The organism is Zavarzinella formosa DSM 19928, from assembly GCF_000255705.1.
Taxonomy (GTDB): Bacteria; Planctomycetota; Planctomycetia; order Gemmatales; family Gemmataceae; genus Zavarzinella; species Zavarzinella formosa.
Genome location: NZ_JH636444.1, coordinates 26,980 through 108,979, shown reverse-complemented (window position 1 = coordinate 108,979; position 82,000 = coordinate 26,980). Strand labels below are relative to the sequence as shown.

General features: G+C 57.4%; 68 protein-coding genes and 1 pseudogene. 43 read left to right on the top strand and 26 right to left on the bottom strand.

The window, feature by feature from the left end; all coding sequences use genetic code 11:
- From BGIM_RS65025 to BGIM_RS0129280, 11 genes and pseudogenes are all read left to right on the top strand, one after another.
- Window positions 1-215 (top strand): annotated as a pseudogene (locus BGIM_RS65025) (ISAs1 family transposase); the annotation flags it as partial.
- Between the two features lie 60 nt (window positions 216-275).
- Window positions 276-1,283, top strand: a complete 1,008-nt coding sequence (locus BGIM_RS0129325) for a hypothetical protein (protein ID WP_020473255.1) — start codon at window positions 276-278, stop codon at window positions 1,281-1,283.
- A 111-nt stretch (window positions 1,284-1,394) separates the two neighbouring features.
- Complete coding sequence (locus BGIM_RS0129320; protein ID WP_029630798.1) at window positions 1,395-3,176, top strand: zinc ribbon domain-containing protein; 1,782 nt, start codon at window positions 1,395-1,397, stop codon at window positions 3,174-3,176.
- A 230-nt stretch (window positions 3,177-3,406) separates the two neighbouring features.
- Window positions 3,407-5,086: a chaperonin GroEL gene (gene groL / locus BGIM_RS0129315; protein WP_020473254.1), complete on the top strand. Its 1,680-nt coding sequence runs from the start codon at window positions 3,407-3,409 to the stop codon at window positions 5,084-5,086.
- A gap of 81 nt (window positions 5,087-5,167) precedes the next feature.
- Window positions 5,168-5,458: a co-chaperone GroES gene (locus BGIM_RS0129310; RefSeq protein WP_020473253.1), complete on the top strand. Its 291-nt coding sequence runs from the start codon at window positions 5,168-5,170 to the stop codon at window positions 5,456-5,458.
- Window positions 5,459-5,506: 48 nt separating this feature from the next.
- Window positions 5,507-7,135 (top strand): chaperonin GroEL, encoded by a 1,629-nt coding sequence (gene groL, locus BGIM_RS0129305; protein WP_020473252.1) that lies wholly within the window; start codon window positions 5,507-5,509, stop codon window positions 7,133-7,135.
- Window positions 7,136-7,375: 240 nt separating this feature from the next.
- Window positions 7,376-8,551 carry a molecular chaperone DnaJ gene (dnaJ, locus tag BGIM_RS0129300; protein ID WP_029630795.1) on the top strand — a complete coding sequence of 392 codons (1,176 nt, stop codon included), beginning with the start codon at window positions 7,376-7,378 and terminating at the stop codon, window positions 8,549-8,551.
- A 20-nt stretch (window positions 8,552-8,571) separates the two neighbouring features.
- Complete coding sequence (locus BGIM_RS53020) at window positions 8,572-9,126, top strand: nucleotide exchange factor GrpE (RefSeq protein ID WP_020473250.1); 555 nt, start codon at window positions 8,572-8,574, stop codon at window positions 9,124-9,126.
- Between the two features lie 22 nt (window positions 9,127-9,148).
- A complete protein-coding gene (locus BGIM_RS0129290) occupies window positions 9,149-9,472 on the top strand; it encodes an FmdB family zinc ribbon protein (protein ID WP_020473249.1) in 324 nt (107 codons plus the stop codon).
- A gap of 33 nt (window positions 9,473-9,505) precedes the next feature.
- Entirely contained in the window at window positions 9,506-9,685 is a 180-nt protein-coding gene (locus BGIM_RS0129285) for a DNA gyrase inhibitor YacG (RefSeq protein WP_020473248.1), read from the top strand.
- Between the two features lie 167 nt (window positions 9,686-9,852).
- Window positions 9,853-11,220, top strand: a complete 1,368-nt coding sequence (locus tag BGIM_RS0129280; RefSeq protein WP_020473247.1) for a DUF1501 domain-containing protein — start codon at window positions 9,853-9,855, stop codon at window positions 11,218-11,220.
- Between the two features lie 6 nt (window positions 11,221-11,226).
- Here BGIM_RS0129280 and BGIM_RS0129275 read toward each other — a convergent pair whose 3' ends face one another.
- Window positions 11,227-12,201 carry a TIGR03067 domain-containing protein gene (locus BGIM_RS0129275; protein WP_020473246.1) on the bottom strand — a complete coding sequence of 325 codons (975 nt, stop codon included), beginning with the start codon at window positions 12,199-12,201 and terminating at the stop codon, window positions 11,227-11,229.
- A gap of 197 nt (window positions 12,202-12,398) precedes the next feature.
- On the opposite strand from BGIM_RS0129275, the gene BGIM_RS0129270 reads away from it, so the two are divergent.
- On the top strand, window positions 12,399-13,775 hold the full coding sequence (locus BGIM_RS0129270) for a HEAT repeat domain-containing protein (RefSeq protein ID WP_020473245.1): 1,377 nt from the start codon (window positions 12,399-12,401) through the stop codon (window positions 13,773-13,775).
- A gap of 55 nt (window positions 13,776-13,830) precedes the next feature.
- Here the strand turns inward: BGIM_RS0129270 and BGIM_RS0129265 are convergent, their stop codons facing one another.
- Window positions 13,831-14,487 (bottom strand): MBL fold metallo-hydrolase, encoded by a 657-nt coding sequence (locus tag BGIM_RS0129265; protein WP_020473244.1) that lies wholly within the window; start codon window positions 14,485-14,487, stop codon window positions 13,831-13,833.
- A gap of 109 nt (window positions 14,488-14,596) precedes the next feature.
- Here BGIM_RS0129265 and BGIM_RS0129260 point away from each other — a divergent pair, with 109 nt between their 5' ends.
- The gene (locus BGIM_RS0129260; protein WP_020473243.1) at window positions 14,597-15,328 is read left to right on the top strand and encodes a Bax inhibitor-1/YccA family protein; all 732 of its coding nucleotides are present in this window, start codon (window positions 14,597-14,599) and stop codon (window positions 15,326-15,328) included.
- Between the two features lie 84 nt (window positions 15,329-15,412).
- Here the strand turns inward: BGIM_RS0129260 and BGIM_RS0129255 are convergent, their stop codons facing one another.
- From BGIM_RS0129255 to BGIM_RS0129235, 4 genes are all read right to left on the bottom strand, one after another.
- Entirely contained in the window at window positions 15,413-17,056 is a 1,644-nt protein-coding gene (locus BGIM_RS0129255; protein ID WP_020473242.1) for a hypothetical protein, read from the bottom strand.
- Window positions 17,057-17,173: 117 nt separating this feature from the next.
- Window positions 17,174-18,328 carry an SH3 domain-containing protein gene (locus BGIM_RS0129245; protein ID WP_020473240.1) on the bottom strand — a complete coding sequence of 385 codons (1,155 nt, stop codon included), beginning with the start codon at window positions 18,326-18,328 and terminating at the stop codon, window positions 17,174-17,176.
- Between the two features lie 91 nt (window positions 18,329-18,419).
- Window positions 18,420-19,208, bottom strand: coding sequence for a 5'/3'-nucleotidase SurE (surE, locus tag BGIM_RS0129240; protein WP_020473239.1), 789 nt, complete (start codon window positions 19,206-19,208; stop codon window positions 18,420-18,422).
- 6 nt (window positions 19,209-19,214) lie between these two features.
- Window positions 19,215-20,567 carry an excinuclease ABC subunit UvrC gene (locus BGIM_RS0129235; RefSeq protein ID WP_072022287.1) on the bottom strand — a complete coding sequence of 451 codons (1,353 nt, stop codon included), beginning with the start codon at window positions 20,565-20,567 and terminating at the stop codon, window positions 19,215-19,217.
- A gap of 510 nt (window positions 20,568-21,077) precedes the next feature.
- On the opposite strand from BGIM_RS0129235, the gene BGIM_RS0129230 reads away from it, so the two are divergent.
- On the top strand, window positions 21,078-21,629 hold the full coding sequence (locus BGIM_RS0129230) for a hypothetical protein (protein ID WP_020473237.1): 552 nt from the start codon (window positions 21,078-21,080) through the stop codon (window positions 21,627-21,629).
- 208 nt (window positions 21,630-21,837) lie between these two features.
- Entirely contained in the window at window positions 21,838-22,893 is a 1,056-nt protein-coding gene (locus BGIM_RS0129225; protein WP_020473236.1) for a 3-keto-disaccharide hydrolase, read from the top strand.
- Between the two features lie 3 nt (window positions 22,894-22,896).
- On the opposite strand, the gene BGIM_RS0129220 is transcribed toward BGIM_RS0129225, so the two are convergent.
- Window positions 22,897-24,363, bottom strand: a complete 1,467-nt coding sequence (locus tag BGIM_RS0129220; RefSeq protein ID WP_020473235.1) for a protein adenylyltransferase SelO — start codon at window positions 24,361-24,363, stop codon at window positions 22,897-22,899.
- 126 nt (window positions 24,364-24,489) lie between these two features.
- On the opposite strand from BGIM_RS0129220, the gene htpG reads away from it, so the two are divergent.
- The 3 genes from htpG (at window position 24,490) to BGIM_RS0129205 (ending at window position 28,300) form a co-directional block, all read left to right on the top strand.
- Window positions 24,490-26,364 (top strand): molecular chaperone HtpG, encoded by a 1,875-nt coding sequence (gene htpG, locus BGIM_RS0129215; protein WP_020473234.1) that lies wholly within the window; start codon window positions 24,490-24,492, stop codon window positions 26,362-26,364.
- A gap of 145 nt (window positions 26,365-26,509) precedes the next feature.
- Window positions 26,510-27,289 carry a carboxylesterase family protein gene (locus tag BGIM_RS0129210; protein WP_020473233.1) on the top strand — a complete coding sequence of 260 codons (780 nt, stop codon included), beginning with the start codon at window positions 26,510-26,512 and terminating at the stop codon, window positions 27,287-27,289.
- Window positions 27,290-27,328: 39 nt separating this feature from the next.
- On the top strand, window positions 27,329-28,300 hold the full coding sequence (locus BGIM_RS0129205; RefSeq protein WP_020473232.1) for an aldo/keto reductase: 972 nt from the start codon (window positions 27,329-27,331) through the stop codon (window positions 28,298-28,300).
- Window positions 28,301-28,304: 4 nt separating this feature from the next.
- On the opposite strand, the gene BGIM_RS0129200 is transcribed toward BGIM_RS0129205, so the two are convergent.
- Window positions 28,305-30,419 (bottom strand): amino acid transporter, encoded by a 2,115-nt coding sequence (locus BGIM_RS0129200; protein WP_238537741.1) that lies wholly within the window; start codon window positions 30,417-30,419, stop codon window positions 28,305-28,307.
- Between the two features lie 171 nt (window positions 30,420-30,590).
- Window positions 30,591-31,889, bottom strand: a complete 1,299-nt coding sequence (locus BGIM_RS0129195) for a BBP7 family outer membrane beta-barrel protein (protein WP_202947327.1) — start codon at window positions 31,887-31,889, stop codon at window positions 30,591-30,593.
- A 475-nt stretch (window positions 31,890-32,364) separates the two neighbouring features.
- Between BGIM_RS0129195 and BGIM_RS0129190 the strand changes: the two genes are divergently transcribed.
- From BGIM_RS0129190 to BGIM_RS0129160, 6 genes are all read left to right on the top strand, one after another.
- Window positions 32,365-33,924 (top strand): DUF1549 domain-containing protein, encoded by a 1,560-nt coding sequence (locus BGIM_RS0129190; protein WP_020473229.1) that lies wholly within the window; start codon window positions 32,365-32,367, stop codon window positions 33,922-33,924.
- Between the two features lie 14 nt (window positions 33,925-33,938).
- Window positions 33,939-35,219, top strand: a complete 1,281-nt coding sequence (locus BGIM_RS0129185; RefSeq protein ID WP_020473228.1) for a DUF1501 domain-containing protein — start codon at window positions 33,939-33,941, stop codon at window positions 35,217-35,219.
- Window positions 35,220-35,234: 15 nt separating this feature from the next.
- A complete protein-coding gene (locus BGIM_RS0129180; RefSeq protein WP_020473227.1) occupies window positions 35,235-36,296 on the top strand; it encodes a WD40 repeat domain-containing protein in 1,062 nt (353 codons plus the stop codon).
- Window positions 36,297-36,494: 198 nt separating this feature from the next.
- Window positions 36,495-38,108 (top strand): DUF1549 domain-containing protein, encoded by a 1,614-nt coding sequence (locus BGIM_RS0129170; RefSeq protein ID WP_020473225.1) that lies wholly within the window; start codon window positions 36,495-36,497, stop codon window positions 38,106-38,108.
- A gap of 34 nt (window positions 38,109-38,142) precedes the next feature.
- Window positions 38,143-39,444 (top strand): DUF1501 domain-containing protein, encoded by a 1,302-nt coding sequence (locus tag BGIM_RS0129165; protein WP_020473224.1) that lies wholly within the window; start codon window positions 38,143-38,145, stop codon window positions 39,442-39,444.
- A gap of 141 nt (window positions 39,445-39,585) precedes the next feature.
- Complete coding sequence (locus BGIM_RS0129160; protein ID WP_020473223.1) at window positions 39,586-40,587, top strand: WD40 repeat domain-containing protein; 1,002 nt, start codon at window positions 39,586-39,588, stop codon at window positions 40,585-40,587.
- A gap of 7 nt (window positions 40,588-40,594) precedes the next feature.
- On the opposite strand, the gene BGIM_RS53015 is transcribed toward BGIM_RS0129160, so the two are convergent.
- On the bottom strand, window positions 40,595-41,167 hold the full coding sequence (locus BGIM_RS53015) for a choice-of-anchor C family protein (protein ID WP_020473222.1): 573 nt from the start codon (window positions 41,165-41,167) through the stop codon (window positions 40,595-40,597).
- Window positions 41,168-41,416: 249 nt separating this feature from the next.
- Between BGIM_RS53015 and BGIM_RS0129150 the strand changes: the two genes are divergently transcribed.
- A complete protein-coding gene (locus tag BGIM_RS0129150) occupies window positions 41,417-43,264 on the top strand; it encodes a TIGR03960 family B12-binding radical SAM protein (RefSeq protein ID WP_020473221.1) in 1,848 nt (615 codons plus the stop codon).
- On the opposite strand, the gene BGIM_RS58495 is transcribed toward BGIM_RS0129150, so the two are convergent.
- From BGIM_RS58495 to ffh, 9 genes are all read right to left on the bottom strand, one after another.
- Window positions 43,244-44,257: a GTPase gene (locus BGIM_RS58495; protein WP_020473220.1), complete on the bottom strand. Its 1,014-nt coding sequence runs from the start codon at window positions 44,255-44,257 to the stop codon at window positions 43,244-43,246. The two genes, BGIM_RS0129150 and BGIM_RS58495, sit on opposite strands and share 21 nt — an antisense overlap.
- Entirely contained in the window at window positions 44,254-45,018 is a 765-nt protein-coding gene (locus tag BGIM_RS58490; RefSeq protein WP_052640045.1) for a type III pantothenate kinase, read from the bottom strand. The genes BGIM_RS58495 and BGIM_RS58490 overlap by 4 nt, the downstream gene beginning before the upstream one ends.
- Before the next feature lie 7 nt (window positions 45,019-45,025).
- Window positions 45,026-46,084, bottom strand: a complete 1,059-nt coding sequence (gene obgE / locus BGIM_RS0129135; RefSeq protein WP_020473218.1) for a GTPase ObgE — start codon at window positions 46,082-46,084, stop codon at window positions 45,026-45,028.
- Window positions 46,085-46,093: 9 nt separating this feature from the next.
- Window positions 46,094-47,320, bottom strand: a complete 1,227-nt coding sequence (gene tyrS / locus BGIM_RS0129130; RefSeq protein ID WP_020473217.1) for a tyrosine--tRNA ligase — start codon at window positions 47,318-47,320, stop codon at window positions 46,094-46,096.
- A gap of 18 nt (window positions 47,321-47,338) precedes the next feature.
- Complete coding sequence (locus BGIM_RS0129125) at window positions 47,339-47,755, bottom strand: YraN family protein (protein ID WP_020473216.1); 417 nt, start codon at window positions 47,753-47,755, stop codon at window positions 47,339-47,341.
- 85 nt (window positions 47,756-47,840) lie between these two features.
- The gene (rplS, locus tag BGIM_RS0129120) at window positions 47,841-48,278 is read right to left on the bottom strand and encodes a 50S ribosomal protein L19 (protein ID WP_020473215.1); all 438 of its coding nucleotides are present in this window, start codon (window positions 48,276-48,278) and stop codon (window positions 47,841-47,843) included.
- The gene (gene trmD, locus BGIM_RS0129115; RefSeq protein ID WP_193789020.1) at window positions 48,275-48,973 is read right to left on the bottom strand and encodes a tRNA (guanosine(37)-N1)-methyltransferase TrmD; all 699 of its coding nucleotides are present in this window, start codon (window positions 48,971-48,973) and stop codon (window positions 48,275-48,277) included. The genes rplS and trmD overlap by 4 nt, the downstream gene beginning before the upstream one ends.
- Before the next feature lie 21 nt (window positions 48,974-48,994).
- Window positions 48,995-49,300 carry a 30S ribosomal protein S16 gene (gene rpsP, locus BGIM_RS53000; RefSeq protein ID WP_020473213.1) on the bottom strand — a complete coding sequence of 102 codons (306 nt, stop codon included), beginning with the start codon at window positions 49,298-49,300 and terminating at the stop codon, window positions 48,995-48,997.
- An 84-nt stretch (window positions 49,301-49,384) separates the two neighbouring features.
- Window positions 49,385-50,830: a signal recognition particle protein gene (gene ffh / locus BGIM_RS0129105; RefSeq protein WP_020473212.1), complete on the bottom strand. Its 1,446-nt coding sequence runs from the start codon at window positions 50,828-50,830 to the stop codon at window positions 49,385-49,387.
- Between the two features lie 169 nt (window positions 50,831-50,999).
- On the opposite strand from ffh, the gene BGIM_RS0129100 reads away from it, so the two are divergent.
- Entirely contained in the window at window positions 51,000-52,340 is a 1,341-nt protein-coding gene (locus BGIM_RS0129100) for a PQQ-binding-like beta-propeller repeat protein (RefSeq protein ID WP_020473211.1), read from the top strand.
- Between the two features lie 17 nt (window positions 52,341-52,357).
- On the opposite strand, the gene BGIM_RS0129095 is transcribed toward BGIM_RS0129100, so the two are convergent.
- The 4 genes from BGIM_RS0129095 to hisF all read right to left on the bottom strand — a co-directional run bounded on the left by BGIM_RS0129095 (window position 52,358) and on the right by hisF (window position 56,949).
- The gene (locus BGIM_RS0129095) at window positions 52,358-53,149 is read right to left on the bottom strand and encodes a CvpA family protein (protein ID WP_020473210.1); all 792 of its coding nucleotides are present in this window, start codon (window positions 53,147-53,149) and stop codon (window positions 52,358-52,360) included.
- A 16-nt stretch (window positions 53,150-53,165) separates the two neighbouring features.
- On the bottom strand, window positions 53,166-54,869 hold the full coding sequence (locus BGIM_RS52995) for a GspE/PulE family protein (RefSeq protein WP_020473209.1): 1,704 nt from the start codon (window positions 54,867-54,869) through the stop codon (window positions 53,166-53,168).
- A 90-nt stretch (window positions 54,870-54,959) separates the two neighbouring features.
- Window positions 54,960-56,126: a type IV pilus twitching motility protein PilT gene (locus BGIM_RS0129085; RefSeq protein ID WP_020473208.1), complete on the bottom strand. Its 1,167-nt coding sequence runs from the start codon at window positions 56,124-56,126 to the stop codon at window positions 54,960-54,962.
- A 55-nt stretch (window positions 56,127-56,181) separates the two neighbouring features.
- Window positions 56,182-56,949, bottom strand: a complete 768-nt coding sequence (gene hisF, locus BGIM_RS0129080; protein ID WP_020473207.1) for an imidazole glycerol phosphate synthase subunit HisF — start codon at window positions 56,947-56,949, stop codon at window positions 56,182-56,184.
- Between the two features lie 146 nt (window positions 56,950-57,095).
- Between hisF and BGIM_RS0129075 the strand changes: the two genes are divergently transcribed.
- The 12 genes from BGIM_RS0129075 to BGIM_RS0129020 all read left to right on the top strand — a co-directional run bounded on the left by BGIM_RS0129075 (window position 57,096) and on the right by BGIM_RS0129020 (window position 69,136).
- Window positions 57,096-58,283, top strand: coding sequence for a hypothetical protein (locus BGIM_RS0129075; protein WP_020473206.1), 1,188 nt, complete (start codon window positions 57,096-57,098; stop codon window positions 58,281-58,283).
- Between the two features lie 123 nt (window positions 58,284-58,406).
- The gene (locus BGIM_RS0129070; RefSeq protein WP_084760206.1) at window positions 58,407-59,396 is read left to right on the top strand and encodes an AAA family ATPase; all 990 of its coding nucleotides are present in this window, start codon (window positions 58,407-58,409) and stop codon (window positions 59,394-59,396) included.
- Window positions 59,397-59,429: 33 nt separating this feature from the next.
- A complete protein-coding gene (locus BGIM_RS58485; RefSeq protein ID WP_020473204.1) occupies window positions 59,430-60,716 on the top strand; it encodes a prolipoprotein diacylglyceryl transferase family protein in 1,287 nt (428 codons plus the stop codon).
- Window positions 60,717-60,907: 191 nt separating this feature from the next.
- Window positions 60,908-61,624, top strand: coding sequence for a flagellar basal-body rod protein FlgF (flgF, locus tag BGIM_RS0129060; RefSeq protein ID WP_020473203.1), 717 nt, complete (start codon window positions 60,908-60,910; stop codon window positions 61,622-61,624).
- Window positions 61,625-61,635: 11 nt separating this feature from the next.
- Window positions 61,636-62,427, top strand: coding sequence for a flagellar basal-body rod protein FlgG (gene flgG, locus BGIM_RS0129055; protein ID WP_020473202.1), 792 nt, complete (start codon window positions 61,636-61,638; stop codon window positions 62,425-62,427).
- 4 nt (window positions 62,428-62,431) lie between these two features.
- Window positions 62,432-63,448: a flagellar basal body P-ring formation chaperone FlgA gene (gene flgA, locus BGIM_RS0129050; RefSeq protein ID WP_020473201.1), complete on the top strand. Its 1,017-nt coding sequence runs from the start codon at window positions 62,432-62,434 to the stop codon at window positions 63,446-63,448.
- A gap of 8 nt (window positions 63,449-63,456) precedes the next feature.
- Window positions 63,457-64,077 carry a flagellar basal body L-ring protein FlgH gene (locus BGIM_RS0129045; protein ID WP_084760153.1) on the top strand — a complete coding sequence of 207 codons (621 nt, stop codon included), beginning with the start codon at window positions 63,457-63,459 and terminating at the stop codon, window positions 64,075-64,077.
- Window positions 64,078-64,085: 8 nt separating this feature from the next.
- The gene (locus BGIM_RS0129040; RefSeq protein WP_020473199.1) at window positions 64,086-65,192 is read left to right on the top strand and encodes a flagellar basal body P-ring protein FlgI; all 1,107 of its coding nucleotides are present in this window, start codon (window positions 64,086-64,088) and stop codon (window positions 65,190-65,192) included.
- Between the two features lie 52 nt (window positions 65,193-65,244).
- Window positions 65,245-65,751, top strand: a complete 507-nt coding sequence (locus BGIM_RS68385; protein WP_084760151.1) for a rod-binding protein — start codon at window positions 65,245-65,247, stop codon at window positions 65,749-65,751.
- A complete protein-coding gene (locus tag BGIM_RS0129030) occupies window positions 65,696-66,205 on the top strand; it encodes a hypothetical protein (protein ID WP_020473197.1) in 510 nt (169 codons plus the stop codon). Before BGIM_RS68385 ends, BGIM_RS0129030 begins: the two co-directional genes overlap by 56 nt.
- Window positions 66,206-66,208: 3 nt before the next feature.
- Window positions 66,209-68,176, top strand: a complete 1,968-nt coding sequence (flgK, locus tag BGIM_RS0129025; protein WP_020473196.1) for a flagellar hook-associated protein FlgK — start codon at window positions 66,209-66,211, stop codon at window positions 68,174-68,176.
- Between the two features lie 27 nt (window positions 68,177-68,203).
- Window positions 68,204-69,136 carry a hypothetical protein gene (locus BGIM_RS0129020; protein WP_020473195.1) on the top strand — a complete coding sequence of 311 codons (933 nt, stop codon included), beginning with the start codon at window positions 68,204-68,206 and terminating at the stop codon, window positions 69,134-69,136.
- A 371-nt stretch (window positions 69,137-69,507) separates the two neighbouring features.
- Here BGIM_RS0129020 and BGIM_RS0129015 read toward each other — a convergent pair whose 3' ends face one another.
- Together BGIM_RS0129015 and BGIM_RS0129010 are read right to left on the bottom strand one after the other, a co-directional pair.
- On the bottom strand, window positions 69,508-70,524 hold the full coding sequence (locus BGIM_RS0129015) for an NAD-dependent epimerase/dehydratase family protein (protein WP_020473194.1): 1,017 nt from the start codon (window positions 70,522-70,524) through the stop codon (window positions 69,508-69,510).
- A 90-nt stretch (window positions 70,525-70,614) separates the two neighbouring features.
- Window positions 70,615-71,613, bottom strand: a complete 999-nt coding sequence (locus tag BGIM_RS0129010; RefSeq protein ID WP_020473193.1) for an NADPH:quinone reductase — start codon at window positions 71,611-71,613, stop codon at window positions 70,615-70,617.
- 172 nt (window positions 71,614-71,785) lie between these two features.
- Here BGIM_RS0129010 and BGIM_RS0129005 point away from each other — a divergent pair, with 172 nt between their 5' ends.
- Both BGIM_RS0129005 and BGIM_RS0129000 read left to right on the top strand, forming a co-directional pair.
- Window positions 71,786-73,099 carry a hypothetical protein gene (locus tag BGIM_RS0129005; protein WP_020473192.1) on the top strand — a complete coding sequence of 438 codons (1,314 nt, stop codon included), beginning with the start codon at window positions 71,786-71,788 and terminating at the stop codon, window positions 73,097-73,099.
- On the top strand, window positions 73,096-74,463 hold the full coding sequence (locus BGIM_RS0129000) for a neutral/alkaline non-lysosomal ceramidase N-terminal domain-containing protein (protein ID WP_020473191.1): 1,368 nt from the start codon (window positions 73,096-73,098) through the stop codon (window positions 74,461-74,463). Before BGIM_RS0129005 ends, BGIM_RS0129000 begins: the two co-directional genes overlap by 4 nt.
- A gap of 112 nt (window positions 74,464-74,575) precedes the next feature.
- Here BGIM_RS0129000 and BGIM_RS0128995 read toward each other — a convergent pair whose 3' ends face one another.
- Window positions 74,576-76,066, bottom strand: coding sequence for a hypothetical protein (locus BGIM_RS0128995; RefSeq protein WP_020473190.1), 1,491 nt, complete (start codon window positions 76,064-76,066; stop codon window positions 74,576-74,578).
- A gap of 157 nt (window positions 76,067-76,223) precedes the next feature.
- Here BGIM_RS0128995 and BGIM_RS58480 point away from each other — a divergent pair, with 157 nt between their 5' ends.
- From BGIM_RS58480 to BGIM_RS0128970, 3 genes are all read left to right on the top strand, one after another.
- The gene (locus BGIM_RS58480) at window positions 76,224-76,676 is read left to right on the top strand and encodes a MarR family winged helix-turn-helix transcriptional regulator (protein ID WP_157369515.1); all 453 of its coding nucleotides are present in this window, start codon (window positions 76,224-76,226) and stop codon (window positions 76,674-76,676) included.
- Between the two features lie 112 nt (window positions 76,677-76,788).
- The gene (locus BGIM_RS0128975) at window positions 76,789-78,138 is read left to right on the top strand and encodes an efflux RND transporter periplasmic adaptor subunit (RefSeq protein ID WP_020473187.1); all 1,350 of its coding nucleotides are present in this window, start codon (window positions 76,789-76,791) and stop codon (window positions 78,136-78,138) included.
- On the top strand, window positions 78,138-81,281 hold the full coding sequence (locus BGIM_RS0128970; RefSeq protein WP_020473186.1) for an efflux RND transporter permease subunit: 3,144 nt from the start codon (window positions 78,138-78,140) through the stop codon (window positions 81,279-81,281). The genes BGIM_RS0128975 and BGIM_RS0128970 overlap by 1 nt, the downstream gene beginning before the upstream one ends.
- Window positions 81,282-82,000 lie beyond the last annotated feature (719 nt).

Genomic DNA, 82,000 nt, shown 5'->3' with positions numbered 1-82,000 from the left:
GTTTGCACTATACGCGGGACGAAACCTTGGGGGAGGACCGGTGTCGCGTGCGGCGCGGAGCTGCCCCGCGGGTGCTGGCCTCGCTGCGAAACGTGGCCGTTCATGTGCTGCGCGGGATGGACACGCCGAGCATGGCCGCCGCCACCCGCGAGTTCGCCGCCGACCCGAGACGTGCACTGGACTTCCTCACTGACCCAAGATCAACCTCTGAGTAGCCCTGCCGCTGACACGGGTTCGCCTTGACGGGATTTTCCACCGTGTTATGCGACAACGTCATGAAAGCCATCTTCCACACATGGGTGTTGTTGTCCCTCGTCGCCCCGCTGGCCGCGCGGGAAGAACCGCCGATGAAGATTGTCGTGCTGGACAACGAAAACCTGCTGACCGGCGAGGTGTCGCGGGTAGAGGAAGGCTGGCAAATCCGGCAACCCGTCGGCGGGGAAGTGGTCCTGCCGCCGAAAAGAATATTGGCGATTGTCGCCGACCGCCCGGCGGCCTTTCAGGTGATCGCCAAACGGGCCAACCTGCGGGATGCGGATGAACGCCTTCGGCTCGCCAAATGGTGTTTCCTCCAAGGACTGCCCGAGGAAGCATTGCACCAAGCCAAAACGGCCGTGACGATGCGTCCCGGTTTTACGGCCGCCGAGCAGTTTTTGGCAACGCTTCAAGTGGCGAAACCGCCCGTCCCCTCGCCCATCGTCCCGGCGAAAGCGGAATCATCTGCTCCCGTGGCAGTCGCGAAGGAAATTCCCGATGTGGATTACAACAGCGCCTCGTTTCCCTTCTTTTCCACTCAAGTACATGCCATTTTGCTGAACACTTGTGCGAACTGTCATTCGCGGGACGACTCGAAAACGTTTCATCTGGTGCGGCAAACAGGCCGGACAGCCATTAGCCGAAATCTGATGAGCACACTGGCTCAAATCAATCCCAACGACCCGGCCAAAAGTGCGCTGCTCATCAAGGCCGTCACGCCGCACGGAACGGCCACCGTGGCCCCGTTGCGGACTCGAAACCACCCCGCCTACTTGGCTCTGGAGGCATGGGTGATGATCGCCCGCGCTCCCGAGGGAACGCTCGAACCAGGACCTCGTGTTGAAACGCCGGAACCCAAACGGTTGCCCGAATTGGTGGAAAAAAGCCCGCCACCCGTGACCATTTCAACCAAACCGGACTCGTTTGGCTCGGTGAGGACCGATCGCACCAGCGAGAACAAACCCGCCGCGCCGACCGACCCGTTTGACCCGGCTGTGTTCAACAAATCGTTGCCCGCCAAGGATTAAGATCCTGCGGATTTTTTGCGACAACCGTGCTGACAAAAGAATGCCTCTTCGAGTAGGATGGGGAAATTCCGTTTCTCATAATTTTCCTTGTTTCCTGACTCGGGTCTCTCCATGTCCATCAACATGAAATGTCCGGGGTGCGCGACCTCATTTGATTTTGCGGACAACCTCCGCGGAAAACGAATCAAATGCAAGAGTTGCGGCGAGATCTTCAAGATTGAACCGCCGCCCGCCACCCCTAAACCGGCGGCCGTCAAGCCATCATCGCCACCCAAACCAGCTCCAGTTCCCAAACCGACTCCGGCGAAGACGACGACATCCGCAAAGTCGAAACCGGTGATCGATGACGACGAGGAAGATGACCGTCCGTCACGATCCCGGCGGCGGGACGAAGACGAGGAAGATGATCGCCCTGCCCGATCTCGTCGACGGGACGACGATGACGAAGAAGATGAGCGTCCGAAGCGTTCACGACGGAATGAGGAAGATGACGACGATCCGAAGAATCGCCGCAAAAAATGGGACGAGGAAGACGATGATCTTTCCTCAACCAAAAAAAAACGTGGCATTCATCCGCTGCTAATCGTCGCCCCGATTCTGGGTTTTGTGTTGATCGGGGCGGTAGTCGCCGTCTTGGTTTTGCGTGGGGGAAAAGCAAAAGACAAGGACATCGCCGACAGCGGCGGTGTCAAAACCCCGCAAGCCACTTGTTCTGTCGAATGGCCGGAAAAGGACATCAACCAATTGATCGTTACCGATGCTGGCAATCAGTTCGCGGTCTTCCGCAAACCAGAACAATCCGGCAACACATGGGAGATTGAACCGGTGGACATTGCCACGGGCAAATCGGCCGGAAAATTTCGCATCCCGGAACTTGAAACACCGCAATATGTCGCCATTTCCGGGGATGGCAAATACGTCATGGTTGAACAGGATAACCGCTTCGGCAACAGCGACCGGGCGTTGACCATTTATTCCACCACGGACAAGGTTGAAGTCACCAAAAAGTGGGTACCGTATCCCAGGAAAGACATTTTCAAAAGCCCGACGTTGTACAAGGCCGAGTTCATCGGCAACAACAAATTAGTGACGATCAACACCATGCGCGGGATGGATGTCTGGTCGCTTCCCAGTTTTGAGTCCGTCGTCTCCGGGGCGAAGTATCGATCCGTCGGAGAGCCCTTGCTTAGCTGGAATGACTTCAATGTTTCGAGCCTGAAATACGAACGCTTTGTGGCTTTCTCCGTTGATCGCAAACAGGTGGCGATCTGGGCTGGCGATGGCTACGTTGTGGCCAACACCGAGGACGGCCTTGAGGCCGCAAGACTTTCCACCACCGCTTTGAATCTTCAGAACATCAAAGCCGGTCCCGTGGCCTGGCGACCGGACGGCAAGGTGTTGGCGGCAATTTTTGAACACGGAAACTTCGGCAACCCGTCGGTGATTCTCGTGTTGTGGGACATAAGCAATCCTGCCGTTCCGACGGTTCACAACATGTACGCCAATCAATTCGATCAATCCAAGGGCCTAAACTGGTGGGGCAACCGATACGTCATCACCACCGGCGGGCGGGTGGATGGTGTCATCATTGATACACAAAACGGCAAAGTGTTGCGGCAGTTGATGTCCCCTGCCAAGAAAGTGTTTGGCTTTAGCCGAAACGGCCGACTATGGTATGCCGTCAGCCCGGAACTCCGCGACCCAGCCAAGATTCTGATGGTCGATTCCCCGGAAGATTTATTGGAAAAAGACGGCAACCAAGATCCCTACGAAGACATTATCAACAACAAGGGCCGGTTCTTGCGTCGATTGTGGATGGAACCCGAAGGAGTCTCGCGGATGCCAACCCGGTTCGACCCGCCGCTTCGACAGAACTTAATCAGCCAGCCGTGACACGTGGTCAAGGGAAGACTGCCAAAACGCGGGCGGGAGACACGAATCCCTCCTGCCAGACTGGCAGTTCTTCCCAACTCCACTGCAAATCAATTACTTCAACTCCTTAAATGAAAGATGTTTGCGCATTTCCAAATAGTCGGCATGACGATTGCATACCGGGTGGTGAATCGATGTGAACACCGCCCGGATCGCCGGGTTGCTCGTTATTGCCAACTGGAGAATGCTAAGTGGGTGCCAAACAGCTTTCTTACGCCGATGAAGCCCGTCAAAAGTTGCTGGCGGGCGTGTCCAAACTCGCCCGGGCCGTGCGAAGCACGCTTGGGCCGCGCGGACGCAACGCCATCCTCGACAAAGGATGGGGTTCCCCGACCGTGACCAAAGACGGTGTGAGTGTCGCCGAAGACATCGACCTGAAGTGTCCCTACGAAAACATGGGGGCTCAGCTCGTCAAGGAAGCCGCGAGCAAGACCTCGGATGTCGCCGGGGACGGAACGACGACCGCGACCGTGCTGGCCGAGTTCATCTATCGTGAAGGTCTCAAGGCCGTTGCCGCCGGCAGCGATCCGATGGCCATCACCCGCGGGATTCAAAAGGGCGTTGACGCCATCGTCGAAAATCTGAAGGCCGCCGCCAAGAAGATTGATCCGAACGACGAGAAGGCCATCACGGAAGTGGCGACCATCGCCGCCAACAACGATAAGGAAATCGGGTCCAAGCTCGCCGAAGCCATGAAGAAGGTCGGCGCCACCAACGGCGTCATCACCATCGAAGAAGGCAAGACGGCCGACACCGAAGTTCACGTTGTTCAAGGGATGCAGTTCGATCGCGGCTACCTCTCGCCGCACTTCGTCACCAATCAAGAAGACGTGACCTGCGAGTTCGAGAACCCTTACATCCTGATCTTGGAAGACAAAATTTCCAACGTGAAGGACTTGGTTCCGTTGCTGGAGACGTTCTTCAAGAAGAACGAACCGCTGCTCATCATCGCCGAAGACATTGAAGGCGAAGCTCTGGCCACGCTGGTGCTGAACAAGCTCAAGGGCATCCTCAAAGTCGCGGCCGTGAAGGCTCCGGGCTATGGCGACCGCCGCAAGGCCATGCTCGAAGACCTCGCCGTCCTCACCGGCGGCAAGGCGATCTTCAAAGACCTCGGCTTCCAACTCGACAAGATCCAACTTGAAGACTTGGGCCGCTGCAAGAAGGTCCGGCTGGACTCGGAAAACACGACGATCACCGAAGGGGCCGGGGACAAGAAAGCCATCGAAGGCCGGGCCGAATCGATCCGCAAGGAAATCAGCAAAACCGACAGCGAATACGACCGCGAAAAGCTGCAAGAACGTCTGGCCAAACTGGCCGGCGGCGTCGCCCAACTCAAGGTTGGCGGGGCGACCGAAACGGCCATGAAGGAACGCAAGGCTCTCTACGAAGACTCCCTCCACGCGACCCGGGCCGCCTTGGCCGAAGGGACTGTGGTCGGTGGCGGCGTGGCCCTGCTGAACTCTCGCAAGGCCATTGAAAGCCTCAAGCTCACCGGCGACGAAGAAGCCGGCGCCCGCGTGCTTTACCGGGCCTTGGAAATGCCGTGCCGCATGATCGCCGAAAACGCCGGCAAAGACGGCACGGTGGTCGTGGCCCACATTCGCCGGAAGAACGACGAAAACTGGGGTTACAACGCCGACGCCGACCGTTACGAAGACATGCGGGCCGCCGGGATCATTGATCCTGTGAAAGTGACTCGCAGTGCCCTGCAAAACGGGGCCAGCGTTGCCATGCTGTTGCTCACGACGGAAACTATCGTGGCCGACATCCCCGAACCGAAGAAAGATCACGACCACGACCATCACCACGATCACGGCGGCGGTGGCATGGGTGGCATGGGCGGGATGCCCGGCATGGACATGATGTAAATAACCTCCCCGCCCGGATGAATGCCGGGCGGGTCTTCTTCCCACAATCAAACACCACTGAAGATTTTTCGGAGATATCCCATGTCGATTCGTCCCCTAGATGACCGTGTTGTGGTCGAGCCCCTCGAAGCCGAAGAAAAGACGGCCGGTGGCATCCTTCTGCCGGACAGCGCCAAGGAAAAGCCCCAGCGTGGCAAGATTCTCGCCGCCGGTCCCGGCAAGCTCCGCGACAACGGCGAACGGACCGCGCTAAGCGTGAAGGTGGGCGATGAGGTCCTCTACGGCCGCTATGCCGGGAGCGACATCAAAGAAGGCGGCAAGGAACTGAAAGTGATGCGCGAAGGCGATATTCTGGCAAAGATCGTCAAGTAACGACCGCTAGCCCCACCACACGAACATCCAACACCGAGCATCAAGCAAATGGCAAAACAACTTCTGTATACCGACGACGCCCGCAAGAAACTGCTGACGGGCGCCGAAAAGCTGTCCAAGGCGGTGGGCGTCACCCTCGGGCCGACCGGCCGGAACGTCATCATCGACAAGTCCTTCGGCGGCCCGACCGTCACGAAGGACGGCGTGACCGTCTCCAAGGAAATCGACCTCAGCGATCCCTTTGAAAACATGGGGGCCAAGCTCGTCAACGCCGTGGCCCAAAAGACCTCCGACTCGGCCGGCGACGGCACGACGACGGCCACCATCCTGGCCCTTGCGATCTATCAGGAAGGTCTGCGGATCATCACCGCCGGGGCCAACCCGATGGCCGTGAAGCGCGGGATCGACAAGGCCGTTGAAGCCGCCGGGAATTTCCTCGTCAGCGGCCTGACGAAGCGTCTTTCCAGCAAGCAGGAAATGGAACACGTCGCGTCCATCTCCGGCAACAACGACCCGGCCATCGGCAAGCTAATGGCTGATGCGTTCGAGAAGGTCGGCAAGGACGGCGTGATCACCGTCGAAGAAGGCAAGACCTCCGCGACCACGCTGGAATTCGTCGAAGGGATGCAATTCGACAAGGGTTACATCTCCCCGTACTTCGCGATCAACAATCCTGATCTGAAGTGCGAGTTCGACGATGCTTACATCCTGATCTACGAAAAGAAGATTTCGAGCGTCCGCGACCTCCTGCCGATCCTTCAGAAGGTCGCCGAAACCCGCAAGCCGCTACTCATCATCGCCGAAGACGTCGAGAGCGAAGCCCTCGCCGTGTTGGTGGTGAATCGCATTCAAGCCGGTCTGCCGGTGTGTGCGGTGAAGGCCCCCGGATTCGGTGATCGTCGCAAGGCCATGCTGGCCGACATCGCCACCCTGACCGGCGGCCAGTTCGTCAGCGAAGACCTCGGGGTCAAGCTGGAAAACGTCGGCCTTCAGCACCTCGGCTCGGCCAAGCGGATTAGCGTGGAAAAGGAAAGCACCACGATCATCGACGGTAACGGCAAGACCAAGGACATCACGGACCGGATCAACCAGATCCGCACCCAGATGGCCCAGACGACCTCGGAATACGACAAGGAAAAGTTTTCCGAACGGCTGGCCAAACTGACCGGCGGCGTCGCCATCGTCCGCGTGGGCGCGGCGACCGAAGCCGAAATGAAGCAGACCAAAGCCCGCATCGAAGATGCCCTGCACGCGACCCGCGCGGCCGTCGCCGAGGGGATCGTCCCCGGCGGAGGAACCGCCCTGCTCCGCTGCGTCAAGGTTGTCCAAGAAAAGGCCAAGGGCCTCGAAGGTGACGAACAACTGGGTGCCCAGATCGTCGCCCGCGCCCTCACGAAGCCGGTCCGCACCATCGCCGAAAACGGTGGCCAAGACGGAGCCGTGGTGGCCGACGAAGTTGATCTTCGTGGCGAACAGAACAAGAATATTGGCTACAACGCCAACAGTGGCGATTATGTCGATATGTTCGAGGCGGGCATCGTTGACCCCACAAAGGTCACGCGGTCAGCTCTCCAGAACGCCGCCAGCATCGCCGGTTTGATGCTCACCACGGAAGTGATGATCACCAAGATCGACGACGACGATGAGAAGTCCAAAGTCTCCGGGGCCATTGCCTAATTATTGTTGAAGTGACCTTACGATACCCCGGCCCGGCTCACCGTTCCGGGGTATCGTTGCGAATATTGAGAATGCCGGGACAAATTGAATGGTCGATCTGACCAGTTTCGCCTGTACAATGTCCTATTGGAAACGGCGACAAGCGTGGCCCGACATTGCGGCGCAATGACTCCCAATCGAATGACCTTCTCTCCGTGGCTTTAGATTTCCGTTGGCCCTGTTGATTGGTGATGCAAAACCATGGCGATGAAGCGTGATTATTACGAAGTCCTCACGGTCTCCAAGGAAGTCGAGATCGAGGTCATCGAAAAGACCTACAGGAAACTTGCTCGGCAATATCACCCGGATCGCAATGTCGGTGATCCCGAGGCTGAGGTGAAATTCAAGGAAATCAACGAGGCTTTTGAAGTCCTCGGCGACCCCGAAAAACGCGCGCGTTATGATCGTTACGGACACGCGGGTCTTGAGGGGGGCGAAGGTTTCGGCCCCGCCAGTGGTTCCTTCTCTGATATTGTCAACGACCTTTTCGGCGCGTTCATGGGCGGTGGTGGCCAAGGGGGCAATCGCCGAGGGGGCCAACGCGGACCGCAACGCGGTTCCGACCTGCGGATGCCCCTCGACATCGATCTCCTTGAAGCGGCTCGGGGTGTCAAAAAGCCGTTCAAAGTGCGTCGTCAAGAAATCTGCCTCGAATGCACCGGTACGGGAAGCAAATCCAACAAAAAGACAACATGCCCCCGTTGCAAGGGAAAAGGGGAATTTGTCCAGCGACAGGGCTTCTTTGAACTCCGGCAGGCCTGTCCGCAATGCAACGGGTCCGGTTCGGTGATCGCCGATCCTTGCGTGAAGTGTTCCGGAGCGGGCAAAATCCAAGTCGAAAAAGAAATCAGTGTCAGCGTTCCGCCAGGTTCCGACACTGGATTGCGGTTGTTCGTTGGCGGCGAGGGAAACGCTGGTGATCCGGGTGCTCCGCGAGGGGATTTAGAACTCGTGGTCCGCGTAGCCGAGCATTCGATGTTCAAGCGAGAAGGTGTCGATCTCTTTGTGGATGATTTGCCAATCACCTTCAGCCAGGCGGCCCTCGGGGCAACGGTTGACATCCCCACACTCAATGGCAAATCCACCCTCAATGTCCCGGCGGGAACACAGACCGGGACCGAATTCCGCATTCGCGGAGAGGGAATGCCCGAACTGCGGGTAAGCCGACAGGGCACGCCGATCGAAAACTCCCGCAAAGGAGATTTGCGGGTGACTGTGAACGTTGAAACACCCACGCACCTGACAAAACGTCAGGAAGAATTGCTCCGCGAACTGGCGGAGATTGAACATCGGCAAGTGTCGCCGGCCCGAAGGGGGTTCTTCGACAAAATCAAGAACCTGTTCACGGCTCCGGCCGACACAGAACCAACCCATTAACCCTCTCATAACATTTAATCATGATGACGCCGAACGAACCAACCACCGAAGACCTCCCGCCCGTCAACGCCGGGGAACCGACCGAAACCGAAGAGACGAAAACGATGCGGGAGAAAATCGCCCACTTGGAAAAGCAGAATGACGAACTTCTGCGTCACCTCGCCGACTACCAAAACCGGCACAAGGAGATGCAGGCGGTCGTAAAGCGGAACTCCCAAGAAGTGGAAGCCCGCCAAAAATTCGCCCATGAAAAATTCGCGATGGACATGCTGTCCGTCCTCGACAATTTGCAACGCGCCTTGGATGCCGCCGAGAAAGCCGGGGACAAAAGCCCGCTCACAGTCGGGGTGATGGCCACGCAAGCACAAATCGGCGAAGTGCTGAAACGCCACGGAATCACGCCGATCAACGCCCTGAATCAGCCATTCGATCCAAACTTGCATCAAGCGATCCAAAGCCAGCCCGCCGGCCCCGGTGTCGAGCCAAACACGGTGACCAACGTGGTCCAGCAAGGCTACATGATTCATGACCGGGTGATGCGGCCCGCAGCGGTCGTGGTTGCCCAATCCGGTTGAAATTACTTTCCCCAGAAAAATCATGCCAACATACGACTATGTCTGCGACGCTTGCGGCCATGCCTTCGAGGAAATGCAATCCTTCTCGGCGGCCATCCTGACCAAATGCCCAAAATGCGGCGAGGAAAAACTTCGCCGCCTCTTCGGCACGGGGGCCGCGATCTTGTTCAAAGGTTCGGGATTCTACGAGACGGACTACCGGAGCGACTCCTACAAACAGTCGGCAAAGACGGAATCCGATTCAAGCAAACCCGCCGCCACCCCGACAGCCACTCCTACTCCGGCGCCCGCATCAAGTCCCCCTCCTTCCTCTGGCGGTGGCAAGTCCGACTCGGGTGGCAAGTAGTCTGATCTTCAACGGATTTGGACAACAGGAACGATGAAAAAAACGATCTGCCCGATCTGCGAGAAGGCGATGCCCGGCCAGTGGAACGAATGGCCGGAGTATCCCTTCTGCTCCAAGAAATGCCGAACAATTGATCTTGGCCGTTGGCTTGGGGAGAACTACCGGGTTCCATCCCAAGAAACACCCTCTACTTTCCCGGACGAAGAAGAGTGAGCGTCTTTTAAGTTGTGGTACTGACGATTTTTCACCTGCTTTTTCAAATCATACCCTTTCAGATTTCTCAGGAAGAATCCTGCTGGATTCTGATGACAGATCATGTTACATTCAAATTACCTACCGACCTTGGCCTCCCGGCCTCCCTCCTAATTTGGGGACTCCACATGCCCCGTCTGCGGACTTGTAACGACTTCGTGAACCAATTGCGGCAGCCAGACCGGCGCAGTTTTGTGCGCGCCGGTCTTCTTGGCACGATGGGCTTGAGCCTTGCAGACTTGTGCCGTGCGGAGTCGATTTTTCCAAGCCAAAAACGACCCACCTCGGTCATCATTTTGTGGATGCGAGGCGGACCGTCCCACATTGACATGTGGGACCCGAAGCCGGATGCCCCGGTCGATTATCGCGGCGAATTCGGCACAATGAACACCAACGTCAGCGGGGTGCGCCTGACTGATCTGCTGCCGATGTCCGCACGAACGATGGACAAATGGGCCATCATTCGCAGTCTGTTTCATCATGAAGCTGGTCACTCGGCCGGGGATCAGATTTGCTTCACCGGCTATGATTCCGGCCCCCGACCGGATGAGAACATCCACCCGAGTTGCGGGTCGATTGTGTCCAAGCAACTTGGCCACACCGTTCCGGACATGCCTGCCTATGTGATGATTCCCCGAAATGTCCCCGGAACCGGCCCGGCCTATCTCGGTGTCGCCCACAAGGCTTTTGAGACTCAAGCCGACCCGGCAAATCCGGGTCCGTTCAAGGTTCCCAATTTTGAACTGCCGGAGGGCATCACGCTCAACCAAGTCGGCGACCGCAAAGGGTTGCTAAGAAGCTTTGACGGCCTCCGGCGGGATGTGGATGCCTCCGGCCAGTTCGATGCGATGGACGGTCATCAGCGCAAAGCGTGGGATATTCTGACCTCGGCCAAGGCCCGCGAAGCATTCGACATGGACCGGGAACCGATGTCCGTCCGGGAACGCTACGGATTCATGCCCGCCTTCGATCCAAAAGCGGCCAACCGATGCGGATGTCCGGCTTGGAGCCAGCGGATTTTGCTGGCCCGGCGATTGGTGGAGGCGGGCGTCCGGTTGGTCACCGTCGATCTGCGCTGGTGGGACACCCATGTGAAGGGCTTTGAATCCTTGAAAGACGGCTTCCTCGCCCGTTGGGATCGGGCTTACACCGCTTTGATCGAAGACTTGGAAGTTCGCGGTTTGGCCGATAGCACGATGGTGCTGGCATGGGGCGAGTTTGGCCGAACGCCGAAGGTGAACACCGATGCCGGGCGGGACCATTACCCTGGCGTGTTCAGCGCGGCCATCTCTGGCGGCGGCATTCGCGGTGGAACGGTGGTCGGGGCTTCCGACGAGAAGGGGGCCTTCCCCAAGACAAACCCGAAGACGCCGCAAGACGTGCTGGCGACCGTCTATCGGCATCTCGGCGTCGATGTGAACGCGGATTACATGAGCAACGGCCGACCGATCCGGGTGTTGCCAAGCGGCAAGCCGATTGATGAATTGTTTGCCTGATCCACTTTAAGGTTTCGCCCGCTTCAACGTCAGCAACCAGTTCCGGTTGTCCTCAGTTGTCTTGAAAGCCGTCGGCCGGGGATCGCCGGGGGTGGCAAAACACACCGTGAGCGTGTCCCCTTCAATGAGATAAATGCCTTTTTCGATTCGATCAAGTTCATCCATGAAATCAATGTGGTGATGTCCGGGCGTTAGTGAATTCACTTTCACCATCACGGTGCGATCCGAAACGAGGCCGGCTTTCAATTTCGCCTGAAGACCATTCTTTAAGGCTTGGATTTCCAATGTCGGCTTGCGTTCGGAAATGATCTTTTCAGGGGTCTTGCGTCCCTTCACCTCAATACCGGTGATTTGCCATTCGCCGATGAGTTTGGTCCCCTCATCTGGAGCGGCTGGCTTGGCTTCCGGCCGGACCTGCGGTGGCACGGTCATGATCGGAACGTCTTGCTGGAGTTTCACCAGCCGACCGGTTGGCCGGAAGTTTTCACCCTTCCAATGTTCCTGAGTCTTGCGGACGGTGCGGTCAAATTGCTCGACTTCTTTGCCTAGCTTTTCGATGGTGACCGCCCGATTCTCGAAGGATTTATACAGGTGAATCCGTCGGTCGGTAGCATCAAACGCAAAGTGGGCGGGGCCGATTTTATCGTTCGCCTGAAGAAGATTTCTCCAGGCATTGGCGGCGACTTGGTCCGGATCTTCGATGGGGGCGAACTTGCTTTCCATCCAAATCCGCTGGCCGTCCGTGCTCAGGGAGAGCATTACATGCACCGGCCAATGATCGCGTTCGATGGTGATTTGAAACACATCCGGCGAAAGAGCCTTGGGGATATGATCCAATTCCCGAAGGTATCGGCCCAATGTTTCGGTCCCGATTCCCGTGGCGGGAACGGGCCGAATGATCGGATCGCTTTGGGCCATGCATGCGGTCGGCAGCCCGAACAGCAGGAACACCCAGCCGAAGAAAACGGATTGCCCGCGCATGGCCACCAACTCCGCGTGAGGAATTTTTTTCTCGAAGTTCCGACCATAACAGGACGTTTTTTTTTCGCAAGTCGGACTATTCGGCGCGTTTAGTCCCTATCTCATCAGTCCCGTTCAGGTTATCCACCTTGTCAACCCAACCCCTCTTGCGTTAATCTCACAGTTGGGGGAAGGCATCCCTTCGGGAGCGAATTGTTATGAAGCACGCGTGTCTGTTCAGCCTCTCCACGGGGCTTCTCATTCTTGGGATAACCGGCATTTCTGCCCAAGTCCCCAAGGCCGGACAACCAGCCCAGATCAAACCCGGCGACCCCGGTAAACTGCCGCAAGTCAAAGCGGCCGACCCGGCCAAGAATCCGAATCCCAATGCCAACCCACCGGCAAAGGGTGCCGATCCGGCGGCCGTGCCCCCAGGAAACCCCGCCGCCGTGCCCCCCGGAAATCCCCCGGCGATCCCGATCGTCGCACCAGCGCCGGCCGCAAAAGAAACCAATGATTTTCCCAGGGAATTCGAAGGAAAATCATTGGTTATGTGGATCAACGAACTGAAAACCAGCCGGGATGCGGCCGTTCGTGAACACGCCATCCGTGTTTTCCCGGCGTTCGGGCCAAAGGCCATGATCGCCATCAGCGAGCAAATGCTGACCACTCTCAAGACCGATCCGGATCTTAACGTCAAACTAACGGCGCTCAGCATTGCCCCTTTCATGAATTACAACCAACTGGAAGATCGATTTTGCAATGACCGGCTTGAAACGATTATTCGCATGTTGGATGCCGAGTCGGTGACGGTTCGTTACGACGCGACGGTGGCGCTCTCGAACATCGGACCAGTCCCGGCGGCTGTCAAAGGAATACCCCGGTTGGTTGCCCGCACGAATGAAATCAGTTCCTGGCTGACTCGAAAAACGGCCGCCACGGCGCTCGGCAGCGTTGGCCGAGGTTGGTCGAATCCGGACAATCCCGCCGAAAAAATCGACCCTTCCGAAAGTGCCGTCCTTGGGTTGCTCAATGTGCTCAAGACTGATCCTTCAGTTGCCGTGCGAAGGGAAGCCGCCAATGCCCTCATCGTGATCGGGCCGGTTTCCAACAACCAACACAAGGTCTGGAAAGCCGGTTTGGAAAACGTCCTGAAATTCGAGAAGGATCGTGGCATTCAAGGGCTGGTCCGCGTGGTTCTCCTCAAACACGATCCGGCAGGGGTGAAGGGGAACGAATCACTTCTGACCGCCATCACCACCCAACTCTTGGCACCGGAAGCGGCCGCGCGTTCCGAAGCCTGTCAGGCCCTTGGATTGCTCGGTGATGCGGCCGGCAAAAAGGCCCAGGACCTGTTGGATGTGATTACCAACCCGAAGGAAGAAAACAGTGTGGTGGCGTCGGCCATTATCGCCGTCGCGAGCATGAAGTCCCAAGCCGCTGTGACGGCCCCGGTTCTCCGCAAGGTGGCCACCAGCCACCGGACTGAAGAAGTGAGGGCCTATGCGACTGAAGCTGTCAAGGTTCTTCAAGGCGAGGAAAAGAAGATGGCTCCACCCGTGGTGGTCCCTCCAGTTGCGCCCGAGAAGAAGTGATCGGCGAATCTTTTGTCCCGCTCGGATCATCTCACTTTCAGGCGGCGGGTGTTTGTCATTCCGTCGCCATATTCAAATCAGTCACAAAGCGATTGGTCCGGCGTTCGTGTCCAATCTTGGTGGTCGGACCGTGACCGGGATACACAACGGTTTCTGCCGGTAGCGTGTATAACTTGTTCCGAATGCTCACGGCCAGTTGCTCAAAGGAACCGCCGGGGAAATCGGTGCGCCCAATGCTGCCGCGAAACAACACGTCTCCGCCGATGAGGACGCCGAATTCCTTCAGGTAAAACACAACATGGCCGGGGGAATGGCCGGGGCAGTCAAAAATATCGAGGGTCAGCCCGGCGAATAACAATTGTTCCCCCTCGCGGACGATTTGATCGGCGGGGGGGCTGATGATGTCGAATCCATACTGTCGGCTGAGGTTCAAATCCGGGTCGAGGAGCATCGGAGCATCATTCACTCCGATAATCAACGGGGCTTCCGGATAGACGGTTTTGACATCCCCGTTCCCGGCAATGTGATCCGAATGGCCGTGCGTGTTGAGAATGGCAACCGGTTTCAGCATTTGATCGGCGAGAAATTCGTGGATGAGGTCCGGTTCAAGACCGGGATCAATCACGAGGCAATCAGTGTGGCCATCCAGCCAGATGACGTATGTATTTTCGGCGAACGGCATCGAAACGATTGTTTTGATTTGAAAACTCATGGACCTTCCAATGATTTCACTTGCGGCGTAAAATGGCACAATCTACCATTTAGCTTAACCGCTGGCGGCATTCCCGCCCATCTTGGAACCCTTACCACGGAGCTCGCGAATGTCGAACTACCTTGAAGACGGATATCACCGCGAAACAGCCGCGGCCTATGCACCGGTGGACGAACGCATCTCGTTCATCCGAAAAACCTACCTGCACCTGGCGGTGTCGGTCGCCGGATTGGTCGGGATTCTCGCCCTGTTGAAGTTGGCGCATGTGGATCGTGAAATCATCGGGGTAATTTACGGCTCCCCGATCTCGTTGCTGTTTTTGATGGTCTTCTTTATCGGCGGCGGCTGGCTGGCCCGATACATGGCCCGCGCTGAGGCCCCGCCCGCCGTGAAATACGCCGGGTTGGCCATTTACACTGCCATTGAAGCCGTGTTCCTTCTCCCGATCATCACATTCGCGGAGATGAAGTATGGCATGGAGATCATCAATCAGGCCAGCATGCTGACGATGCTCGTCTTTGGCGGGCTGACAGTCACCGTGTTTGTGACCAAGAAGGATTTTTCGTTCCTTCGGTATGGGCTTGTCATGCTGAGCCTGTTGATGCTCGGGTTGATCCTCCTGTCCATCGTCGGACCTTACTTCGGCTTGTCTGTTGGTCTCGGAATGTGGTTCAGTGGCTTGGGGATTGCGTTGGCGGCCGGGTACATCCTGTACGACACATCAAACATCCTGCACCACTACAACACGGACGAGCATGTCGGCGCTGCCTTGGAATTGCTGGCTGATGTCGTGTTGCTCTTCTACTACATCCTGCGATTGCTCATGCAGAACCGTGACTAAACGGCTTTGTGACGGATGAAACAGAAAAGGGCGGACGTCGTGCGACGTCCGCCCTTTTCTGTTTCATCCGTCACAAAGCCGTTTCTATTCCAACCTGACCTTGGCGCCGAAGTCCTTCTTCTCCTTCGAGATGAAATACGTGATGCAGGCCGCGTCGATGAGGTCGGGACTAAAATTCACCCGCTCCATGTTGTACTTGGCGATTGAGATCATCTGGTCCATAATGTCGCGGGGCTGGCACATCCGGTATGGCCGATTGGTCGGACGATACCATTTGTCGATGAGATAATCCAAACCGCCCGCGTCAAATTCTACCCGGCGGCCTTTGCACACCAGTTCCCAAATTCGACGGTATTGCCCCTCGTCCGGGTCGGTGACTTCAATTTTGAACTTGATCCGGCGAAGGAATGCCTCGTCCGCGAGTTGTGTGGGGTCGAGGTTCGTGGAGAAGATCAACAGTTCGTCGAAAGGCACTTCGATTTTTGTTCCGTTCACCGTGGTGAGGTAATCGTACCTCTTTTCCAAGGGAACGATCCAGCGGTTGAGAAGATCCATCGGCCGAAGTTGCTGGCGGCCAAAGTCGTCGATCATGAAGATCCCGCCGTTGGACTTCATCTGCAACGGGGCCTCGTAGAACTTGCCGTTGGCGTTGTATTTCAAGTCAAGCATCGGCATCACCAGTTCGCCCCCGACAACAATAGTCGGACGCTTGATCTTCACATACCGGGTGTCGTGGGCGTTGCCCTTCATCATCACGCCTTCATTGCCCGAGAGATCGATATCCTCTTGGACGACGTGATGGAGGATCGGATCAAATACTTTGATAATCTGGCCGTTCGCCTCGACCGCGTGGGGGATGAACATGGTGTCCCCCATCAACCGGGTGATGCGTTCGGCGATGCTGGTTTTGCCGTTGCCGGGGAACCCGAAGAAGAAGATCGACGCCCCGGAGTTGACGGCCGGGCCGACTTGGTTGAACATGGACTCTGAAATGACGAGATCTTCAAAAGCTTTTTGAATGCTCATCCGGGTGACGATCAGTTTCCGGATGCTTTGGGCCATCACCGATTCGCAATAATCTGCGAACGGCACCGGGGTTGGCCCGACATAGGCCGTCTTGCCGATGGCATCTTGGACGGCGGCTGTCCCCTTGGGGGGCTTGATCTCGTAGATGAAGGACGAATCCCCGCTGGCGCCGCGCTGGCCGATGATGTCGATCAGCGTTTGCTTTCGCATCGCCTGAAGGACCGCCGAGATGGCCACGAACGGAACGCCCATTTCCTGGGCGATTTCCCCGCCAGTCAACTGCCCACGGTTGTAAATGGTTCGCAATACCAAATCAAACAGGAAGGGAAGCGGCAGGCCGAGATCTTCCCAACGGGCCGGCGGACGGGGAATGAATGGATTGGTGATCTTCGGGACACTTTCCTCAATGTCCGGCGGCGGGTCGCCCAATAGCGTCACCCCTTCCAAGCCGCCATTCGCCATCGCCTCCCGGTGGAGCTTTTGATAATGCGTTTCATGCAGCCGAAGATGCTGGAGGGCCTCGGCGTCGTCCTTGTCTTCCGCGAGTTTCAAACATTCCAACAGGGCGGGCACGACCACGTACTTGATGCCATCAATGTACATGTGGTGCAGATATTCCCCCGGCCGGACGTAGCAGTCCGGAAGGTGGTCGTCCTGCTGGAGCAATTGCTCGTGAAATTCGGGGGCGATGATGAATCGCATGAACGGAATTCTCGGCAAGAAACTAAATGAATTGCGTCATTTTAGGACGCAATTCCCCGTTGAGTGTCGGGATTCGGATTCGGCCGGAAATTGTGCAAGAATTGGACAATCTGATCGTTATTTGACGACTTCCACACGATCAACCGCGATATGCGGGCGGTACAGTTCCGGCCGGGAAACCACTTCACCAAAGACCATGACCCGTTTGCCGACATAACCCCGCAGGTTCATTCCCTCGACGCCGGTGGCATAGTGGGTAACATTTCCCTTGTCATCCTGAAAGGAATACACCTGCTGACCATCAACAAAGACTTTTTGAAGTTCTTGGAGGTATCCGGTTCCCTTCCCTTGCTGAGGTTGGGGGGCCGCCGCAGGACGGGGCCGGTCTTCTGGCACCGGGTTCGACACGGGGATTCCCATGCGGCTTTCGCTGCGACGCGGGGCAGCCGGATCGCCCTTTTTCAGAATCTCATCGCAGCGGGTGAAGCGGTTGTAGACGATAACGATGGCGTCCCGCTCGGCCTTTTGATCCCAAAGGTCCTGATAGATGCGGGCATACAAACTCTTCGCGGTGGCGTGGTCGCCGCTACGTTCGGCCTGGCTTGCCTGACTCCAAAGTTTGTGATCGGTGAGGGCCTTCGGTAACGTGCCAACAGCGGGCTTGGTCACGCCGCCTTCTGTGGTGGCCTTGGAACCCTCTGAACCGGAGACCGTGAAAGCTGGTGGATCAGGTTGGTAATACGGGGCGGGCGAAGCCAGCGGGCTCATTTCCTGACTGCGCACGGCCGACTTGGGAACCCACCGCAAATCCCCCTCGGGCGGGGTCACGGGATACCATGACGCCCCCTCCACACGAACAGGCTTGCCGGTCACTTCCACGAGCGTTCCCTTGGGAAGCCGTGTGGTCACGCGAGTCAGCGGAGCATCGCCCTTGTCATTCCCGGCCATCACTTCCGCCCCTTCAACGAGGACGGTGACATTCGATTTGCCGGTTTCGTTGGGTTCGACTTTGCCGAGATGGATTTGCCGAATCCAACTGATGGTTCCCGGCGGCGGTTGGATGGCTAGAAAGCCGGTCTCCTCCTCGCGGAAGACAATCACCTTGTCCCCCTTGCGAAGCTGGCCGACGGAGGCAAAACTCATGGCGTGACCGGAGCGAAGTTCAACGCCGTCCGTCTCGACGACAGCCACCCGGCGACTATCCGGCGCGGCCATGACAACGCCCGCGGTTGCGACGAACCACAGAACCAACAGGCTGGCACGACCGGACATGAGAACCCCTCCGCAAACTCCCGTCACCGATCATCCGGCATTCGGGGAATTTGGGAGGGAATAACATCCCCGGTGATTATTGCAAGAGAAGTTAATCGGGTTTGCGAGGGGAACCGAGGTTCCATTCTCGGGTCTTCATTTCATCCATCAGACGATGGTTGGTGAGATCAAAGTATAATGGAGTGAGTGTCACGTAACCTTGCTGGAGCGCGCTTTCATCCGTGTCCGGGTGAGGTTCGGCACATCCGTAATCAGCGCCCAACCAATAATATGTCCGGCCGCGGGGATCGACATTGCGGACAAAACTCTCCTGATAAGGGGCGACATTCTGGGCAAGAACCTTCAACCCCTTCGGCGGTCCCAAGTCAGCGCTCGGCAGATTCACATTGAACAAGGAACCCGGTTGCGGCTTGTAAGCCAAAATCTCTTCCACCACCTGCCGGGCGATGGCGGCTCCGGCGGCGAAGTCAATCTGGGCGGGTTTGCGGTAAGACTGGGAAAGGGCGATGGCCGTGCATCGGAAGAACGCCCCTTCGACGGCGGCGGCAACCGTGCCGGAATACACAACATTGATCCCGGCGTTTGACCCGGCGTTAAGCCCGCTGACAATCAGATCGGGGGGTTCGGGCAGCAATTCCACCAACGCGAGCTTCACGCAATCAGCCGGACGCCCCTCGATGGCCCATCCGAAGAATGCTTTGTTCTCGTCGAAGATTTCTTGCACAATCAGCGGCGAAAGCAATGTCACCGAATGCCCGGCGGCGCTTTGCTCGGTGGCCGGGGCGCAGACGACGACATCCCCGAGCTTCTTGAGTTCTTTGTGCAAGGCCCTCAAGCCGGGGGCGTAGATCCCGTCGTCGTTCGTCAGCAAAATTCGCATGGTGTCCTACTCGGATGAAGAATCGTCAAACTGATTCTTGAGGCGGCGATGCCGGAGTTGGTGATGATAGTGCTGGGCGAAGCGGTGCGCCTCGTCCCGGACGAATTGCAACAGCCGAAGGGCGGCCGAGTGTTTGCTGAGTTTGATCGACTCGCTTTCCCCCGGCCGGAAGATCTCTTCCTCTTGCTTGGCCAGCGAAATCAATGTCGGCGGCTCAATCCCCAACATTCTAAAAGCATCGAGAGCCGCGTTTAACTGCCCTTTGCCACCGTCGATCAACACAATGTCTGGCATGCCCCATTCTTCATGGGCACGGCCGTATCGTCGGCTGATGACCTCTCTCATAGAGGAGAAGTCGTCGATTCCCTCCACCGATTTGATTTTGAACTTCCGGTAACCGTTCTTGAAGGGAAGCCCATCAAGGAAACTCACCAGGGATGCGACCGTGTCTTGGCCGCTCAAATGGGCGATGTCGAAGCCCTCGATGGAACGGGGTGTGCCCGACATTCCGAGCGCCTTTTTAAGACCTGCCAAACCTTTGCGGGGATCGGTGTGAAAAGCCTCCGGCTGGATGTCTTTGTCAGCTTCCCCGCGAAGTTCCAGTTTTCCGAGGGCGGCGATGTCGTCCCGAATTTTGGCGGCTTTCTCAAAGTCGAGGGCCACGCTGGCGGCCTGCATGTCCTTGTTCATCTCGCGGATCAATCGGGCTTTCTTCCCCTCCAGCACCAACCGCAGGGAACGGATTTGCTTCCGATACTCTTCCTTCGTCACCCGCAGATTGCACGGGGCGGTGCATTGCCGAATGCTGGCCAACAGACAGGGGCGGAACCATCGCCACTTCGGATCGGCAGATTTGATGTCCAGCGAACACGTCCGAAACTTGAACACTCGTTGGAGAACTTGAACCGCCGCCCGCAGGCTCTTGGCGCTGGTGAAGGGGCCGTACAACTTCACCCCCCTCCGACGCGGTTTGCGGGTGATCTCCACTCGGGGGAATTCTTCGCGGGTGCGAATTTGGAGATACGGGAAGGTTTTGTCATCTTTCAGATCGGTGTTGAATCGAGGATGGATGTCCTTGACGAGACGTGCCTCTTTAAGGAGGGCATCCACCTCCGTGTCGGTGGTAATATAGTCAATATCGGCAATATGTTTAACCAGTTCGGCCGTCCGCCGTTCAGTGGCGGCAATGGCGGTGAAGTAGCTGGAGGCCCGGTTTCGCAGGTTTTTGGCCTTCCCCACATAAATGACCTTACCGTCGGCATCCTTCATCAGGTAAACGCCTGGTGAGGTGGGAAACGTCCGCACTTTTTGAGCGGGGGTCGTCAAAGAGACTTCAGGATTTGGTTCTGGTTCAGTCATGGACAAACGGTCCTTGTCCGCAGAAGACGGGCGTCAGTAGTGAACATCATTCTAGGTATGGAGACTTCAAAAGACCCAATCTTGGACATTACAACCAGTTTTTTTAGATTTTTTTGCCAACATGATGAACCAAATCTATCATCAGCAAGTTACGTTTCGCCTTGCCTAAACATGACTTGGCAACAAACAATTAAAAATCCTCTCCAGTCTCAATTATTCAGTTTTCGTCTCAATTCTAAGTCTCTTCGCACTTCCAATTCCCAATATTGATACTTTTTATATATAATTAACAAATAATAATCAGTGTATTATTTTGTCTATTTTACTCATTAACTCAACATTCATTTGAAGGAGATTTTGTTAGTTTCCATGCGTTTGTGTCCATCATTTGGGTTGAACACTCCCCGGAGATCGTTAGAAAAGGGCGAAGCTCGCCATCACCAACCTCGCAGGTGGTGACGAGGCAGGCGACACGATGCGCGACTTTTAGACACTAGAGGACCTGATTAGATGAACACCATGATTGGACTCGTTGCCCTCCTGACGTCCGTTGCCTCGGCGAACATTCAACAAACCCCGAACTGGACCGACGGTTATTCGTCGGCCAAGGTCGCGGTGGCCTCGGCTCACAAACCGATGGCCGTGTTCTTCGGGAAGGGATCTGCTGGCTGGGAAAAAGTGTTGAAGGAAGGCTCATTTGATCCTGCGATCAATCAACTGCTCGCTTCGAAGTACGTTTGCTTGTACGTCGATGTGACGACGGTCGAAGGGTACAACCTCGCGAAGACGTTTGAAGTCGCCGGGAAGGGTCTGGTCATCAGCGACGCCACCGGGAAAAACCAAGCGTTCAGCCTGTCGGGCGAGTTGACCAAGGCCGAACTCAAGGACAAGTTGGAAGTTTACGCCAAGGCGGACACCAAGGTCACGACCACGGAAACGGTCGTCCGCTCCACTGAAGTGATGCCGGTTCCCGCGGCCCCGGTGACCTACACGGTCATCCCGGCTGCCTACTACTCGACCGGAAGCAGTTGCCCGAACGGGAATTGTCCGAACCGTCGATAATCGACGATTCCATTTGCTCCGTCCGCTTGGCCCACCCAAACCGTGACGTAAAAACCACCCCATCGGCCGGTTCTCCTGTTGTCGCCGGGAACCGGCCGATTTTTTTATCCCTTCGTTCTTCCCTCCCGGATAAGATCACCTCCACGCCGCAGAGCCGATCTCGGCCAACCCACCCCGATTCTCTCCCACCATAATGTGAGGTGACCTCATGACGAAGATTCGTTTTGCCGCCAGTCTGTTGGTTCTCGCCATCGCGGGACTTTCATTCGCCGAAGATCCCAAGCCGAAAGAAGTGACCACCGACCCGGCCGATCCGTCGCTTCCCGTCGATTTCAAAATCCAAGGGGAATATGTCAGCGACAAAGCCGGCGCTCAAATCATCGCCTTGGGCAAGGGGGCGTTTCAGGCGGTGGTGTACGCCGGCGGGTTGCCCGGCGCTGGATGGGACGGCAAGAATAAGAGCCTCGTCGCCGGAATGATCGATGGCAAGACCGCCAAGTTTGAACCGGCCAAGGGCAAGCGGAAATACATCGCCGGTTCGGCCGCCGAATTCTCGGCCACCTCCAAGTTCCCCCCCGAAGGGCAAATCGATTATTCGGGAACTTGTGACGGCAGCGAACTGAAGCTCGCTTCCGATGACGGCAAATCCTTGGTGTTCAAAAAGACGGACCGCCAAAGCCCCACGCTCGGAGCCAAGCCCCCCGAAGGAGCCATCGTGTTGTTCGACGGCACCAGCAACAGCGCCTGGACCGGCGGCCGGGTGGACGAAAAGACGAAGTTCCTGAACACGGACGGCAAGGACATCAACACCAAGCAAAAGTTCAACAACTACTCGATGCACTTGGAATTCATGCTGCCGTACCGCCCGGATGCCCGCGGCCAGGGTCGCGGCAACAGCGGTTTCTACCAAGTGTTGATGTACGAAGTGCAGGTTCTTGACTCGTTCGGCCTCGACGGCAAGGATAACGAGTGCGGCGGCGTCTACACCAAGGCCGCCCCGAAAGTGAACATGTGCCTCCCGCCGTTGACGTGGCAGACCTACGATGCCGAGTTCACCAACGCGGTTTCCGAAGACGGCAAGGTCGTCAAGAAGTCCCGGTTGACGTTGAAGCACAATGGCGTGGTTGTGCAAGACAACATCGAGATCAACGGCAAGACCGGCGGCGCCCGCAATGACCCGGAAGGAACCCCCGGCCCGATTCAACTCCAAGGTCACGGCAACCCGCTGCAATACCGCAACATCTGGATCATTGAGAAGAAGTAACCTTCACGACGAACAACTCACATGCAAGCCCCGCGCCCACGCCGGGGCGGGGTTTGCATAGTGGGCCATTTCCGGTTGATCGTCGAACGGATGTTTCAACACACTCATCAGCCGTTCGATCTCGCCAAAGTCCTTCCGCTCGGCTTTCTCAATAGCCACTTGGGCGAGATAATTTCGCAACACATACCTCGGGTTCACCTGATTCATCGCCTCCCGGCGATCAGCATCGGTTCGTGATTCCTCTCTCAGTCGGGCCGAGTAACGGTTAAACCATTCATCGGCCATCGGGGCCAGTTTCAACCGCTGCCTGATCCCGTCGTTGCGAGCATCCGGCGATGAATCAAAGTTGCCAAGAATACGAAAGTAATTGGTGTAATCGGTCTTGGCGACAGCCAGCAGATCGATCAAATCTTGCCAAAGTTTCAGATCGCCATCGCAGGAAGTTTGCAGGCCGATTTTGGCCATCATGAGCGAGTTCATCTTGGCATTAAACGCGGGGGCATAAGTCTCAATGGCGGCCCGTGCGTCGTCCGCGTCGATCAGGCTCATGAGGGCATATCCCAGACAAGCCAGGTTCCAGTAACCGATGCGGGGCTGCTGGTCGAACGCATACCGCCCGGTGTCATCCGAGTGATTGCAGATGAAACCGGGGTCGAAATCCTCCATGAATCCGAACGGCCCATAATCGAGGGTCAGCCCGAGGATGGACATGTTGTCTGTGTTCATGACGCCGTGGGCGAATCCGATGGCCTGCCAATGGGCCATCAACTCGGCCGTGCGGGAGATCACCTCCCGGTAAAACGCCAAGTATGGTTTCTCAGCGGCAACCAAATGCGGAAAATAAAGGCCGATCACGTAATCCGCGAGGGTCTTCACTTCGTCGGTCTGCCCCCGGTGGGCGAAGACCTCAAAAGAGCCAAACCGCACATGGCTGGGGGCCATCCGGGTCACCAAGGCCCCGGTTTCCTGATGCTCGCGGTACACTTCCATGTCCGTGCCGACGAGGCACAAGGCCCGCGTGGTCGGGACGTTCAAAGCGTGCATGGCTTCGCCGCACAGATACTCCCGAATGCTGGAGCGTAACACCGCCCGGCCGTCCCCCATGCGGGAGAAAGCGGTTTGCCCGCCTCCTTTTAGGTGCAAATCCCATTTGCCGCCGATTGAGTTCCGAACCTCCCCCAGCAGAATCGCCCGGCCGTCCCCCAATTGCGGCACATAATGGCCGAACTGATGCCCGGCATACTTCATGGCCACGGGGTCCGATCCCGGCAAAAGCTTGTTCCCCGCGAAATATTCGGCGAACTCGGGGCGTTTCGCCTCTTCCGGGTCCAAATCAATCAGTTTGGCGGCATCCGCATTGAAAGCGATCAAATACGGGGACGGCACAACCGTGGGACTCACCCGTTGCCGGAACGTCTCCGGCAAGGCAGCGTAGGTGTTATCAAATGAAAGGGTTTCGAGGGTTTTCATGCCTCAATCATATGCAGCCGACAACGCGGTCGGATCGAGTGCGTGAAACCGGATCGCCCCTTGCCGGGCGAACGGTCTGACTAACAATAACTGATTGACAAGATTCATGTCTTTGGAGAAATCGCCGTGGCGACCGAAACGATGGAGTTTAAGACCGAACTGAAGCAACTGCTTCACCTCATCACCCACTCGCTGTATTCCAACCGCGAGATTTTCCTCCGGGAACTGGTCAGCAACGCATCGGACGCGATTAACAAGGTGAAATTCGACTCCCTCGCCAACGAGGACAAACTTGAGGACAACAAGGACTGGAAAATCCGTCTGATCCCGGACGCAAAAGCCGGCACGCTGACGATTTCGGACAACGGCATCGGCATGTCCCGCGAATCGGTCATCGAGCATTTGGGCACCATCGCCAAGTCCGGCACCAAGGCGTTTCTCGAAAACCTGAAACAGCAAGATGTGAAAACCCGCCCCGACCTGATCGGCCAGTTCGGCGTCGGGTTTTACTCTGCGTTCATGGTGGCCGACAAAGTCACCGTCATTACCCGCCCGGCCGGTTCGCCGACCGATGGTGTCACTTGGGTGTCCGATGGTCAGGGGGAATTCTCCCTTGAATCCTCCGTGAAGCCCGACCGCGGCACGGATGTGATCCTGCACTTGAAGGAAGACGCCAAAGAATACGCCCAATCATGGACGCTACAGAACCTCGTCAAGAAATATTCGGACTTCATCGAACATCCCATCGTGATGGAAGTGGAGACCGAAGGCGAGAATGAAGGGGAAAAGAAGGTCGTCGAAGAGGTGCTGAATTCCCAGACCGCCCTTTGGCTGCGAAACAAGAGCGAAGTGAAGCCCGAGGAATACGAGGCGTTTTACCAGCAAATCACCAACGACTCGGACAAACCGGCCCGTGTGATCCATTACACAGCCGAGGGGAACAACGAGTTCCGCGTATTGGCGTTCATCCCGAGCAAGAAGCCATTTAGCTACACATGGGAAGAACCGCAGGGGATGAAACTCTACATCCAGCGCGTTCTCATCATGGATTCCTGTGACGGACTGCTGCCGCCGTATCTGCGGTTCATTCGCGGCATCGTCGATTCAGCCGACTTGCCGCTGAATATCTCCCGTGAATTGCTGCAAAACAACCCTCTGTTGGAGAAGATTCAGAAGAACCTCGTGCGGAACATTCTGGAGGGCCTCGAAGCCCTCAAGAACACGGACGAGGAAAAGTACCTCGCGTTCTTCGATGACTTCGGCGTGATGCTCAAAGAAGGGGCGTCCCGCGACTGGTCGAACAAGGAAAAGATCGTCGATCTGCTCCTGTTCCAATCCACGAAGACCGAACCCGGCAAGTTCACCACGCTGGCCGAATACCTCACGCGGATGCCGGAAGGCCAGAAGGACATCTTCTATCTGATCGGTGAAAGCCGGGAATTGATCGAGAACTCCCCCCTGCTGGAAGCCTACAAGGCCAAGGGTTGGGAAGTGCTGCTCTGCACCGAACCGATCGACGAAATGGTGCTGCCAAGCCTGCGAGAATACAAGACGAAGGGCTTGAAGGCCATCGACCGTTCCGAGACGGAAACCCCGGAAACGGAAGCCCCGGAGAATGCCGAGGAGTTTAAGCCGTTCTTGGATTACCTGAAGACGAAGTTGCCCGATGTCACCGATGTCCGGCTTTCCAAGCGTCTCACGGAAAGCGCCTCTTGCTTGGTCGCCGACAAAGATGCGATGACCGCCCACTACGAGCGGTTGATGAAGAAAATGGGCCGGTTGGAAGAATCCTCCAAGCGGGTGCTGGAAGTGAATCCGACCCATCCGGCGGTGACGTTGCTCAACAAACTCTACGCCAAGTCGCCGGAATCAGATCAGGTGACCAACCTCGGGAAGCTGCTCTACGAACAAGCGGTGATCGCCGAAGGTTCCAAACTGCACGATCCGGCCGGGTTCAGCAAGCGGGTCAATGATTTGATGGTGCTGGCCTTGGAAAAATAATGTTTTTGGCCCGGTCACAAGAGTCCCGTCACATAAACGGGGCTCTTGTTTGTTCATCAGATTCGCCCGCGATCTTTCTTCACTCTTGGACATCAACCTCCAAGGGAATACACCACTTCAAACCTTTCCAACCCTGATGAGATCAATGCTAAAACTGCTCCTGATCGCCGGATCGTCCGCGATAATGTTCCTCTGGCTGACCCGGTCGGCCTCCGCGAAAGATCCGCTTCCGTTGACGAAAGCAACAATCAAGGACGAATCGGGGGCCACCCTCCCCTACCAGATCATGACTCCCGCCAAGGCGGAAGTCGGCAAGAAATATCCGCTGGTGATCTTTCTGCATGGCGCCGGAGAACGGGGAACGGACAACGAAAAACAACTCGTTCACGGCGTCCCGCAATTCGCCTCCGAAGAAAACCGGAAGAAGTACCCGTGTTTTCTGATTGCCCCGCAGTGCCCGGACGGCAAGAAATGGGTGGAAGTCGATTGGAGCGCGGACAGCCACACGATGCCGAAGGAAGTTTCCATCTCAGAAAAGCTGACCCTCGAACTCATCGACCAATTGCTCAAAGATCATCCGATTGACCCGAAGCGAATCTATCTCACCGGCCTTTCGATGGGGGGCTACGGCACATGGGACTTGCTCGCCCGCAAACCGGAACTCTTCGCCGCCGGGGTGCCGGTGTGCGGCGGTGCTGACGAGAAGACCGCTCAAACTCTCAAGAAGATGCCGATATGGGCCTTCCACGGCACCAAGGACACGGCCGTGAAACCCGCCCGGTCCCGCAACATGGTGAAGGCGCTTTTGGAGGCCGGAGGCCATCCCAAATATACCGAATACCCGGAAGTGGGGCACAACAGTTGGGACAAAGCCTACAGTGATCCCGAGATGTTCACGTGGTTGTTCACCCAAAAGAAAAACTGACAATCATTCACGCGATCATTCTTCGAGAGAAACACGACAATGAAGCTACGAACATTCGGTCGCTTGGGCTGGCAAGTCAGCGATGTCGGTTACGGCATGTGGGGTCTGGCCGGGTGGACCGGCCGGGATGAGGAAGAAACCCGCGAAGCCCTTCAATTGGCCGTCGATCTCGGCTGTAATTTCTTCGACACCGCGCTCGCCTATGGAGACGGTGTCAGCGAGCAGATTCTTGGCCGGCTTGTGCGGGACAACCCGGCCAAGAAACTTTACGTCGCCTCGAAAATTCCCCCCAAGAACCGCCAATGGCCATCGCGTCGCGGCTCGGCCCTCTCGGATGTGTTCCCGGCCGATTACATTCGCTCTTCCACCGAGGAAAGCCTGCGGCATTTGGGCATGTCGTCCCTTGATCTGATGCAGTTTCACGTTTGGGAAGATGATTGGGCGACGGATGAGCGATGGCAAAAAGCCGTCAGCGATTTGAAGGCCGATGGATTGGTGAAGGCGATTGGCATCAGCGTGAACCGCTGGGAGCCGACCAATTGCGTTCGGACGCTCCGCACGGGATTGATCGACGCTGTGCAGGTCATTTACAACATCTTCGACCAAAACCCTGAGGACGAGCTTTTCCCCGTCTGCCGGGAACTCGGAGTGGCAGTGATTGCCCGCGTGCCGTTCGATGAGGGAACACTCACCGGGACATTGACAAAGGATTCGACGTGGCCGCAAGGGGATTGGCGCAACACTTACTTTGTAAAGGAAAACCTTCATGCCAGCGTGGATCGGGCCGAGGAACTTCGGCCGTTGATTCCTGTCGGAATGAGCATGGCCGACATGGCGATGCGGTTCATCCTGGCCAACCCGGATGTGGCGACCATCATCCCCGGCATGCGAAAGGTGCGAAATGTGCGGGCCAACATCGCTTCCAGCGACGCGACCCCGCTTTCCCCGAAATTGCTGGCTGAGTTGAAAAAACATCGGTGGGACCGAACTCCCACCGAATGGTCTCAGTGATTCATCACTGTCCGGCGATGATGATCAGCGGGCGGCGATCCTGGTTCGGCTCGGCCCGGCGAATCAGTTCCCGCACCATCCACGGCACATTTCCTTCGCCGAAGAGCAGGAACCCGAGGGTTCCGCTCATTGGCGATTCATCCGTCCAGCCAAAGTGAATCTCCGGCGGCCGGCCGACTTTGGCCATTTCAAGGGCCAAAGCCGCCAGGGTGTGCGAGATGGATGCCGCCTTGGAGATGTGCAGGATGTATTTCCCCTCGACGGCCCGGATTTTCAATGTCGGCAGGTTGTTGAACTCGCTGGCGTCATAGAGTTCCACCTCCACAAACACGACCATCATTTCCGGCGGGATGCGGTGTTCCCGCCGGATGATCTGTTCCTTCTCCTCCAAGGTCCGGCGCCCCGGCCGGTGCGGAACCAGCACCGAAAGCTCCAAATGCCGAAGCGTGTCCCACAGAAGCCGGGATTGCACATCCGGCAAATGGAAGCCGCTGAACCGCAATTCCCGGCTCCGGGAGACGCGGGAGAAGATCGAAGTGAACAGAATCGTCACGATGAAGAAACTGGCGATCTTGATCCCCGCCGATTTCTCGTAAATATTGTCGGCCGTTGTGAACACGAATACCGCCGTGATGAGGGCGAAATAAATCGTCAACAATCGCCACTTCAATCCCTTGTGGCGGGCGAGATCGATCACGCTGGCGATACAGGCGCTGGTCATCAGCACCAGCACCCCGGTGGCATAGGCATCTCCCTGGGCCTCGACGCTAGCCTTGAAGATCCAAGTCACCAGCAAGTTAATGCCCGTGAACATCAGCACCAGCGGCCGGATGGCTTGCGCCCACTCCGGGGCCATGCCGTACTTTGGCAAATATTGCGGGACGAGATTCAAAAGCCCCGCCATCGCACTGGCCCCGGCGAACCAAAGAATGATGATGGTGCTGATGTCGTAAATCGTGCCGAAGGCATTCCCGAAGATCGGCGATATTTTTTCGGGGCCTTCGCCGTGCGCCAGATAAGCGAGGGCGCGGGCGTTCGCCGGCGGCTTCTCCCGATCCTTCTTCTCGATCGGCTTCCCGTTCGCATCCAATGGCGGTTCGCCCTTGGCATTCACCGTCGTGATGGCTTCCGGCGGCACCAGCGTGCTTACAATGAGGGACGATCCCAGCAAGGCAACGGACATGATGACGGCCGCGCACAGCAGCAACTTCCGGGTGTTCGTGATTCGCCCCCGCGGCTTTTTGGGTTCGTCATCCTCCCGGCCCTTGATATGGGCCATCACGGCCACGCCAGTCTCGAAACCGCTCAATCCAAGGGCCAGTTTCGGGAACAGCAGCACGCTGACGGCGATGGTGGCCCAAAACCCCGTCGATGTGCTTGGTGATTCCTCCAAATACCAATCTCCCGCTCGAACACGTTCCAACCAATGGGTGAACCGTTCGGGGTGATCATTCAGATAAGAAAGACCGGCGGCGATCACAATCACATTGAGGAGCAGATATACCGTGACGATCACGGCCGCGATCCCGATCACCTCTTTGAACCCGCGCATGAAGGTCGCCCCGAGCAAAACAAGGAGCAACATGGTAACGGTGACGATCTGACCGTGTTCGGACTGGCTTTTCGGTTTGTCGAGCGGCCAGTAGGGGTTGTTGATGAGATGCTCGGCCGCGTCGGCGGCCGAGAGTGTCTTGGTGATGACGAAGTCGGTGGCCGCGAACCCGAGCAGGGTCAGCACGAGGATCTTCCCCGGCCAGCCGCTGAGGAGTTTCGCCAGCATCCCAATGGAACCCTGGCCTTCAAAAGACTTGCCGGCCACATAGCAGTAAACCGGCAGCGCCCCGAAGAGGGTGACCAACACAAGGACAATCGTGGCCAGCGGCGCCAGCAGGCCGGCGCTTTCCACGGCGATGGATGGTTGGTAACCGAGCGTGCTGAAGTAATCCACGCCGGTGAGACACATCACGCCGAGCCAAAAACTCTGGTGATGACCGCCGCTTGAAGTCGGCGTCGGAGACGATGGGTTGGACATTTTCCGGGAGGGAACCAGCGGAGGCACGAACCGATCCCAAGATAATTGGGAACCGGGTATCGCAAGCCCGGCGACAAGGCCGGGCATGTGTTTGTTGTCCGGTGAGTGGACAATTGAACACACAACGCGCTTCCGCAACGCTCGGGATATCTTACGGGATTGTCTCGCCTCTGTTGGAATTGCGGCAAACACGCCCGGTCAACGCACGACGCCCGGCCAATTGGCCGGGCGTCGCAGAGAAACAATCCGGATGGATGATTAGAAACCGAACTGCAATCCGAAATTGATCCCCTGAAGGAAATAATCCGTGTTCTTCGTCAGATCGCGGTTGTAAGCCGCCGACGGAGCGAGGCCATAGTTCGGGTCAGTCGGCAACGCTCGATTATTGATACTCTGGTCAAAAGACGATCCTGGCCGAATCACCCGGCTGACATACATGAAGGTGTAGCCCATTTGCAGACGCACCTTCGGCGTGAGCTGATAACCGAGATTCAGGCCGCCTTCCGGGATAAAGGCAAAGTCGCCGTCCTTGTGCCGACCGATATCTGCGGCGTCAAAGAACCGTCCCCCGGCGGCCGTGGAGGCGACGCCAAGATTGTTCAAGGTCGATGATCCCATCACATCCGTGTAGGAGTTCATGTAACCGGCGGCGAACTTGGCTGTCCAACCCCAATAGATACGGCCATAATTGTGATCCCCGCGGAGACCCAAGTTCAAGCCATAGAACTCGTTGAACGACCGGACGCGGTCAGAGGTCGTAATCCCAACCGGATTGGCCGCCCCCACCGTCAACCCCGAGAACGGCAGGGTCACGCCGGGGTAATTCGTGGTCCGTGTGTCCAAACTCATGCTTTCTTGAAGGTCGAAAAACCGCATCCCGACCAGAAAGTCAATTCCGTTGCCAGAACCCTCGTCACCCCGATACAGGTTGAGAATGCAATTGCCTTCGATGTTGTACGCCTGGCTTTGGGTGGCGAATTGTATCCCCCCAACCTGGCTCAACGGCGAACTAATCACATAGGACCCGGCATTGCCGGTCGTTGCATCCCGGAAAGGGATTGCATAAAGCGGCAATCCCGCGGTGGAGGATTGAAAGTTTTGGCCGAAGGAGCGGTTTTCCATCAAAAACCAAGTAAACTCCATCCCGTTGCGTCGTTCTTCGTCCGTGTAAAACCCGAACCATTGCCGCAAGCCATTGATCCGGCCCACGCTCAACGAACCACTCCCGAGCACGCTTGTGGTTGATGGGCTGCCCACCACGCCCGCGCTGCCCGCGCTGCTCGTGGTCACCAAGGCTGATTCCAGTGGTTGGGACTTCTGCCACCACATCAGATAATCGAAACCAACCCAGAAAGTAGGCGGGCCGGGCTGTTCCCAAGCCCCCAGGCCGCTGCCGCGACCGCCAAATCCACCTTCTCCGGGTCCTCGCATGTCGGGGCTAAGGCCAGGAGGGCCGAATTCGGCCGGACTCAATGAACTCCCGACCATCGGCGGCGGGATGATTTGCTGGCCGTTGCGAAGCATCAGGCCACTGTCGGGGCCGCCCGGTCCCGGCATGGGATAACCGCCAGGTCCGCCCGGACCCGGTCCGGGATAGCCGCCGGGTCCGCCGGGGCTCATCATGGCGCCCGGTCCAGGCCCTTGTCCGGGCATCATCATCGGGCCTTGTCCCGGTCCGGGCATAGCGCCCGGTGGCGGACCTTGGCCGAACGACAACCCGGCGCCGGCCGCGACCACGGCGAGTGAACCGAGAATCCGTTTTCGCATGTTCCAACTCCGTTGGCCGTCGCGGATGACGGCTTCGTCCCAGCTTTGTGTGCGGGCATCGTATGCTTCTCTCTTACCAAATCGGCAGGTTTAACCCGCATCATGAGGAAACCCGGCGCTTCCGGTCTCTTTTTCAAATCGAGAAGAACCGGCACAGCACGAATCTTTGGGAACCGGCCGTTTCTCGCTTCCCCCGTCAGCCAAAATGGGTTAATCTTTCCTCACCTGCCTGACACCCGCCGATACCCCGGTCGGAACGCCTTCCATGCCTCGCCACTTGGTTCTCACCCTCCTGCTTGCCTTTCCCGCCGCGCCGTTTGCGGCCGAACCGCTGTCCGCACGGATTGACCAGCTCATCTCCGCAAAGGCATCCAACGCCAAGTTCTCAAACCTTTCGGACAATGCGGAATTCTTGCGACGCATCTATCTCGATCTCGCCGGACGCATTCCCGCGAGGGATGAGACCGCCCGGTTTCTGGCGGATGCCTCACCGACGAAACGCTCGAAATTGATCGATGATTTGCTCAACGGCCCGGACTTCCCGACTCGCATGAGCGAGCAATTTCATGTGATGTTCATGGAACGCCTTGGCGACCACGCGGACTGGTCGGCCTACCTGCTGGAGTCGTTCAAAAAGAACAAGCCTTGGAACCAGATTGCGAAGGAAATCCTCCGGGCAGACGGAAGCAACCCGGAGACGAAAGGTTCCAGTTTCTTCATGTCCAAGCGGTTGGAACATTACGGCCAGCAGACGGTCGATTATTCGGCCCTCACCCGCGATATTGGCCGGTTGTTCCTTGGCAAAGATTTGCGGTGCGCCGAGTGTCACGATCACCTGTTCATTGAGGAATACAAGCAGAAGGATTTCAAGGGGCTGTTCGCCTTCGTGCAGAATGCGTTCCTGAACGACGAGAAGACCGCTGTTGTGGGTGAGAAACCCATGCCCGGCAAAGTTCCGTTCATGTCCGTTTTCAAGAAGATCCCCAAGGAAACCGGCCCCGGTTTGCCGGGTGGCAAGGAACTGGAAGTAGTCGTGTTCAAGAAGGGGGAGGAATACGCCAAAGCCCCGGACCCCAAAGCCAAAAGCCCCGGACAACTGAAATTCAGCCCGCTGACGTTGCTGTCGGAGCAAGTGCCGTCAAAAGAATCGCCGGACTTCGCCCGCAACATCACCAACCGGATTTGGTTCTTGCTGCTCGGCCGGGGCATCGTTCACCCGCTGGATTTGCACCATGCGGGCAATCCCCCGTCGCACCCGGAATTGCTGGCGTTGCTTGCCGATGAATTCGTCGCCCACGGTTACGACATCAAATGGTTGATCACCGAAATCACTCGTTCGCAAACCTACCAACGCTCCGGCAAACTCCCGGAGGGTGTCGCCAAGGCTGAGCCACAACTCTTTGTGACCTCGCTTGAAAAGCGTCTCTCGGCCGAGCAGTTGATCGCCTCGTTTCAAACGGCCCTGAACGTGAAAGCCGACCCGGCTGCCAAGACCAAGATCATGAAGGCTTACGCCAACGCCCCCCGTGAACCGGAGGATGAAATCTCGCCGATGCTCAAGGGGGCGTTGTTCCTGCTGAACGATCCGCTCGTTCTCGGTTGGCTGGCCCCGCAACCCGGCAATGTCGTGGATCAACTCTCGAAGAAGCCCGAAGGCGAATTAGCCGATGAGGTTTATCTCACCGTGCTTTCACGCAAACCGACCGATGCGGAGCGTCAGACGGTCAACGCCTATGTGAAGAAGCATGAAGCCAAGAAAGCGGAAGCTGTGAGCCGACTGGTCTGGGCATTGCTGGCTTCCACCGAATTCGGCATCAATCACTGATCCGGGAGTAATCCGTGGCCCGCTCACCGTTATGCACGCCCCGCGATCATTTGCTTTCCCGCCGTCAATGGCTTGGGGCCACCGCTCTCGCCGGGGCTTCCGCACTGGCGGTCAATCCGTTGACCATTGCGGCCGAAGCGAAGAAGAAAGGCAAACAGGTTTTGTTCGTCTGGCTGGATGGCGGCCTCAGCCAGCTAGAAAGTTGGGACCCAAAACCAAACACCCCGTTTGGCGGTCCCTTCCGGGCGATTCCCACCAGCGTGCCCGGCATCCACATCTCGGAATTGCTGCCGAATTCCGCGAAACAGATGCATCATTTGGCCTTGGTGCGCAGCCTTTGCACCCAGGACAACTCTCACTCGGCCGGGGTGGAGCGCATCCAACGCGGCGACCCCAAAAATCGCGGCGTGACTTATCCTTACTTCGGCTCGGCTGTCGCCAAACTCCTTGGTTCGGGCGATAGCGGACTTCCCCCTTACATCCATGTGAAACCGCTGAGCGGCGGTTTCATGCCCAAAGACGCCGGGTTTCTTGGCCCAAAATTCGGCGCCTTGGCCCTCGGCGACGGCAAGGCCCCGGACAACCTGTTGCGACCGGAGACGATGACCGCCGAAGAGGACAACGAACGGAACGAGTTGCGAAATCTGGTCGATCAACGCTACGCCGAGAACCGTCGAACGAACACGATGGAGGCGACCCGATACGTCTTCAACATGGCCGCCCAGCTTCAAAAGCGGCGTGATTTGTTCGACATCTCCACTTATTCCCCCAAGGATGTGGAACGCTACGGCAAGCATGAGATCGGCCGCCACATGCTGATCGCCCGGCGAATGCTGGAGGCCGGGGTCACGTTCGTGAAAGTCTCTTCCTTTGGATGGGACACCCACGGGGACAACTTCAACGGGCAAGGCAGCTTGGTTCCGCAATTTGACCAAGCCTTTGCCGCGATGATTTCCGATCTCCACGAACGGGGCATGTTAGAGCATACACTGGTGATCGCCATGTCCGAATTTGGCCGGACGCCCCGCATCAACGGGCACTTGGGCCGGGACCATTGGCCCGAGGCATGGTCCCTCGCGATGGGGGGGACGGGCATCAAAAAGGGGGCCGTGGTCGGCAAGACGAACGACAAAGGAACCTTTGTGGCCACCGACGAACACGACATCGGCCACCTCTTCCACACGTGGTTCCGGGCCTTGGGCATCGACCCGAAAAAGACGGAATACGACAACGAAGGACAACCGCTCCCCATCGCCCACGAAGGTTGCAAACCTCTCACCGAAGCACTGGCCTGACCCGAGAAACCCCACATGCCGCCAACCACTCCCGCCCCGGCCAAGGGAACGCTCAAGGCCGCCAAACCAATCCCGGTCAGCCAGCAATTGTGCGGCATCGAGTATTCCCCGAAGGGGGACATGCTGGTCGCCGGCACGTTCGAGGGGGGCATTCGTCGCTGGAAAGTGACCCCCGCCGAACTGACCGACTTGCCACCGCTGGCGGGTCATAATGCTTGGGTTCAATGTGTTGCCTTCGATTCAAAGGGGGAGCGTTTTTTCAGTGCCGACTCATGGGGTCGCGTCAACGCTTGGTCAGCCGATCCCGTTCAAACGAAACCCCTCTGGTCTGTGGCCGACGCTCATTCCACATGGATTCATGCGATGGCTATTCACCCCAAAGCGGAGTTTCTGGCGACAGCTGGGCGGGACAACATCATCCGTCTGACTGATCCTGCCACCGGCAAGGAAATCCGGCGATGGGAAGCCGGTGACGACGTTCTGGCGATGACGTTCCACCCTTCGGGCCTCAGCCTCATCACCGGCGACTTGCATGGCCTCATCAAAGAATGGGATCATTCAACCGGAAAGTTAAAACGGGAACTCAACGCCAAACAGATGTTCCTGCATGATCGCCTTCAGGATGTCGGCGGAGTGCGTTGCTTCGCATGGAATGCCGATGCGTCCATGCTCTTCGCGGGCGGCTGTCAGCCCAAGAGCGGCGGCTTCGTGCAAGGTTTCAACTTGGTGATCGGTTTCGACTGGGTCAGCGGTCAGGCCAAAATGAATCACAAGACGACCAACGAAGCGGATGGCTACGTCCTCGACATGCACTGGAACCCCGATGGTTTCCTCATGGCCGTGACCAGCGGCCAACCCGGCCAGGGTAAATTGATCTTCTTGAAACCCGGCGAAGCGCAACCGTTCCAGTCATACCCGGTCCCGAATGCCCATTCGCTGGCGATTCACCCGGACGGCAAACGCTTGTTTGTGTCGGCGACCAACGCCAACAGTTCCGGCAACGGCCGACAGCTTGGCAAGGACAAGGAATACCCGGCGAACACTTCCCCGCTGCATGGATTTGAGTTTGTGGGATGACAGGCTTGATGCGCGGGGTGAAAAGCAACCCGCAAGGCATTGCCAACCGATTTCGTCGAAACACTTGTCGGAAAATGCTTGCTTTCGTTTGTCACTTGACCGATAATCTCAACACCTACCTGACGGACCGCCTGCCTGAACATCCGTCTTCCGATTCCGCGCCACGGAATTGTCTCCGAACGTGTCATGAGGTTCTCCATGCGGCCTAACCGCTTGGTTCTGTTGCTGGCAACCATTCTGCCCTCCTTCACGGTTGCCGCCGATCTGTTGCCGCCGGATCGTCCGATTGAATCGGTGATCGATCATTACATTGATGCCCGGCTGGCCACCTCGAAATCCAAAGCCGTTGACCAAGCCGACGATTACACACTCATTCGCCGTCTGACGCTCGATCTGGTCGGCCGGATTCCCACCCCGGCCGAAAGCAAGGCGTTCGTCGAATCCAAAGACGCCAAGAAACGCGAACAACTGGTGGACCGCTTGATGGCCTCCGGGGCGTTCGTGCGTCATCAGGCGAATCAGTTCGACGCCATGATCTCCGGCCCGTCATCCAGAACATCCGGAATCAGGGACTATCTCGTCAAAGCCCTCGGGTCCAACAAGTCTTGGGATGTGATCTTCCGCGAACTGCTCGTCCCGAACGATGACGACGCGGCCACCAAAGGCTCCGGGGAATACCTCAAAACCCGGATCACCGATCTCGACCGCGTGACCAATGATGTCAGCGTCACCTTTTTCGGCGTCAACGTGTCATGCGCCCAATGTCATGACCACCCGTTGGTGCAGGATTGGAAACAAGATCACTTCTTCGGCATGAAATCGTTTTTCGCCCGCAGTTTCGACAACGGCGGCTTCTTGGCCGAGCGCGATGACGCCACCGTGAAATTCAAACCGACCAAAGGGCCGGAAAAAACAGCCAAGATGATGTTCCTCACCGGCAAAACCTTCAACCCGCCGGCCCGGAAAGAGCAGACCAAAGAAGAGGAAATCAAAGAACGCCAGAAGTTCGAGCAAGCAAAGAAAGACAAGAAATCGCCTCCGCCTCCAAGCTTCAGCGCGAGAGCCAAGCTGGTCGAAATCGCCCTGCAAACCGAAGAAGCGGTCTTCTTCTCCAAGGCGATCAGCAACCGCCTCTGGCATCGTTTCCTTGGCTACGGTTTGGTGATGCCGCTCGACCAAATGCACAGCGAAAACCCGGCGAGCCACCCCGAATTGCTGCAATGGCTCGGCCGCGACATGGCCAACCATCAGTACGATCTTCGCCGGATGATCCGGGGCATCGTCCTGAGCAAGACCTATAGCCGGTCGAGCAAGTGGACCGGGGACATCCCCCCCGCCCCCGGCGTCTTTGCCGTGGCCCAGTTGAAACCGCTGACGCCGATGCAACTGGCCGCGTCGATGCGAGTGGCCGTCGCCGATCCGGCGACCTTCGAGGGCAAGCCGGAGGATGTTGAAAAGCGGCTCGAATCAATTGAAAACTCGGCTCGCGGATTCGCCGGGAACATCGCCGCCCCGACGGATGATTTCCAAATCGGCGTCTCCGAGGCCCTGCTGTTCAGCAACAGCGATCGCGTGGAAAAAGAATTCCTCAACGATGGCGGCGACCGCTTGATCGGCAAACTGAAGACCATCAAAGACCCAACCCAGGCTGTCGAACTGATGATTTCCTCGACGCTTTGCCGCCCGGCCACGCCGGATGAAAAGAAACTGCTGACCGAATATCTGCAACGCCGCACCGACCGCTCGGCTGATGCCCAGCGCCAGATTCTTTGGAGTCTGCTCAGTGGCGCCGAGTTCCGATTCAATTATTGATCCCACCCCGGGCCTTCCGAGACGAGATTTTCCGATGAACACGAAATCCACCTTCTGCGGATCGAACGATCACCGCCTGAATCGCCGGGGCTTCTTGGGACTCTCGGCCGCCGCCGGGGTCTCGGCCTTTGCCGACATGACCGGATTGGACGCTCTCTCCAATTCAGCCTTGGCCGGGGAACTGAAGAAAGACCAGAAGCGGGTGATCATGCTCTGGCTCGCCGGCGGTTCCAGCCAGTTGGAAACCTTCGACCCGAAACCGGGCGCGCCAACGGGCGGACCGTTCCGGTCCATCCAAACGGCCGTGCCAGGTGTTCACATCTCGGAACTGATGCCGAAACTCGCCGCCCGGATGCAGCACACCTGCATCATCCGCTCGCTGAACACCAAGAACGGCGACCACGGCGGCGCGGCCAAACTGATGATGCGGGGCCGTCGTGACGAGGCCGTCGTGAAATACCCGGATCTCGGGGCCGTGATGGCCAAGGAAATGGGCCGGGCCGACAGCAAGGTTCCCGACTACGTGACCTTCTACACGCAGACCGAAGGCCGCATGGCCGGCGATTCGGGCTTCCTCGGCAGTCGTTACGCCCCGATGGAACTCACCACGAACAACCAACCGCCGGACATCCGCAAGTTGGACGGTATCTCGGAACTGGACCACGTTCAGCGGGCCGACCTCCGCGAGTTGATGAGCAAGCAATTTTCGCAAGGCCGACCAAACAAGGTGTTGGGAAGCCATAACGAAGCTTATCAACGGGTTCGCGGTCTGATGGCCAGCGAAAAGCTGTTCGACGTGTCACAAGAGTCGGCCAAAACCCGAGATCTGTACGGCCGTTCGCAATTCGGCGAACAAGCCCTGATCGCCCGGCGATTGGCCGAGGCTGGCGTGCCGTTCATCCGAGTGGCCCGCGCGTGGTGGGACAGCCACGGCCAAAACTTTGAAACGCACCAAGAAATGGTTCCCGAACTGGACCATGTGATGGCGGCCCTGATCGACGATCTCAAGGACCGGGGATTGCTTGAAAACACGATGATCGTCACCCTCGCCGAATTCGGCCGGACACCGGGCATCAACTCCAGCCTTGGCCGCGATCACTTCGCCTCGGCCTGGTCCTGCTCGATCACCGGCGGCGGCATCAAAGGCGGTGTGGCTTACGGCAAGACGGACGCGAACGGGAACAAAGTCGTCGAAGGCGAAGCAGACGCGGCCAAGTTGTATGCCACCATCTACTCGGCCCTCGGCATCAACCCGCACAAAAACTATTATCTCGGCTCCCGACCCGTGCCGCTGGTCGAGCCGGGAACCGAAGCGATCAAGGAATTGGTTGCGTAACATTCATGTAGGTCAGGCTTTCTAGCCTGACGAACAAGTCAGGCTAGAAAGCCTGACCTACATGGCTGACATCCGATCTTCGTGAAGTGTGGTTGGTCATCAAACCGGGTTCCATCGAAACATTCCCAGCGAGTCCTTCCCATGCCGGCCAAACCCGAACAATTCAAGACGGTCAAGGAACACGGTTTCAAGGCCATCTGTTTCAGTCTGACGCTTCGGCCGAACACTGCCAAAGTGGTGTTCGGGGCATCGGATTTTAAGGTCTATGAAGCGGACTTCGCGGCGACGAAATTTGAGCCGAAGGAACTCTACGGCCACGAAAGCTATGTGACCGGCGTGGCTCTCGCGGGAACGAAAATCGTCTCCGGCGGGTACGATTGCAAGTTGTCATGGTTTGATTCGGCCGCGAACAAGATGATCAAAAGCGAGACGGCCCACGGCAAATGGATTCGCGGCGTTCATGCCTCCAAGGATGGCAAAACAATCGTCTCCGTGGGCGACGACATGGTCGCCAAATTGTGGGATGCCGAATCCGGCAAACTGCTGCATGAACTCAAGGGACATGCCGAAAAGACCCCGACGAATTTCAATTCGATGCTCTACGCCGCCGCCTTCACGGACGACGGCAAGACGGTGGCGACCGGGGACAAGGTCGGCAAGATCATCCTCTGGGACGTGGCCACCGGCAAGAAGACCGGCGAACTCGAAGCCCCGGTCTTCTACACTTGGGACCCGACCGCCCGGTTGCACTCCATCGGCGGGATTCGCTCGCTCGCCTTCTCACCAGATGGCAAAACGCTGGCCGTTGGCGGCAGCGGCAAAATTGGCAACATTGACCACTTGGAAGGCAAGGCTCGGGTCGAATTGTTCGACGTGGCCACTTCCAAGCGGACTTGGGAACACCAAAGCGACAAATTCGCCGGGTTGGTGAACCACCTGCAATTCTCCCCCGATGGTTCATGGCTGCTCGGGGCGGGCGGCGCTGCAGAAGGTTTTTACCTGATGCTTGATCCCGTCGGCAAGAAGTCCATCCGACAGGAAAAAGCGGGGATGCACATTCACGATGTGACGACAACGCCCGACATGAGCACGCTGTACGTTGCCGGGCATAACAAGCTGGCCATTTGCGAATGCAAGGGCTGACCGGCTGTCACTTGACTTCGACTACTTTGACATCATCGATGGCCGGACCGCTGTTTTCCGTGTCGGCGGTCGTCGAATAAAGTTCGATGTCCGTCTTGTCGCCCGTGGCGGTGAATTCCAATTCCTTCAGTTCCCAGCCCATTTCTTCCTGCGTTTTGCCGGTCGCATCAAAGGCGAACGCTTTCTTGCTTTCACCGGCTTCAACGGTCACTTCCTTCTTGGCCGGGGCACCGGGATTGCCCGCCAGTTTGAACGTGAGCTTGTACTTCTTTCCCTTCTCGGTGGTGATCGTTTGCTTGACGCCGCCGGTGCCCGGCGAGCCGTTGAGGTCGAGACTGCGTTTTCCCTCGGCCCCCTTCCAATACCCCTCAATCAAGTCAATCTGCCCGCGGGTGACCTTCCAGCCCTTGATGGCATCCGAATCCTTGTCGAGTGAGGCAAATCCGGGAACAGCCGGAACTTCCGGACCATCCTCGAAGCTGCCGTTGACGACAAGGTTCTTGGGTGATTTCTCATCATCGGCGTAGGAAAATACTCCGACCGCCAACAGACAGGCCATTGCCAATCGCATGTGACGCATGTGCGTTCTCCTTGGGAAGAGTCAACTCGAACGATGTGAGATCATCAAGTGTTGATGAGAGCGTCCCGATGGGACACATGAGGAGGATTTTCCGCAAGCAACCGGAGAAGTCAACAGGACGCCGGAACGATCAATCATCTCTTCACGGGAAAAATCAACTCATTGGACGAGTTTTCACGACGGCTCCCGTGAAGAATCCCGGCATTCGGACTAAATTATCCTCGTGCCCTCGGATGGAGATAGCCGAACATGCTGAACGTCGATTTGAAGGAAGCCGTTTTTCGCCTGCTGCCCCAAGTGGGAACGCCCGCCCAATACATCGGTGGGGAACTCAACAGCATCGTCAAGGATCATCGGCAAGTTCGCGGCAAGCTCTGTCTGGCCTTCCCGGACACCTATCAGCTCGGCATGAGCCATCACGGCATGCAGGTGCTTTACAGCATCATGAACTCGGACCCGCAATGGGCCTGTGAACGGGCGTTCACGCCTTGGGTCGATTGGGAACCCCGCCTGCGCTCCCACAAGTTGCCGCTTTATTCGCTGGAAACTTTTACGCCTCTCAGCGCGTTTGACCTTGTCGGCTTCAGTCTTCAGTACGAGGTGAGTTACACCAACGTGCTGACGATGCTCGACCTCGGCGGCATCCCGGTCTGGAATCGCGACCGGAGCGTTCTCGATCCCTTGGTGATCGCCGGCGGGCCGGGGGCGCAAAACCCGGAGTTGTTGGCTCCTTTTGTGGATGTCTTCATCATCGGAGACGGCGAAGAATCGTTGCCGTGGGTGATGAATCTGTGGGTGACGCTCAAGGAAAAAGCAATCCGCGACGGCGACCTTTCCCCCTCCCGCCGGTTGGAGATGCTGGCCGAAGTAGCCGGTTCCACAACTTGGGCTTACGCCCCGACTTTCTACGAGCCCGAATATCACCGGGACGGCACGCTGGCCGCCATGCACCGCACACGCAGCGATGTGCCGAAGGAAATCACATCCTGCACGATCACACAAGACTTGGACGCGATCCCGTTACCCGTTCGGCCGGTTGTCCCGTTCGTGCAAACGCCGCATGACCGCATCGCCATCGAGATTATGCGGGGATGCCCGCACCAATGCCGTTTTTGCCAATCGACGGTCATCAAACGCCCGTTGCGGTTGCGGAGTGTCGAGACCATCGTGCAGTCGGCCCTCGAAAGTTACCGCAACACCGGCACGAATGAAATCAGTTTGTTGAGTCTGTCCAGCAGCGATTACCCGCACTTCGAGCAACTCGTCAAACGGATGCACGAAGTGTTTCATCCGCTCGGCGTGAACGTCTCGCTCCCGAGCCTGCGGATCAACCATCAATTGCGTTCGCTGCCGGGACTCATCAAAGGCATCCGCAAAGCGGGCCTGACCCTCGCCCCGGAAGTCGCCCGCGACGACATGAGAGAGCAGATTCGCAAGAAGATCAAGAACGACGACCTGTTTGAAGGTTGCCGGGAGGCGTTTAAGAACGGCTGGCAAAAGGTGAAGCTCTATTACCTCTGCGGTCTGCCGGGCGAACGCACGGTGGACCTTGATGGCATCGTCGAAGTCAGCGAAACCATCGCCCGAATCGGCCGGGAAGTTCGCGGCAAGTCGGCCGATGTGACGGCCTCTGTCTCCAACTTCATCCCGAAACCGCACACGCCGTATCAATGGAACGGGATGCAAACCCGCGAGTACTTCGAGTACGCCGGGCAATATCTGCGAAACAAGGTGAAGACCCGTTCGGTGACGATCAAGCAACACGACGTGGACACGAGCATGCTGGAAGGGTTGCTCACGCGGGGCGACCGCCGAATTGCGATGGTGCTGCACGAAGCCTGGCGACGCGGGGCCAGACTGGACGCCTGGCGGGAATGCTTCCAGCCGAAACTCTGGTGGCAGACCGTGAAGGATTTGGGTATCGATTACAGTTTCTATGTGAACCGTCAGCGGCCGATCACGGAAGTGCTGCCGTGGGACCATGTGAACGTGAAGAAGGGCCGGGCGTATCTGGAGAAGGAACAGGAACGCAGTGTGGTCCAACTCACGGTCATGGCCGAGGCGGTCGGCCCGGAATCAAAGGGTTGCGGCGGCTGACCATTTGGCGGCCAGTTCCGGTGTATAGGGAACTGGCTCGCCGGGCTGCGGGGGATTCGGGACCAACCGCCGGACAATTTCGGCGATCAACTCTGGCAAGCCTTCTCCGGTGGTTGCCGACACGCCCATCGCCCTAGGCGGCCGACCGGGAAAGGCATCAATTTTGTTGAAGACAACCAGCGTCCGGTTGTTCAACTCATGGGGAATCGCGGCTATCTGCCAAGCCGGGTCGGGGGAATCGAGATCGACCACCCAGACAACGAGATCAGCCTTGCGAAGATATGTGCCCGCCCGGCGAATTCCTTCGTTTTCCAACTCGTCATTCGATTCACGAAGTCCGGCGGTGTCTGTCAAACTCACCGGCCAGCCATCAAAGGCGACTTCCGTGGTCACCGTATCGCGGGTGGTGCCGGGGATGGCCGATACCACACTCCGGGCATAACCGGCTAACGCATTCAGCAGACTGCTCTTGCCCGCATTGGGCCGACCGGCGATCACGACTTTCCACGGGTCGATCAGATGCTTCCCGACGATAGCATTTCGTCGAAGAATGGCCTCGGTTTCGGGCGACGGTTTCTTGGCCGCTTCCAGATAGGCCCCATGTGCTTGATCCAACAAAATGGACGCGCATCGCACGGTCTTGGCAAATGGCAACAAGCGCCAAGCGGCCGGGTCGCCGGAATCAAACTTGGCCTCGGACTCGATGGTAACCCCGTGCGATTCCAGCTTATCCAATATCCACTTCACCACCAGTGGCCCGCCGTGGGAGTGGATCTCGACTGATTCCGCATGGTGAACGACCAAGATCACTTCATCGCCGGATTCCTCAGCGAAGTTACCGAACCGGAATCCGCGAGAAGGTGTTTCCGACAATGGTCGGCGATTGGCGGGAATGAACAACTGGCGAAGAAGCGGCCAACTCCCTGCCCCCCGGATGGTAATCACCGCGATGGCCCCCGATCCGGCGGGCGTTAGCACCGTCGCGGTAATCACGAATGATACTCCGCGACGAGCCTGATCCCCTCAAGTGTCAAGGCGGGACGGACTTCACTCAAGAATTGATGGCGGCTTTGGAGTAGCCCGGAAAGGGCGGGAGTCATGTCGCCGCCGGTCAGGAAGACTCGCGGCGTTTGCAGGCATTGCGTCGCCAGTTCGCGCACGATGGCGTCAATCCCGCCGGCCACGGCGTTCATGATGCCAAGCCGCATGGCCGATTCCGTGTTCTTGCCCGGCAGGATTCCTGTCCCCTCGCGCGGATCGACCAGCGGAAGTTTGGCCGTGTACGCATGCAGCGACTTCGCCATCAAGTTGAGGCCGGGGAATATGCTTCCGCCTTGGAAAAACCCGGCCTCGTCCAGCAGATCCACGGTGACCGCCGAGCCGGAATCAACAATGATGGCCGGTTCGCCGAGTTTGATCAGTTTTTTGGCCGCGTAGGCGTTCAAGAGACGGTCGATGCCAACTTTCTCCGGGAAATCAACTTGCACACCCATCGGGATTTGCCAGGGAGATTCCACCGCAAAGGTTTGATCTCCGCGATCTTTGGCCCATTGAAGAAACTCCGCCAGCCGGGCCGGATCGGTCGAGGCGACGGCCCAATGAGTTCCGGCTGTAAGATCCCAATCGCGGGCGACATCATCAAACGTGATCGCGGAATCGCGGCCGATGCCGCGAACCGGAAGCAACAGGTCGTCGAAAACGGTCTGGCAAAATTTGACGCGGGAATTCCCGATGTCCACGACGACATTCGTCATGAGGGCCTCAGATGAGCGGAGCGGTTTCAACGGGAGCCAGGAACTCATCGGCCGCAGAGACCGGAGCCGGTTTCGGGAGTTCATCCAGTTTGCGAAGCACGGCCGTCATCAACGCGGCCAAGCCCTGTCCGGTGACTGCTGAAATGCGATGGACTTCTTGTTGAAGTTCGTCAGCCATGCGCTGCCGGACTTCTTCCGTGTCGGTCAACTCCCCCTTGCTGAGGGCGATGAACTCCGGCTTGCGGGCGAGTTCCGGGCTGTATAGTTCCAGCTCTTTGCGGATCGTCCGGTAATTCTCCAGCGGATCGTTGTCATCCGTCGGATACGGTTCGATCAGGTGAATCAAAATGCGGGTGCGTTCGACGTGCCGCAAGAACTCATGCCCGAGACCCACCCCGCTGTGGGCGCCTTCAATGAGTCCCGGCAAATCGGCGATCACGAATGAGCGGTCGTCACCCACATTGGCGATGCCCAAGTTGGGGTACTTCGTGGTGAACGGATAGTCGGCGATTTCCGGCCGAGCCCGTGAAAGCCGCGAGAGCAACGTGGACTTGCCGGCGTTCGGCAGTCCCACCAAACCCACGTCGGCGATGACCTTCAATTCGAGGGTGATCCAGCGTTCCTCGCCTTCGCCCCCTTCTTCAAACTCACGCGGCGCCCGATTGGTTGACGTGGCGAAATGCTTGTTGCCGCGGCCGCCTTTGCCGCCGCGAGCCACCGTCACCTTCTCACCGACTTCTGTCAGATCCTTGAGCACGTGTCCCCGGTCCCGGTCACGGACAACCGTTCCCGGCGGGACGAACAGAATCATGTCTTTGGCCGTGCGGCCATGACATTGCGACGAACCGCCCCGTTCTCCGGATTGGGCGCGATGGTGTTTGGCATGGGCGAGGGCCGTCAGGCTGTCCGCGTTCGGATCGGCTTGCAGGATGATGGAGCCGCCATCGCCGCCGTCGCCACCGTCGGGGCCGCCTTTGGGGACGTACTTTTCCCGACGGAAGCAACACATGCCCCGGCCGCCGTCCCCGGCCTTTACGAAAATCTCGACGCGGTCAACGAATGCCATGACGGTCTCTCACTGAATGCGGATCTTGGCGATGTTCCTGCTGCCCAACCGGATCACCAAGCCATCTTCGAGCGGCACGGTCGTTTTCCAGTCAGTCAGTTTGATGCGTTCCGGGCCAATGTTCACGGCCCCTTCAGTCACTTTTTGTCGGGCTTCGTTGTTGCTCTTGCAAAAACCCACCAGCACCAACAATTTCAAAATCCCCATCGGATCTTTGGCATCGGCAGAGGGGATATTCACTTCCGGAATGATGTCTGGGTCTTTCTTTTCAGAGACCCGCTTCACCCAGTTGGTCTGCGCGACAGGTTCAGCGTCCGGCCCATGATAAAAACCAACAATATCTCGGGATAATTGCTTCTTGGCATCAAACGGAGCTGTCTTGACTGAATCGCACAATTCTTCGATCTCGGTCAAGGGTCGATCTGTCAGAAGGGTATACCACTCTTTTAACAGATCATCCGGGATGCTCATCGTCTTGCTGAATTGATCGTCAGCCGACTCGCCCACGCCGACATAATTGCCAAGGCTCTTGCCCATGCGGCGGACACCATCAAGGCCCCGCAAGATGGGAAGCGTGACGCACACCTGCGGCACCTGTCCGTCCGCTTCTTGCAGGCGACGACCCATCATCAGGTTGAAGAGTTGTTCGCTTCCCCCAAGCTCAATGTCGGCTTTGATCTCCACACTGTCGTGCCCCTGCATCAACGGATAGAGGCACTCATGCAAATAAATAGGCACCGACTCGGGGCGGGCGTGGAACCGCTTCGAGAAATCATCCCGCTCCAACATCCGCTGAACGGTGATTTTGCCAGTCAGCGATAACACATCCAGAAACGTAAACTTGCCAAACCATTCGCCGTTGAAGCGAACTTCGGATTTGGAGAGATCGATGATGCGGCCGATCTGCTTCAAGTAATCCTTGGCATTGAGTTCCACTTGCTCGGGAGTCAACCGGGTGCGCATCTCGGACCGTCCGGTCGGGTCGCCCACCAACGCGGTGTAATTGCCAATAATCAGAACAGCTTGATGGCCGAGCTCCTGGAACAACTTCAGTTTGCGAAGCGGCACTGTGTGGCCGAGGTGGACATCAATGCCCGTGGGGTCGATGCCGTATTTTACCCGCAACGGTTTGCCGGTTTTGGCACTGTGTTCCAGTTTTTTGCGAAGACCATCGACCGGTTCGATCTGGTCCACGCCCCGCCGGATCAACTCAAGTTGTTCGTCAACGCTCTTCATGGGGGTTTGGAACCAAGTTCAGGAATGGAGTTGAAAGCGGCCCACCGCTTGAAACGCATGACGCAAATGCAGGACTTCGGGTTCACGGCTCTCCGGCGGCCAACGCACGGCCAGCACATCGAACCGGACGGGGACATTCCAGAGTTTTCGACGTTTGACGAACCGCACGGTGGCATCCGTCAATCGCCGTTGTTTTTCCAAGTTGACCGTGCGGGCCAAATCATCCAGCGACCGGCTCTCGCTCGAACGCACTTCGACAATCACCACACAACCGCCATCAATGGCCAGCAGATCGATTTCGCCGAGCGTGTCTTGAATATTTTGGCCGATGATCCAAAAACCGGATCGCCGCAAAAACTTCGCCGCCCATCGTTCGGAACGTCGGCCAAACCAACGGCGATACCACGGGAATCTCGTGAAACCATCGGGGAGCATGATGTTCCTCCCGGACAGAGAAAGGCCGTGAGGCGTCTCATGGACGGCTCACGGCCCCGTGGCTCATCGGTGATTGCCGGTGAGGTTACTTCTTGACCGGAGCCTTGGTCTGGGCCGGCCCCTTCTTGCGTTCCTTGAGACGGGTCGCCTTGCCGACGCGGTCACGCAAGTAGTACAGTTTGGCCCGGCGGACGGCCCCGGTCTTCTTGACTTCGATCTTGGCAATCCGGGGGGAGAGCAGCGGGAAGATCCGCTCCACGCCCTCGCCCTGCACGATTTTGCGGACGTTGATCATCTCGTCCGGCTTTTCGTGCTTGATGGCGATGACGGTGCCACTGAACACTTGGATACGGCCCTTTTCGCCGAGTTCCAGCCAGAAGTGAACGTCCACGGTGTCGCCCACGCGAATCTGCGGAATCGTCCGTTCGGTGGACGTCTTGGAAATCTCACCCTGCTTTTTGTTCAGATCGGCCTTTTGGGCCGACTGCTTCGCTTCCACGATGGTGAGGAGTTTGTTCTTCATGGCAATTCATCCTTCGTCGGTTGATCGGTTTGGCCGGTCCGGGCCGCGCTCCGAAGGTCGGATTGCTCTTCCCGCCAGCGGGCAATCGCCTGATGATTGCCATTTAACAAAACTTCCGGCACGGTCATCCCACGGAAATCCCTCGGCCTTGTGTATTGGGGATATTCCAAGCGACCGTCCACGCTGTGCGATTCGTCGCGGGCCGATTGCTCGTCGCCCAAGACGCCGGGGATTAGACGAATCACCGTGTCGATGACCGTCATGGCGGGCACTTCGCCGCCGTTGCACACAAAATCCCCGAGCGAAATTTCGCGGGGTTTCAGCCCCAGCCGAATCCGCTCGTCAAACCCTTCGTATCGACCGCAAAGAAGGAGGATTCTGGGGAGTAACGCCAGTTCCTCAACCACCCGCTGCGTCAATCGTTCACCGGCCGGGGTGAGCATCACCAACTGGCCGGGTTCATCCTGACTTTGCACGGCTTCGACACAATCAGTCACGGGACCGGGCATCAACACCATTCCCGGACCGCCGCCGAAAGGACGATCATCGACCGTCTTGTGTTTTCCCGTCGCCCAATCACGGATGTTCCAGAGGTGAATCCGAACCAGTCCGTTGTCGATGGCCTGTTTGAGCAGGCTTTGGGAGACATACCCGGAAAACAAATCGGGAAAGAGGGTCAGAACGTCGAAACGCACAGCCATCTTTCCCCGCCAAACTTACGCCGACTTCGGCTCATTGGCCGCTTGCAGCGATTCAAATTTGGCAATGTACTTGTTGATCAAAATCTCGACCTTGTCCGAGACCTTGGCTCCCACGCTCTTCCAATACTTGATCCGGTCCGGGATCAGGGTCACGCCCTTTTCGCCGTCACTCACGTGCGGATCATACGTGCCAAGATCCTCGATCACCCGGCCGTCGTTCGGCTGGCGGGAGTCGATCACCACAATGCGATAGAAGGCCCGGTGAGTCCGGCCCATCGGCTTCATCCGAATGCGAACAGCCACTTGATTACCCTGTTCCATCGACCAAATTTTTAACGAACTTCTAGTGTACAAGCGTGCGGACGAACGACAAGCAACCCGCGTGTTGGATTCCTCCAAAATTGCTCAACGCTTTTTCTTTTTCTTCTTTTTCCGTTCTTCGGCCCGCTCCTTGGCGCTCTTGCGGTGGCCGGTGTCCCCCTTGGTTTTCAACATGCTTTCGCCGCCGGGGGCAAACGCCCCCGCCTTGCCAAGCCCGCTCATCATTTTGATGCGCTGCCAGATGTTCATGGACATCATTTGCTTCATGATCTGGCGAACCGAATCAAACTGCTTGAGAAACTGGCTGACTTCCTGCGGTTGCACGCCACTGCCGGCCGCGATCCGTTTGCGGCGGGACATGTCGATGATGTCCGGGTCGTTCCGTTCCTTCTTGGTCATCGAGTCGATCATCCCCTGAACCCGTTTCAGGGCCACTTCGGGGTCTTCCCCCTCGGGGATCATCTCGGACATTCCGGGCATCCGGCCGATGAGGTCTTTCATCCCCATCTTCTGGATGTTGGCAAAATGCACCCGGAAATCGTCCAGCGTGAATTTCCCCTTGGCCAATGCCTCCTGCTGCTTGAGCATCTGCTCTTCGGAGACGTCCGCCTGGATCTGCTGGACCTTTTCGACAAGGCCCATGAGGTCGCCCTGCCCCATGATCCGCGAGGCCATGCTCTCCGGCCGAAAATCTTCCAACGCCTGCAATTTCTCGCCGACGCCGATGAACTTGATCTGAACCCCGGTAATGGCCTTGATCGAGAGGGCCGCCCCGCCGCGTGCGTCCCCGTCCAACTTCGTCAGAATGACACCGTTGACCGTCAGGGCGTCATTGAACGTCTTCGAGACGTTCACGGCCTCCTGCCCGATCATCGCATCGACGACGAGATAAACATGATCCGGCTGAACCTGCCGATCAATCTGATTCAATTCATTCATTAATTCCTGATCAATCTGGAGCCGACCGGCGGTGTCCAGAATGATGAGGTCGAGCGAATTCTGCTTGGCATAAGCCACGGCATTTTTACAGACTTGAACCGGGCTGGTGGCCTCCGAATAGACCGGAATTTGGAGTTGTTCCCCGAGAACCTTCAACTGGTCGACGGCGGCCGGGCGTTGCAAGTCCGCGGCGACCAACAACGGACGGCGGCCCGCATCGCGCAGTTTCAGGGCAAGCTTGCCGCAAGTGGTCGTCTTACCGGCCCCTTGCAATCCGCACATCATCAGGATGGTCGGCCGATCCTTGAACACCGGGATCTTGTGATCCACCGGCCCCATGAGCTTGACCAGCTCATCAAAGACAATTTTGACGATCTGATCGGCGGGGTTGACCCGCTCCAGCACATCGGCGCCGACGGACTGCGCCTCGACGCGGGCGATGAAATCGTTCGTGACATTGAAGTTCACGTCCGCTTCAAGAAAGGCCCGGCGAACTTCCCGCATTCCCTCGCGGATATTGTCGGCCGTGAGCCGACGGCCCCGGAACTTGCCCAGTGCTTCTTTGATGCCGCGCTGAATGCCATCAAACATGGAGTGCCCGCCGACCCGGTGTGAGGATGCCGCAAGCGTTACTTTAGGATGCCTGTCGCCATGTTGCAACGGGACACCAAGCCCCCTGTCGCTCGTGTAAGATTTACGGAACATTTCCGTATCCTCACCACTGACGACAATTCTTGTTTGCCGGACGGAGCATCCATCCATGAAGCGACTACTGATTCTCTCCCTGTGGTTCGGCCTGGCCGCCCAAGGCATGGCCGATGACTGGCCTCAATGGCTCGGACCCAAACGGGACGGTTATTGGCGGGAAAAAGGCATCGTCGACGAACTGCCGAAAGACGGCCCGAAGATCCTCTGGAGGCAGCCCGTGGGCATGGGCTATGCGGGTCCGGCCGTCGCTGGGGGCAAAGTCTACGTGCCGGATCGCTATCTGGCCGAGGGTTCGGAAAATCCAAACAATCCCTTCGCCAAAACAGCCGTAAAAGGGAAGGAACGGGTGCTTTGCCTCGACGAAAAGACGGGCAAGCAACTTTGGAAATTCGAGTACGACAGCGAATATCGGATCAGCTACGCCGCCGGCCCCCGCTGCACGCCGAGTGTGGATGGCGATCTTGTCTATCACCTTGGGGCGATGGGAGACTTGTATTGCCTCAAAGTGGCCGACGGGTCCGTGGCCTGGAAGAAGAATTACCTGAAAGATTATGACGCCGAACTTCCGGTTTGGGGCTTCTCTTCGCACCCGCTTGTTGATGGCGATCAGATTATTTGCCTTATCGGCGGCTCGAAGGGCGTGGTGTCATTCGACAAAAAAACAGGCGCGGAAAAGTGGGCCTCGTTGTCCATCCCCGGTGATGCCGGTTACTGCCCGCCGGTGATCTTCGACATCAACGGAAAACGGGAACTCATCATCTGGCACAGTCACGCGGTCGTTTCATTGAATCCCGAAACGGGAAAGAAAAACTGGCAATACACCTGGGAGATTCAAAACGCCCTCACGGCTCCGATGCCACGACTTGTCAACAAGACCGAAGTGTTTCTGACGTCCTTCTACAACGGTTCGTTGCTGTTGGATGTGAGCGGGGACTCGCCCAAGGTGATTTGGAAGAGCAAGAGCAAGGCGGGACAGGCGGCGGTGATGCCTGAAAACACGGTGGATCTGCATTCCATCATGCCAACACCGGTGATCACCGGGGATCACATTTACGGAGTGTGCAGTTACGGGGAATTACGCTGTCTGGAGTTGATGACCGGCAAACGAGTCTGGATGACTCATGAACCAATCGCCGGGAAATCGGTGCGGTGGGGGAATGCGTTTATCACGCCGCACGAAGACAAATATTTCCTGTTCAACGAGCTTGGCGAATTGATCATCGCCAAGTTTTCCCCGGAGAAGTACACGGAAATCAGCCGGGCGAAGATTCTGGAACCCACCAACAAGATGGCCCTTGGCCGCCCGGTGGTGTGGTCCCATCCGGCTTATGCGAATCAGACGATGTATGTGCGGAACGACAAAGAGATCGTGGCCGTTTCGTTGAAGAAATAGGCCAACAACCCGCCGGATCACATCGGGTCTTCTTTTTTGTTTTCTGGCGGATCTTTCTTTTCCTCAATGGCCGGATCTGGCATTCCATCAACAGCCGGAACTTTTTTATCCTCAACCGGCGGATCTTTTTTGCCATCGATCATCGGGTCCTTTTTCGGCGGCAGAGGCGGCGCGGGTGGCAGAGGGATCTCCAACGGTTTGCCATCTGGTTGCAGCCGACGATACTTCGAGAATTGATAGGTGAAGACATCAAACGGCTCGGCGGACTTTGCATAAGACAAATCTTCATCCTCGAAAATCTTCAGGCTCGCGTGCCGCATGAGTTTGAGCCACATCTGATCCGGCGGGATGACTTTCTTGGAAATGAACCCATAACCCCTGCCGGCGGTCGGTTCCGTGGGAGGGGGCTGATAACCTAGGAACTTCTCTTCCCACGGAAGTGTTTGAAGGGCGCACACAAGGAATCCGGCCACCAAGTAGCCGGTCACGGCTCCGATGATTCCACCACCGATTTGGGACATCTGCGGGGGGATATCCAATTCCCGGCCGGCGATGGCGTTTGAGGTCACGCGACACAGAAGAAGCACGATGGCGAAGATCACGTACAAAGCGACTGCGTCTTCGTAATTGGCCAGAAAACTGCCTTGGAAAGAGTCTTCCAAGGCATTGGCGAGCGGGGGCCAGAAATGAAAAGAGATCAGTCCCGCGAAGACCACGCCAAACAAATAGCACAGGGCACTGAACAGTCCCTCCCGCATCATCGAGAAGACCACAAAACCCATGACAAACAGGGTCATTACCGCCAGCATCGCCGTCTCCCGTTGGTCACTTGGCGACCCGTTGTAATTCCTCGATGGAAGTCAGCCCGTCCACCAATTTGCGGACGCCGTCTTCCAAGATCGTCACATAATTGTTCTTCAAGGCGGCCGCCTTGATCGATCCCAAGTCCAGATTGTTCCGAATCAAATTCCGTATCTCGTCGTTCAACACCAGCAACTCGAAGATCCCCATCCGCCCGTGATAACCAGTGCCCCCGCAATGCGGGCAATTGTTGGCCGGGGGTTGGTCTTCACCGGTCTTGGAGCCTTCGGATCTGGCCCGGTATAACTTCGTGACCTTGTCCGGGGAAAGCCGCAATTTTTTCAGCGTCTCGGCCGAGGGCTTGTAGGCCACGCGGCACTTGGGGCAAAGAACCCGGACAAGTCGCTGGCCCACCACGGCCGAGACGGCACTGGCCACCATGAACGGCTTCACCCCAAGGTCGATCAACCGGCCGAGGGCGGTGATCGTGTCGTTGGCGTGCAGGGTGGTGAAAACCATGTGCCCGGTCTGGGCGGCCTGACAGGCAATCTCGGCCGTTTCAATATCGCGGACTTCCCCGATCAGAATCACGTCCGGGTCTTGCCGCAAGATGCTCCGAAGTTCGGCGGCGAAGGTCTTCCCGGCCTTGGGATTCACTTCAATCTGGGTGACGTTGTCGATCAGGTATTCGACTGGGTTTTCCAGTGTAATCACATTCCGCGTGTGACGGTCGATCTGATTCATACACGCATATAGCGTGGATGTCTTTCCGGCCCCGGTCGGACCGCAAGTAATCAGCATCCCGTGAGGCTGCTGGATGATATGCCCCAGTTTGGCTCGCATGACATCGCGGAAACCGACTTCCTCCAGACTCTTCATCTGCTTTGAGGAGTCGAGAATACGCATCACCAGCTTTTCGCCGTTCACGCTCCCGGATGTGGCCACCCGGAAATCGACCAGGCGGGTTCCCTCGATCTCAGCTGAGAAACTGCCGTCCTGCGGCTTGCGGCGCTCGGCAATGTCCATCCCCGCAAGGTTCTTGTACACGTTCAGGATCAACAGCCCCGGCTTGACCTGATATGTCTGGGCCGACTGCAAAATCCCGTCAATCCGGTAACGAACGATCATTGAATCGCGGGTCGGCTCCATGTGGATGTCCGTCGCCCGTGTGTTGATGGCATTCCAAACAAGTTCCTGCGACGCCCGGTATCCCTCGGAATGGACCACTTTGGCGAGTTTGTTGTCCCCCTTGTCATCCTGGCCGCCGGACATTTTGCCGATGAACCGAATGGGGATTTCCTTTCGCGGATCTTTGATCCCGGCAATCTCGAACCCGGCGTTCCGGCGAATCCAACGGCGAATGTGAGCCTTGGTAAACACCCGCAACGGCGGGGGAACTTTTTGGTTCCGCTGCGAAACGTAAATGAAAAACGGGGAAGCGTAAAGCAGCATGGCCAAGACATAAGCGACGCCAAAAATCGGGATGATCCAAATGATCGCCAAACCGCCCACGGCGCAACTCATCAGGAGAAAATCCCAATTGGTGCGGGGCAAGCCAAAGGTTTTGGCGTCGCGGTCCACCCAAGTGATGGTGCGAATCCACAGCAGATACAAAATCAGGTAGACAAACAGTTTGCCGTGATGCAAGAACAGACCATCGCCACGGGGAAACGTGGACAGGATCGTCATCGGATCGATTAACGGAACATGGGACGAGACCGCTAGCATCGGGAAGGGTCACCCTCGTCTCGCCGGAGAGAAATAACCATCAATCGGCGGGTGCGATGAAACCACCGATTGATTAATCGAACATTCGATTTACGACAAAATACCTGGCGCGGCGACCTTGATGCCCTTCAGGGCCATCTTCAATTTTTCCGGGTCCGGGGCAAACTCCAAGGCAACACTCTTCTCGACATGCCCGCCATCTACCAGTTGCCGAAGACTCTCGGTGAAGTCCATCATGCCTTCGTTGTAACCAATACGGATGGCGTCCGCAATTGAATGGTCACGTCCTTCGGAAATCAGTTTGCGGATCGTCGGATTGACGATCATGATCTCATTCGTCGGCACCCGGCTTTTCTTGATGCCCTTCACCAATTTTTGGGCCACCACGGACTTCAAGTTGTTCGCCAGCGCTTGCCGAATGGCATGGTGCTTTTCCGGCGGGAAGAGGTCAAGGATTCGGTTAATCGTCGTGTGGGCACTGGAGGCGTGAATCGTGCCGAACACCAAGTGCCCGGTTTCGGCCGAGTGAACGGCGGCCTCGAATGTTTCCACGTCCCGCAACTCGCCGACGAGAATCACGTCCGGGTCTTGCCGCACGGCGTCTTTCAACGCCTTGTGCCAGTTGATGCAATCCAAGCCGATTTCCCGCTGGTTGATGTATGCCTTCTTGTCAGTGAAAGTGAATTCAATCGGGTCTTCAACAGTGAGAATGTGCAGAGGCTCATTCTCGGCCACATAATCCAGCATCGAGGCAATCGTCGTCGATTTGCCGGAACCGGTCACTCCGGCGAGAATGACCATTCCTTCCGAGAAGTGACACAGCTTTTCAATGGTGTCCGGCAAACCGAGGGAGGCAAAGTTCGGAATCGACGAGTTCACCCGCCGGGAGACTAGCGAGAGCCGGCCGCGTTGTTTGAACAGCGACACACGGAATCGGCATTCGTCCTTGCCGACCACCCACGAAAAGTCCACGCCCCCTTCATCCTCCAGAATCCGCCGAAGGTGCGGTTTGAGAATGGGATGGAACCAGCGTTCCATGTCCTCTTGCGTCACCGGCGGGCGGTCAGTTTTGCGGATATCTCCCTTGAGACGCATCATCGGTGGATTGCCGACTTTCAAGTGCAAGTCGGACGCCTCAAACTTCATGGCCATGCGAAAGAGCTTGTTGACTTCCGGCTCTTTGTCCGGATCGATCACCGGATCCGGGTATTCGACAAACGGCGCATGAGAGGCGGGTTTCGAGGGTGGTGAGGACATCGTTCAGGCTCCGAAGACAGGGGTAAAAGCCCGGATGCAATGGGTTTGACCATTATTATACCAGACGGATCGGCAGACCGTGATCCGCCAAGAACCGTTTCGTTTCCGGTATTGTGTATTCATTGTAATGGAAGATACTCGCCGCCAGCGCGGCATCGGCCCCGATGGCCAGTGCCTGCCGAAGATGCTCTGGCGACCCGGCCCCGCCGCTCGCCACCACTGGAATACCAACGGCCTTCGCCACCGCCTCCGTAATGGGCAGGTCGTAACCGTTTTTCGTGCCGTCCGCATCCATTGATGTCAGCACGATTTCCCCGGCCCCCAACCGCTCCACTTCAATAGCCCAGGCGACCGCCTCCAATCCGGTTGGCTTGCGACCGCCGTTGATGTGGACTTCCCAAAATTCCTTGCCGTTCTTCATTACCCGTCGGGGATCGATGTTCACCACCGTAGCGCACCGGCCAAACTTGCGGGAGACTTCGGAGATCAATTCCGGCGTGTTGACGGCCGCCGAATTGATGCTCACCTTCTCGGCCCCAGCCTGGATGATCTGAGTGGCGTCGTCCAGTGTGCGGATACCCCCGCCAACCGTGAACGGCATGAAGATTTCCTCGGCCACCCGCCGGATCATGTCGAGCAGAATCGCCCGTCCCTCATGGCTGGCCTTGATGTCGAGAAACACCAATTCATCAGCCCCCTCGCGTTCATAACGCCGGGCCACTTCAACGGGGTCGCCCGCATCACGAAGACCAACAAACTTCGTGCCTTTGACGACCCGGCCCCGGTCTACGTCCAGGCACGGAATGATTCGCTTGGTCAGCATTTAGGCAGGTTCACCGAAAGAAGATGTCCCGGTTATCCTAACGACATCCTCGATTTCAATCAATCATCCTCACGGGAAACTCATCTGGCCCGCGATTCGTAGGATATTTCGATCCGCCGACGTTTCCCTACCCCGCAGGCATACCCATGTTCGACCCGGATGAACTTCCCGCCCCGCCGACACTGACCCCCGAACAATATGACCGTCTGCGGGATCTGGCGAAAACCAAAGGAGCCAAGGCCGCTGTCGAGCAACTCGGCAACGATTTGGAAGAACTCGGCGATGTCGATGCGTTGTTTTACTCCATGCTGATGAAAAAACGGGTAGAACTCGGCGTCTCCCCTTTTCCGAGTGGCCCTTCCAGCGATCTGCCCAAGGAAGCCCACGAAGAATACGAAAACACCATCCGCGAGGCCGGAAGGGCGGTTGGCACAAAGCTCTTGCAAAAGCATGATGTTCGCCGGGCCTTCTTTTACTTCAACATGCTCGGAGAAACCGGGCCGGTGAAGGAATATCTGGACAGTTACGTCCCGGCTGATGCGGACGACATTCAGGGGGTGATCGAAGTGGCGCTTTATCAGGGCGTCCACCCCAAGAAGGGATTTGAACTCGTCGTCGAGCGTTACGGCGTATGCAATGCGATCACGACTTACGGTGGCCAGGATTTCTCCCGAAACCCGGAAGGCAAACAATTCGCCATCCAGTCGTTGGTGCGCACGCTGCACGCTCAATTATTGGAACGCCTCAAGGCCGACCTCGAAGCGCGCGGCACCCCGTTGACCGGATCGGAAACGATTGCCTACATCGTGAAAGAACACCCGGAATTGATGGCCGACGGCGGGTATCACATCGACACTTCGCACCTATCGTCCATCGCCCAATACTCTTTGGAACTGGATGCGTGTCCGGAGCGGAAACAGGCCATCGAATTGTGCCAATACGGTGAGCATTTAGGCGAAGGATTGCGGTATCCGTCCGACCCGCCGTTCGAGAACTCCTACGCCGATTACCGAATACTGCTTCAAGTGTTGGAGGGAATTGACGCCATCGCCGGCCTGAAACACTTCGAGGACAAGATCGCCCCCGGCCTTGCGGAAGGAAACACCTTCCCGACGGAGGTTTATGTAAACCTGCTCATCCGGCTTGGCCGGAAGGAAGAGGCACTTGAACTGGCCAAGAAGCACCTTGGCGCCGAACGCCGTCAATTGAGTTGTCCCGGTGTGTACGAACTCTGTTTCCAAGCGAAGGACTACGCCGGACTTGCAGAAGCCGCCCGGAACCGGGGCGACAGCGTGGCTTTTCTGGCCAGTGTGATCGCCGCAGAAACTCGCTGAACGATAAACCCAACTATCAACATTCTTCATTTTGCTTCATTGGAAGCAGGACAAACGGGAATTGGGCATTCGGCGTCCCCCCGTACAATGAGGGGACGAGTGAATTTTTCCGGCAGCATGATGATGCCCAATTCGGTGGAAACGATCAACGCTCACGCCCGCGAGGCCCGTGATCGGCTTGCGCCATTCTTTCAAGCCGTTAGCGGGGTGTTGGTCGGTCAGCGGCGACTTGTCGAGCAATTGCTCACGGGATTACTCACCAACGGGCATGTTTTGTTGGAAGGTGTCCCAGGTCTGGCCAAGACATTGGCCGTTCAAAGCGTCGCCCAAGCCCTGCATCTCGAATTCAAACGAATCCAGTTTACGCCGGATCTTCTCCCGGCGGACGTGATTGGCACGCAGATTTACGATCCCAACAAAGGGGAATTCAAGGTTCGCCACGGCCCGGTGTTTGCGAACATTGTGCTGGCTGATGAAATCAACCGCGCTCCGGCCAAGGTTCAAAGCGCCCTGCTGCAAGCGATGCAGGAACGGGCTGTGACCATCGGCGAACAGACTTATCCGCTTCCCGAGCCGTTCTTTGTGCTTGCGACTCAAAATCCTGTTGAACAGGAAGGAACTTACAACCTTCCCGAGGCACAGGTTGATCGTTTCATGATCAAAGCGGTGATTGGCTACCCGAGTCGGGACGAGGAACTCTCGATTCTCAACCGCATGGGAGGAATTTCCCCCAAACTGGATATTCCCCCGGTTATCACGGCGGCAGAACTTGCGTCGTTGCGTGATGCCGTTGACCGTGTTCATGTGGACGTCAAAATTCACGGCTATGTGGTGGACTTGGTGCGGGCGACCCGCCATCCGGGGGAATACGGCTTGAATCTGGACGGGATGATCCAGTATGGAGCCAGCCCGCGGGCGACGATCGCCTTGTTCCGCGCCGCCAAAGCCCAAGCCCTCCTAAACGGCCGGGGTTATGTGATCCCGCAAGATGTGAAGACGTGCGCGGCCGATGTGATGAGCCATCGGGTGATCGTCAGTTACGAGGCCGAGGCCCGCGACCTGACCTCGACGATGATCGTCCGGCAGATTTTGGACCGCCTTCCCGTACCATAAATGTTTCTCTCCGTGGCCTGATTCGGAAAGTCCATGTTCCAAGTTCTTTTTCACATTCCGATCCTGAAGGGTTACTTCCCGCCGGATGGCATTCCCATCCACGGGTTCGGGGTGATGCTGTTCCTGACGTTCATCTCGGGCGTGTGGTTCCTCGGCTGGCTTTCACAGAAAACCGGCTCGAACCTGCCCCGTGAAAAAGTCCAGGATTTGGTGATTATCCTGTTCGTTTCCGGGCTGGCCGGGGCGAGATTCACCTACATGCAGCAATACCACGTTCCGCTTTCGCAGTTTTTCCGCATCTGGGAAGGCGGCATCGTGTTGTACGGCGGGATCATCGCCGGGATCGGGGCATTCCTGATCTATTACTTCGGCGTTCTGAGGCGTTTCCAAGTGAACTTGTGGCGGTTGGCCGATGCCACCGCCCCGGCCATCGCCTTGGGGATTGCCCTCGGCCGGGTCGGGTGTTTGTTGAACGGCTGTTGTTACGGGCATGTCGCCGACGAAGGATGCCCCGCCATCGGCTTCCCGTTGATGACCGCCCCGGCCCGTGATGTTGTGGTGGACAAATTCGGCTATCAGACCCCCACGGGTTTCACCACCGCGCGAAGCGCCCCGGACGACTTGCGGTCCGTCATTGACCGGGTGGAAACCAATTCCCAAGCCGCTAACGCCGGGTTGCGGCACGGTGACAAGATCATTGAAGTGAACGGCTTTTCCAACGGCGGGGTTCTGATCGTTTACGGCGGCGAGGATGCCTTGGCGCGAGCCGAACAACTCGGCCGGGAGAGGGAAGCCCAACGGATCGACTCGCAACCGGGCGAGAAGAATGATGCCCGCGTGAAGTTGGTTTTTGACGACGTGAAAAAAGCCATTGATGTGAGGAACCAACTGCGGACGGATATCAGCGGCAAAGGCCGGGTGTTTGACACCGACGTTTTCACGGACCTCATCAACAACTGGCCCCGTGGTGATCAACAACTTGACATGAAGGTCGAACGGCAAGGTCAGGAAGCAATCATCCCGGCATTTACGCCGCGAACCCTTGGATTACACCCAACGCAGATTTACGAATCGATCAGCATGTTGCTTCTGATCGGTTTCCTGCTCGCCTATTACCCGTTGCGCCGACACGACGGGCAGGTCTTCACGCTGTTCCTCGCCTGTTATGCCGTTCACCGATTCCTGAATGAAATCCTGCGAAACGACACCCCAATTGAGGGGTTCGGCATGAGCCTTTCTCAAAACATTAGCGTGCTAATTCTGATCGCCGCCCTTGGCATGGAGTTGGGATTGCGAAAATGGGGAACTCGCCGGGTTTGATGTGGCTTCGATAAAGACGGGCATTTTTCAGAGGGAGCCGGTTTCGTCGTCCGACGGAACCGGCTCCCTCTTTTTTTCCAAGACCCAAACACTGATTGTTTCGCGGTCGCTGCTGGTTACCGATTTTACTGATGCGACTGGTTCTGCCGGTCCGATAAACCTTGCGGGTCATCATCCCGGAGGGTTAATTCATGGTTCGCGGACTATACGCGGCGGCCACCGCCATGGACATGGCGTCGCAGAATCATGAAATTCTGGCCCAAAATTTAGCCCATTCCTCCACGCCCGGTTACCGGGCGCGCGGCCTCACATATGAGAGCTTTGATCGTGTTCTCGGCCGGGCGACGGCGCCGACCGGGGACATCGTGGGGTCAAGGGTCTCCGGACAATACACCGATTTCAAAACCGGCACCCTGCAACATACGGGCAATCCCCTGGATCTTGCCATCGAAACCGATGGATTCTTCGTGCTGACCACTCCGGGCGGACCGGTTTATACTCGCAGCGGCAATTTCCGCGTGACAGCCGACGGACAGTTAATCAGTCAATCTGGATATCCCCTGCAAGGTCAGCAAGGCCCGGTGAACGTCCCGCCGGGGTCGACAATCGCCGTGGCCCCGGACGGCACCGTGTCGGCCGACAGCGTGGCCGTCAATCAGATTCGACTCGTGCGGTTCACCAATCCCGCCGCGTTGCAAACCGCCGGGGACACCACCTTCAAAGCACCTCGCGAAGCCGGTGCCCAGCCAATGGAACGAGGCGTCGTGCAAGGTTTCCGTGAGGCATCGAACGTCTCCCCTGCCGAAGCGATGGTGGCCCTGATCAGTGGCCAGCGATACTTCGAGTCCACCCAGCGAGTGATACGGGCCATCAGCGACGCCTTGCAACTGAACACCCGACCCCAATGAGGAATTAAACCATGATTCGGGCGTTATACACCAGTTCGACCGGTCTCAGCGCCCAACAAGTGGTGCTGGACAACACGGCGAACAACCTGGCCAACGTAAACACCAACGGCTTCAAACGCGGCCAGGCAGACTTTCAAGACCTTATTTATGTGAACGAGCGCAATCCCGGCGCCGACGCCGCCCAAGGGTTGCAGGTTCCCACCGGCTTGCAGATCGGCAGCGGGGTACGGGTCTCCGGGATCACGAAGATTTTCGCCCAAGGTAGCATTGTCAACACGGGCAACCCGCTGGATGTGGCCATTGAGGGACAGGGGTTCTTCCAAGTCACCATGCCCAACGGCGAAATCCGTTACACACGAGATGGCGGGTTGCGTATGAACGCGGTGGGAAACATCGTCACCTCAGACGGTTTCTTGCTTTCCCCGCAGGTGACCATTCCGACCGAAGCCGTTTCGATCTCGATCGGCACGGACGGGACAATCTCCGTGGTGAACGCGGGATCGAACGGCGCTTCCACCACGCTGGGGCAGCTTACACTGGTGCGATTCCCGAATCCCGCCGGTCTGAGTGCCGAGGGGCGAAACCTGTTCGCTGAATCAGCCTCCTCCGGGGCGGCGACGACATCAACGCCGGGGCTTAACGGAACCGGCTTGATCCGACAGGGTTTCGAGGAGCGTTCCAACGTGGACACGGTCACCGAACTGGTGAATTTAATTCTCGCCCAGCGGGCCTACGAGTTTAACACGCGGGCGATTACCACTGCCAACAACATGCTCCAAGCCACCGTCGACCTCATTAGGTGATGTCATGAATGCACACAGCGGTTTCCGGTTTCCCGCAGCCTTGGCGGTTTTGTGGTGGCTCGCGGGTTTGGGGATCGACATCTCCGCCGAGGCTCCGAAAGGACCGGAGGGGATCGTCATCACCATGAGGGAAAAAGTCGCCATTCCCGGTCGCGCCATCACCCTCGGGGATGTCGCCGAGATTTCCGGCGGCAGCGAACACGCCCGTTTACAAATCGGCCGACTGGATTTGGCCGATTTCGGCGGAGCCACCAACGTGAACATCCGGCGCCGACAGGTGGAATTCCGTCTTCGACTGGCGGATTTTCCGACGAAATTGTTCAGTGTCGTTGGCGCGGAGGAAACGATGGTGGCCGCCATCCGCCAGCCACTCTCCCCGGAAGGCATCTTTCAGACCGCCAAAGATGCGGCCCTGAAACGGATGCCGTGGCCAGCCGAAGACCTGGCCGTGCGGCTGGTGCAACCAATCACCGCGCCATTGCCTTCAGTTTCCGATCCTTCGGAAGTGACCATGCGGGCCGAACCGCATACCGCCAACGTGAATATCGGCCGGGTTCAGATTGATGTGACCTTGTTCGTTCTCGGGGAAAAGAAATTGTCCCTGCCGGTGTACCTCGAAATCAAGCTGATGCGTTCGGTCATCATGGCCCGCAGCGGATTGGCCAAAGGGGACATACTCTCCGAGGCAAACACCGTCCCGGATCGCCGGGTCGTTGATCCAGGGTTAAGCCCCCTTCCCCCCGGCGAGTTGATGGGCCGGAAGACGAAACGCCCCGTGGCAATCGGACAAGTCATCCAAGAAGCGGATTTGGAGACGGCGCCGCTTGAAATTCCTGCGGCCGTCGTCCGCAACAAGCAACCGGTGAAGATGCTCGTCCGGTTGGGAGCCGTGAACGTCGTGGCCAACGGCGAAGCCCTTCAAGGAGGCAAGACGGGCGACCTCATCCGCGTTCAGAACATTGATTCCAAAAAGGTGGTCGTCGGCCGGATCACCGGGCCGGACACCGTGGAAGTGGAATAAGGAACCCCATGACTCGAAGCAGACTGTTGATGGCTTTCGCGACCTCGCTGGGAATCTGTTCCCTCGCCGGCGCGGATTCCATCTGGGATCGCCGAGACCCCCGCGCCGCTTTTTTGTTCCATGACAACCGGGCGAGAAACGTCGGCGATTTGTTGACGATCACAATCTCCGAAAGCACGGCGACCAACGAACGCGAAAGCCGCGGACTGGACCGGGGCACGAACAACTCGGCCACGGTCAATTATGCCGGATCGTACCAGTTCGATCCCAAACCGGCAACGGCGGGCAAATTGAACGCGACGGGGTCCACTTCCGACCGGCGGCAGTTCAACGGCAGCGCCCAGTTGAGCAGCACTCGGACATTTGTGGACCGGATGGCCGTTACTGTCGTGGATGTGCTTCCCAACGGCAATCTCGTCTTCGAGGGAACCCGGATGCGGGTCGTTGCCGGGGAAGAACGAATGTTGCGCGTCACCGGCGTCGTGCGGCCGGCCGACATTGTGTCAGGCAATGCCGTGCCTTCCGGGGCCATCGCGAACATGAAAATCAGTTACATTGGCCGCGGGCAAGAAACCGAATTCGTCAACCAGAGTTTGATTGGCCGGGCCATCAATTACCTTTTCCCGTGAGGCGAATCATGCGTCGATTTCTGATGATTCTGGCCGGGGTTTTGCTTCTGGGCCAGATGGCGGCCGCCCAAGTTCGCATCAAGGACATCTCCGAGCTTGAAGGAGCCAGAAGCAACTTGTTGCATGGCTTCGGCCTCGTCGTGGGGTTGGATGGCACGGGCAGTCGCAGCACATTCACACAGCAAGTCGCCGTGGACATGTTGCAAAAAAATAATGTGACGGCCACGATTTTCAGCCAGCTTCCGAGTGACAACGTCATTCGATCTACGAGCATCTCGGCCGTGATGGTCACGGCTGAAATCGGGCCGTTCGCCCGCAAAGGCAGTCGATTGGATGTCACCATCTCGGCCTTGGATGACGCCCGCAGTTTGCAGGGCGGCACCCTCATCATGACGCCGCTTCGCGGGGCGGATAACGAAATATACGTGGTTGCCCAAGGGCCGCTGTCTGTCGGCGGTTTCTCCGTCAGCGGCCAAACCGCCGGTGTCCAGAAAAACCATTTGAATGTTGGACGAATTGCCAACGGCGGCATGGTGGAAAAAGAAGCTCTTGGGGAAGTGCTCTGCAAAGGCCGGGCGCGATTCTTGCTAAAAGACGCCGACTTTAACACTGCCCGGATGGTCGCCAAAGTCATCAACGAAAAATACCCCGGTTATGCCCTCGCCCAAGACGCCGGAACAGTGGCCGTCGGGGTGCCGAAGGAAAAAGCCTCCAACCCGGTCGCCTTCCTGTCGGAACTCGGCTTGATGGAAGTAAATCCCGACCGTCCGGCCCGGATTGTGATTAACGAACGCACCGGCACGGTGGTGGCGGGGGAGAATGTCACGATCAACCCGACGGCGATTGCCCACGGCAACCTGTATTTGCTGGCCTCCGAAACTCCTCAAGTTTCCCAACCCAATCCATTGACGGGGGGAGCCACAACTGTCGTCCCGAGAACCAGCATCGCGGCCGTCGAACAACGAGCAAGGCTCAATGTCGTGCCCCGCGCCACCACCGTCGCCGAGGTGGCCCGTGCCCTCAATTCATTGGGAGTCACTCCACGCGACCTGATTTCGATCTTCCAAGCGTTGAAACAAGCCGGGGCTTTGAATGCCGAAATCGTGGTGATCTGACGCCAAATGGAGGGGGGAATCATGAGATTTAAGTCATGAGAAGAAAGCCGCCATGTCACGAACTGGCGACTTTCTTAGGGGAATTTTTTCTCGCTCATGGCTCAAAGCTCACGGTTTACCGCCAAATCATCTTGCCCAAGCGGTCTTTTCTGAGCCTGCAACCTCTGAAAAATTCTGTCCGGAGTTAAATTTCATGTCGGGCATACAAGCGAATTCCTCGAACGCACTAACTGGCTTCCTCCCTCTCCGCGCAACGAATGCTAGTCTTGGGAAGGATCAGAAGCATGCCGCGAACATGGCGAAGGATTTTGAATCCTTGTTCCTTTCCGTGTTGCTCAAAGGAATGCGGCAGACCCTTGAACCGGACAGTCTCTTCCCGGGTGATTCCGGCGATGTGATGGGAGGCTTGTTCGATCAGTTCATGGGTCAGCACCTCGCCAATGCCGGCGGGGTGGGATTGGCTGCCACGATCCAACGACAAACACAACAAGAGCCCCCCCCTCATGTCGATCGAACTGGTGGAACTCGCGGAAATGTGCCTCGCTCATCTGGCGCGTGAGGAGGCCACCCTCCAAGCCAGTCGAGACGGGCTCAACAAACTTTACGCCGCCTATCTGCGTGGCACCCTGGCGGATCTTCAAGCCGCCATTCTCCATTGCCAGGAACTAAGCGACGAAACTTTCGGCGCGAGACATCGCCGGGAAACGCTTTGTCGTCTGCTCGCCAAGGAAATGGGAATCGAACCGGAAAACGTCCGGCTTTCCTTGCTGGCGACGTTGCTCCCGGCCCCGTATGGAGACCAAGTGGCCGCCAGCCGGGACAAACTCCAAATGCTGGCCGAAGATGTGGAACGACTCACCAAACGAGTGTCCACCATCGCCACTTATTGCCGGACCTATCTTCAAAAAGCCATCGAGGATTCGACTGGCCAGTCTGTCGGCGTGGTAAATCAATACGGCCCCGCCGGCCGTCGGGTCGAGACCCGTGGTTCCCTCCTGATTGCGAACGGGTGATCCATGCTCAACGCATACAACATCGGTATTTCCACGATGAGCACCGCCCAGCGGGCGCTTGACCTCGTGGGGCAAAATATTTCAAACTCCGCCACGCCGGGCTATCACCGACAGGGCATCACCCTCGCGCAAACGACGACGGGGGACAACAACGGCACGGGCGTCAAAGTCCAAAACATCTTCCGGTACACCGACAACAGTGTTCGGAGCAGTCTGGTGAACGCCACCAGCGATCAGTCCCGTTCCACAACCCAACTGAACACCCAACGCCAGGCCGAATCGCTCTTCTCCACCGGGACCGGCTCGATTGACGGCGGGATGCAGTCGTTTTTCAACGCCCTCGACACGCTCTCGACCCAACCCTCCGACGCCACGCAAAAGCGAGTGACCGTCAGCAGTGCTGTGAATCTCAGCAATCAGTTCAACCAACTGACAACCGACCTCGGCAACCTAAAGAACAGCCAGCTTACCGGGGCGAAAGAAGCCGTTGACGCGATCAACACACTGGCCCCGAAAATCGCCGATCTCAACAAACAGATCTCGGTGGCGGAGGCCACTGGCGGCACCGCCAATGACCTCCGCGACCAGCGGGACTCGGCGATCAATGATCTGAGCCAGTACATTGATGTGCGGTTGTCCTCCCAAGACAACGGGGTGGTCAATGTGATGGGGGCCAACGATGCCATTGTTGTCGGCAATATGTCGACTAAGTTTGAGGCCGCGCTCGACACCAACGGATCACTGGTCTTCCGCGAAGCCGGAAGCACGACCTCGCTTACCCCGACCAGCGGCAAACTGGCGGGCTACTTGCAGGATTACAACCAGACGCTGCCGGGCTACCAAAGTCGTCTCGATCAACTGGCAAATAAGCTGATCACGAACGTCAATGCCGTGCAAGCAACGGGGTTGACATCGGCCGGCCCCTCTGCCAATCTGGCGGGCACGGTCTCCGTTGCCAATCCGACCGCCCTGCTGAGCACGCAAAATCTTTCTTCGCCGATCCAAGCCGGCCAGTTGATGATTTCGGTCACCCAGCAATCCACGGGAACGCGAACTCTTGTTCCCGTGAACATCGATCCCGCCACGCAAAGCCTTCAGGATGTGGCCAACGCGATCACTTCGGCGACCGGCGGCCAAGTGCAAGGAAGCATTGATCCGACAACAAATTCATTGAACTTGCAGGCCCAATCTGGATATGCCTTCGATTTCGCCGGCCGGGTTCCCACCCCGCCGAACGCCGTCGCCATGAACGGCACCTCCGCCCCGACCGTGACCGGAACCTATACGGGTTCGTCGAACGACACGTATTCGTTTCAGGTGGTCGGCAACGGCACCGTTGGAACAACACCGGGGCTAAGTTTGGAGGTTCGTGACAGCGCCAACAATCTGGTTTCCACGCTTAACGTCGGAGACGGTTACGAAGCCGGTTCCCCGCTGACGGTTGGCAACGGACTGACTGTGCGGCTCGGGGCGGGAACAACGAACGCCGGTTCTTTCAGTGTTCCAGTCACCGCCAACGCGGACACCGCCGGGGTTCTTCCGGCCTTGGGAGTCGGCGGCTTGTTTCGCGGGTCCGGCGCCGGCAACATTTCGGTTAACTCTGAATTCACGGCCGATCCGTCGAAACTGGCCACCAGCCGCAGCGGCGATCCGGGCGAGACCTCGAACATCATCCGCATGGCCGGTATTCAGGACAAACAATTGCTGGCGGGCGGCACACAGACACTGAGCCAGTATTACGGCGACACCATCGGCCAGGTTGGGGTGAATGTCTCCACACTCAACGATTTGCAAACGACCCAGGCGAATATGGTGAGCAATCTTTCTGCCCAAGAACAAAGCACGTCTGGGGTTGACCTCAATGAAGAGATGGTCAACCTGCTGACGTATCAACGAATGGTCGAGGCCGGTTCGCGGTATCTGTCCGTCGTCAACACGTCGATGGACGCCGTGTTTGCCATGATTAACTGATGAATTATTGACCAGGGAGAAACACCTATGGATATGCGAACGACCATCAGCACGCAGATATCACGCGCCACCTCCGCCCTGCAATCACAGTCGGCGGCCGTGGCCAAATATCAAGCGCAAATCACCTCCAGCGTCCGGTTGCAAAAAGCCTCGGACGGGGCGGCCGATTACGTGTCGCTGATTGATTACCAAGCCCGCGACGCCCGGTTGCAAAACTTCAAGGGTTCCATCAACTCGGCCACGCTTTCGCTCAACAATGGCGTGAATTCCCTCACCGAAGCAAGCGATATTCTCACCAAAGCCCACGACTTGGGGCTGGACGGAGCGAACGCCGCCACGGACGATCAGGCGGCCGGGGCGCTCGCCACGGAAGTCGATTCGCTGATCGGGCGATTCGTGGATGTGGCGAATGCCAAGAGCGGGGATTCGTACCTCTTCAGCGGCGCGGCCACCTCCACCCCCCCCTTTGTCGTGACGGCCACCGATCCGTCCGGCAACCCGACGGCCGTTTCCTATCAAGGATCGGATGATCCTTCCAAGGGCTCGGTGGGGCAAAATTACACGGTGGACACGAATTACCCCGGCAACCAAGTGTTTCAATCTTCGAGCGGGGATGCCTTCAAAGCCCTGATGACATTGCGAGACAACCTGAGAAATCCGAACCTCAGCCAGTCGGACCGGGCAACGGCCATCAACCAAAGCCTGTCCCAAATCGAGAGCATTCGGGGCAACATCCAAACAGCGATGGGCCAGCAAGCCTCCTCGTTGGAGAATCTGGATGCGGTCAACACCCGAATTGACGATGTGAGCGTCAACAACAAGGAACAGATCGGCAACCTGCAAAACACCGATTACGCCGAGGCCGCCGTCAAGCTTCAAGAACAGACCAACGCGTTCCAAGCGAGCCTGCTGGTGACATCAAAGATTTTTGATGCGTCGTTGATGGATTTTGTGAAGTAAGACGGGCAGCATTCGGCCAGAGCAAATTCAAAACGCCATAACGGGCATTGCCGAAAAGGAAGAGATCTTCCTTGGTTTTGTCGGTCCAACGGACCGATTAACATAGCCCAGCCCGAAAGGGCTGGGTTAAAGAGCATGAAGAAACCTCGGTCTGAAGGACCGATTATCTGCTCAAGGTCCGTGAGGGCCGCGACAACCCCAACTCGCCGATAATCGGTCCTTCAGACCGAAAAACCTTGGAGCATTCAAGCCCAGCCCTTTCGGACTGGGCTATGTTAGTCGGTCCGTTGGACCGAAATACCAGAAGACCTCTTTGGCCAGATTCCATCAATCAATCGAATCCGTTCAGACATTCTGACCTAACCCGATTCTCACGGTTCATCCCGTTGGATCGCCGTCGGTGGCGGCGGGGCGGCATCCAAATCGGACGTATCCAATCGGTCTTCCTTCGCCAGTTGCCGGAACATCTCCAGCGTCTGCCGAATTCCGTCTTCCAAGCTCGTCAATGGGAACGGCCCGAGATCCCGTTGCAACGCGGCATCGTCGAGGTCGTAGGCGATGGCTAGTTGACGATCGCCGTGCGTGACGAGTTGCTTCGCCGTCGGATCGACCTTGCACAAGGCGGCGTAGAAGGTTTGGATATCCACCACGGCACCGCGAAGGTTGTAGGACTTCGCCCCTTGATATGGCTTTTCCAAACATTGCACGAACGTCTTGGCCACGTCGTCCACAAACTGCAAGTCTTGCAACCCGCCGTAAGTGATGTGGTATTTCCGGCCGATGGCCACCGACTTGATGGCTTTTGTCGGCTCGCTGGTCATTCCCAAATCACGGCCGACGCCGTAGACCGTCCAAGGCCGAAGGCCGATGCTCGATTGGCCAAAGTCTTGATAATAAACGGCCGCGTTGCCTTCGTTGCACACTTTGAAATGCCCATAATGCGTGGCGGGCATCAGTTGCACATTGTCGGCAAGCGGGCCGGAGGGATACTTGTCCGGCGGGCCGAACACGGCGGCCGTGCTGGCATATACCAACCGCTTGATCTGATCACCCAAGCCCCGGATGGCCTCGAACACCGAGAGCGTGCCCACGACGTTGACCGTGGCGCCGAGAACGGGATTGGCCCGGCAGGTCGGCACTTGCAATCCGGCCAGATGAATCACATGGGTGATCTGGTGATCGACCAACGCCTTTTGAAATAGTTGCTGGTTGGTCACGTCCCCCGGCACAAAAGTGACTTTTTTCACTTCCTCGGTCGGCATGATGTCCTTGAGGCGCCGGGAGTCTTCCCGCAGGTCATACACCCAAACCTGATGCCCCCCCGCAAAGAGGTTGCGAATGATCCACGCCCCGATGAACCCATAACCGCCCGTGATCAGAACACGCATGAACAATACCCCGTCTGGGAAAGGTTGGCCTTCGTCTTCTTTGAATGATGGGCGCGGGGGAGCATTCCGGCAACCTGCGCCCCGACAACCTCAGCCGGTTGTCAGCACGATTTTTCCGCTCAGACCGCCGGACCCCTTCGACGAGCTTTCTTCTTGCAGTTGATGGGCGTGGGCGGCCTCGCTCAGTTTCAACCGGGTGCAAATATTGGCCTTCAGCTTGCCTTCGGCCAGCCATTTGGACATGTCAGCGGCACACTTCCGCTGTTCGTCAGGGGGCATGTTGAACATGGCGAAGCCGGAGAGCGTCAGCCCCTTCACATAAAACGGCCCATGCGGAAACACCGGCCGGGCCGTGCGACCGGCGATCACCACCAGTCGCCCTCGAGGCCGGACCATCTCCACCATCTTGTCGTAATCTGGTTCTTTTTGCGTTTCAAAGAAGACATGCAACCCGGCCCCGCCGGTGTGTTCCTTCACCTTGGCGGCAATGTCATCCGTCTTGTAGTTGAGGACAAAATCAGCTCCGAGAGCCTTTGCTTTCTTCGCCTTTTCTTCGGAACCGACGGTGGTGATCACCTTGGCGCCGACCGCTTTCGCCATTTGGACAACCATCGACCCCACACCGCCGGTCCCGCCGTTGACGAACACGAATTCGCCCGCCTGAGTCTTCGCGGCCATGAATAACCCGAGATGAGCGGTGATGCCCACCAAGGCGATGGCCGCCAAGTCTTCGTCCGAATCACCCTCGGAGGCCGGGTAAACATAATCTTCGTGCGGGCAACAGAATTCCGCAAAGGTTCCCTGCCGACCCACCACCCCCTGATTGGAACCCCAAACCCGTTCGCCCGGTTTGAACTTGGTGACGGCCGCCCCGACCGCGTCCACGGTCCCGGCGAAATCACACCCCGGAATGAACGGCTTGGGAAGGTTGGCCGGAACCGCCCCACTGCGGATGTAGGTGTCGATGGGGTTGACGCTCACCGCCGTGACTTTGACACGAACTTCATTTGGGCCGGGCGTCGGGGTGGGCAATTCACCGTATTGGATGACGCTCGGCGCCCCGGTGGCTTCAAAGTAGGCAGCTTTCATGGGAGATCGTCTCGCGGGAGGATTTTGGTGTGATGATATGCCCGGCCAACGGCGACGGTCAGCATTCACCGCCATTACCCCTCGGCCGGATTCCGGAAAAATTCACGCTGGCCGCTTGAACATCCCCGGCAGTTGTGGGACTCTACAATCCTCTCCGCAAGGAACAAATTCAATGCCTGCGTTTCACCTAGCCACTTTTCGGGTTGATGTCACCCCGCCCATTGGCCATCCTCTATGCGGCGGTTGGATCGAGCCGGCCCGCAAGATCGCCGATCCACTGGAGGCATTCGGCGTCGTTTTGCTCGGACAGGGCAAGCCGGTCGTCCTGTGTGTTTTTGACTGGGTCGCCCTGCGAAATGACGCCCATCTGGCCATCCGCAAAGCCCTCGCGGATGCTGCCCATACGACCATCGAATTTGTGAGCGTTCACGCCGTCCACCCGCACGATGCCCCATTCGCGGACACGGAAGCCCAGAAAATCCTCGACGCCGCTCACGGGCCGCCATGTCTGGATTTGAAGTTCTTCGACCAAGTGGTGAAAGACATCGGCAAAGCCTGCCGAGATGCGCTGGCGAAGACAAAGCGGTTCACTCACATTGGCATCGGATCAGCGGTAGTCAAAGAAGTCGCCTCCAATCGCCGCGTGCTTGGCCCCGACGGCAAGGTGAAATTTACCCGCACCAGCGCCACCAAGGACAAAGAGGCCCGCGAACAACCCGAAGGGGTGATCGACCCGGTGTTGCGCACCCTCAGCTTTTGGGATGGCGACACCCCGTTGGTGGCGATGCACTACTACGCCACGCATCCGATGAGTTATTACGGCAAAGGCGAAGTCAGCGCAGACTTCTGCGGACTGGCCCGCCGGAAGTTTCAAGAAGCCAACCCAACCGTGTTCACGGCTTATTTCAACGGTTGCGGCGGGAACATCACCGCCGGAAAGTACAACGACGGCTCCCCCGAGAACCGCCCTCTCTTGCGAGACCGGATGCTGGCCGGGATGACCGAAAGTTGGAAATCGACCAAACGCCGCGAAGTCACCGGCTGGGAATGGCGGGTGGAACCAGTCAAACTGAAACCCCGCAAGGAAGCCAGTTTCACCGAAGAACAAAGCCGTTTGGCCGTCAACGACGAGAAAGCGACGAAAGCGAAACGGGGCAATGCCGCCTATCAACTCGCATGGTTAAAGCGGCTCGATCAACCCATCGATATCGGCTGCCTGGATTTCGGCGGCAAAACACTTGTGCTGCACCTGCCGGGGGAGGCGTTCATCGACTATCAACTGGCCGCCCAGAAAATGCGGCCGGATGCGGATGTCTTCGTCGCCAGTTACGGCGACGACGGTTGCGGCTACATCCCTACGGCAGCCGGGTATCTGCAAGGAGGCTACGAACCCACTGTGGCCCTTAGCAGCCCGGACAGTGAAGAGATTTTGATGAAGGCGATGATGAAATTGTTAAAGGGCAAACCACCCGAAGGAGAGAAATGAACCTGACGCTCAAACACGGACGCATGGCCGGTTGCGGCTTGTTGCTGTTGCTCATTTTCACTCCGTTGGCCCATTCCGCCGAAGCCATTTACAAAGCGGGGATCGCCAAAAAGGTCATTACACCGTCGGGACCGTTGTGGATGGCCGGCTACGGCTCCCGGAACAAGCCCTGCGTGGACAAGCAGCATGATCTCTGGATCAAAGCGCTGGCTCTGGAAGATTCCACCGGGCATCGTTTCGTGATTCTCACCAGCGACCTGTGCGGCATCCCGCGCAACCTGTCCGAGCCGGTTTGCCGGGATGTAATGAAGGCCACCGGGCTGAAACGGGCCGACATCCTGATGAACTGCTCCCACACCCATTGCGGGCCGGTGGTGGCCGGAAATCTCACCGACATGTATCCGATGAATGCCGAGCAACTGGAGGATGTCCGCAAGTACACGGAAACCTTGACGGCCGGAATGACCGAAATCCTCATCGCCGCCCTGAAAGATCTAAAACCGGCCAATGTCTCCATCGGCGAGGGAACCACCCGCTTCGCCGTCAACCGCCGGGAAGTCACCCCCGCGGGGGTCATCAACGGCAAGAACCCGACCGGGCCGGTCGATCATTCCGTGCCCGTGCTAAAAGTCACTGACATGGATGGCAAAGTGACCGCTCTCCTCTTCGGCTATGCCTGCCACAACACCACCATGAGCTACTACAAGTGGTCCGGCGATTATGCGGGTTTCGCCCAAATTGAACTGGAAAAAGCCTACCCCGGTTCCACGGCCATGTTTTGGATTGGTTGCGGCGGGGATGCGAATCCGCTGCCAAGATCGATGATCGAACTTTGCGAAAAATACGGCAAAGAACTGGCGTTGGCCGTGAAAGATGTGGCGAACGGAAAAATGGCCCCGCTCATCAAACCCATTACCTCTTCCTATTCCGAAGTAACGCTTCCGTTGGACAAACTTCCCGCCAGGGAATATTGGGAAGCTGAGGTTTCGAGCAAATCCATCGCCAACGCCAAACGGGCCGAGAGAATGCTGGCAAAGTTACGAGCAGGCGTGCCAATCCCGACAGAATATCCTCATTACCCGATTCAGATATGGAAATTCGGCGATCAACTCACTTGGGTGGCCCTCGGCGGCGAAGTGGTGATCGATTACAACCTCCGGCTGAAAAAAGAACTTCCCGCGAATGGAATGAAATGGATCGCCGGTTACAGCAATGATGTGATCGCTTACATTCCCTCGGCCCGTGTGCTGAAAGAAGGGGGATACGAAGCTGACTCATCGCAAGTCTACTACGGCCTTCCGACTAAATGGGCTCCCGCTATCGAAGATATCATCGTCAATAAAACTCTCGAATTGGCGAAGTGAGAAATTCTCTGTCTCGTCTTTCGGCGTTTTTCGGTTCGGCGAAACAAACAAGAGGAGCATCCGACCATGATGGTCGGATGCTCCTCTTGTTTGTTTCGCATCGGCTTATCGCTTATTTCTTCAAATTATCAAAGTCAATCTTGTACTTCTCCAGCATGTTCCGGCGAACGGCGCTGCGGTCGCTGTCCAACACCTCCCACACTTTCACACGATCCGGAGCGGTCTTCACCACCAATTCCGCCTGCCGGGCACTCAATTCGCCGACATTGGAATCCATTTGCGTGCTGTAAGACGGGGCAATCCCCACCCGGCCTCGTGGTGTGATGAATCCGCCTCCCGATGATGCCGTGGTGACAGACTTATAATTGTCATAGGCATCCAGTTGCAATTTCAGCCCTCGCAACGACCCCGCGAGCGAGCGAAGCTTGGCCGTCACGCTTGAACCGTATTGCAAAAGCTCGGGGTCCACATCTTGGATAGGCAGTTTGTCAATCTTGTTTGAATACGTTTCGTACCACAAGGCCGAGCCGCTGTAATCGTTGGCTTTCATGTTCAAATTGCCGCGAGTCCGCAAGTCATCAAGATAAGTGTTGATGGCCCGGTAATAGCGCATGCTGGAGGCCAGGGCGGCCGAGTCTTTCGGGGTCAGGATGGTGCCTCCCTCCGGGGATTTGGCGGCGTCGGCCGGGGAGTTAATCACCGAAAGCAGGCGGCGAAGCGATTTGTCTGAGAATGTTGTTTTCAGTTGGAACATCTTGTCTTGCCTCACCACTTCGGCCTTGGCCACTTCGGTGATTTCAAAGCCGCAAATATCAATAATTTTCGGAAGCATGGACTGAAACGCCTTGGCTTGCGAATCGAGAAGTTGCTTGAAATCAATATCAATCTCGACGGGGGATGGTTCGCCGATTTGCACTGTAATGGTCACTCCTCGAATGTTCATGATGGCTTGCGTCACGGCATCCAAGCTAGGATCTTCCTTGGTAATTCCCCCGCGAAGCAATTCAAGGCGAAGAGACTGCGGGTCAAAAATATCCGTGAGGTCCGTCGCCACGACAATGTGGGATTTGCTCTTCTTCGCAAGGGCTTCCTGAATGTATGCCGAATAGCTCACTTTCTCCGGTTTCGGTTGTGTCAGCCAGCGGGAGAATTCCTGCCTCGGCAGCGTCGAGGACACGGCGACAATCCCCGGAGTCGGGATGGCCACATAACCCCGACGGGGACTGAGGATGACCGTTTTGTCGCCCATCAATTGGGTGGTGCCCCCCTCGCGTTGAGCGATCTCGGTCGATGTCAGAGTGTTGTTCACCGGCACAAGGGCAAGGCTCTTTCCCTCAGCCAGTTCGCCAGGATAAAGTTCGGCCCCGATCACCACAAAATGTGCCCACGGCGGCACGGCCAGGGCGCCGGCCATGTATTCCGTTTCGTGGTTCTTGCTCCATTCTTCCTTGACGGCGCGGGGTGATTTGTTAATTTCCCGCACGTTGATGACGGCCACCGTGTTCATGCGGCCCGGCACGTATTTCAACACGTCCGGGAGTTCGGCCGAACGGGCCGAAGGAATCATCGCCAGCATGGCCGCCAGCCAAATCAATCGCTTCATGGACGCTCTCTTGGAAAAGAAGGATGTCTCGGCAATTGTAATTCAAGATGGCGACTTTGCATCGTTCTTCAAATCCAAATCCTAATCAAGTGACATTGACTCCAAAGCCGATTTGTTCCACAATCGAATCATTCACTCTCCGAACCGGAAACTCCGTTTGGCCAACCTTGACCGCCATGTGCCTGAATTTCTCAATCTCATCCGGGAGTTCGAGCAGCGATTTCGCGTGATGGATGCCGAGACGGTCAATGGACCTCATGAAAATCTAAGCCTTCAAGAACTCCGGCTGATCGAATTTCTCGGTGAAGGCGGGCGAAAGATCATGAAAGATCTGGCCGCCCATTTGATCCTGGCGGTCAACTCGGTCACCAGTTTGGTGGATAATTTGGAGAAGAAGGGCTATGTTTCCCGACAACGCTCCACCGAAGACCGCCGCGTGATTCATGTGGAATTGACCGATGCCGGCCGCGAACTGCTCGCAATCGCCGCAACGGAAAAGCAAGCCTGCATCCGCTGGTTATTGGGCGGATTAACGATCTCGGAACGTGACACATTCATCCAGTTGTTTCGCAAAATGGCCCGCGCGGAGGGGCCGCCGCCGAAAAAATAATTTTCAGAAGTTGAACCGGCCGCGAACCGCCGGTTATTTTTGCGGTCATTACATCGAAAATCGAATTATTCACTCTCCGAATCTCGATTCGGGGAAACTTGAGTGAAATCACATGTCGGTCGTGGGAAATCGGGAGGCCATCGTGAAACTCTTGAAGCGTCGCTGGTGGGTGGTGTTGATCGTCATCGGCGTGGCGGGCGGATTGGCGGTGGCCAGCGGCCATTTGGGCGGCAACAAGCCGGACGCTGCTCCCAAGACCGCGACCCCGGTGAAAGAAACCACAGTAAGCGTTACAGTCGACAAGGCAACCGCCCGGCCGGTGCGGCGGCTGGTTTCGGCAGTCGGCTCTCTTTATGGTTGGGATGAAGTGGCTGTCACCCCGAAAGTAGAAGGACGTGTGGTTCGAGTTTATCGGGATGTGGGTGATGTCGTCAAACCCGGCGAGCCCTTGCTGGATCTTGATGCCACCGATTTTCAACTCGCCGTCGCGGAAGCCCGCCGGGCGTTGGAGCTTGAACTGGCCAAGTTGGGTCTCCGAGAACAGCCTGGCCCTGATTTTGATGTGACGCAACTGCCAAGCGTTGTCCGGACTGATTCACTCGTGAAACAAGCCGATTTGAGGGTAAAACGCTTGCAAGCGGGCGGCCGGGCGGTGACGGATGAAGAAGTCCAGCAAGCCACGACAGATGTGGAAGTGGCCAAGGCCAACCGTCAACAAGCGGTCTTGGAGGCCAAGGCCACGATAGCGGCCGCCCGGCAAAAGCAGGCATCCTTGGAGTCGGCCGAACAGCGATTGAGGGACACAAGACTCATCGTCCCCGTTCCGCTGAGTCTTCAAGAAACGGGCATGAAAACCCCGGCCGAGTATGTCATCAGTTTTCGCAAGGTGACCGAAGGGGAAATGGTTCGGATCATTCCGCTTGTTGATGCCCCGCCGATGTTCCGCCTCGTGATTGACCGGCCGTTGAAATTACAACTCACTTTGCCCGAACGACACCGAACCGAGGTGAAACTCGGGCAGACGGTGGAACTCGAAGTCGAATCATACCCCGGTGAAATCTTCTCGGCCGCCGTTTCCCGTATCAACCCGGCCATCGAGCGGTCGAGCCGGACTTTTGCGGTGGAAATCATCGTCCCGAATGCGGATCGACGACTCGGCGCCGGGAGTTTTGCCAAGGCCAACATCATCACCAAGGAAGACGCCAAAGCGGTCACCGTTCCGGAGGAAGCCATCATCAGTTTCGCCGGGATTTCGCGGATATTCATCATGGACGGCGACAAGGTCAAAGCCGTTCCGGTGAAGACGGGCACCACCACCGTCATCAAAGAAGGTGATCGGCAACGCACATGGGTCGAAGTGGAAGGAAACCTGAAGCCGGGAGCGGCGGTCGTCACCAGCGGTTTTAGCCGATTGGCCGACGGCATGACCGCCAACGTTCGCACCGATGCGGGGGGCAAATAATGAATATCTGGGATCTCTGCATTCGACGGCCGGTTTTCACGGCCATGCTGGTCTCGGCCCCCATCGTGTTGGGCATCGTCTCGTACACCCGGCTCGGGGTCGAGTTGTTCCCGAACGTGGACATGCCGATGATTACCGTCACCACGACGCTGCGAGGCGCCAGCGTGGAGGCGATGGAAACATCGGTCACCAAACCCATCGAGGAGGCGGTCAACACCATCTCCAGCATTGACGAACTGCGGTCTTCCACGAAAGAAGGTTTTTCGCAAGTCGTCGTCCAGTTCAAGCTCGACAAAAACGGGGACATTGCCGCCCAAGAAGTTGACGCCAAAGTCCGCACAATTCTGAGCCAATTGCCTGTCGGCACCGATCCGCCGATCATCGACAAGTTATCGCTCGATGCCACGCCGGTGATGACCATCGTGATTTCCGGCAATCGGGACATGCGGGAAATCACGGAGATTGCCCGCAAGCGGCTGAAGGAGGAACTAGAAACAACCTCCGGTGTCGGCTCCGTCGTCTTGGTCGGCGGTCGGCCTCGGGCCGTGCATGTGATCGTGGACCCGGACAAACTGGCCAAATACGAGAACCTCACAATCGAGGACGTTCGACAAGCACTGATCCGCGAGAACCGGGAAGATCCGGGCGGACGGGTGGACCGACTTCAATCGGAAAAGGTGCTTCGGGTGGATGGCCGGGTGGACAAATCCGAGTCGTTCGGCCGCCTGATTATCGGCAACCGCAACGGCCAGCCAATCCGGATTGAGGATGTCGGCCGTGTGGACGACTCCTTTGAAGAACCACGCGGCATGAGCCGGTTGTGGATGCGATCCAGCGACAAGGAAGAAGACACCGGGCGTAATGCCGTTAGCATCGTGATTCAAAAACAATCGGGCCGGAACACGGTGACGGTGGTGGATGAATTGCAAAAGCGAATGGAAGCCATCAAAGCCACGCTTCCGCCGGATATTCGCACGGAGGTGATCCGCGACCAGTCACGTTTCATCCGTATTTCGATGGAAGAAGTGAAGATTCACTTGCTCCTCGCGGTGGCGTTGGTGAGCTTGTCGATTCTGCTGTTCCTGAGAGACTGGCGAACGACTATCATCGCCACGCTGGCCATCCCCACCTCGTTGATCGGGTCGTTCGCGTTCATGTATGCGATGGGCTTCACGCTCAACAATTTCACGATGATCGGCCTGATTCTCTCGGTCGGCATCGTCGTGGATGATGCCGTGGTGGTCCACGAAAACATCTTCCGACACATGGAAGAAAAGGGCCTGTCGGCCTTTGAGGCCGCCAGTTCCGCGACCAAAGAAATCGCCCTGGCGGTGGTGGCGACGACGCTCTCGCTGGTCGTTGTGTTCGCCCCCATTGCCTTCATGGGCGGTCAAGTGGGCCGATTCTTCAACGCCTTCGGTTATGTGGTCGGTTTCTCGGTGCTGATGAGCATGTTCATCTCGTTCACGATGACGCCCGCCCTGTGTTCGCGGTTCCTCAAAAAGCCCGAAGGACATGGGTCGAGCAAATCTGGGTTTATCTGGAACGCCATTGAAAAGACTTACATCGGCATGCTTGCCTGGAGTCTGCGCCACCGGTGGGTTGTCATCACCACCGCGTTTTTGGTGTTTCTCACCACGCCGGTGTTGATGAGCATCGTCGGCGCCGACTTCGTGCCCAAGGACGATCAAAGCGAATACGAAATGGTGGTCACCTTCCCGGAGGGTTATTCGCTCGAACGGGCCGATCAAACCATTCTGGAAATCGACCGGCGAATCCGAAAACTTCGCGGCGTGGAATATACGTTTTCCACCATCGGCGACACCACCGGCCGGGTCACCAAAGCCCAGGGGGATGTGACCAAGGGGAACATTTACGTTCGGCTAACCGACCTTTCCACACGAAAGTTTTCGCAGTTCGACATCATGAACGACACGCGCAACATCTTGAAGGAGTTCCCGGATCTGCGAACGGCCGTACAGGACGTTTCGATTGTCTCGTCGTCCGGCTTCCGGGAAGTGGATGTGGACTTGAACCTCTGCGGGCCGGACATGGCTCAACTACAGAAATACTCGAACGAAATCGCCGATTGGATGCGGACTGATCCTCGTTTTGTGGACGTGGACACCAGCCTTTCGCTCAGCAAACCGGAGTTGCGAGTTCGGCCGGATTCCGAGCGTCTGTCCGATCTTGGCGTGAGTTTGCAAAGCGTCTCGGCCACCACAAACGTGCTGGTCGGCGGGTTGCCGGTGACCAAATACAAGGAAAAAGACGAGGAATACGACGTATGGCTGCGGGCCGAACATTCGGGCCGGGATGACCGCGAAACCATCTCCCGGCTCGGCGTTCCCTCGACAAAATCCGCGAATGGCGTGGTGAAGATTGGGTCCGTCGCCCGCTTTGAGGACGCGATGGCTCCGAACACCATCGACCGTTTCGGCCGTCAACGGCAGGTGGTCATCTCGTCAAACTTGAAGGGGCTGGGCCTGAGCGACGGGGTGGCTCTCGTGGACGCTTACATGAAGTCCCGCGAGTGGCCGCCGGAATATCGGTACGAGTTCATTGGCCGGGCCAAGATGTTGAAGGAGTCAAACGACAACTTCCTGATCGGGTTCCTGCTGGCGTTTGTGTTCATGTACATGATTCTGGCGGCCCAGTTCGACAGCTTTGTGCATCCGGTGAGCATCCTCGCCGCGTTGCCGCTGACGATCCCGTTCGCCATCGTGTCGCTGATTATGTTGCGAACGCCGCTGGACCTGTTTGCCATGCTCGGGCTGTTCATGTTGTTCGGCATCGTCAAAAAGAACGGCATCTTGCAGGTGGATTACACCAACCATCTGCGGAAAGAGGGCATGGAACGCACCGAGGCCATCTTGGAGGCCAACCGCGTTCGCTTGCGGCCAATCCTGATGACCACGGTGATGCTGGTGGCCGCAATGATTCCGATGGCCTTGGGACAAGGACCGGGCGCCGGGTCTCGTTCCAGCATGGCCAAAGTGATCTTGGGCGGACAGGCGTTGTCGCTGGCCCTGACACTGCTGGTCACCCCGGTTTCCTATTCGATTTTCGACGGCATCGGCGGTTGGTGGCGTCGTCAATTGAGCCGCGAAAAGGTGCATGACGAGGCTTTGGCAGAGAGTTGATCCTCAACATTTCCGGCCGCATTCCACCATGCGGCCGGAAATGTGAACACGTTACAGACGTTTCACTTTCACGATTTTCAAACCAGTCAAAATTCGATCCAAAAGTGACCTGAAACTATCAAAAACAGTCGCCCGGCGACCATTTTTGGGCCGTTGGACACCCCAAAACTGTTCAAAAACGGTGGGCCAACTGAACACCTTTTTTCAAAACTCCCGGCAAAAACGGGGGGTCTCTCTAATGATTTTGGGCAAATGCGCAGCGATTTTGAGCCATTGAAAATGGCCCAAAATGAAAAAGCTGACACCAAACTTGTCAGCGGCAAATCAAACAGCACTTGTTTAGTGCGAGTGGAAAAGAATGAGTTGGTTGGCGATACAGAGTACTCCGCACGCTCCGCGTGCGGATGGAACTTGTCCGATGGTCGGACGATGAAACGGGGCAAAGCCTGCCCGCACACGGAGAGCTTGTGAAAAAATCGTCGTCCGGGAGCGAAACCGTTGTTGGTCCGCGCTAAGTTGAGGTGAACGTCCGCTAATTTCGCGAGAGGCCATGTCCCAACCCGCCCGTCGTCTTCGACATGCGAACCGTCACCAAGCGGAGATGCGGATCGAGTCGCTCGACCAGATGCTTCCGCCCGAGCATTCAGTCCGGTCCGTCTGGGAGTTCGTCGGGGGGCTCGACCTGTCGGAGTTGTCAGGACGGATCAAGGCGCTGCCCG

Coding starts and splice junctions, on each gene's coding strand:
- BGIM_RS0129325 (WP_020473255.1), top strand. CDS start 276: ATGAAAGCCATCTTCCACACATGGGTGTTGTTGTCCCTCGTCGCCCCG.
- BGIM_RS0129320 (WP_029630798.1), top strand. CDS start 1,395: ATGTCCATCAACATGAAATGTCCGGGGTGCGCGACCTCATTTGATTTT.
- BGIM_RS0129310 (WP_020473253.1), top strand. CDS start 5,168: ATGTCGATTCGTCCCCTAGATGACCGTGTTGTGGTCGAGCCCCTCGAA.
- groL (WP_020473252.1), top strand. CDS start 5,507: ATGGCAAAACAACTTCTGTATACCGACGACGCCCGCAAGAAACTGCTG.
- dnaJ (WP_029630795.1), top strand. CDS start 7,376: ATGGCGATGAAGCGTGATTATTACGAAGTCCTCACGGTCTCCAAGGAA.
- BGIM_RS53020 (WP_020473250.1), top strand. CDS start 8,572: ATGATGACGCCGAACGAACCAACCACCGAAGACCTCCCGCCCGTCAAC.
- BGIM_RS0129290 (WP_020473249.1), top strand. CDS start 9,149: ATGCCAACATACGACTATGTCTGCGACGCTTGCGGCCATGCCTTCGAG.
- BGIM_RS0129285 (WP_020473248.1), top strand. CDS start 9,506: ATGAAAAAAACGATCTGCCCGATCTGCGAGAAGGCGATGCCCGGCCAG.
- BGIM_RS0129280 (WP_020473247.1), top strand. CDS start 9,853: ATGCCCCGTCTGCGGACTTGTAACGACTTCGTGAACCAATTGCGGCAG.
- BGIM_RS0129275 (WP_020473246.1), bottom strand. CDS start 12,201: ATGCGCGGGCAATCCGTTTTCTTCGGCTGGGTGTTCCTGCTGTTCGGG.
- BGIM_RS0129270 (WP_020473245.1), top strand. CDS start 12,399: ATGAAGCACGCGTGTCTGTTCAGCCTCTCCACGGGGCTTCTCATTCTT.
- BGIM_RS0129265 (WP_020473244.1), bottom strand. CDS start 14,487: ATGAGTTTTCAAATCAAAACAATCGTTTCGATGCCGTTCGCCGAAAAT.
- BGIM_RS0129260 (WP_020473243.1), top strand. CDS start 14,597: ATGTCGAACTACCTTGAAGACGGATATCACCGCGAAACAGCCGCGGCC.
- BGIM_RS0129255 (WP_020473242.1), bottom strand. CDS start 17,056: ATGCGATTCATCATCGCCCCCGAATTTCACGAGCAATTGCTCCAGCAG.
- BGIM_RS0129245 (WP_020473240.1), bottom strand. CDS start 18,328: ATGTCCGGTCGTGCCAGCCTGTTGGTTCTGTGGTTCGTCGCAACCGCG.
- surE (WP_020473239.1), bottom strand. CDS start 19,208: ATGCGAATTTTGCTGACGAACGACGACGGGATCTACGCCCCCGGCTTG.
- BGIM_RS0129235 (WP_072022287.1), bottom strand. CDS start 20,567: ATGACTGAACCAGAACCAAATCCTGAAGTCTCTTTGACGACCCCCGCT.
- BGIM_RS0129230 (WP_020473237.1), top strand. CDS start 21,078: ATGAACACCATGATTGGACTCGTTGCCCTCCTGACGTCCGTTGCCTCG.
- BGIM_RS0129225 (WP_020473236.1), top strand. CDS start 21,838: ATGACGAAGATTCGTTTTGCCGCCAGTCTGTTGGTTCTCGCCATCGCG.
- BGIM_RS0129220 (WP_020473235.1), bottom strand. CDS start 24,363: ATGAAAACCCTCGAAACCCTTTCATTTGATAACACCTACGCTGCCTTG.
- BGIM_RS0129210 (WP_020473233.1), top strand. CDS start 26,510: ATGCTAAAACTGCTCCTGATCGCCGGATCGTCCGCGATAATGTTCCTC.
- BGIM_RS0129205 (WP_020473232.1), top strand. CDS start 27,329: ATGAAGCTACGAACATTCGGTCGCTTGGGCTGGCAAGTCAGCGATGTC.
- BGIM_RS0129200 (WP_238537741.1), bottom strand. CDS start 30,419: ATGCCCGGCCTTGTCGCCGGGCTTGCGATACCCGGTTCCCAATTATCT.
- BGIM_RS0129195 (WP_202947327.1), bottom strand. CDS start 31,889: ATGCCGGGACCGGGCGGCCCCGACAGTGGCCTGATGCTTCGCAACGGC.
- BGIM_RS0129190 (WP_020473229.1), top strand. CDS start 32,365: ATGCCTCGCCACTTGGTTCTCACCCTCCTGCTTGCCTTTCCCGCCGCG.
- BGIM_RS0129180 (WP_020473227.1), top strand. CDS start 35,235: ATGCCGCCAACCACTCCCGCCCCGGCCAAGGGAACGCTCAAGGCCGCC.
- BGIM_RS0129170 (WP_020473225.1), top strand. CDS start 36,495: ATGCGGCCTAACCGCTTGGTTCTGTTGCTGGCAACCATTCTGCCCTCC.
- BGIM_RS0129165 (WP_020473224.1), top strand. CDS start 38,143: ATGAACACGAAATCCACCTTCTGCGGATCGAACGATCACCGCCTGAAT.
- BGIM_RS0129160 (WP_020473223.1), top strand. CDS start 39,586: ATGCCGGCCAAACCCGAACAATTCAAGACGGTCAAGGAACACGGTTTC.
- BGIM_RS53015 (WP_020473222.1), bottom strand. CDS start 41,167: ATGCGTCACATGCGATTGGCAATGGCCTGTCTGTTGGCGGTCGGAGTA.
- BGIM_RS0129150 (WP_020473221.1), top strand. CDS start 41,417: ATGCTGAACGTCGATTTGAAGGAAGCCGTTTTTCGCCTGCTGCCCCAA.
- BGIM_RS58490 (WP_052640045.1), bottom strand. CDS start 45,018: ATGACGAATGTCGTCGTGGACATCGGGAATTCCCGCGTCAAATTTTGC.
- obgE (WP_020473218.1), bottom strand. CDS start 46,084: ATGGCATTCGTTGACCGCGTCGAGATTTTCGTAAAGGCCGGGGACGGC.
- tyrS (WP_020473217.1), bottom strand. CDS start 47,320: ATGAAGAGCGTTGACGAACAACTTGAGTTGATCCGGCGGGGCGTGGAC.
- BGIM_RS0129125 (WP_020473216.1), bottom strand. CDS start 47,755: ATGCTCCCCGATGGTTTCACGAGATTCCCGTGGTATCGCCGTTGGTTT.
- rplS (WP_020473215.1), bottom strand. CDS start 48,278: ATGAAGAACAAACTCCTCACCATCGTGGAAGCGAAGCAGTCGGCCCAA.
- rpsP (WP_020473213.1), bottom strand. CDS start 49,300: ATGGAACAGGGTAATCAAGTGGCTGTTCGCATTCGGATGAAGCCGATG.
- ffh (WP_020473212.1), bottom strand. CDS start 50,830: ATGTTTGATGGCATTCAGCGCGGCATCAAAGAAGCACTGGGCAAGTTC.
- BGIM_RS0129100 (WP_020473211.1), top strand. CDS start 51,000: ATGAAGCGACTACTGATTCTCTCCCTGTGGTTCGGCCTGGCCGCCCAA.
- BGIM_RS0129095 (WP_020473210.1), bottom strand. CDS start 53,149: ATGCTGGCGGTAATGACCCTGTTTGTCATGGGTTTTGTGGTCTTCTCG.
- BGIM_RS52995 (WP_020473209.1), bottom strand. CDS start 54,869: ATGCTAGCGGTCTCGTCCCATGTTCCGTTAATCGATCCGATGACGATC.
- BGIM_RS0129085 (WP_020473208.1), bottom strand. CDS start 56,126: ATGTCCTCACCACCCTCGAAACCCGCCTCTCATGCGCCGTTTGTCGAA.
- hisF (WP_020473207.1), bottom strand. CDS start 56,949: ATGCTGACCAAGCGAATCATTCCGTGCCTGGACGTAGACCGGGGCCGG.
- BGIM_RS0129075 (WP_020473206.1), top strand. CDS start 57,096: ATGTTCGACCCGGATGAACTTCCCGCCCCGCCGACACTGACCCCCGAA.
- BGIM_RS0129070 (WP_084760206.1), top strand. CDS start 58,407: ATGCCCAATTCGGTGGAAACGATCAACGCTCACGCCCGCGAGGCCCGT.
- BGIM_RS58485 (WP_020473204.1), top strand. CDS start 59,430: ATGTTCCAAGTTCTTTTTCACATTCCGATCCTGAAGGGTTACTTCCCG.
- flgF (WP_020473203.1), top strand. CDS start 60,908: ATGGTTCGCGGACTATACGCGGCGGCCACCGCCATGGACATGGCGTCG.
- flgG (WP_020473202.1), top strand. CDS start 61,636: ATGATTCGGGCGTTATACACCAGTTCGACCGGTCTCAGCGCCCAACAA.
- flgA (WP_020473201.1), top strand. CDS start 62,432: ATGAATGCACACAGCGGTTTCCGGTTTCCCGCAGCCTTGGCGGTTTTG.
- BGIM_RS0129045 (WP_084760153.1), top strand. CDS start 63,457: ATGACTCGAAGCAGACTGTTGATGGCTTTCGCGACCTCGCTGGGAATC.
- BGIM_RS0129040 (WP_020473199.1), top strand. CDS start 64,086: ATGCGTCGATTTCTGATGATTCTGGCCGGGGTTTTGCTTCTGGGCCAG.
- BGIM_RS68385 (WP_084760151.1), top strand. CDS start 65,245: ATGTCACGAACTGGCGACTTTCTTAGGGGAATTTTTTCTCGCTCATGG.
- BGIM_RS0129030 (WP_020473197.1), top strand. CDS start 65,696: ATGTCGATCGAACTGGTGGAACTCGCGGAAATGTGCCTCGCTCATCTG.
- flgK (WP_020473196.1), top strand. CDS start 66,209: ATGCTCAACGCATACAACATCGGTATTTCCACGATGAGCACCGCCCAG.
- BGIM_RS0129020 (WP_020473195.1), top strand. CDS start 68,204: ATGGATATGCGAACGACCATCAGCACGCAGATATCACGCGCCACCTCC.
- BGIM_RS0129015 (WP_020473194.1), bottom strand. CDS start 70,524: ATGCGTGTTCTGATCACGGGCGGTTATGGGTTCATCGGGGCGTGGATC.
- BGIM_RS0129010 (WP_020473193.1), bottom strand. CDS start 71,613: ATGAAAGCTGCCTACTTTGAAGCCACCGGGGCGCCGAGCGTCATCCAA.
- BGIM_RS0129005 (WP_020473192.1), top strand. CDS start 71,786: ATGCCTGCGTTTCACCTAGCCACTTTTCGGGTTGATGTCACCCCGCCC.
- BGIM_RS0129000 (WP_020473191.1), top strand. CDS start 73,096: ATGAACCTGACGCTCAAACACGGACGCATGGCCGGTTGCGGCTTGTTG.
- BGIM_RS0128995 (WP_020473190.1), bottom strand. CDS start 76,066: ATGAAGCGATTGATTTGGCTGGCGGCCATGCTGGCGATGATTCCTTCG.
- BGIM_RS0128975 (WP_020473187.1), top strand. CDS start 76,789: ATGTCGGTCGTGGGAAATCGGGAGGCCATCGTGAAACTCTTGAAGCGT.
- BGIM_RS0128970 (WP_020473186.1), top strand. CDS start 78,138: ATGAATATCTGGGATCTCTGCATTCGACGGCCGGTTTTCACGGCCATG.